The sequence below is a fragment of the Pectobacterium actinidiae genome, assembly GCF_000803315.1.
In the GTDB taxonomy this organism is placed as follows: domain Bacteria; phylum Pseudomonadota; class Gammaproteobacteria; order Enterobacterales; family Enterobacteriaceae; genus Pectobacterium; species Pectobacterium actinidiae.
Genome location: NZ_JRMH01000001.1, coordinates 3,514,876 through 3,630,218 on the forward strand (window position 1 = coordinate 3,514,876; position 115,343 = coordinate 3,630,218).

The following is a 115,343-nucleotide window of genomic DNA, read 5'->3' on the forward strand; positions in this document are numbered from 1 at the left end:
CCAATTTCCTGGCGCGCAGCTATCAGGGCGCACCGATTGCGATCACCGTGGAAGGGGCGAATATTCTTACGCGCAGCATGATCATCTTCGGACAAGGCGCCATCCGCTGTCACCCTTATGTGCTGGAAGAGATGGCAGCCGCGCAGGAGAATGACGTATCACGCTTTGACCGTTCACTGGTTGGACATATCGGCCACGTCGGCAGCAACACAGTGCGCAGCTTCTGGCTTGGGTTGACCAACGGCCTTCTAAGCCGTGCGCCAGTGAACGACAAAACACGTCGCTACTATCAGCAGCTCAACCGACTAAGCGCGAATCTGGCGCTGCTGGCGGATGTGTCGATGGCGGTATTGGGCGGTAGCCTGAAGCGTCGCGAGCGTATCTCCGCACGTCTGGGGGATATTCTCAGCCAGCTCTATTTAGCTTCCGCGACGCTGAAACGCTATGAGGACGAAGGGCGTCAGAAAGCGGATTTACCGCTGGTGCACTGGGGCGTTCAGGACAGTCTGCATCAGGCCGAGCAGGCGCTGGACGATCTGCTGCGTAACTTCCCGAATCGTGCCGTGGCAGGGCTGCTGACCTTTATTATCTTCCCGCTGGGTCTGCGCTGCGCTGCGCCGTCTGACCGCCTCGACCATGAGGTCGCGAAGATTCTGCAAACGCCATCGGAAACGCGCAGCCGTCTGGGACGCGGCCAATATCTGGTTGCCAGCGAGCACAATCCAGTTGGCCTGCTGGAAGAGGCGCTGCTGGATATTATCGCCGCCGAACCGATTTACCAACGCCTGTCGAAAGCGAGCGACAAGCCGCTGCCGTTCATGCGATTGGATCAGTTGGCAGAACAGGCGCTGATCGAAGGTCAGATTACCGCAGAAGAAGCGGATATTCTGACCAAAGCGGAAGCCAGTCGCTTACGCTCAATCAACGTCGATGACTTTGCGTTCGACGCACTGGCCGCCGGCAACCCTACGCCCGTACCGCAGCCGGAAAGAAAAACCGAAGCAGCATAAACAGCCTTATTTGCGAAATAGGAACGGTGATAATGGAATAGAAGAGTAAAGCGTTTGCGCCATGGACAAAAACGTCAGGAACGTTTTTGAACGTCGCTAGCGACGGCCCTGCAAGGGTGAATCTCAGGGATGAGATTCATATCTGCGCAATCCGAGCGTACAGGGATGTATTCACCGCGTCTTTACGATCTATCCATTATCACCGCTCAACAAGCTTTTTTCAGTAAACTCAGCTCGGTTATACAGGCCTGTTCTTTCTTTTAGATACCCATCAGTTGTAAAATCCACATCATCTTTTCTTCTGAATGAAACCTGACACATGGCTTACATCCCCAAGAACTACGCCAGACTTGAAAGCGGCTACCGCGAAAAAGCGCTCAAACTTTTCCCGTGGGTATGTGGTCGCTGTTCACGCGAATTCGTCTATTCCAACCTGCGTGAACTCACCGTTCACCACATCGATCACGATCACAGTAATAACCCAGAGGATGGCAGTAACTGGGAAATGCTGTGCCTCTACTGCCACGACCACGAGCATTCGAAATATACCGATGCGGATATGTACGGTTCGACCGTCGTTGCAGGTGAAGATGCGCAGAAGGATGTCGGTGTTGCCACCCATAATCCTTTCGCAAATTTGCAGGCCATGATGAATAAAGGGAAGAAATAGTCTGTTTGCCGCTCCCACCGATTCGTTGGCGGGAGCGGTTAACGCATACGTGATTAACGAGTTAGGCGCCGCTCTGCCGCACACGCGCCAGCAGCGCATCCACATCCGCAATATGCGGAGCCGCCAGCACTAACGTTCTGCCCAGCGAAATCGCATGCCGCTGGCACGCTAAACGCGCTTCCGTCTCCTGAATACTGTCCAGATCGGCGACGTGCGCCAGCCCAATCGTGCGGCGAATCAATTCGGTGCCACAATAGCCAACGGCATCCAGCCAGACCTGCTGTAAAAATAGCGCGGCATAACCCGATTCCGCCAGCGCCAGATCGTGGCTTTCGCTTTCGCTCAAGGCCAGAAAACGGGCGGAAAAGGTGTGCCACAGCGTACGGATATCTTCCAAACGCCGTTCACGTCCAGCCGCCGCCTCGCGCGGTGCCAGCAGCCCCGGTAGACCGCAATAATTCAGCAGCAGATTGCCGATTGCGGTGCCGACATCAAAACCGATCGGCCCATAGAAACCGAATTCAGCATCAATAGCCTTTAAGCGCCCCTCTGCCACAAAGATCGATCCACTGTGAATGTCACCGTGCAGCAGCGCCTCAGCCTTGCTCAGGAAGCGGTGTTTCAGCCCGGCAACCGCCAGCTTCAACGCCCGATCGTCACGCAATGCCAGCACATCCGGTGTCAACGCAGCGTCAAACTGGTTTCTTTCGTGATCGATATAAGGGTCGGTAAAGAAAAGATCTTCGGTAATCTGACACAGCTCAGGGTTGGTGAACTGGCTTACCGCCGCTTTCTTCTCATGCGGATGCTGATGAAAATCAGAAGTATGGAATAACGTCTGCGCCAGATATTCCCCCAACTGTGCCGCCGCCTGCGGATAATCCGCGCCGTTAACCAACTCGCTACGCCAGATACGATGATCGGAGAGATCTTCCTGCACCATCACCGCCAATTCAGGATCGTGGTACAGCACGGTCACGGTATGTTGCGGACAAAAACGCGCGTGCGTCAGCAGCGTTTCGGCTTCAATGCGGGCGCGGTCAAGCGTCAGCGGCCAGGACTCCCCGACACAGCGCACATAGGGCAGCGCCTGTTTAACAATAACCCGGCTAACGCCCGTTTCATCTTTAATTTTAAATACCAGATTCAGATTGCCATCGCCGATCTCTTCTGCGGCTACCAGCGTTTGCGGCTGACTGACACCGCCGTGCTGGCGGGCATATTCAACAGCGTCATCCGCCGTAAAAGTGCGGTAAAGTGACATTCCAACTCCTCGCTATTCTGAAATCAAAACCATTCTGTAATCAAAGCTATTCTAAAACCAAAGATACGGACATAAAAACGTTCGGACGTCTATACATCTATCTGGCATCTTGGCAGAATAAGAATATCGATGCAACATGGATTTAACGACCTATGCAGACACTTAACACAACTAGCCTGAAAATCGTTGATAACCAACTGTGGATCCTCGACCAGCAGGCGCTACCACAAGAAAAACGCTGGAGCCCTTGCCCAGATGTCGCGTCATTGGTTGAACATATCCAGACGCTACGCGTACGCGGCGCACCGCTCATTGGCCTGTCCGCCAGCCTGCTGCTCGCGCTGTTGGCCGAGAAAGGGTTATCACAAGCCGAACTGGCGCAGGCGCTAGAGACGCTGCGGGCATCGCGCCCTACCGCCGTGAACCTGATGAACAATCTGGATCGCATGAAGCTGGCATTGGCACAGCCACAGTTTGTTGATGCGTTGGTGCAGGAAGCCTTGCACCTGGTAGAAGAAGATCGCGCCCTGTGTGAACGCATTGCCGATCACGGCGCTGCGCTGGTGAAACCCAACAGCCGCTTGCTGACCCACTGCAACACAGGTGGACTAGCCACGGCAGGCATCGGCACCGCCATTGGTGTGCTGCTGCGTGCCCATCAGCAGGGGAAAGTCGCACAGGTGTGGGTCGATGAAACACGCCCGCTTTTGCAAGGCGGACGTCTCACGGCCTGGGAGCTGGGCGAGCTGAGTATTCCTTATCAACTGATTTGTGATTCGATGGCCGCCAGCCTGATGGCACAGGGTCAGGTCGATGCAATTTGGGTCGGTGCAGACCGCATTGCGGCCAACGGCGATGTCGCCAATAAGATCGGCACCTATAGCCTCGCGGTGCTGGCGCACTACCACCAGATTCCGTTTTACGTCGCGGCACCGCACACCACGCACGATCCCGCGTGCCAAGATGGTCGAGCTATCCCTATCGAACAGCGTGCCGCCGCCGAAGTCACTGGCGTCTCCGGCAGCTTCGGCCACTGCCAGTGGGCACCGCAGAACGCCACCGTCTACAACCCAGCATTCGACGTCACTCCCGCCAACTTAATCAGCGGCTGGGTACTCGACACCGGCGTGGTCACGCCACAAAACGTCAAAGAAGGGATATTTCAGGAGGCGTTGAAATAGGAAAATAAGTTCCAGTGATGCGATTCTTCTTGGCGTAAATAGGCCGAGGAGATGATGGGCTTCTGGATGAGCCGCACGGACGCGGCGAAAGCCAGTGCCGCGTCGGGAGCGCGTCACTGGCGGTCCATCAGAAGAACATTAGCGACGAGGGGACCGCCTCAGCGGCATATTTCTCGCCAAAAGCCAGGGTTCCCAAGGCGACGGCGATTGAGCCGCCCTGGGTCGGGCGTTTCGTAACATGCAACATACAGCGGCAAATGTCGAAACGCACGAAACATACTCGTTCATTCACAGAGCGTTCGTTTACAACAAACGAGCTAGCGCTCCAGCTTCGGATACGCATCGGCGATCTTATCGCCGGTGAAATGCGCTATCCACCCTTCCGGGTTATCAAACAGGCGGATGGCGGTGAAGTGCGGCTCTGGCCCCATATCAAACCAATGTGCCGTGCCTGCGGGTACAGACAGCAGATCGTTTTTCTCACACAGGATCTGGTAAATCTTGCCGTTCAGGTGCAGGCAAAACAGCCCCGCGCCTTCTACAAAAAAACGCACTTCGTCTTCATGGTGGACATGCTCGGATAAAAACTTGGTGCGCAGTTCAGCACGCTGCGGATTATCCGACCGCATGCTGATGACGTCCCAGCTCTGATAGCCTTTTTCTGCCACCAGCTTATCGATTTCATGCTGGTAGGCCGCCAGCACTTCTTCAGACGATGGCGTATCGCTCAGCTTCTGGCTGGCTTCCCAGCGTTCAAAACGTACGCCGATCTCGTTCAGCTGTTTCTGAATCGCATCGGCATCCTGACTTTGCCAAATCGGCTGGCCTGCATCGCTGTCGCTAAAAATGGTTAATCCACTCATTGGGCGTACTCCGGTAAGTCGATCTGGTCAAAACGTGCCACCTGACGGTGACGGCTTACGCTATCCGCATCATCACGGATAAGCTGGCAGGTGTGCCAGCCAGCCTCCTCTGCGGCATCCAGTTCCTGACGAATGTCCGACAGGAACAACAGTTGCTCGGCAGGCAGCCCGATGGTTTGCGCAATCGTGCGATAAGAACCGGTCTCCCGCTTCATACCGACGCGGGTATCAAAATAGTCGCTGAACAGCGGACGCAGGTCACCCGCGTTACTGTAGCCAAACAGCAACTGCTGCGCTTCTACCGAACCTGACGAGTAAACATACAGACGAATTCCCTGCTGCTGCCATGCGGCAAGCTGCGTGGCCACGTCAGGGTACAGATGTCCCTGAAAATCGCCGTTACGATAACCTGCGCGCCAGATAATGCCTTGCAGCTGCTTCAGCGCGGTGGATTTACGATCTTCATCCATAAACTGATTCAGCGCAGTAATCAGTGTGTCGCTATCCGCCTCTGGCTGACCCAATTCCTGACGCAACGCGCCCAGCGCCTGCGCGATCTCCGGATCGCTCCCATGCTGCCGTACGGTGTCGGCCAGACGTTCACGGGCATAGGGGAACAACACGGTGTGAACAAAACGGATGTCGCTGGTGGTACCTTCAATATCCGTCACAATCGCGTTAATCATGCTTTCGCCTCCAGCAATCGACGCTGCAATTCGCACTGGAACAGGAACTCGAGTCCTTCCAGATGACGACGTGCTTCTTTCACCGTCGCGCCCCAGCAATAAAGACCGTGGCCACGCACCAGAAAACCGTAACGTAACGGCGTGTGGCTCGCGTATTCGGTAACCCGCTGTGCCAGTGCCGGAATATCCTGATCGTTATCGAAAATTGGGATCGCCACGCGATCCAAATGGGTAGTCTGCCCCGCCAACGACTTTTGCATTTCGTAGCCGTGCAACACCAGTTCAGCGCCCTTCTCTACCCGAGACAGCACGGTCGCGTTCACCGAGTGCGTATGCAGCACAGCGCCGATCGTCGAGTCACGGCGATACAGCAGCGTGTGCAGCCCGGTTTCCGCCGACGGCGTGCGGCCACTCGGCACATGGTTTGTGGCAATTTCTACCAACAGAAAGTCCTCAGCCTGAAGACTGCCTTTATCTTTACCCGATTCAGTAATCAGGCAGTTTGCTTCATCGAGGCGCACAGACATATTGCCGCCCGTCGCCGGACACCAGCCTTTCTCACCTATCCAGTGGCAGGCCGCAAGCAGCGCCGTCAATTGTTGATTTTCAGTCATGAGGCTTCCCGTTTTTGGTCCATTTTTCGAACAACTTTTTCTGGATACTTTTTGGAGATTTAGACGCTTTCGTTATGTCTTAGTACATAAAAGCATTTAGCCGTTTAAACGTCCAAGCGTCTTGATTGCCAAATACTAACAGCATGTTATATTACCAAGCAATACAGGCTTGCAGGAGTCCTATCCGCTTATGAGCGCCGCGTTAATCCCCGACAGTAAACTGCCTTCGCTGGGCACCACCATCTTTACCCAGATGAGCGCACTGGCCCAACAGCATCAGGCCATCAATCTATCACAAGGTTTCCCTGATTTTGACGGCCCGGACTATTTACAACAGCGGCTGGCATATCACGTCAGTCAGGGCGCAAACCAATATGCGCCGATGACTGGCATTGCACCGCTGCGTCAGGTGATTGCCGAAAAAACCGCAGAGCTGTACGGCTGGCGACCCGATGCCGATAGCGAAGTCACCATCACTGCGGGGGCAACCGAAGCGCTGTTTGCCGCCATTGCGGCGCTGGTGCGACCCGGCGACGAAGTGATTTGTTTCGATCCCAGCTATGACAGCTATGCACCTGCCGTCACACTGGCTGGCGGCGTACTCAAGCGCATCGCCTTGCAGCCGCCTGCATTTCGCGTGGACTGGCCGCATTTTGCCAGTTTGCTAAGCGACCGTACTCGTTTGGTCATCCTGAATACACCGCACAACCCGTCCGCTACCGTTTGGCAGAAGGCCGATTTCGAGCAACTGTGGCAGGCAATTGCGGCGCGTGACATCTTCGTGCTGAGCGATGAAGTCTATGAACATATCTGCTTTGATAGCGCAGGGCACGCCAGCGTGCTGGCACACCCATCGCTGCGCCAACGCGCCATCGCCGTCTCATCATTTGGCAAAACGTTCCACATGACGGGTTGGAAAGTCGGCTACTGCGTCGCACCAGCAGCATTGAGTGCGGAAGTACGGAAGGTTCATCAGTATCTGACGTTCTCCGTGAACACCCCCGCCCAGTTCGCCATCGCCGATATGCTGCGTGAACAGCCACAACACTGGCGCGAACTCCCTGATTTTTACCGTGCGAAGCGCGATCGTTTCATCAAGGCGCTGGCAGGCAGCCGTTTTGACATTCTGCCCTGCGAAGGCACCTACTTCCTGCTGGCGGACTATCGGGCGATTTCCGATCTGGACGATGTCAGCTTCTGCCGTTGGCTGACCGAGCACGTTGGCGTTGCCGCCATTCCGCTGTCCGTCTTTTGCGCCGATCCGTTCCCACACACGTTGATTCGACTATGCTTTGCTAAACAGGAAGCAACGTTGGATGCCGCGGCGGAGCGTTTATGTCGACTTTAAAGATTTCATTGCTGCAACAACCACTGGTCTGGCGTGATGGGGAGGCCAATCTCAGCCACTTCGACACCTTATTGGCGGAGATGACAGGGCGTGATGTCATCGTACTGCCGGAAATGTTCACTACCGGCTTCGCGATGGAAGCCGCCAGAGGCAGTCTGGATCAGTCAGTCGTAGAAGCGTGGCTGCACCAGTGGGCGCGGAAAACCAATGCGCTGATCGGCGGCAGCGTCGCCGTGAACACGCCAAAAGGCGCGGTGAACCGTTTCCTGTTGGTCGATCCACACGGCGAGGTGTATCACTACGATAAACGCCACCTGTTTCGCATGGCGGATGAACACCACCACTATCAGGCGGGAACAGAGCGAGTCATCCTTGAATGGCGCGGCTGGCGCATCTGCCCGATGATCTGCTACGACCTGCGTTTCCCCGTATGGTCGCGCAACAGACAGGATTACGATCTGGCGCTGTATGTCGCTAACTGGCCTGCGCCTCGCGCGACACACTGGCAGACGCTGCTGGCAGCACGCGCCATTGAGAATCAGGCCTACGTTGCAGGCTGTAACCGCGTCGGCACCGACGGCAACGGCCACAGCTACCGTGGCGATAGCCTGATTATTAATGCTCAAGGGGAAATTCTGGCCTCTGCCGCCCCCAACCAGTCCGCCTGTCTGGACGCCGAGCTGTCGCTGGAAGCGCTGCAAAGCTACCGGGAGTCCTTCCCCGCCTGGCGCGATGCCGACCGCTTTACGTTGTAATTAATGTGGCTGTCGCTTGTGCAGAGGCGTGATAGAGCACCGCCTGATAGAACGCCGCTAGCGCCAGCGCGACATCCGCGGTGGTCACGGATTCGTCAGGATGGTGGCTGATACCGCCGCGACAACGAACGAATAACATCGCTACAGGCCAGCGTTCGGCGATAGCGATGGCGTCGTGCCCCGCGCCGCTTGGCAGCATTAGGGTTTTCCCCTGTACCTGCGTCACCGCCTCGTTGAGTACCGACTGCAACGCGGGATCGCAGCGGGTTGCCGCAATACGGTAATACTCTTCGGCGCTGAACTGGCAGCCGCGCTGGTGCGCAATAGCCTGTCCCAGTGTCAGGAGTTTTTGTAGCAATGCATCCAGCGGTGCATCTTCCGGTCCACGAATATCCAGCGTCATCTTCACTTCACCGGGGATGACGTTAGCCGCACCCGGTAAACACTGCAACGTGCCAAACGTCGCGACCAGATGAGGATCGCTTTCTCGCGTTACCCGCTCAGCCTGCGCCATCCAGTCCGCCGCCGCCGCCAGCGCATCCTGTCGCTGCGTCATCGGCACCGTACCCGCATGCCCTGCCAGTCCGAGGAACGTGCAATTGAGTCGCCGCGCACCGTTGATTGCAGTGACCACGCCCAGCGCCAGATCTTGCTGTTCCAAACACGGCCCTTGTTCGATATGCAATTCCAGATAGGCGGTGATGTCACTGACCGGACGCGCCGCCAGCGCCACCTCAAGCGGATCCAACCCCGCAATGGTCAACGCCTGTGCCACACTGATGCCCTCAGCATCCTGACAATCCAGCCAGCTCTCCGGCCAGGTGCCCGTTAGCCCTCGACTGCCCAGCAGCGTAATACCAAAACGCGTCCCTTCCTCATCGCCGAAGCCGATAATTTCCAGCGCTACGGGCAAACGCCTCCCCTGCTGATGAAATGCGCGCACCACTTCAATCGCCGTCAATACGCCCAGCATGCCGTCATATCGTCCGGCATTGCGCACCGTATCCAGATGCGAACCGAGCAGCAGCGCTGGCGCATCCGGTGTTAAGCCTTCATAGCGGCCACAAATATTGCCAACGCTATCCTGCCAGACGTTCATGCCCGCTTCGCGCATCCATTCTCCCACCTGCGCATTGGCACGCAGGTGCTCCAGCGACAGATAAACGCGAGTCAACTGGCCGGGCGTTTCGCTAATGTCGGCCAGCGCATGACAGCGTGACATAATCTGCTCAGCAGCGGCTTGTGCGACAGCGGGCAACATCAGAATTTCACTCATGCATGTCCCTCATTCGCCGCGTAGCAATTCCAGGCAGCCTGCAAGGCTTCGCCTTGTACCGTGCGGAAGCCAAGGCGATTCAGTACCGCCTCCAGTGCCGTCAGCGTTTGCATCACACAGTCTTTCCGCGCGTTATAGCCCATCGTGCCGATACGCCAGATTTTGCCCTGAAGCGGGCCAAACGAGGTGCCAATCTCAATCGCGAAGTCTTCCAGCAGCAGCTTACGCACCTGTTCGCCGTGAACACCGTCAGGAATCACCACGCCCAGCACGTTATTCATTTTGTGTTTAAGATTGCCAAAGGTTTCCAGTCCCATTCCCTGAACCCCCGCCACCAGCGCATTGCCGTGCAGCGCATGGCGAGCAATACTGCGATCCAGCCCTTCCTCGAGGATCGTTCGGGCACACTCGCGGGCGGCGAACAGCATGCTCGTTGCCTCCGTGTGATGGTTCAGGCGTTCCGGCCCCCAGTAGTCCATCACCATGCCCAGATCGAAATAGTTGGAATAGATCATCTCGTCATCGCCGTCCTGATGCGCGTCCGTTCGGATCCCCTGCTCGACACATTTGCGCCGACGGATCACCGTTTCCATTTGCGGGCTGAGCGTGATCGGTGAGCTGCCAGAGGGGCCGCCCAAACACTTCTGCAATCCGGCAGAGACGGCATCCAGCCCCCATTTATCCGTCTCCAGCGGGTTGCCGCCGAAAGACGCGGTGGCATCGGTATAGAACAGTACGCCGTGACGGCGGCAAATCTCGCCCAGTTCCTCCAGCGGTTGCAGCATGGTGGTCGAGGTATCGCCCTGTACCGTCAGCAGTAAACGCGGACGTACCGCTTTGATCGCCTCTTCGATCTGGTCTGGTGAGAACACCTCGCCCCACGGTACTTCGATGGTATGAACGTCAGCACGGCAGCGACGGGCAATCTCGCACAGCAGATGACCAAAACGACCAAACACGGGTACCAGCACCTTGTCTCCGGGGCGGATCGCCGACAGCAGAATCGCTTCAATCCCCGCTCGCGAAGTGCCGTCTACCAGCATCGTCCAGCGGTTTTCCGTGCGGAAAAGCTGGCGATAGAGTTCCATGACCTGATTCATGTAGTTGGTCATCGCAGGGTCATACTGACCGACCAACTGGCTGGCCATTGCCCGTAATACGCGCGGATCGGCGTTGATCGGCCCCGGCCCCATCAATAAACGATGAGGAGGATTAATTTGCGCGTACAGTTCGCTGTTCATGGTTATAGGCTCCAAATTCTTGTTTATCATCCCCTTTCAAAGAGGATCACTACGCTTCTGACAGTCCTCGGACCGAGGCGATAAACTGTTTCAATTCCGGCGTTTGCGGGTTAGCAAACAGCGTTTTGCTGTCGCCCTGCTCCCAGACGGTGCCCTGATGCATAAATACCACCCGGTCACCCACTTCACGGGCAAAATTCATTTCATGCGTCACCAGAATCAGCGTCATGCCTTCGGCGGCCAGCTGTTCCAACACCTTCAGCACTTCACCGACCAATTCAGGATCGAGTGCCGAGGTAATTTCGTCACACAGCAGGACTTTTGGGTTCATCGCCAATGCGCGGGCAATCGCGACGCGCTGCTGCTGCCCCCCCGACAGATTGGCGGGATAGTAGTGAAGACGCTCGCCTAGCCCTACTTTGTTAAGCATCTGTTCACCCAGCTCACGACACTCCGCCGGGCTTTTTCCCAGCACGCGGCGCGGTGCCAGCATCACGTTTTCCAGCGCCGTCATATGCGGGAACAGATTGAAGTTCTGGAACACCATTCCAACCGAACGGCTGATTTCGCGCGCCTGCGAATCCCTGTCGGTGACGGTCATGCCGCCCAGTTTGATGCTGCCGTCCTGATAGCCTTCCAGGCCATTCATACAGCGCAGTAGCGTGCTCTTGCCAGAGCCGCTGCGTCCGATAATCGAAATGACCTCACCCATTTCGATATCCAAATCCACACCTTTCAGGACATGGTTCTGGCCGTAATATTTTTGAACCTGATTAATGGTGATGAGCGGCATTGAATTTCTTCTCCAGATAGCGGCTGTAGTAAGAGAGCGGATAGCACATCAGGAAATAGCCCAGCGCCACCAATCCGAACACTTTAAACGGCTGATAGGTCACGTTATTCAACATGGTTCCCGCTTTGGTCAGTTCGATAAATCCGATGATCGACGCCAGTGCGGTGCCTTTAATCACCTGCACGGAAAACCCAACGGTAGGCGCGATGGCGATACGCATCGCCTGCGGTGCAATCACCCGATAGAGTGTCTGGCCGAAATCCAGTCCGAGACAGCGAGAGGCTTCCCACTGCCCTTTCGGCAACGCTTCCACGCTGCCGCACCAGATATCCACCAGAAAGGCGCTGGTAAACAACGTCAGCGCCAGTGCCGCCGCCGTCCACGGGCTCACATCAATCCCGAACAGCGCCAGCCCGAAAAAGGCGAGAAACAGCTGCATCAGCAGCGGTGTGCCCTGAAACAGTTCTGAATACAAATGAACAAAGCGCGTCGGCCATTTGCGTTTAGTCAACCGCAGCAGCATCAGCGGAAAGGTCACTATCGCGCCGCCGATGAAAGCCGTCAGCGACAGCAGTAGTGTCCAACGTGCCGCCAGCAGCAGGTTGCGAACAATATCCCAGTCGGTAAATGTCATCATGACTGATTCCCCAGAAAACGCCGACCCGCCAGCAGTAAGAGTTGTCGCATCAGAACAGACAGCATCAGGTAACACAGTGTGGTTGCCAGATACACTTCAAAGCTCAAAAATGTACGAGACTGAATCAGGTTGGCGGCAAAAGTCAGTTCCTCGTAAGAAACCTGCGACACCACCGACGATCCCAGCATGACGATGATGCACTGGCTAACCAGCGCCGGATAAATCCGCTGGAGCGCGGGCGGCAGAATCACACGCAGGAAAGTCTGCATCCGCGTCAACCCCAGCACACGGGCGGCTTCCCACTGGCCTTTTGGCGTCACCTGAATCCCCGCGCGGATTATCTCGGTACTGTACGCACCGAGGTTTATCAGCATTGCCAATAGCGCGGCCTGCCCGGCAGTGAGCTTCCAGCCCAGACTCGGTAAACCAAAGACGATGAAGAACAGCTGCACCACGAACGGCGTATTGCGGATCAGCTCGACGTAGATTCCCCACAGCCGACTCAGCAGGGTAGGCTTGCCGCTGCGCAAGGCCGCACCACAGATGCCGATGGCAATGCCGCCAAGGGTTGCCATGACCGTCAGCTCAATGGTGACCCACAACCCCGCCAACAGCTCAGGCCAGAACGGCAACAGCGCGGAAAAATTAAGCTGATAGGTCATGGCGTGCTCCCGTTACGCTTTGATGCTGGCTGGCAGCGGCGCTTTCAGCCATTTTTCCGACAGGCCATTGAGCGTGTTGTCTTTCAGCGCTTGCTCAATCAACGCATCGACTTTCGCTTTCAGCGCGGGCTCATCTTTTTTCAGCCCGATATAGCACGGCGAATCTTTCAGCATAAACTTCGCTACTGGTGCTTTCGTCGGATTCTGTTCGGCGATAGCGGCTACCACCAGGTTACCCGTTGCAACATATTCCACCTGCCCGGACAGGTACGCCGACAGCGTGGTGTTGTTATCCTCGTAGCGCTTAATCTGTGCGGCCTTCGGCGCGATATCCGTCAGCACCATGTCTTCTACTGCACCGCGCGTGACGCCGATGCTCTTGCCTTCCAGCGCGTCTGATGATGTCAGCGTGCTGTCTTTCGGCCCAAATACGCCGAGGAAAAACGGCGCATAGGCGCGGCTGAAATCGATCACTTTTTCACGCTCGGCATTTTTACCCAGACTGGAGATCACCAGATCAACTTTGTTGGTTTGCAGATACGGTACGCGGTTAGCACTGGTTACCGGAACCAGCTGCAACTTTAGTTTCATCTCTTTCGCCAGATAACGGGCGATATCGATGTCATAGCCCTGCGGTTGCAGATCCGTCCCTACCGATCCAAACGGCGGGAAATCCTGCGGGACGGCGACACGCAACACACCGCGCTTCTCGATATCCTGCAACTGATCGGCCATCGCGCTACCGGCCTGAACCAGTAACATTGCCGCGCCCATCACCGCCAGTAACCCTTTTTTGATGCCCAGTTTATTGATCAACATCGTCTCTGCCCCCGGTTAGTGTAATTGAAACGAAAGATTCTTAAAAATAAATATTGAAACTATCGTTACAGATAGTAAGCAAGGAGCATGCCAGATTACGTGGTTACCCTTGACGATAAAGAACAACGTAGAAGGTCAGAGAATCGTGCTGAAATATGACATAGCTGTGGATATGGAATACTGGTGAACAGTTTCGGGCGTGATTATAGAAAGAGAATTTATGCAACTCACGCACCACGCCCGACGTAGGGCGGCTCAGTCGCCGCCGCCCTACGAACCCTGGCTTTCGGCGTGAATTATGCCGCTACGCGGTACATTCGAAACGCGTGTCATCCTGTCGAACCGCCTGTGACGCGCTCCAGACGCGGCACAGGCTTTCGCAGCGTCCATGCTGCTCATTCGGGATAACCCACATTTCTCATCATAATTTTTTACGCCAATGAACAGATAACAACGAGAAACAATCCACAGCGCTGCGTCACAAAAATAATCCGGTGTTATCACGCTCGAAACGATCTGCATGGCTATATAACAACCAGTCAAGACGCACCATTAAAGTGCAGAAGCACCAAGTTAACGCACCATTAGCGTTGCTCAAGCTCATCCAACTCACCATAAAGATCCACGATCTGGTGGATGCGCTGGCGTCCGTCACGCAGCATTTCATGTAATAGCGCGTTACTGATCACATTCACCAAACTCATGGCGGAGGAATAGCTATCAAACGCCGAGACGCTGTCCAACGGGACGTACAGCGACCAGGTTGCCAGCGACATTAGCGTACTGGCCTGAGGTTCACACAGCAAAAGCACAGGCACACCGCGCTTTTGCAACTGCGCCAATAGCGGCTGAATCAGGCGCGGGCGGCGGCGAAAAGCCACCACAATCACGACATCCTGCGCAGTGAGATCCACTAATTCTTCGGATAGCGTCTGCCCTGGCTGCGTCAGCAACGTAACCTGCTGGCGAATCTGGAGCAACTGTTGCCGCAGGTGCAGCGCCACCGGATAGCTATTACGCAACCCAACCAGACACAGGCGCTGCGCCTGCATCAGCGCCTGAATCACCGCGCCAAATTGCACGGGGTCAATCTGGCTTATCCACTGCGTCAGGTTCGCCATTTCCTGCTTGTAATGCCGCGCCAGTAGCGTATTCCCCTGCACGGCATCCCGGTTATCCGCCAACGGCATCCCGCTCTGGCGCAACGTTCTGAGTTCATCACGCATATCGCGGTAGCTGGGGTAGCCCAGCCGTTTGAACAACCGGCTAACCGTCGCTTTGGAAACACCGCTCAGCCGCGCCAGCTCGGCGCTGTTGTAGCTAATTAAATCGTCAAAGTGATCGAAGATGAAATCCGCGACGCGCTGTTCCTGTGGTGAAAGCTCGCCGTAGCGATCCCGTAATCGTTCATCTATTTGCATCATCGTCTCTCACCCGTTGCGCTGCTGTAACGTTTGTTTCATGTCGCAGAACATAGCACAGGATTGTCAGAATGATATAGATACCCCTTCCGGCACCGCATACGGACTTTCCACCACCCTGAAAAACTGGAACGCCGTTTGCTTGTAGCTAGGGTTAATAGAGCAACTCACACTAACCTTACACAAAAAAGGAATCTTAAAATGATGCAAAGCAACACCGCCCCGCTGGGTATGGCGGTAGCACCTCATCATTTAGCCAGTGCCAGCGCGTTGGCCGTTCTGCGTGAAGGTGGGAACGCCATTGAAGCCATGGTCGCGGCGGCAGCAACGATCGCCGTGGTGTATCCACATATGAATGGGATCGGCGGCGACGGCTTCTGGCTGATTGTTCCCCCACACGGCGAACCCATCGCCATTGACGCCAGCGGGGCAGCGGGGTCGCTGGCCTGCCGTGAATATTATCAAGGCGAAAGCCGTATTCCACACCGTGGCCCCAAATCCGCATTGACCGTCGCGGGCACCGTTGGTGGCTGGCAGGAAGCACTGACGTTCTCACAAGAAATGGGCGGTACACCGATGCCGCTGGCTCGTCTGTTATCTGACGCGATTCGCTATGCGGCGGACGGTATTCCCGTCACACAATCGCAGGAAGATGCGCTCACCCAGCGCTACCACGAACTGAGCGATTCTCCGGCCTTTAGCCAGCTGTTTATGCCACAGGGGAATATTCCGCGTGCGGGCAGCCGTTTCACACAGCCGGATTTAGCCGATACCCTGACAACACTGAGCCTTGAAGGGCTGGACAGTTTTTATCGCGGTTCCGTCGCTGCCCGTCTCGCGGCACAGATGGCGCAGCTCGGTATGCCGCTGACGGCGGACGATCTGGCAAATTACCGCGCCAAACGAACAACGCCGCTGGTGCTAAAACACAGTAAAGGCGATATCTATAACCTCGCGCCGCCGACACAGGGTCTGGTATCACTCGCCATTCTCGGCCTGACCGATCATTTAGACATGGAAGATCTGAACGATAGCCAGACGATCCACCGCATTGTCGAATCGACCAAACTGGCGTTTGGCCTGCGTGACCGCTTTATTACCGATCCCAAACTGATGACGCAGGACGTTCAGGCGCTGCTGGAAAGCGATGCGCTCGGCGTGCTGGCGCGCCAGGTCGATACCCGCAAAGCCGCAGCGTGGGGCGAAGGCAAAGGCCCCGGTGACACCGTCTGGATGGGCGTATGCGACAGCAGCGGCCTGTGTGTGTCTTTCATTCAAAGTATTTACCACGAGTTTGGCAGCGGCGTGGTCTTGCCGGGAACGGGCGTCCTCTGGCAGAACCGCGGAGCCTCTTTCAGTCTCGATCCAGCACATTTGCTGGCATTAGAGCCTGGTAAACAGCCGTTTCACACCTTAAACCCCGCCGCCGCACGTTTATCGGACGGGCGGACAATGGTCTACGGCTCGATGGGCGGAGACGGACAACCGCAGACGCAGGCGGCCATTTTCATCCGTCATATCCAGCAAGGGCTACCGCTGCAACAGGCGATTACCGCCCCGCGCTGGCTGCTGGGCCGTACCTGGGGACAGGCTTCCGATACGCTGAAAATCGAAGATCGCTTTAAACCCGCGACCGTCGATGCCCTGCGTCAGTTAGGTCACGACGTCGAGCTGTTGGGGAGCTTTAGTGAAACGGTCGGCCATGCGGGTGCCATCGTACGTCACACCAACGGCATGCTGGAAGGTGCCTTCGATCCACGCAGCAACGGCAGCGCGGCGGGCTTCTAATCATGAATCAACTGGGAGAATATGCATGACGACGCACTCTATCGATAGCGACACACTGGCCGCTTATCTTCAGCACATGGAAACGCTGCTGACGCTGCAACTGAATCAGGAGCGGCGTCAGGAGCTGTTGGTACAATTCAGCCGCATTCACGCTATGGCGCAGCCGTTAATGGAATTCCCTCTTGATGAACATCAGGAAATTGCCGGGGTGTATACATTATGAGTTTATACGCCAGGAGCGCGTCCTCACCGTTATCTATCCGGCAGATTCAGCAAGGTTTGCAGGCTGGCACATTCTCCGCCAAGGAGCTTGCACAGCAGGCGCTGGGCGCAATTGAGCAAGCCAACCCCACCATTAATGCCTACACCCATGTCACCAGCGAACGCATGCTGGCAGAGGCTGAACGTATCGACACGTGCCGTCAACGCGGGGAAACCTTGCCCGCGTTAGCTGGCGTGCCTTACGCCGTCAAGAACCTGTTTGACGTCAGCGGAGAAACCACGTTGGCAGGTGCCGAGCTTTTCAGCCAGCGACCACCTGCGGCACAGGACGCTTTTGCCATCCGTCAGCTTGCTAATCAGGGCGCGCTGCTGTCCGGTATGTTGAATATGGACGCCTATGCCTACGGCTTTACCACCGAAAACAGCCATTACGGCCCCACGCGTAACCCACTCGACACACAGCGCATCGCCGGAGGGTCATCCGGGGGATCGGCGGCGGCGGTAGGAGCAGGCTTGGTTAACTTCACGCTGGGTAGCGATACCAATGGCTCGATCCGCGTGCCATCGTCGTTATGCGGCATTTTCGGGCTGAAGCCGACGTTTGGTCGTTTATCACGCCACGGCAGCCACCCGTTTGTCGCCAGCCTCGACCATATCGGCCCGCTGGCGCGTAGTGCAGACGATCTGGCACGGGTGTTCGACGCCTTACAAGGTCATGATGAACATGATCGTTTTCAGGCCAGGCGGGAAATGCAACATACCGCTTCACAGTTGGAAGCTGGCAGCGACGGATTACGCTACGCGGTGCTTGATGGCTACTTCTCCACATGGGCCAGCGAAGAGGCAAAAACCGCCGTTTCCCAGATCGCACAATTGCTGGGCGCACAAGACAGCCTGACGTTAACCGATGCCGCTCTGGCACGTAGCGCCGCCTTTATTCTGTCGGCCAGCGAAGGAGGCAACCAGTATTTGCCAGCCTTACGTTCACAACCTGAGCGCTTCGAGCCCCTGTCACGCGAGCGATTGCTGGCTGGCGCCATGATCCCCGCCGCTTGGTATGTGCAGGCTCAGCGCTTCCGTCATTATTTCCGTCAACAGACACTGGCGCTGTTTGAGCACACCGACCTGCTGATCGCCCCGGCGACGCCCTGCTCCGCCACGCTCATCGGGCAGGAAACCATGCACATTAATGATACCGATCTGCCCGTCCGCGCCAGTATGGGCATGCTGACGCAGCCGATCTCTTTTGTCGGGCTGCCCGTTGTGACGGTACCGATGGCGACCGCGAGCGGCCTGCCGATAGGCGTGCAGATTATTGCCGCACCGTGGCGCGAGGATCTTTGCCTGCGGACGGCATGGGCGCTGGAGCAGCAGGGCATCACCTATACCTTATGAGGAAAGAAAATATGTTGCCTGACGATATCAATCAGCCGGATGTGCTGGCAGACGTGACCGCCGCGTTCTATCGCTATGAGAAAGCCTTAACGAGTAATGACGTTGCGGTGCTGGATGAGCTGTTCTGGCACGATGAAAAAACGGTGCGCTATGGTGCGGGAGAAAATCTGTACGGAATCGAGGAAATCCGCGCCTTTCGCCTCGCTCGCCCCTCTGCCGGTCTGGACAGAACTCTGCGTAATACGGTCATCACCGCTTATGGTCATGATATGGCCGTCGCCAGCACGGAATTTACCCGCGAAGGCAGTACGAAGATCGGTCGCCAAATGCAAACCTGGATAAAAATGCCGGAAGGCTGGCGTATTGTCGCCGCCCACGTCAGCCTGATGAGTGAGTAGCAATACAGAAAACAAGCGCAGCACTATGCGCTTGTTTCAGTTCCCAGTAATCGGCTTATCCACCAGATTAGGGGCATCTGAGGCGAGATAATATTTGCCATCAATAAGCACGTATTCACCAGAAGCCAGCTTACGCTTTATCACATCACGCGCCGCCATTTGCAGTTTTTTCCCCAAGGCGAAAAATGCCTGTTCCTGAAGACTTAACGTCGTAATATCGTGTGAGGATGACATAGCTTCTCCTGTCTGAGCCTAGTTGATTAAATGACTGCATACCGGGGATACGAATGTTAAACCTGTTTTTCCCTGCTAACCCGAGCAAACCATCATATAAATCAGTGAGATCAATTTTCCTTTTCCCCGAAAGGTCGGGAGCAGCGCACCAATAATAAGCCCCTGATCGAGAAACATTGTAGTGGTCAAAAATCGCTCTAGCAACCGACGTAATCACCTTTAGAATTTGTCCTGAATTGAGTTCAACATGCTGATAAGCTTCCAAACACTCCTGATTCTCAACTTTATCAAAAGCCACCGTCCAAAGACCCGTCTGGGGCATTTGAAAACCAGGTATGTTATGTTTCTCATCAATCCCTTTATTAAGCAATTCGTCCACTGATTGGAGTCTCTGGAAGCCGATGGCATATACCATGCCACCAACGATAAACTGACGCATAAGCAACTCACCGCTCCCTATATAGTCGTCGAAATCATGGTATTCCCAAGTGACCACTTTTAGCTTTTCCTTAGCAGAAATCAGATGAGCAGATAACCAAAATACCTTTCTTTTGACAATGTCCTTATTTTTCTTTCTGGCGTCGCTTCGCAATTTTTAAAAACACTCAAAACATCCACTTGTCGATGGCGTTATCCTCTATATATGACAAATATATTATTCAGAACACTCTCATTTATTGGCAAAAATTAACGCAATTATTTTGCCCATTATATCTTTGCTATACTGTATAAAATACCGACAGATATCATAAGTAAAAAATGTACTTACGTCGGCCTATTCGAGTGTCTATAAGACAAAAATCGTGACTTATTTACCCTATTATTCGATTAGTGGAATTCACTATAAATGGCAAGGTATTCACAATCAGAAAAGGTTATATCAGCGACTAATCCAATACGTAAAAATCAACAGGTAACACACTGTTATAAAAAGAATTCCCCTTCAAACCAAAAATCATAAAGATCACATAAATCATGAAGATAACGTAGCGATAATCGTGTTGTCACTATTGCTAATATTGATCTAACGAGAGACATCGCTGAGGCAATAAAGGGTTGTCTCAGAATCTGAGTATGGTAGGGTAGATTATGTCTAATCATTATCAGGGTTACGTTATAGAATTATAAACGACACAGGAAAACAATAATTTCATGGCAATTAAACTTGAAGTAAAGAATCTTTATAAGATATTTGGCGAGCACCCAGACAGAGCATTTAAACTGATTGATAAAGGCCTGAGCAAAGATCAGGTATTTGAAAAAACAGGGCTTACTGTTGGGGTAAAAGATGCCAGTCTGGCCATTGAAGAAGGCGAGATATTTGTCATCATGGGATTATCCGGTTCCGGCAAATCTACCATGGTACGCCTTCTCAATCGTCTGATAGAACCCACTCGGGGTCAGGTACTGATCGACGGCGAGGATATCTCGAGGATATCCGATGCCGCGCTGCGCGACGTGCGTCGCAAGAAGATCAGTATGGTGTTCCAATCCTTTGCGCTAATGCCGCATCTAAACATCCTCAACAATACCGCGTTTGGTATGGAACTGGCTGGCGTACCGAAAGCGGAACGTGAGCAAAAAGCGCTGGATGCATTGCAACAGGTAGGGCTTGAAGCTTACGCGGCATCCTACCCGGATGAACTGTCCGGCGGCATGCGACAGCGTGTCGGTTTGGCTCGTGCGTTAGCAAACGACCCCGATATCCTGCTGATGGATGAGGCGTTCTCCGCGCTCGACCCGCTAATCCGTACTGAAATGCAGGATGAGTTGATCAAACTCCAGTCCCGTCATCAACGCACAATCATCTTTATCTCGCACGATCTGGATGAAGCGATGCGCATCGGTGATCGAATTGCCATCATGCATGGCGGTGAAGTGATTCAGGTCGGTACACCTGATGAAATCCTGAATAACCCGGCCAACGACTACGTACGCACCTTTTTCCGCGGTGTCGATATCAGCCACGTATTTAGCGCCAAAGATATCGCCCGTCGTCGCCCGGTCACCTTGATTCGTAAAACCCCTGGCGTGGGGCCGCGTTCCGCGCTGAAAATCCTTCAGGATGAAGACCGTGATTACGGTTACGTGTTGGAAGGTGGGAAACGCTTTATTGGCGTCGTCTCGATTGATTCACTGAAGCAGGCGCTGAAAGAACAGCAGCCGCTGGAACAGGCGTTACTGCCCGAACCTGTTCCCGTGCCCGCAGATATGTCACTCAACGAGCTGATTTCTCAGGTCGCACAGGCTCCCTGTGCCGTTCCTGTCGTCGGCGAAAACCATGAGTACATAGGCATCATTTCCAAAGGAATGCTGCTACAGGCACTGGATAAGGAAGGAGTGACCAATGAGTAAATCAACATCGAATCCGTGGGATGCGACCACGGCACAAAACCAGCCTGCCGATCAAGGCACACTCTCTGAGCAGGGTAATAGCGCCGCGCAAAGCGATCCGTGGGCGGCCAGTTCGCAAAATGCCCCAGCCGATTCTGCACCAGCCAGTTCTACACCGGCGAATGAGGGGGCTACGCCTGACAGTGCAGCACAGAGCAACCCTTGGTCAACGGGCGCCCCCGCTCAGGATGCGCCCGCTAATGGCGGCGATGCGTGGAGCAGTGCTCCGGCATCCGATGGTTCTGTCGACGCCGCGCACCAGGCTACGCAATCCGGCAGTGACTGGTTAAACAGCGCTGCCCCGGCGACCCCCGATCATTTCAATCTGCTCGATCCGTTTAAAGACACGCTGATCCCGCTGGACAGTTGGGTCACCCACGGCATCGACTGGGTTGTACTGCACTTCAGACCGGTCTTCCAGGGTGTTCGCGTCCCGGTTGATTTTATTTTGGGTGGTTTTCAACAATTCTTACTCGGTATGCCTGCGCCAATCGCTATTCTGGTGTTTTCGCTGCTTGCCTGGCAGATGTCCAGCCTCGGCATGGGCGTGGCGACCCTGCTGTCTCTCATTGCGATTGGCGCGATTGGTGCCTGGTCGCAGGCTATGATCACGTTAGCGCTGGTGCTGACCGCGCTGTTCTTCTGCGTGCTCATCGGGCTCCCCGTCGGGATCTGGCTGGCACGTAGCGAACGGGCTGCGAAGTTCATCCGGCCGCTGTTGGATGCCATGCAGACGACGCCCGCGTTCGTCTATCTGGTGCCTATCGTCATGCTGTTCGGTATCGGTAATGTGCCGGGCGTCGTGGTGACGATAATCTTTGCTCTGCCGCCGATTATTCGCTTAACGATTCTGGGTATTCGTCAGGTGCCCGCCGATCTGATTGAGGCCGCCGAGTCATTCGGTGCCAGCCCGCGCCAGATGCTGTTTAAGGTTCAGCTCCCGCTGGCCATGCCGACCATCATGGCGGGGGTTAACCAGACGCTGATGCTGGCGCTGTCAATGGTGGTTATCGCCTCGATGATCGCCGTAGGCGGTCTGGGTCAGATGGTGCTGCGCGGCATTGGTCGTCTGGATATGGGTCTGGCTGCCGTCGGTGGCGTCGGGATCGTCATTCTGGCCATTATTCTTGACCGTCTAACCCAGTCACTGGGGCGCGATCGTCGCAGCAAAGGCAACAAAAGCTGGTACGCCAGCGGCCCGATTGGCCTGCTGACCCGCCCTTTCATCAAGTAATAACGCTCGTCCCGTTTGTCTGGCTCACGTCAGACAAGCGGCGACATTCACTATTCGTTTTATCAGCAATATTTACGATATCAACGCACGATAAAAACAGAGGGAATCATGATGCGTAACACCACACTTTGGGCTGCCGCCCTGACTACTACCCTGTTGAGTACGCAGGTTTACGCCGCCGATACCGCACAACCCGGCAAAGGTATTTCCGTTATTCCAGTGCAAAGCACCATCTCCGAGGAAACGTTCCAGACGCTGCTGGTCAGCCGCGCGTTGGAAAAGCTGGGCTATGACGTGCAATCCCCCCGTGAAGTGGACTACAACGTAGCCTACACCTCGATTGCCTCTGGCGATGCCACGTTTATCGCGGTTAACTGGGATCCGCTGCACGCCGATCAGTACAAAGCCGCAGGCGGGGATGCGAAATTCTACCGTCAGGGTGAATATGTCTCCGGTGCCGCTCAGGGTTACCTGATCGATAAGAAAACGGCTGAGAAATATAAAATCACTAATATCGCGCAGCTCAAAGATCCGAAAATCGCCAAACTGTTTGACACCAACGGCGACGGAAAAGCCGACCTGACCGGCTGTACGCCGGGTTGGGGATGTGAAGCCGCCATCAACCACCACCTTCCTGCCTATGGCTTAACCAACACGGTAGAACATAATCAGGGCAACTATGCGGCGATGATCGCCGATACCATCACCCGCTATAAAGAAGGCAAGCCGATTCTGTACTACACCTGGACGCCGTACTGGGTGAGTGATGTGCTGGTTCCGGGACGTGACGTCGTCTGGTTGCAGGTGCCTTTCTCTTCTCAACCGGGAGAAATGAAAGGCGTCAGCACGAAGCTGCCAAACGGTGCCGACTATGGCTTCCCCGTCAACACGATGAAGATTGCCGCGAATAAAGCATGGGCCGAGAAAAACCCAGCAGCGGCGAAGCTGTTCGCCATCATGAAGTTACCGATTGCCGATGTGAATGCGCAGAACCTGCGTATGCACGAAGGCCAGGGTTCACAGAAAGATATCGAACGTCATGTTGATGGCTGGATCAAAGCCCACCAGCAGCTGTTTGACGGCTGGGTGAAAACCGCCGCCGATGCTGCGAAATAATCACCTGTAAGCAAACGCCCCTTTCGCAGGAAAGGGGCGTTTTTCATTGATGGGCGATAATTACGGCAGGTTAACGATGTCGACCCAGTTCGCGCCTTTCCCGGTCGGATATTGCCCGACTCGCACTAAATCCCCGTTATCCTGATTGATGCGATACACCGACAGCGACGTCGATTTTTCACCGCTGGCGATCAGGAATTTCCCGCTTGGATCGATCTGAATGCCGCGCGGCTGCATTTCCGTCGGGTAGCGCGTGATGTATTTCAGTTGACCCGTTTTTGGTTCCACCCGCAGTAGCGCAATCGTGCTTTTAGTACGTTCCGATACGTACAGGAATTTCCCATTTGGCGTCAGACGTAAATCGGCGCTCCATATCTGTGGGCGGCTGTCGGTGCTATTTTTATCCGGTGTAATGGTTCCCGCTCGCATCCCCGCATCCGCTGGCACGGTGTCCGTGTAATCCAGTAACGTAAGCTGCCCCGTCTTTTCATTTAGCGCCAGACGCGCGACTTTGCCAGACAGCTCATTGCTCACGTAGAGCGTTTTATTATCTGGTGATAACACCAGATGGCGCGGCCCGTTTCCTTCAGGCAGCTTAATTTCTGCTGGCTCATTCGGCGTCAACGTGCCCGTTTTTGCATCAAATCGGAACTGTACGATTTGGTCGCTGCCAAGATTGCTGGCAAAGACGAACTTATTTTGGCGATCGGCAATAATACTGTGTGCCTTCTCGCCCGTCGGCACCACCGTGACCGCGCTCGCGTTCACTTTGCCATCGTTATCAATACCATTAACCGCGACTTTATTACCGCCGTACGACGCGCTGAACAGCCACTTTCCAGTGCGGTCCGTCGAGATGTAGGCCATGCTGTCCGGCAATTCCGCTTTGCCTAACGGGCTCAGCGTCCCGCTTTTAGGATCGATTTTATAGCTAACCGCCGAGTAAGGAATACCGCGTGTGGCGGCATAGAGGAAGGATTTATCCGGGCTAACGGCCATCGGCATCACTTTCGCACCTGCGGCTGCTTTGCCGATAGCGGTTAATTCGCCGCTTTGCGTATTGAGTGTGTAGGCATCAATCACACCATCTGTAGCAGCAGAGACGTAGACCGCCGTGACCGCCTGCGCGCCCATCGACCACAGCACTGCTGCTGGCAGAAGTGCACACCCCATTAACACTGCAACGCTTTTTTTCTTAAACACCTGATAATGCTTAAACATAATGTCCCCTGTCGGTAGTCGTATAACGTTGGCGATAAGCTAAATCAATCCCAGGAAAAACAAAACAACCTTAAGGAGCGTAAAGATATTCTGGTATCTCATTAAGCTCTGCCGGATACTGTACCTTCTGCTTTTAACATCATATTAACGTTCACACTATGTCTCTTCAGCAACAATCTGTATCACCCCAGCCTCAACCGGGGCTTAGCTTGTCTTTGACCCTGATTATGTCTGTCGCGACCGGCCTTGCCGTCGCCAGCAACTATTATGCCCAGCCGCTGCTGGAGACCATTGCCAGAGTCTTTGCGCTTTCCGTTAATCAGGCAGGGTTCATTGTCACCGCCGCACAGTTGGGTTATGCCATCGGCCTGCTGTTTTTGGTTCCGCTGGGGGATATGTTTGAACGCCGAACGCTGATTGTCGGCATGACGTTGCTCGCCGCAGGTGGGATGCTGATCACCGCCTCTGCCCCCACGCTCTGGATCATGATTGCCGGTACAGCATTAACCGGTCTGTTCTCCGTTGTCGCACAGCTCTTGGTGCCTCTCGCCGCGACGCTGGCGACGCCGGAAACGCGCGGTAAAGTCGTCGGCACGATTATGAGTGGCCTGCTGCTGGGGATTCTGCTGGCGCGCACCGTCGCGGGTGCGCTTGCTTCACTCGGCGACTGGCGCACCGTGTACTGGGTTGCCAGCACGCTGATGGTCATCATGGCGCTGATTCTGTGGCGGGCATTGCCGCGCATTCCTCAGCAAAACACGCTGAACTACCCACAGTTGCTCGTCTCAATCTTCCGCCTGTTTTCTGCCACTCCGCTGCTGCGCACGCGCGCCATTCTGGGCTGTTTGTCCTTTGCCAATTTCAGCATTCTGTGGACGTCAATGGCCTTCCTGCTGGCCTCTCCGCCATACGGTTATTCCGAAGGCGTTATCGGCCTGTTTGGACTGGTCGGTGCAGCCGGAGCATTAGCGGCATCACGTGCCGGGCGTTTAGTCGATCAGGGCAAGGCCAAGCCAACCACCAGCGTGGGGATTATCCTGCTTTTGCTGTCATGGGGCTTTATCGCACTCGGTATTCATTCGGTGGCGGCGCTGCTCATAGGTATCATCGTGTTGGATCTGGCCGTTCAGGGCGTACACGTCACCAACCAGAGCGTGATCTACCGTATGATGCCCGAAGCACGTAATCGCCTGACGGCAGGCTATATGACCAGCTATTTTATCGGCGGTGCACTGGGATCGCTCCTTTCAGCCTCAGCTTACCAGCAGTGGGGCTGGCTGGGCGTCTGTGCCGCAGGCGGCATTATCAGCCTATTGAACCTACTGGTGTGGTGGCGAAGCCATCATCACGAAACGCAGGAAGCGATGGCGGCGCTGTAGACCTTCACAGGTGCAACTATCGCATTCTAAATGATCACGGTGGAGATCCTCTCATTTAAGACCGTTTCTCATGAGAAAATTCCGCCAGAGACTATCACGCCCGTTCCGTAATAACGTGAAATTCCGGTAACGCTTTGCTAGTGTTACCGGTTAATTCCCTTTAAGTACAAAAAATATCAAGCCAGTGAAGACATTACCGACACCAACTACACCCGCATCATCGGTATCGACAAAGTCTGCGTCTTTTAGCGAAGGCGTATTTGACAGTCTGCCGATTGTTATCGGCTATATGCCCGTGGCCTTCGCGTTTGGCATGAACGCCGTGAAGCTAGGGTTTACCCCGCTGGAAGGCATTTTCCTTTCCTGCATTATTTACGCCGGAGCCAGCCAGTTCGTCATCACTGCCCTGCTCAGCGCGGGCATGTCCATCTGGGTGGCAGCGTTGACCGTCATGGCAATGGATGTCCGCCATGTGCTGTATGGACCCGCGTTACGGCATCGCATTACACAACGGCTACCGACGCGAAAAACGGCGCTCTGGGCGTTTGGCCTGACGGATGAAGTCTTTGCCGCCGCAGCGACCCGACTGGCGAAAGACAACCGACGCTGGTCAGAAGAGTGGATGATGGGTGTGTCACTACTCGCGTGGCTTTCATGGGTGCTCGGCACGGTGATCGGAGCCGTGTTCGGTAACGGCCCGCTGAATGATTACCCAGCCGTTGAAGCGGCGCTGTCTTTCATGCTGCCTGCACTGTTCCTGAGCTTTTTACTCGCGTCTTTCAGGCGGAAACAGAGCCTGGTCGTCGCCTGCGCACTCGGTGGCGCGCTGCTTGGTTTACTGCTTTCCTCCATCCCGGCCGCAATACTGCTCGGCATTCTCAGCGGCTGCCTGGCTTCACTGGTTAACCCTGCCACGCCACAGGTGAACGTATGAGCACAGAAGTCATTCTTATCGGGCTGATTGTCGGGCTGGTAAACTACCTCTTCCGCTATCTTCCCCTGCGGTTGAGCGCCTCACGCGCTTCCGGTTCGCTGCAACGCGGTAAAAAAGCGCTATTGCTTGATAGCATCGGCATCGCTTCTATCTGTGCGCTGCTGATTGTTTCCAGCGTGCCGGATATCCTCACGCATCACGAAAAGCTGCTGCCAACGATGGTAGGCTTTATTACGCTGACCGCCTGTTTTTATAAAACCCGCAGTATCGTCTTGTCGACGTTACTGGGCGCGCTCTGCTACGGAGTCGCCTTTAAACTGCTTTGAATCCACAGTGCGAATTATCAATTAACATTTTGATTTAAATAAAATAAGTGGCGAATAATCTTCATTTTAAGCGATTATCCGCTTACTTTCTGTCACAGAAATAAGCACAATTTCCCACCTTAATGCCGTTTACCCAGTTAGTAACATTAGTTACTATGCACTCCGTGATTAATGAGGTTTATATAAAAAATGGACAGTTCATTCACTCCTATAGAACAAATGCTCGACCTGCGTGCTTCGCGTAAGCCCGACTTCCCGCGTCAGGAAGTACTCTTGCTGCGTTTATTCATGCACGTACAGGGCAAAATCCTGGAACACAGAAACCGAATTCTGAAAGAACAGGGCATCAATGAAACCCTTTTCATGGCATTGCTGACGCTGGAATCTCAGGAGTCTTATAGCATTCAGCCCTCTGAACTCAGCGCTGCACTGGGATCGTCGCGCACCAATGCAACGCGCATTGCCGACGATCTGGAGAAGAGAGGCTGGATTGAACGACGCGAGAGCAGCAGCGACAGACGCTGCCTGCATCTGCATCTGACAGAAGAAGGCAAAGCATTTCTTGGTCAACTGATTCCACCGCAGCACCATAGCCTCCATGTGCTTTGCTCCGTGCTTGAATCTGGTGAGCAAAAGCAGCTCGAAAGCCTGATGAGAAAGCTGCTGGTCCGGCTGGATGAGATGGACGAGTCAGTCAACGAATAACAGAAAAAACAACAACAAAAAACAATAGTCAGCACCTTTCCACCCGGCATGACCCGATGCTTATGTATCGGGCGGAGGCGTTTTGCTGCGAAAAATTGGCATAACCTCTCTGCAACTGCGGTGTGCGGCTTAGCAAAACGGCAATTCACGCGCCGGGCGGGTGACCTTAAGCCGCCCGTGCCGCACAGCAAAATGAATTCATTGCGACTATCGCCAGACTGCTGTGTCTGGTGCGATAGCCGATACAAAGAAAATGAAAAGAGAGAAAACAGCATGAGTGAAAGTGTGGAAAATCAGGTGCCGCAGACGCCACAGAAAAACAAAAAACAGCAGCGCAAACGCGTGTTATCACTGCTGACGTTTATTTTCGTCGTACTAGGCTGTGCCTGGCTGGCTTACTGGTTCCTGGTGCTCAGACACCACCAAAGCACCGATGACGCCTACGTTGCGGGGAATCAGATTCAGATCATGGCGCAGGTCAGCGGCAGCGTCACCCATGTGAACGTCGACAATACCGATTTTGTTAAGCAGGGACAGGTGCTGGTGGAGTTAGATCCGACCGATGCCCAGCAGGCGTTTGAACGCGCAAAAACCGGGCTGGCCAACAGCGTCCGCCAGACGCACCAGTTGATCATCAACAGTAAGCAGTATCAGGCCAATATTGAGCTGCGCCAAACCGAGCTGAACAAGGCACAAAGTGACTTGAGCCGCCGGGAAGCGCTAGGCAGCGCCAATGCTATCGGGCGTGAAGAAGTGCAGCATGCTCGCGATGCCGTCGCGACCGCCAAAGCCGCACTGGAAGTCGCCAGACAGCAATATCAGGCGAATCAGGCAATGATTCTGGATACGCCGCTTGAGAAGCAACCCGCCATACAGCAAGCCTCCGTAGAAATGCGCGATGCCTGGCTGGCGCTACAGCGCACCAAAATCGTCAGCCCGATCGACGGCTATGTCTCACGCCGCAGCGTGCAGATTGGCGCACGTATCTCTTCGACTTCCGCGCTGATGGCCGTGGTTCCTGCCAATCACCTGTGGGTCGATGCGAACTTCAAAGAGACGCAGTTAGCCAATATGCGCATCGGCCAACCGGCTACTGTGATCGCGGATATCTACGGTGACGATGTCGTGTACCAAGGAAAAGTGGTCGGTCTTGATATGGGTACCGGTAGCGCATTCTCTCTGCTGCCCGCGCAGAACGCGACGGGAAATTGGATCAAGGTCGTTCAGCGCCTGCCCGTGCGTATTGAGATCGATCCGAAGCAGGTCGCTGAACATCCGCTGCGTATCGGTCTGTCCGCGCTGGTTAATGTCGATACCGCCAATACGGAAGGGAGTGCGTTAGCAGAAACCTCACGCGCCACGCCAGCCTACCAAAGCGATGCTCTGACGTTGGATCTCACGCCTGTTAATCAGGAAATCAGCACCATTATTCAGGCGAACGCCGGTTAATCGGGCAGGAGAGAAACGTGCAGAGAGAACCGCTTAAAGGTGCCAGTCTGGCCTGGATGACCGTTGCTCTGTCGCTGGCAACGTTTATGCAGGTGCTGGACTCCACCATCGCCAACGTCGCTATTCCGACTATCGCCGGTAATCTGGGTGCGTCCAACTCACAGGGAACGTGGGTCATCACCTCGTTCGGGGTCGCTAATGCTATCTCTATTCCTATTACCGGCTGGCTGGCCAAACGGTTTGGGGAAGTCCGCCTGTTTTTATGGTCAACGGCACTCTTCGCTCTGACGTCCTGGCTGTGCGGAATATCCACCAGCCTGGAAATGCTGATTTTCTCGCGCGTCTTGCAGGGGATTGTTGCCGGGCCGCTGATCCCGCTGTCACAGAGTCTGTTGCTAAGCAATTATCCGCCCGCAAAACGCAGCATCGCCCTCGCGCTGTGGTCGATGACGGTGGTCGTCGCGCCGATCTGTGGCCCGATTCTGGGCGGCTGGATTAGCGACAACTACCACTGGGGCTGGATATTCTTCATCAACGTTCCGTTGGGCATCGCCGTTGTGTTTATTGCTATGCAAACGCTGCGCGGGCGGGAAACCAAAACCGAGATCAGGCCCATCGATACTATCGGGCTGGCATTGCTGGTTGTCGGTATCGGTAGCCTTCAGATGATGCTCGACCGGGGCAAAGAGCTGGACTGGTTTAACTCGACGGAAATCATCACCCTGACCGTGGTAGCGGTGATTGCGCTCGCCTTCCTGATTGTCTGGGAGCTGACGGACGACCATCCGGTGGTGGATTTATCCCTGTTTAAATCGCGCAACTTCACCATTGGCTGTCTGTGTATCAGCCTTGCCTACATGTTTTACTTCGGGGCGATCGTGCTCTTACCGCAGCTATTGCAGGAGGTGTATGGCTATACCGCCACCTGGGCCGGGCTCGCATCCGCACCGGTTGGGCTGATGCCAGTCGTGCTGTCGCCGATTATCGGTCGATTCGCGCCGCGTCTGGATATGCGTAAACTCGTGACGTTCAGCTTTATCATGTATGCGGTCTGTTTTTACTGGCGCGCGTACACCTTCGAACCGGGTATGGATTTCGGCGCATCGGCCTGGCCGCAGTTCGTTCAGGGGTTTGCCGTCGCCTGCTTCTTCATGCCGCTGACCACCATCACACTGTCGGGACTTCCGCCTGAACGTTTAGCGGCAGCATCAAGTCTGTCGAACTTTACCCGAACGCTGGCGGGATCGATCGGGACGTCGCTAACCACAACGCTTTGGACACAGCGTGAATCGCTACACCATGCGCACCTGACGGAATCTATCACGCCCTATAATCCAATCGCGCAGGAAACGTACCAGCAGCTTCAGGCGATGGGAATGAGCCAAACACAGGCCTCGGCCTACATCGCGGAACAGATTACCGCGCAGGGACTGATTATCTCCGCCAATGAGATCTTCTGGGCCGCTGCTGGGGTATTTCTGGTACTGCTCGTGCTGGTCTGGTTTGCTAAACCGCCTTTTACCACCGGCGGTGGAGGCGGCGGCGCGCACTAATTCGCTCGCCATCTATCTTTCCCCTTCCGCCAACAGCGGGCAGAAGGGGAACCTTCTTTTACCCTTCCCACCTTTTCCTGATTAATCAGACGACCTTAATCCTGATAGCACTGTAGCGAATAAGGATTTACAGATTCGGGATAAACATATTTTCACATTCCGATTACAATGCGCCTCTTTTATTCGGGGATTACGTGGTTCTTCTATGTCACAGGTTTTACATTTCGTTTTAGCAACGGCAGCCATTTTTTTACTGGCCTTGCTCGTCAGTCACGACAGAAAACGCATACGACTGCGCTTCATTGTGCAACTGCTGGTGATTGAGGTGCTGCTGGCTTATTTCCTTTTACATTCCAGCATCGGACTTAACGCGATTAGCGCCTTTGCCGGTTTGTTTGAAAAGCTATTATCTTTCGCCAATCAAGGCACCGATTTTGTGTTCGGTGGGATGAATGCGCAGGGACTTTCCTTTATCTTCCTCAATGTGCTCTGCCCTATCGTCTTTATTTCTGCGCTGATTGGTATTTTGCAGCACTGGCGCATTTTACCGTTGATTATTAAAGGGATCGGTACACTGCTGTCCAAAGTGAATGGGATGGGGAAACTGGAGTCGTTTAACGCCGTGAGTACGCTGATGCTCGGGCAGTCAGAGAATTTTATCGTCTATAAAGGCATCCTCGCCGATATGTCGCCACGACGGATGTACACGATGGCGGCAACAGCAATGTCGACCGTATCCATGTCGATTATCAGCGCCTACATGACCATGCTGGACGCCAAATACGTGGTAGCGGCGCTGATTCTGAATATGTTCAGCACCTTTATCATTCTATCGATTATCAACCCTTATCAGCCTGACGACGAACCAGAATTGAAACTGGAAAAGCTGCATGAAGACCAAAGCTTCTTTGAAATGCTGGGGGAATACATTCTTGCCGGTTTTAAAGTGGCGATGATTATTATGGCGATGCTGATCGGTTTCGTAGCCTTGATTGCCGCTGTAAATGCGCTGTTCAGCACTCTCTTCGGCATTAGCTTCCAGGCGATTATGGGCTATGTCTTTTCACCGCTGGCATGGCTTATCGGCATTCCGTCTTCCGATATTCTGAACGCTGGCAGCATCATGGCGACCAAGCTGGTGGCAAATGAATTCGTTGCCATGATCGAGTTGAAGAAAATCGCCGCAGAGATGTCACCACGCGGACTGGGCATTTTGTCCGTGTTCCTGATTTCCTTCGCTAATTTCGCGTCAATCGGCATCATCGCGGGGGCAATCAAAGGGCTGAATGAAGCACAGGGCAACGTGGTATCGCGATTCGGCCTGAAGCTGGTTTATGGTTCTACACTGGTGAGTTTACTGTCGGCGGCAGTAGCGGGACTGGTGCTGTAATACGTGTGAGATGAGAATCATCAGCCCCTGAAAAGGGGCTGATGAAGGATCAGAAAGCGACGCAGACGGGCGCATCAATCCGCATGACGGATTCCTGCGCGAACCGTGATTTATAGGTCGTACGCAACGCTTCAATATCACGTTCTTTATCAGAACCATGAATCAACATCAGCGCCTTGCTGTTCTCTCGGGCAACCACGCCATCATTCCCTAGCCATTGTCCTTTGGCATCAAACACCGTCAGCCCTTCTTTAAAACGGGGCGTAACCTCACCGTCCAAAAATGCTTTCCACTCGGCATCTGAAATCACCTGGCCAGCAGGACGATTCAAGCCAAAATACAGCGTGGTTTGCATCTGCTTATCGCCAATCTGACACGCATCAGCGGCTGGCGCAGCGGCAACGGACGAGCGCGGCAGCGAGTGACAACCGCTGACCAGCAATGTACCCAACAGTAACGATAACGCAATAATTTTCTGCTTCATCAATCGTTCTCTCATCCGTGGTGACACCGACTCAGGGAGCCCATTCACCCTGAGCGTCGACGCGTACTATCAGGCCTGATTCTGTCGCCACCACTCGGACAGCAAAATGCCCGTCGCGACGGAAATATTCAGACTTTCAACCTTACCCGTACCGCCGATAGAGACTTTCACATCCCCTTGTTGCCAGGCGCTATCCGACAGACCATCACCTTCCTGACCCAGCACGATCACAGTTTTCGCCGGAAGCGTCGCTTTCGACAATGCCGTGCCTTTATGGCTGGAGGTCGTCACGATGGTGTAACCTGCGTTACGGAATTCCGTCAACACGGACAGGAAATCGTCAGCGTTGATCGCTTTAACGTGTTCCGCACCACCTTCTGCCGTGCGCACGGCTGCACCGGATTCCAGCAGCGCCGCATCTTGCACCAGCACGCCTTTTACGCCGAAATGCGCGCAGCTACGCATAATGCCGCCGAGGTTATGTGGGTTACCCACATCTTCCAGCGCCAGTACACAGTCGTGCTCGTCAGCCGTTTTCAGATACTCACGCACATCCATTCCCTGACGCTTTTTAATCAGGAAACACACGCCGCCGTGGTGCTCGGTGCCGGAAGCCTTAATCAGTTCTTCCTCTTCCACGACATGGTAAGCCTTGCGGTTTGCCGCCATCCAGCGCAGTGCATCGCGGAAACGCGGCGTCACTTCTTGCAGGAACCAGGCACGAACAATCACTTCAGAACGGTTTTTAAACAGCGCCTGACAGGCATTTTCGCCGTAGACACGCGTTTCTTCCTGACGCTGGCGACGCAATTGCTCGGGATCGATATGGCTCTTGCCAGTGATACCGCCATGGTCCGGCGTTTCGCTGTCGCTTGGCGCACGAGACACGGTTTTCCACGGTGATTCATAACCACCGGTATCGTCACCGCGCGGCCGACGAGGTTTATCACCGCTGCGTTCATTACGATCTTTATTGCCCCACGGCGACTTAGCATTGCTATCGCCATCGCGAGACGGATTTTCCCGGGCATAGCGCGGGTTAACATCACGCGGATGCTTCGGCTTTTCACGTTGATCGCGAGAGCCACTGCCGTCACGCCGATCGCCACGGCGATCTTTGTCAGCAGGGCGCTTGTTTTTATTCTCTTTCTCGCCCTCATCATCACTACGGACGTACATCACACGGACTTTGCCACTTTTACTATTGAATGAATCGCTCATTGTTTTCTCCACCTACGCGCTGGGCGCGAAGATTACCTTATGTACACCCGCTTAGCCACACGCTTGTGGTAAAAGAGCGCTAACAGTCAGAAGCTATTGTAGCTATTGGGCAAACCACGTTGTTGCCATCATGTCTCCCCACCATAATTTATTCACACTTAAGCAACATGCCGCTGACTTTCCAATGCCGCATTGCGCACATTTTATCAGCGACATCTTTATTTTAGCCCTTTTATCTGAGGCCCTGTTATGAATACGGTATGTGGATCTTGCCAAACAACCAATCGCCTGCCAGAAGAGCGTGTTGATGACCATGCAAAGTGTGGTCGTTGCGGAGAAACCTTATTCAGCGGTGACGTGATTAATGCCACAGAAGCGACGCTCGATAAGCTGTTGCAGGACGATCTTCCCGTCGTGGTCGATTTCTGGGCGCCCTGGTGCGGCCCCTGCGTCAACTTCGCCCCGGTGTTTGAAAACGTCGCGCAGGAGCGTAGCGGGACAATCCGCTTTATTAAGGTCAATACCGAAGCCGAACCGGCACTCAGCGCACGTTTCCGCATCCGCAGTATTCCAACCCTCATGATCTTTAAACAAGGCCAGATGGTCGACATCCTCAACGGTGCGCTGCCAAAAGCACAGTTTGAGAGCTGGCTGGACGAATCGCTGTAGAGAATTGGGATAAGATCGTGAGGGATTATTGCCTCCTACCCTTTTGGTCTACCCGTCTGTCGATTAGAATGTCGCCTTTCTGAACCTGCTTCTCAATAATGAAAACGAAGCAGGTTCGTTGCAGACTCTCATGGCGTCATCTATTTCATGATCAACCCTCCTTTAATGGTCAACCGTCCCTTCATGGACAATGCCGTACTCCGCCTGCGCCAACAACGTCTTGAGCAGTCAACCAAACCGTTTCGCGCCCGTGGCTGCCGCGTAGTACGCTGCCAGCAGTGTTTATTACCCGCAACCAACTGCCTGTGTCACACCATTCAGGTGCAGGAATCCCGCAGCCGCGTCTGTCTGATCATGTTTGATACCGAGCCGTTAAAGCCGAGCAATACCGGACGTCTTATCGCCGATATTCTTCCCGAGACGCAGGCGTTTAGCTGGTCACGCACCGAACCAGACCCCGAATTGCTTGCGACTCTGCAAAACCCAGACGTTCAGCCCTATCTGGTTTTCCTTGCCGATGCAGCGGAAGAAGGGCGTCAGGTGTTTCAGCAGCTTCCCGCAACGGAAAAACCCGCCCTGTTTGTTTTGCTCGACGGAACCTGGCCGGAAGCACGTAAAATGTTCCGTAAAAGCCCCTACCTGGACAACCTGCCGATCCTGTCGCTGAATGTAGAGGCACTGTCCCGCTATCAACTGCGTGAAGCCAGCAGCCCAGGGCAGCACTGCACCGCCGAAATTGCCATCGCCCTGCTCGCACAGGCGGGGGACATCGTCGCGGCCGACGCGCTATCACAGCATTTTGACCGTTTCCGGCGACACTATCTGGCAGGGAAATCACACCACAGCTTGCGAGAAAGTTTACACACCGTCACAGCACAACCGACAGAAAGCGTTTAGTATCAAAGGGGATTGATGTGAAGGAGTGACGCATGAGCCAGCGCGGATTGGAAGCACTGTTACGCCCTAAGTCTATCGCCGTTCTCGGCGCGTCCGAAAAACCGGGAAGAGCGGGTTTTCTGATGATGAAAAACTTGCTGGACGGCCATTTCAGCGGCCCCGTGCTGCCTGTTACACCGAAATATCGAGCCGTCTGCGGCGTGCTGGCCTATCCGACTGTCTCCAGCCTGCCCATGACGCCCGATCTTGCCGTGATTTGCACCAACGCCAGCCGTAATCTCACGCTGTTAGACGATCTGGGACAGAAAGGCTGCAAAACGGTCATCATCCTCTCCGCACCACCGGCCCAGTTCAGCGAATTAAAGGCCTGCGCCGTGCGCTACCACATTCGTCTACTTGGCCCTAATAGCCTCGGGCTACTCGCCCCCTGGCAAGGCCTGAATGCCAGCTTTTCCCCAGTCCCGATTATGAAAGGCAAGCTGGCATTCATTTCGCAATCGGCCGCCGTGTCCAACACGATACTGGACTGGGCGCAGCAGCGCGGTATTGGCTTTTCCTATTTCATCGCGTTGGGCGACAGTCTGGATATCGATGTCGACGACCTGTTAGATTTTCTGGCACGCGATGGCAAAACCAGTGCGATTCTGCTGCATCTGGAACACATCAGCGATGCGCGCCGCTTTCTTTCCGCTTCGCGTAGCGCATCCCGGAATAAACCGATACTGGTGATAAAAAGCGGGCGTAGCCAGCAAGCACAGCAGTTGCTGAATGACCAGCGCCACGGTCTGGATGCTGCCTATGATGCGGCAATTCAACGCGCAGGCTTACTTCGGGTACGGGATACGCATGAGCTTTTTTCCGCGGTGGAAACCTTAAGCCACCTGCGACCGCTGCGTGGTGAACGCTTGATGCTGGTGAGTAATGGTGCATCGCCCGCCGCACAGGCGCTGGATCAGCTCCTCAGCCGACAAGGCAAGCTGGCACAGCTCAGCGAGGCGACACGACAAGCGCTACAGGAAGCACTGCCGCCAACTGTCGTTATCGGCAATCCGCTCGATCTGCGTGATGACGCGACAGCCGCTCGCTATCTGGCAGCCGTTTCGGTATTACTGGACAGCGATGAAGTCGATGCGCTCTTGATCATTCACGCACCCAGCGCCGCCGCCCCCAGCACCGAGTGCGCCGCGCAATTGATTACGCTCTTTCAACAGCATCCGCGTGGGAAAAGAATTACGCTGCTGACCAACTGGTGCGGCGAATTCTCCTCGCAGGAAGCACGACGCTTGTTTAACGATGCAGGCATTCCGACCTATCGCACGCCGGAAGGTGCAGTTACGGCATTTATGCATATCGTCGAATATCGACGTAATCAGAAGCAGCTAAAGGAAACCCCGGCGCTGCCGCTGAATTTAGGCATCAACGCCAGTCAGGCACATGCGCTGATTCATCAGGCACTGTCAGATGGCGTGACGCAGCTCGACACGCATGAAGTTCAGCCGATCCTGCAAGCCTACGGCTTAGATACGTTACCCCACCTGGATTGCTGGCGACAGCGCAGAAGCCGTCCATATCGCCGAACAAATTGGCTATCCGGTCGCGATTAAGCTGAGATCGCCAGATATTCCGCATAAATCAGAAGTTCAGGGCGTCATGCTATACCTGCGAACCGCCAGAGAAGTCCAGCAGGCGGCAGATGCCATTCTTGACCGCGTGAAGCGCACCTATCCACAGGCACGTATCTACGGCCTGCTGGTACAGAGCATGGCAAATCGCGCCGGTGCGCAGGAGCTCAGGATTGCCGTCGAGCAAGACCCCGTTTTCGGCCCACTGATTATGCTAGGAGAAGGCGGCGTTGAGTGGCGAGAAAAACAGGCGGCTGTCGCTCTGCCTCCGCTGAATATGACGCTGGCGCGCTATTTGGTGCTGCAAGCGGTGAAAGGTGGCAAGATTCGAGAATACAGCGCGCTTCGTCCGCTGGATATTCCCGCACTCAGCCGTTTGCTAGTTCAGGTTTCCAACCTGACTCTCGACTGCCCTGAAATTTCCCGGTTAGACATCCATCCTCTGCTGGCATCCGGGGATACGTTTACGCTGCTGGATGTCACGCTACATCTGACGCCGTTCAGTGGCGATCCGCAATCAAGGCTGGCAATCCGCCCTTATCCACACGAGTTGGAAGAAACAGTCACCCTTAAAAATGGTGATAGTTGTCTGTTCCGGCCAATTTTGCCGGAAGATGAACCACTGCTCAGTTCGTTCATTGCAAGAGTGACGAAAGAAGACCTGTATTACCGTTATTTCAGCGAAATTAATGAATTTACTCACGAAGACTTAGCCAATATGACACAAATTGACTACGATCGTGAGATGGCATTCGTTGCCGTACGCCAACGCGGTGAGGAGACGGAAATTATTGGCGTGACGCGGGCGATTTCCGATCCAGATAATACGGATGCGGAATTTGCCGTGCTGGTGCGATCCGACCTGAAAGGGCTAGGCCTTGGCAGGCGGTTGCTGGAAAAGCTGATTGATTACGCCAAAAACGCATGGCCTCTCCCGCTTGACCGGCATCACCATGCCGCATAATCAAGGCATGATACAGCTGTCCAAAAAGCTCGGTTTTCACATCGACGTACAATTAGAAGAGGGAATTGTGACACTGGAATTGCCGCTGAAGATTTGATAGTACGACGTGACATAGCTCGTGCAACCGGAATGGTGATACCCATTCAATGGCAAAACAGGCTCACAACAGCCGGAAAGTAATGGTATTATCGCCCATTCGGCTACTCCTTAACTTTTGATAATGACCAGAAGGTCATATACCCTAGTGCAGCTCGAAGTATGGTGGGTATAAACTAATGAGAGAAGAAACGCGCTGTGATGCTGTCAAATTTTAAACGCAATAAATACCAACAGCACCTTGCACAACTGCCCAGAATTCCTCAGAACGCAGATGATGTTCAGACGTTGCATTCGCCTGAGCTTTTCCGCACGACGCTGATTAACGCCATTCTGAGTGCTAAAAAACGCATTTATATCGTGGCGTTGTATCTTGAGCGCGATGATGGCGGCATGGGGATTCTATCTGCAATTTATGAAGCCAAACGACAATGCCCAGAGCTGGATGTCCGTGTTTTGGTAGACTGGCATCGTGCTCAGCGCGGCAGGATCGGCGCTGCGGCAGAAAATACCAATGCCGATTGGTATTGCGACATGGCGAAAAAACATCCAGACACCCATTTCCCTATCTATGGAATTCCTGTCAACACACGCGAAGCGTTGGGCGTGCTGCATCTGAAAGGGTTCATTGTCGATGACACGGTCATCTACAGCGGGGCAAGCCTGAATGATGTTTATCTGCATCAGCACCAGAAGTACCGTTATGACCGCTACCAGCTGATTCATAATCCGGCATTAGCCGATACGATGGTGCAATATATCCAGACAATGCTGTCGGCTCCGGCGGTGCAGCGCTTAGATCATACCGATCGCCCGAAAAGCCTCGAAATCAAAAATGATATCAAGCAGTTCCGCCAAACGTTGCGCACCGCCAGTTATCAGCTACCAGAACACAGTGCAGATGCAAACGAATTAAGCGTCACACCACTGGTCGGGTTAGGAAAACAAAGTCCGCTGAATAAGACCATACATCACCTGATGTATTGCGCTGACGAGCACTTGGTTATCTGTACCCCTTATTTCAACCTACCAGCGCTGCTGGTGAGAAATATCATTCGGCTATTGCGAGACGGTAAAAAAGTAGAAATTATTATCGGTGATAAGACCGCTAACGATTTCTATATTCCAGAAGACCAGCCTTTCAAAATCATCGGTGCGTTACCGTATCTCTATGAGATCAACCTTCGCCGTTTTCTGAGCCGCCTGGAGCGCTACATTGAGAATCAGCAGCTTGTTGTGCGGCTATGGAAAGACGGTGATAACAGCTTCCACCTGAAAGGCATGTGGGTTGATGACAAGTGGCAGTTGTTGACGGGGAATAACCTTAACCCGCGCGCATGGCGTCTGGATCTGGAAAACGCCATCCTGATTCACGATCCTCAGCAGATCCTATTGCAGCAACGTCTGGACGAGCTGGACACGATCAGGACACATACCCACGTCGTACAAAGCTATACGGAACTGGAGAGCATTGCACAATATCCAGTGAAAGTCCGCAAGCTGATACGACGACTGCGCCGTATTCGTATAGACAGGCTCATTAGTCGTATTCTCTAAGACCTGTGCAATGCTTTAAAAAAACCTCGGAAACCGAGGTTTTTTATTGTCATTTTGGAAACCAGCCAGTGCAACCACCGGCCAGGTGCTATGGTAGTGTTCTGAAAACTAAAGCTTCATACCCTTGCCTCTGCGATGCAGCGTCAATGACACAATAAACGCAATCGCCCCCATCGCTGATACGTACCAGAAGAAAGCCGTTTCCATACCAAAGGATTTCAGCGACAGGGCAACATACTCTGCCGAACCACCAAACAGCGCATTAGCAACCGCATAAGATAAACCTACGCCCAACGCCCGGACTTCAGGCGGGAACATTTCTGCTTTTAAAATGCCGCTAATGGATGTGTAGAAACTGACAATAATCAGTGAAAGCATCACCAATGAGAAGGCAATGACAGGGCTTGTCACACTCTGCAGTACCGTCAGAATAGGTACCGTCAGCAATGCCGCAAGCCCGCCGAAACAGAGCATTGAGCTACGACGGCCAATCTTATCTGACATCGCACCAAAGAACGGCTGTAGCAGCATAAAAATAAACAGTGCGAGGGTCATTAACCCGCTAGCCGTTTTCGCATCCATTCCTGCCGTATTCACCAGATACTTTTGCATGTAAGTAGTAAATGTATAAAAAGCTAAAGAGCCACCGGCCGTAAACCCCAGAACAGTAATAAAGGCGCGGCGATGTTTCCACAAACCCGCAAGCGAGCCAGCATCTTTGTGTCCGCGAGTCGTTTTATCAGATGTTTCATTCAAAGAGCGGCGTAAATAAAGCGCAACAATCGCCAAAATAGCGCCGAGGGCAAAAGGAATACGCCATCCCCATGCACGCAAATCCTCATCACTCAGAATCTGTTGTAATATCACAACGACTAACAGCGCCAGCAGTTGACCGCCAATCAACGTGACATATTGGAAAGAAGCATAGAATCCCTTTCTTCCCTCAACGGCAACTTCACTCATATACGTTGCGCTAGTGCCATATTCCCCACCGACAGAAAGCCCCTGAAATAAACGGGCTAATAGCAGCAAAAAAGGAGCCCAGGTGCCGATGGTTTCATATCCAGGTAAACATGCAATAACCAGAGATCCAAAACACATCATGCAGACTGAAATTAGCATTGAATTTTTACGACCATGCTTGTCTGCAATGTAACCGAAAAGCCAACCGCCGATCGGTCTCATTAAAAAGCCTGCTGCAAAAACCCCTGCTGTTTGTAGTAATTGAGTCGTGGTATTTCCCGAAGGGAAAAAGATATGGGCAAAATAGATTGAGCAAAAGGAATAAACATAAAAATCAAACCACTCAACCAAATTACCCGATGAAGCGCCAACTATAGCTCGGATACGCTGACGCGTATCTTTCGCTTTTTCCGTTAGATCAGTCATCCTATTTTATTCTCCTGTTTTTCCGGGCATAAAACGATGCCCGCTATAGTAAAGCAGCACTTAAACCTTGAGGCAAAAAGTTCCTGGTTGTAATAATTTATTAATGTAACAACGTAATCAGCACCTTTATTATCCTTAACTGAAATACGGATAAATAAAACAGCAACAAACATGACGTTATTATAAGGTGGATTAATAGGAAGGTAAGTGAGTCTATTCAGGTAAAACTAAGAATTTACTATCCTGAAATAGAAATAGAAAAAAGGCCATCCTGCTAAGGATGGCCTTTTTTCTTAATTGAAACCTGGCAGTTCCCTACTCTCACATGGGGAAGCCCCACACTACCATCGGCGCTACGGCGTTTCACTTCTGAGTTCGGCATGGGGTCAGGTGGGACCACCGCGCTATCGCCGCCAGGTAAATTCTTTTTTAAGCCGAACATTAACCCAAATAACTGGTGCTGATACCCAGAGTCGAACTGGGGACCTCACCCTTACCAAGGGTGCGCTCTACCAACTGAGCCATATCAGCGCACCTGTATAAATTGATGCCTGGCAGTTCCCTACTCTCACATGGGGAAGCCCCACACTACCATCGGCGCTACGGCGTTTCACTTCTGAGTTCGGCATGGGGTCAGGTGGGACCACCGCGCTATCGCCGCCAGGCAAATTCTGTTTCATTCCAACCGTTGTAACCAGGTCGCTTTCGCTTCTCTCTGTACAACCATCAGAACCAATCCTAGAACAAGCTGAGTATTGTTTTTTATGAGTCACTCACAAAACACCTTCGGTGTTGTAAGGTTAAGCCTCTCGGGTCATTAGTACTGGTCAGCTCAACGTATCGCTACGCTTACACACCCAGCCTATCTACGTCGTCGTCTTCAACGGCCCTTCAGGGACATCAAGTGTCCAGGGAAGACTCATCTCGAGGCAAGTTTCCCGCTTAGATGCTTTCAGCGGTTATCTCTTCCGCACTTAGCTACCGGGCAATGCAATTGGCATCACAACCCGTACACCAGTGGTGCGTTCACTCCGGTCCTCTCGTACTAGGAGCAACCCCTCTCAATCTTCCAACGCCCACGGCAGATAGGGACCGAACTGTCTCACGACGTTCTAAACCCAGCTCGCGTACCACTTTAAATGGCGAACAGCCATACCCTTGGGACCTACTTCAGCCCCAGGATGTGATGAGCCGACATCGAGGTGCCAAACACCGCCGTCGATATGAACTCTTGGGCGGTATCAGCCTGTTATCCCCGGAGTACCTTTTATCCGTTGAGCGATGGCCCTTCCATTCAGAACCACCGGATCACTAAGACCTGCTTTCGCACCTGCTCGAGCTGTCACTCTCGCAGTCAAGCTAGCTTATGCCTTTGCACTAACCTCCTGATGTCCGACCAGGATTAGCTAACCTTCGTGCTCCTCCGTTACGCTTTGGGAGGAGACCGCCCCAGTCAAACTACCCACCAGACACTGTCCGCAACCCGGATTACGGGTCCACGTTAGAACATCAAACATTAAAGGGTGGTATTTCAAGGTTGGCTCCATGCAGACTGGCGTCCACACTTCAAAGCCTCCCACCTATCCTACACATCAAGGCTCAAGGTTCAGTGTCAAGCTATAGTAAAGGTTCACGGGGTCTTTCCGTCTTGCCGCGGGTACACTGCATCTTCACAGCGAGTTCAATTTCACTGAGTCTCGGGTGGAGACAGCCTGGCCATCATTACGCCATTCGTGCAGGTCGGAACTTACCCGACAAGGAATTTCGCTACCTTAGGACCGTTATAGTTACGGCCGCCGTTTACCGGGGCTTCGATCAAGAGCTTCGCCTTGCGGCTGACCCCATCAATTAACCTTCCGGCACCGGGCAGGCGTCACACCGTATACGTCCACTTTCGTGTTTGCACAGTGCTGTGTTTTTATTAAACAGTTGCAGCCAGCTGGTATCTTCGACTGGTTTCAGCTCCATCCGCAAGGGACTTCACCTACACACCAGCGTGCCTTCTCCCGAAGTTACGGCACCATTTTGCCTAGTTCCTTCACCCGAGTTCTCTCAAGCGCCTGAGTATTCTCTACCTGACCACCTGTGTCGGTTTGGGGTACGATTTGATGTTACCTGGAGCTTAGAGGCTTTTCCTGGAAGCGTAGCATTGGTTACTTCATCACCGTAGTGACTCGTCATCACGCCTCAGTGTTAACAATGACCCGGATTTACCAAAGTCATCCACCTTCACGCTTAAACCGGGACAACCGTCGCCCGGATAACCTAGCTTTCTCCGTCCCCCCTTCGCAGTAACACCGAGTACAGGAATATTAACCTGTTTCCCATCGACTACGCTTTTCAGCCTCGCCTTAGGGGTCGACTCACCCTGCCCCGATTAACGTTGGACAGGAACCCTTGGTCTTCCGGCGTGCGGGTTTTTCACCCGCATTATCGTTACTTATGTCAGCATTCGCACTTCTGATACCTCCAGCAGCCCTCACAGACCACCTTCGACGGCTTACAGAACGCTCCCCTACCCAACAACACCTAAGTGTCGCTGCCGCAGCTTCGGTGCATGGTTTAGCCCCGTTACATCTTCCGCGCAGGCCGACTCGACCAGTGAGCTATTACGCTTTCTTTAAATGATGGCTGCTTCTAAGCCAACATCCTGGCTGTCTATGCCTTCCCACATCGTTTCCCACTTAACCATGACTTTGGGACCTTAGCTGGCGGTCTGGGTTGTTTCCCTCTTCACGACGAACGTTAGCACCCGCCGTGTGTCTCCCGTGATAACATTCTTCGGTATTCGTAGTTTGCATCGGGTTGGTAAGTCGGGATGACCCCCTAGCCGAAACAGTGCTCTACCCCCGAAGATGAGTTCACGAGGCGCTACCTAAATAGCTTTCGGGGAGAACCAGCTATCTCCCGGTTTGATTGGCCTTTCACCCCCAGCCACAAGTCATCCGCTAATTTTTCAACATTAGTCGGTTCGGTCCTCCAGTTAGTGTTACCCAACCTTCAACCTGCCCATGGCTAGATCACCGGGTTTCGGGTCTATACCCTGCAACTTAACGCCCAGTTAAGACTCGGTTTCCCTGTGGCTCCCCTAAACGGTTAACCTTGCTACAGAATATAAGTCGCTGACCCATTATACAAAAGGTACGCAGTCACCTAACAAGTAGGCTCCCACTGCTTGTACGTACACGGTTTCAGGTTCTATTTCACTCCCCTCGCCGGGGTTCTTTTCGCCTTTCCCTCACGGTACTGGTTCACTATCGGTCAGTCAGGAGTATTTAGCCTTGGAGGATGGTCCCCCCATATTCAGACAGGATGTCACGTGTCCCGCCCTACTCATCGAACTCACAGCCTGTGCATTTTTGTGTACGGGACTATCACCCTTTACTGTGCGACTTTCCAGACGCTTCCACTAACACACAAACTGATTCAGGTTCTGGGCTCCTCCCCGTTCGCTCGCCGCTACTGGGGGAATCTCGGTTGATTTCTTTTCCTCGGGGTACTGAGATGTTCAGTTCCCCCGGTTCGCCTCATGACACTATGGATTCATGTCATGATAGTGTGTCGAAACACACTGGGTTTCCCCATTCGGGTATCGTCGGGTATAACGCTTCATATCAGCTTACCGACGCTTATCGCAGATTAGCACGCCCTTCATCGCCTCTGACTGCCTAGGCATCCACCGTGTACGCTTAGTCGCTTAACCTCACAACCCGAAGGTGTCTTGAAAGACACTATCGCGCTGCGATTATTTGAGAGACTCATTGACAGACTGATGCATCACTCACACCACATTACTGTCGTGTCAGTATGTTCAGCTGTCATGTTTCAATTTTCAGCTTGTTCCAGATTGTTAAAGAGCAAAATACTTCGCAGCATACTGTTTCCAATACACTCTGAAGTCTTTTATGTTGCAAGTAGTAATGGTGGAGCTATGCGGGATCGAACCGCAGACCTCCTGCGTGCAAGGCAGGCGCTCTCCCAGCTGAGCTATAACCCCATCGTTGCTTACAGATACCTTAGATACCACTCACGGAAGAGTTGGTAGGCCTGAGTGGACTTGAACCACCGACCTCACCCTTATCAGGGGTGCGCTCTAACCACCTGAGCTACAAGCCTATTAAGGTATTTCTGCTCGTTATTTTCATCAGACAATCTGTGTGAGCACTTCACTTAACACACATCTTCTTGGTAAGGAGGTGATCCAACCGCAGGTTCCCCTACGGTTACCTTGTTACGACTTCACCCCAGTCATGAATCACAAAGTGGTAAGCGCCCTCCCGAAGGTTAAGCTACCTACTTCTTTTGCAACCCACTCCCATGGTGTGACGGGCGGTGTGTACAAGGCCCGGGAACGTATTCACCGTAGCATTCTGATCTACGATTACTAGCGATTCCGACTTCATGGAGTCGAGTTGCAGACTCCAATCCGGACTACGACGTACTTTATGAGGTCCGCTTGCTCTCGCGAGGTCGCTTCTCTTTGTATACGCCATTGTAGCACGTGTGTAGCCCTACTCGTAAGGGCCATGATGACTTGACGTCATCCCCACCTTCCTCCGGTTTATCACCGGCAGTCTCCTTTGAGTTCCCGACCGAATCGCTGGCAACAAAGGATAAGGGTTGCGCTCGTTGCGGGACTTAACCCAACATTTCACAACACGAGCTGACGACAGCCATGCAGCACCTGTCTCACAGTTCCCGAAGGCACTAAGGTATCTCTACCGAATTCTGTGGATGTCAAGAGTAGGTAAGGTTCTTCGCGTTGCATCGAATTAAACCACATGCTCCACCGCTTGTGCGGGCCCCCGTCAATTCATTTGAGTTTTAACCTTGCGGCCGTACTCCCCAGGCGGTCGATTTAACGCGTTAGCTCCGGAAGCCACGCCTCAAGGGCACAACCTCCAAATCGACATCGTTTACAGCGTGGACTACCAGGGTATCTAATCCTGTTTGCTCCCACGCTTTCGCACCTGAGCGTCAGTCTTTGTCCAGGGGGCCGCCTTCGCCACCGGTATTCCTCCAGATCTCTACGCATTTCACCGCTACACCTGGAATTCTACCCCCCTCTACAAGACTCTAGCCTGTCAGTTTTGAATGCAGTTCCCAGGTTAAGCCCGGGGATTTCACATCCAACTTAACAGACCGCCTGCGTGCGCTTTACGCCCAGTCATTCCGATTAACGCTTGCACCCTCCGTATTACCGCGGCTGCTGGCACGGAGTTAGCCGGTGCTTCTTCTGCGGGTAACGTCAATCGATGAGGTTATTAACCTCACCGCCTTCCTCCCCGCTGAAAGTGCTTTACAACCCGAAGGCCTTCTTCACACACGCGGCATGGCTGCATCAGGCTTGCGCCCATTGTGCAATATTCCCCACTGCTGCCTCCCGTAGGAGTCTGGACCGTGTCTCAGTTCCAGTGTGGCTGGTCATCCTCTCAGACCAGCTAGGGATCGTCGCCTAGGTGAGCCATTACCTCACCTACTAGCTAATCCCATCTGGGCACATCTGATGGCAAGAGGCCCGAAGGTCCCCCTCTTTGGTCCGAAGACATTATGCGGTATTAGCTACCGTTTCCAGTAGTTATCCCCCGCCATCAGGCAGTTTCCCAGACATTACTCACCCGTCCGCCGCTCGTCACCCAGAGAGCAAGCTCTCCTGTGCTACCGCTCGACTTGCATGTGTTAGCCTGCCGCCAGCGTTCAATCTGAGCCATGAATCAAACTCTTCAATTTAAGATTTGTTTGATTTGCTGAACTCGTCAGCGATGCTCAAAGATTTAAAACTGTTTATTCGTAATGAATTTACTGTTGTTCACTCTTCAAGACTTTTTATATCGTTAAGATACGGTCTTGTGAGTGCCCACACAGATTGTCTGATTATATTGTTAAAGAGCAGTGCGTTGTGGTCTTAACCACATCGCGAGGTGGCGTATACTACGCTTTTCACCTTCAGAGTCAACGCTTATTTTAACGCGCTTTCTCTTTCTTTATCGACCCGGTTGTGTGTTCACAGCGCCGTGTCGATGGAGGCGCATTATAGGGAGCCGATTCAGAAGCGCAAGCAAATCTCGTAAACTTTTTTCTGTTTGCGCATCTTTCATTCGTTCCGCTTATTAACCGTGCGTTTTTATCCATTTTGGCAGGTGTGCAAGGCTTTCCAGCACACCATCAGCCAGTGCTTCGCCTTGCGAAGTGACGGGTTTACCAGTACGAACCAGCAGTTTTTTTCCTACACCAGCACCTATTGCAGCCTGAATATCCTCTAATTTGTCTCCCACCATATAAGAAGCTGCCATATCAATGTTCAGTTCACGCTGTGCAGAAAGCAGCATGCCCGGCTCAGGTTTACGGCAATCACAACTCTGGCGATACTCACCTTCCCCAGCGTCAGGATGATGCGGACAAAAATAGATGCCATCCAGATCAACACCACGATCGGCCAACGACCAGTCCATCCACTCCGTAAGTTGCATAAACTGATCTTCTGTAAACTTACCGCGGGCGATGCCGGACTGATTCGTCACAACAACCAGCGCGAACCCCATGCTTTTCAACTCACGCATGGCATCAATGACGCCATCAATAAATTGAAAATGGTCAATGTCATGAACATAACCGTGATCGACATTGATCGTGCCGTCACGATCAAGAAAAACTGCTGGAACGCTTTGTGCCACTGACTTTGCTCCTGAATGCCTAAATTACGCGGTAGTATCGCATGTTTTCGCCGATAGGGAGAATGCAGAGCCATGACAATCCCGATTGACTTAGACGTCTAGACGCCCTAACATCCATTTCATATTCTGTTAATTCAGAAACTGATTTATCCAGCCATAGGCACTCACGATAAAAGCATATGATTGAACTTTCTAATATTACTAAGGTTTTCCAGCAAAACGGGCGGACAATTACCGCGCTTGCTGATGTCAGCCTTCATGTTCCCACCGGGCAAATTTATGGCGTTATCGGCGCATCGGGCGCAGGTAAAAGTACACTGATCCGCTGCGTCAATTTATTGGAACGTCCGACAGAAGGGAAAGTTCTGGTAGGTGGGCAAGAACTGACTCAACTGTCAGATAGCCAATTGACGCGTGCACGCCGTCAAATCGGCATGATTTTCCAACATTTCAACCTGCTCGCTTCGCGCACCGTTTTTGGCAATATTGCGCTACCGCTGGAATTAGATAACACGCCGAAAGCCGACATCACCAAACGAGTCAACGAGTTGTTGGAACTGGTTGGGCTTGCAGATAAGCACGACGTGTATCCCGCCAATTTATCCGGCGGACAAAAACAGCGTGTCGCTATTGCCCGTGCACTGGCTAGCAATCCTAAAGTTCTACTGTGTGACGAAGCAACCAGTGCATTAGATCCTGCAACAACTCGCTCAATTCTTGAGTTGCTGAAAGACATCAATCGTCGTCTGGGTTTAACCATTCTTCTTATTACACATGAAATGGACGTGGTGAAACGTATTTGCGATCAGGTTGCGGTGATCAGCGACGGACGACTTATCGAACAGGACACCGTAAGCGAAGTCTTTTCACATCCAAAAACACCGTTGGCGCAGAAATTCATTCAGTCAACGTTACACCTGGATATCCCAGACGATTACCTCGCTCGTCTGTCTCCTGACTATCGACCGGATACCACACCATTATTACGGATGGAATTTACGGGTAAATCGGTGGATGCTCCGCTGCTGTCCGAGGTTGCTCGACGCTTTAACATCAACAACAACATTATCAGTGCCCAGATGGATTACGCCGGGGGCGTCAAGTTCGGCATCATGCTGGCAGAAATGCACGGCAACGATGCGGATATCAAAGCCGCAATCCAATTCCTGCAGGAAAGTCACGTTACAATTGAGGTTCTGGGTTATGTCTGAAGCAATGATGTGGTTAATGGCTAAGGGAATATGGGAAACTGTTGCGATGACGTTTGTTTCTGGTTTCTTTGGCTTTGTGCTTGGCTTACCTGTAGGCGTTTTATTGTATACCACGCGTCCGGGGCAAATCATCGCCAATCCCAAGATCTATCGGACCATTTCTGCACTGGTCAATATTTTCCGTTCGATTCCGTTCATTATTTTGCTGGTGTGGATGATTCCTTTTACCCGCATCATTGTCGGAACCTCTATTGGTCTGCAAGCGGCGATCGTTCCTCTCACCGTCGGTGCGGCACCTTTTATTGCCCGAATGGTGGAAAACGCCCTGCTTGAAATTCCTACTGGCCTGATCGAAGCCTCCCGTGCGATGGGCGCGACGCCAATGCAAATCATCAGAAAGATATTACTGCCGGAAGCATTACCAGGACTTATTAATGCCGCAACCATCACGCTAATTACTCTCGTAGGCTATTCTGCTATGGGTGGAGCCGTGGGCGCAGGCGGCTTAGGTCAAATTGGTTATCAGTATGGTTATATTGGTTATAACGCGACGGTCATGAATACGGTATTAATATTGCTGGTTGTTTTGGTTTACCTGATTCAATTCTGCGGCGACAGGGCAGTAAAAGCTGTCACACACAAGTAATCTCACCACAATACGTATTTGCCTGAAGGCATCTGCCAAGAAAATAGTTAATTAGGGGTAAGGATATGGCGATTAAACTGAAATCTATTGCGACCATTGGCGCACTCATTGGTGCTTTGGCTCTCGCAGGATGTGGTCAGGAAGAAAAGAATCCTAATCATATTAAAGTTGGCGTTATTGTTGGCGCAGAACAACAGGTTGCAGAAGTTGCGCAGAAAGTGGCAAAAGACAAATACGGTCTGGACGTTGAGTTAGTCACATTTAACGATTACGTGTTGCCAAACGAAGCCCTGAGCAAAGGTGACATCGATCTGAATGCCTTCCAGCATAAACCTTATTTGGATCAACAGATCAAAGATCGTGGTTATAAACTGGTTTCTGTCGGCAACAGCTTTGTTTACCCAATTGCGGGTTACTCCAAAAAAATCAAATCGCTGAATGAGCTGCAAGATGGCGCTCAAATTGCGCTGCCAAACGACCCAACTAACCTGGGGCGTTCTCTGCTGCTGTTGCAGAAAGTCGGTTTGATTAAACTGAAAGACAACGTCGGCTTGCTGCCAACTGTACTGGACGTGACTGAAAACCCAAAAAACATCAAACTGGTTGAGCTGGAAGCACCACAGCTGCCACGTTCTTTAGATGATGCACAAATCGCGCTGGCGGTAATCAACACCACTTACGCTAGCCAGATTAACCTGACGCCGACCAAAGATGGCCTGTTTGTTGAAGAGAAAGACTCTCCGTATGTAAACCTGCTGGTTTCACGCGAAGACAACAAAGACGCTGAAAACGTGAAGAAATTCGTTCAGGCTTATCAGTCTGATGAAGTAAACGACGCAGCAAATAAAATCTTTAACGGCGGCGCAGTGAAAGGCTGGTAATCTCGCCCTAATGTGTTTAATTAAAAGATATCTGTAAGACGGGCTACGGCCCGTCTTGTTATTTCTGCAATTGCTTGCTTCAATACCCGCTCTTTGAGAAAAAGCAGAGGAATCCTTAATGCGTGCTGTTCCCTTTATATTGTTGGCCATGTCGCTGACAGGCTGTTCTTTATTTCAGAAGCCACCGGCACCTACACCTCAACCCGCAATTGAAACTAAGACTGTAGAACCTGCGCCGAAACCGAAGCCTGTGGCTCGCCCAACGCCAGCGGTGTTATATAAAAGTGCAGAAGAATTAGTCGGTAAACCGTTCCGTGATATGGGCGAAGTTTCAGGCTCCTCATGTCAGGTCAGCGCTCAGGATTCTCCCCCTAACGCGGCAAATGCGCGTAAAAGAATGCAAAACCGCGCAACCGCAATGAAAGCCAATGCGGTTTTACTGCATGAATGCCAAACCGTCAGCGGCGTAGCGGGTTGCTATAGCCAGGTCGTTTGCCAAGGCACTGCGCTGAAAGTTTCTGCACAATGAGTCAGTTTGTTTTCAATCAGATCGGGATTATCCGCTCACCGTATAAAGAAAAATTTGCCATTCCGCGGCAACCGGGTCTGATTGAAGATGGAGGCGGAGAGCTTCAGCTATTACCACCCTACAATCAGGTGGAATGTGTGCGGGGGCTGGAAGATTTCAGTCATATTTGGATAGTGTTCATCTTTCATCAAACGATGGACGGCGGCTGGCGTCCGACAGTTCGACCACCGCGTCTGGGCGGAAACGCACGTACGGGTGTTTTCGCTACGCGTTCGACCTTCCGTCCCAACCCTGTTGGCATGTCGCTGGTTGAGCTAAAAGGGATCCGTGCAAAACGCGATGCCATTACGCTCGAATTAGGCAGTCTTGATCTGGTCGATGGCACACCTGTCGTCGATATCAAACCTTACCTACCCTTTGCGGAAAGCCATCCTCAGGCACGGGCGGGTTTTGCCCAAATGGCACCCGATGCCGCGATGCCGGTAGTTTTCTCCCCGCTTGCGGAAAGCCAGATCGCAGAACACCACAAGAAGTATCCCCAGTTGAAACGCTTTATCTCACAGGTATTGGCACAGGATCCGCGTCCCGCTTACCGTAAAGGGGAAAGTACCACGCGGGAATACGCCGTTTTACTATTGGAATTCAATGTGCGCTGGCGCGTCTACGAAGAACAAACTGAAGTGTTGAGCCTCGACCCATCACTCGCGTGTTAATACATGAACCACAGCAATATATTCTAAAATTGTCCCTGCTCTCTTTTGACACGTCGCCCACGCTGGTAAACTAAGCCACTTTTTATGTGCCTTCGGCTGCGCGGCAGCCCTATGCTATTTGTCGTTCTAACGGAACTAAAACCCCATGCGTACTAGCCAATACATGCTCTCCACACTCAAGGAGACGCCAGCCGATGCAGAAGTCATCAGCCATCAGTTGATGCTCCGGGCAGGAATGATTCGTAAACTGGCCTCCGGCCTTTATACCTGGTTGCCGACCGGTTTACGTGTTTTGAGAAAAGTTGAAAATATCGTGCGCGAAGAGATGAACAACGCTGGCGCGATTGAGATTTCAATGCCCGTTGTTCAGCCTGCCGATTTATGGGTGGAAAGTGGACGTTGGGATCAATATGGCCCAGAACTGCTGCGCTTTGTCGATCGTGGCGAGCGCCCATTTGTACTCGGCCCAACACACGAAGAAGTTATTACAGACCTGATTCGTAATGAAGTCAGCTCTTATAAGCAACTGCCGCTGAATTTCTTCCAGATTCAAACCAAATTCCGCGATGAAGTGCGCCCGCGTTTTGGCGTAATGCGCTCGCGTGAATTCCTGATGAAAGACGCCTACTCGTTCCATACCTCGCAGGAATCGTTGCAGGTCACTTACGACGCCATGTACGCCGCTTACAGCAAGATTTTCAGCCGTATGGATCTGGATTTCAGAGCTGTTCAGGCAGACACCGGTTCTATCGGAGGCAACGCATCCCATGAGTTTCAGGTGCTGGCAACCAGCGGTGAAGACGATATCGTTTTCTCAACAGAATCCGATTACGCAGCAAACATTGAATTGGCGGAAGCCGTTGCGCCGAAGTTAGGCCGCGCTGAAGCGACGGAAGAACTGCGTCTGGTTGATACGCCGAATGCCAAGACCATCGCCGAGCTGGTTGAGCAGTTTACACTGCCAGTAGAAAAAACGGTGAAGACGCTGCTGGTTAAAGCAACAGAAGAAAGCGGCCATAAACTGGTTGCATTACTGGTTCGCGGCGATCACGAACTGAACGAAATCAAAGCGGAGAAAATTGCTCAGGTAGCCAGCCCGCTGACGTTTGCAACGGAAGAAGAGATTCGTGCAACTATCGGCGCGGGTCCAGGTTCACTGGGTCCGGTCAAGCTGTCAATTCCTGTCGTTGTCGATCGTACCGTAGCAGCCATGAGCGACTTCAGCGCTGGCGCGAACATCGATGGCAAACACTATTTTGGCATCAATTGGGAACGTGACGTGACGCTGCCGCAGGTTGCAGATATCCGTAATGTGGTTGAAGGCGATATCAGCCCAGACGGAAAAGGCACACTACAAATTAAACGCGGTATCGAAGTAGGTCATATCTTCCAACTGGGCAGTAAATATTCTGAAGCGCTGAAAGCGACAGTTCAAGGTGAAGACGGCCGCAACCAGACGTTGACGATGGGTTGCTACGGTATTGGTGTGACGCGTGTTGTCGCCGCGGCGATTGAGCAAAACCATGACGAACGCGGCATCATCTGGCCAGACGCGATTGCTCCTTTCCACGTAGCTATTCTGCCAATGAACATGCACAAGTCTTTCCGCGTGAAGGAAGTCGCTGAAGATATCTACCAGCAACTGCGCGCTAAAGGCATTGAAGTTCTGCTTGATGATCGTAAAGAGCGTCCGGGTGTAATGTTCGCCGATATGGAATTGATTGGCGTACCGCATACCATCGTGATTGGCGATCGTAATCTGGATAGCGAAGAGATTGAATATAAGAACCGCCGGGTCGGTGAAAAGCAAATGATTAAAACCAGCGAAATCGTCGATTTCCTGCTGGCGAATATCATCCGCTAATTACCGTCAGATCGCCCTTTCACATGAAAGGGCGAATACAGGCATAAAAAAATGGTGGGTTTCCCCACCATTTTTTATTTCAAGACATCAGTAACTCGTCACACATTATTCACGAAACAGTTCTTCAATGCTCAACCCCTGAACCTGCAAAATTTCCCGCAGGCGGCGTAAGCCTTCAACCTGAATCTGACGAACACGTTCACGCGTTAAACCGATTTCACGACCCACATCTTCCAGCGTAGCCGCTTCGTACCCTAGCAGGCCAAAACGACGCGCCAACACCTCACGCTGTTTGGCATTAAGCTCAAACAACCATTTAACGATATTCTGCTTCATATCGTTATCCTGAGTGGTGTCTTCAGGTCCGTTATCTTTTTCGTCTGCCAGAATATCCAGCAATGCTTTTTCCGAATCGCCACCCAGCGGGGTATCGACGGAAGTAATACGTTCATTCAGGCGCAGCATACGGTTGACGTCATCTACTGGCTTATCAAGCTGTTCGGCAATTTCTTCCGCACTCGGCTCGTGATCCAGTTTGTGAGACAATTCGCGCGCGGTGCGCAGATAAACGTTGAGTTCTTTGACAATATGAATCGGCAAACGGATGGTACGGGTTTGATTCATAATCGCCCGTTCTATCGTTTGTCGAATCCACCAGGTTGCGTAGGTTGAAAAACGAAACCCTCTTTCTGGATCGAATTTTTCAACCGCACGGATCAGGCCAAGGTTACCCTCTTCAATCAGATCCAGCAGCGCCAGACCACGATTGTTGTAACGACGGGCAATTTTCACTACCAGCCGCAGGTTACTCTCGATCATCCGGCGGCGCGATGGGACATCACCACGCAACGCGCGTCGGGCAAAATAAACTTCTTCTTCTGCTGTTAAAAGCGGCGAATAGCCGATCTCTCCTAAATAGAGCTGTGTTGCGTCAAGGACACGCTGTGGGACCCCTTGCGATAATAGCTCGTCTTCCGCCGAGTCATTATCATTGGTATCTTCCTCTGCCAGCGCTTTATCGTCAAAAACGTCAAGTCCATTTTCTTCAAAATCGGTATCTTCATGTAACTCGTTAACTTTCAGCGTACTTTGGCTCATAAGTGGCTCCTACCCGTGATCCCTTGGCAGAATACCGAAATATTCTGCCCGATTTATCGCTGCGGCAGAAAACGCAGCGGGTTTACGGATTTCCCCTTGTAACGAATTTCAAAGTGCAAGCGAACTGAGCTTGTGCCCGTACTGCCCATCGTAGCGATTTTTTGTCCTGCCGTGACGTCTTGTTGTTCACGGACTAGCATCGTATCGTTATGGGCATAAGCACTGAGGTAGTCATCATTATGCTTGATGATTATCAGATTTCCGTAACCACGTAGCGCATTACCCGCATACACCACGCGCCCACTGGCGGTTGCGGTGATCGGTTGCCCACGTGAGCCGGCGATATCAATCCCTTTATTTCCCCCTTCGGAATCGGAGAAACTATCTATGACTTTCCCATCGGTAGGCCAACGCCAACTGCCGACAGCAACGGTATTGCTGCTGGCAACAGCCGCTGGTGCGGAAACAGGAGCCGTTGTTGGTGCCCCTGTCGTAGGTAACATCTTACCTACATTCTGTTTACCCTGATTACCAGAATACGCATTAGTTGACTGAGAATCAACCGATGTAGTTTGTATTTGCGCACTTGATGGCGGCGTTGGTATACCGCCTCGTGTCGCATCGGTTGTTGCCAGCATTCCACCACCGCTCGTCAGGCCACCGCCCGATGCATTGTTGCCGGAACCGTTGCCTAAGCTCAGTGATTGCCCCACATTCAGGCTATACGGCTCAGGAATATTGTTGCGCTGCGCCAGATCCCGATAGTCATTACCGGTAATCCACGCGATATAAAACAGGGTATCGCCCCGTTTAACCGTGTAAGAACTGCCGCCGCTGTAGCTGCCTTTCGGAATATTGCCGTAGCTGCGGTTGTAAACAATTCGTCCGTCAGACGTTGTTGCAACGCTTTCACCCGCTGTTGAAATACGTGATGGTGGCGCAGATAACATCCCACCTCGGCTGCCCGTATTTCCGTCAACGCTGCTGATCGGTGCGGATTTGGAATTATTGTTGCTACATCCCGCCAATCCTAAGACAATCACCGTACAAGCAGCAATCTGACGCAAATTTATCATTCGGCTTCCCATGCGCCTTACTCCCCTATAACTATAGTGTTCAAAAAAGTAACTATAACGTTCAAAAAACAGTCGTATTCAGAACTCAATTCGGACATGTCTGCCTCGTATCTGTTCTCGCTTAACTGGCCGTCGCTCAACTGCCTATCACGTAAGTCATTGTAGCATAAACGGTATCCGGTGATTTATTCGTTAGTTGGAACGAGAAAGATCGCTACTTCACCATCGCTGGCGCATAAGCAAAACGGGAAGGCACCACGATGATTAGATGCTAACAATATCAACAAGTTCGCACTATAAAACAGTGATGTTGAAATTTTAAAGACTTAACAACAAATGCATACCAACGCCACGGTATCAGGCTAATTCCCCTTTGACCAGCGGAACAAACCGAACAGCTTCAACCGTTTGAATAATAAATTCGCCAGCATGGCGTTGAACAACTTGTAAGTATTGTGACTGTTCACCGACGGGCAATACCATTACGCCGCCTTCATCAAGCTGATCCATCAGCGCCCGGGGAATTTCTGGCGGTGCAGCAGTAACAATGATGGCATCAAACGGTCCGCGCGACGCCCAGCCCTGCCACCCATCGCCATGACGGGTAGAAACATTATGCAAATCAAGCTGCTTTAAGCGACGTTTAGCCTGCCATTGCAGCCCTTTGATGCGCTCAACCGACCAAACATGCCGAACCAAAAGCGCTAAAATTGCCGTTTGATAACCCGACCCAGTGCCAATTTCCAGCACGCGGGATACGGGCGTCAGGCTGAGCAGCTCCGTCATCTTCGCGACCATATAGGGCTGCGAAATTGTCTGGCCGGAACCAATAGGCAGAGCGGTATTTTCATACGCTTTATGCTCGAAAGCCTCATCAACAAAACGTTCTCTGGGTACGGCTTCTATCGCCTTCAGCAGACGCTCGTCCTGAATGCCCTGTAGGCGCAACTGCGCCAACAACGTTTCTATACGCTTGTTTACCATTCCCCGCCGACCTCAGCTCTGGTTAACCTCGTCACCAATACAGCAATTTTCCCGCACAGGGGTGAGCCAGCCGCCGCTATCGCACGGTTGCCAGCATTATTCTTTTCAACTATTTTCTGCAAAAACGTATCGCAGCACATCAGGCACCGAGATCGGTATCCTGCTGTGAATGCAGCAATTCACGCACTACGCTGGTCGCAAAACTGCCCGCAGGCAGCCAGAATGTCACTTCCACGGTTGCATCATCCTGCCATTCCCAGTGCATCTGTTGCGGATACAGCAGTACCGCACGCCGGGCAGGTTCAACCCGCTCACGCTTGACCAAAGACCACAGCACGTCTTGTCCGACCAAAGCCTGCTTTTCAAATAGCTGCGCGTCATCCTGCGTGCCCAGCTCACCCTCTCCAGGTAGCGGTGCGGTAATCTGAAGTTCACCAGCATTAAGGCGCGTCTGTAAAGCATCCAATTCGTCAGGTTTGGCAACAAACCAGCTGCCGCGCCCTGTTAGCTGCAATGCATCACCACACAAGACGGTTTTCGCCTGCTGCCCCGCGATTCGAGCGCTGGCAACTTGATTAAACATCGCACTGCGGCTGGCAGAAAGATAAAAACTCCGCTTACTGCGTTCTTTTACCCGAATCTCGTTATTAGCCCAAAGACGAGCCTGTTCAAGGTTATTGCCGTTGCGTCCGAAACGCTGGCTACCGAAATAATTGGGCGCGCCTTTCGCGGCAATCAGCGCCAAACGAGCGTCGACCTCGTTTCGGTCGCTGATCTGACGCAGCACCAGAGTAAAATGGTTACCCTTCAACGTACCAATCCGCAGCTTGCGACGATGGCGAGTCACCTCAAGCACATCGCAGCCTTCCAATTCCAGCGAGGAGAAATCGGGCGTCTCTTTTCCCGGCATGTGCAGACAGAACCACTGTTCAGTGACGGCATGACGATCTTTCAAGCCCGCATAGCTGACGGCACGCAACGGTAGGCGAACAAATTTCGCCAGCATCTCGGCGACAAATTGCGTATTGCAACCGCGCTTGCGTATGCGCACCAACACCTGTTCACCGTCACCATCCGGCTGAAATCCCAGATCTTCCACCACCAGAAAGTCTTCCGCAGTGGATTTCAATGAGCCGGTAGCCTGTGGCTCACCATGCAACCAGACGAGTTGTTCGCTATTTTCCATCGTTATCCTACAAAGTGCATAATCGAGCGAAGCACGATCATGACATTGTTTTTTATACTGTTAACTTTCTATTCTTAATAAAGTATTGTCGATAAAGCAACGGCTTACCACGCGACAATTTCGCCCGTTTCTTTTTTCACCAGCAAGGCAACGGCTTCGCAGGCAATACCTTCGCCGCGACCCGTAAAGCCCAGTTGTTCTGTCGTGGTGGCTTTCACATTGACGTCGTCCATATGACACAGCAAATCTTCTGCCAGATTCACACGCATTTGTGGGATGTGCGGTGCCATTTTCGGTGCCTGCGCAATAATCGTGACATCCAGATTGCCTAACTGGTAGCCTTTTTCATTGATACGACGCCAGGCTTCGCGCAACAGACCACGGCTGTCCGCGCCTTTAAAGGCTGGGTCGGTATCAGGGAACAGCTTACCAATGTCGCCCAGCGCGGCAGCGCCTAAAAGTGCATCGGTCACCGCATGCAGCACCACATCCCCATCGGAATGCGCCAGCAAGCCTTGAGTATAAGGAATTCGCACGCCACCGATCACCAGCGGACCTTCTCCACCGAACTTATGGACATCAAAACCGTGACCGATACGCATCGCGCGTTCTCCTTATCTGTATTTAACGAATAAATTTAGCGAATAAAATGGGGTTACTGCAAACTGGTTAAATAGAATTCGGCTAATGCCAAATCCTCTGGACGCGTGACTTTGATATTATCCGAACGTCCGCTGATAATGTGCGGGCGGTAGCCACAATATTCCAGTGCGGAGGCTTCATCTGTGACGGCAATGCCATCCTCAAGCGCCCGTTGCAGACACTGTTTCAACAACGCCGCAGGAAAAAGCTGCGGCGTCAGCGCATGCCACAAATCGTTACGTTCTACCGTGCGATCGATAAACCCGTCCGTGCCGCGCTTCATGGTATCACGAACCGGGGCGGCCAGAATTCCACCAATGTCACTCTGTTCAGCAACCGCCAGCAGGCGCGTCAAATCGTCCTGATGCAGACACGGACGCGCTGCGTCATGCACCAACGCCCACGCGCTATCGGCAACGGCAGCGAGCCCTGCCAGTACGGAATCCGCACGCTGCTGCCCGCCCGTCACAGAACAAATACGGGGATCGTTGGCAATCGCCAGAGTATGAAAGAATGCGTCATCTGGACTGATAACGACGACGACACGCTGTACGCGTGAATGGCGTAAAAGCGCATCGATGGTATGTTCGAGAATGGTTTTATGGCCGGTCGCATCATTGCCAATCGTCAGATACTGCTTAGGACGATCGTTTTGCATCCGGCTGCCGTTACCCGCAGCGGGCAAAACAGCAACAATTTCAGGCGGGGAAAGGCGTGGTGTCTGCATGCGTCAACGTTGTGTATTGTTGGATGAAGCGTTGTTAGATGACGTCGTATTCGCGTTACGGTGGCTCGATTCTGGCACCAGACGATAGAAGCTTTCACCGGGTTTGATCATACCCAGTTCATTGCGTGCGCGCTCTTCAATCGCTTCCTGTCCGCCATTGAGGTCATCAATTTCAGCAAACAGTTGTTCGTTACGGTCTTTTAATTTGGCATTGTTCCCCTGTTGGACAACAACATCATCTTTCACCCGAACATAATCATGAATGCCATTCTTGCCCAGCCACAGTGAATACTGAAGCCAGCCAAGCAATATCAATAATAACAGCGTAAGCTTTCCCATCCCGCCCCCTGAAAAACCGCCTAATCATCCCATAACTTTTGTTTCGACTCCACTGTGTCCAGCAGTGGGAGGCAATATTCACCCTGACGCGAGCCCAAATGGGGATATTTCAGGCAGAAAAGCGCGCCAAACGCATGCCCATGCCACACGCATTTCATCCATTCACCTTCTCGTGCTTTCTATTCATCAGAAGACGCAAGAGCGCAGCATCCGCATAGCTAAAAGCGCTCATAGGAAAAACGTCAGTTGAACCATTAATGCTATCTGTGTATTTTTATGCATACAAAGTGCATAAAAAAAAGAAAATGTTACATTTAAACTAGGAGAAAACCATGTTCAAAAAACTGTTATTCGTTGGCGCGCTCTTCGCCACCGCATTAAGTAGCAGCACCTTCGCCGCAGAACCCACTTACGTTGTTGGCTCTGGCGGAACCTATCGCCCTTTTGAGTTTGAAAATGCACAGAAAGAGCTGGAAGGCTTTGATATTGATATCATTAAAGCCATCGCCAAGGCGGAAAATTTTAATATCAAGCTGATCAATACGCCGTGGGAAGGGATCTTCGCGACCCTTAACGCCGGCGACCGCGACATTATCATTTCCGGTATCACGATTACCGACAAACGTAAGCAAATGGTCGATTTCTCCGCGCCTTATTTCCCTGCCGAACAGTCCATTGTGGTGCCTAAAGGCTCGACGATCGACTCGATTGCTGCACTGAAAGATCACAAAGTCGGTGTCGTGAACTCCAGTACCGCCGATATCGTGGTGTCCGACGTATTAGGCAAAAACAGTACATCGATTAAGCGCTTTGATAACACCCCATTAATGTTACAAGAACTGTATGAAGATGGCGTGGGCGCAGCGGTTGGCGACGTAGGCGTGGTGAAGTTTTACATTAAGACTCACCCTGAAAAACAGTTCAATCTGGTTTCCGACGCCAAATTCGAACGCCAGTACTTCGGGATTGCCGTCGCGAAAGGCAACGATCAACTGCGTGCGAAGATTAACTCAGGGTTGAAAAAAATCGTTGCTGATGGCACCTACGCCAAGATCTATCAAACCTGGTTTGATAACAACGTTCCGACCTTACCCGCAGAATAACGCCTGCAAGACACTGCGCACCTCTCCAGCTCTCCATCGCCTCACGCGAGACGTCGCATCAACCGGACAGCCAGCCTGTCCGGTTTAATTTAGAAGAATCATTACGTTAGCCTATTCAAAAAAGGAAACGATCTTGACGGGATTTCGTTGGGAGATCATTCAGGAATATGCCCCGCTATTTATGGAAGGCACCTGGATGACCATCAAATGCACCATTATCTGTGTCATTCTTGGCACCTGTTGGGGATTAACGCTCGGATTAGGCCGCTTAGCCCAGGCGCCGCACGGGCCGTGGAAATATATCCTGCACTACGGCGTTCAATGGCCTGTGCGCATCTACATTAGCGCCTTTCGGGGCACGCCGCTGTTTGTGCAAATCATGGTGGTGCACTTCGCGCTGGTGCCGCTGTTCATCAATCCGCGTGATGGATTGCTGGTAACCAGCAATATAATGTCGGTCGATTTTGCCCGTACGCTGCGCTCAGATTACGGCGCGTTCCTCTCTTGCATCGTGGCGATTACGCTGAATGCGGGTGCTTATGTCTCTGAGATATTCCGCGCAGGCATTCAGTCGATCGACCGCGGCCAGATGGAAGCATCACGCTCTCTCGGGATGAGCTATGGCCGCACTATGCGAAAAGTCATTCTGCCGCAGGCTTTTCGCCGTATGTTACCGCCGTTAGGTAACAACGCTATCGCGATTGTGAAAGATTCATCGCTGGCTTCGGCAATCGGGTTGGCGGATCTCGCCTATGCCGCTCGCACGGTGTCAGGGGCTTACGCCACATACTGGGAACCCTACCTGACGATCTCTATCGTCTACTGGGTTATTACTTTCCTGCTCTCACTGCTGGTGCGGCACATGGAAACGAGGCTTGGCAAAAGTGATTCACGTTAAAAATCTGCAAAAACAGTTTGGCGATACGCACGTCCTGCGCGGTATTTCCTGTGACATTGCGCCTCAGGAAGTGCTCTGTCTGATTGGCCCATCCGGTTCAGGAAAAAGTACCTTTCTGCGCTGTATCAACGCACTGGAGACACTCTCAGCAGGCGAGATTACGGTCAACGGTTTTGCCATTCACGATCAGAAAACCAATATCAATCGCGTACGTGAAAGCGTAGGAATGGTATTCCAGCGTTTTAATCTATTTCCGCACATGACGGTGTTGGAAAACGTGATTATGGCGCCGATGGATGTGAAAAAACTACCCCGCGCACAGGCCGTTGAGCGGGCTAAAGCGCTGCTCAGCAAGGTCGGCCTGCTGGATAAAATCGATGCCTGGCCAAACAGCCTGTCCGGTGGACAACAGCAGCGCGTCGCGATTGCCCGCGCGTTAGCGATGGAACCAACAATCATGCTGTTTGATGAACCAACATCCGCGCTGGATCCAGAGCTGGTTGGTGAAGTGTTAGCCGTCATGAAAACACTGGCGAACGAAGGCATGACGATGGTCATCGTGACCCATGAAATGGCATTTGCCCGAGAAGTGGCCGATAGAGTGATCTTTATCGATCAGGGAATTATTCAGGAACAGGGGACGCCAGAGGCGATCTTTACGCATCCAAGTAACCCGCGCACGCAGGCTTTCTTGAGCAAAATACTGTAAATACGGTAAACCATAGGCTGTCAGCATCTTCTATGCTGGCAGCCTTTTTTCTTTTACCACCCCGTCAGGAAAGAAAATACCAACCAGAACAGGCAGACCACCGTCAGCCCTGTCGCAAAAAGCGTATAAAAAAGATAGCCTCTCAGCAGAAAGCTAAACCCGACACCAACCAGCACTGAAAACGGCATCAGCGCCAGAAAAAACGGCCAGGTGTAGAGCATGAAGAAAAACGTAGTATTGGAGCCGTATACCAGAAAAGGGATAGTAAAGGCCAACCAATAAAAAGAGAACCCCGTGACCGCCCCCATAAACAGGTAGGAGACACCGTCATCTTCTTCTTGTTGCGCTGGCCGAGTCTTGCTAATCGTTAACTGCGTGGCATTTTGCATAATCTTTCCCATTCGTCCCCTTATCACCCACTGGTGCGGTGAAAAAAGCGGGATATCAGAGCTTGATAATAGCTCGCTTGCCAAGCAGATCTAACAATTGGTCTGTCAAATTTGTTACTAATTGTTCGCCATCCAGATGACTATCCGGCGCTTCCGGTGCTTCATACGCCGAGTCAATCCCTGTGAAATTACGCAGCTCTCCCGCACGGGCTTTTTTATACAATCCTTTGGGATCGCGCGCTTCACAGGTCGCTAACGGGGTATCCACGAAGACTTCGATGAACTGCCCTTCGCCCAGTAAATCCTGCACCATTTTACGCTCCGCGCGGTGCGGCGAGATAAACGCGGTCAGGACAACCAGCCCCGCATCCACCATCAGCTTAGCAACTTCCCCCACGCGACGGATGTTTTCGCGCCGATCGTCGTCGGTGAAACCTAAGTCGCGGCACAAACCGTGACGCACATTGTCACCATCCAGCAGATAGGTGCTGACGCCACGCTGATGTAGCGCCTGTTCCAGCGCTCCCGCCAGCGTGGATTTACCGGATCCAGACAACCCGGTAAACCAGATAACGACGCCCTGATGACCATGCAGAGCTTCGCGCGACTCTCGGGTAACATCGTGCGCATGCCAGACGACGTTATCGTCAGTCGGCTCATCGCGTAAAGACACGTTATTTGCCTCCCAGCAGATCGCGAGCACCCCAATGTGGGAAGTGGCGACGCACCAGCGCATTCAGTTCCAGCTCAAACGCGCTGTGCGCACCCGGCTCCTGATACACCTGTTCGATAGGTTCCCGCACCAGACCCGCGCCCACCGTGACGTTGCTCAGACGATCGATGAAGATCATCCCGCCCGTCACCGCGTTGTTCTGATAGTTGTCCAACACCAGCGGTTCATCAAAAATCAGCTCAACCGAACCGATACCATTCAGCGGCAGGTTCTCCGCTACGCGCTGCGTCAGCGTATTGATCTCAACCTGATACTGAATATTCTCGACCCGGGCACGCGTTTTCTTACCGCCAATCTTGATGTCGTAGCTTTGTCCCGGCACCAGCGGCTGCTCCGCCATCCAGACGACATCCACCAGCGCATGTTGTACCGCTTTCAGCGATTCGCTGCTATCGACCAGCAGATCACCGCGGCTGATATCCACTTCATCAGCCAGCACCAGCGTAATCGCTTCACCCGCCTGCGCCTGCGGCAAATCACCGTCAAAGGTCACAATACGGCTGACGGTGGATTCTACGCCGGACGGCAGCACTTTAACCCGTTGCCCAACGCGGATGATGCCGGATGCCAGCGTTCCTGCGTAGCCACGGAAATCCAGATTCGGGCGGTTCACATATTGCACCGGGAAGCGCATCGGCTGTTCCAGCGTGCGCTGTGCCACATTGACCGTTTCCAGCACGTCCAACAGCGTCGGCCCGGTATACCAGCCCATCGTCGTACTCGGCGTCGCAACATTGTCGCCATCCAGCGCGGAAATCGGCACAAAGGTGATATTCAGATCGGCAGGTAATTGTTGAGCAAAATCCAGATAATCCTGCTTAAACTGCTCAAACACCGTTTGCTGATAATCCACTAAGTCCATTTTGTTCACCGCCACCACCAGATCGCGAATCCCCAGCAGGGTCGCAATAAAGCTGTGACGACGGGTTTGATCCAATACGCCTTTGCGAGCGTCAATCAGCAGAATCGCCAGCTCGCAGGTTGATGCGCCGGTCGCCATGTTGCGGGTGTATTGCTCGTGTCCCGGCGTATCGGCGATGATGAATTTGCGCTTTTCCGTAGAAAAATAGCGGTAAGCCACGTCAATGGTGATGCCCTGTTCACGCTCGGCCTGAAGCCCATCGACCAGCAGAGCCAGATCCAGCTTTTCGCCCTGCGTTCCAATACGCTTGCTGTCATTGTGCAGCGTACTGAGCTGATCTTCATAAATTTGGCGCGTATCATGCAACAACCGGCCAATCAGCGTACTTTTTCCGTCATCGACGCTGCCGCAGGTCAGGAAACGCAGCAGCGTTTTATCCTGCTGCGCGTGTAAATACGCTTCCACACCGCCCTGCTCGGCGATCTGCTGTGCAATCGCATTGTTGATGACGACAGCATCTTTGTCAGCCGCATTGTCTGCTGCTGTGTCTTTTAACGAAATTTGGCTCATTCGACGATTCCTCAGAAATACCCTTGACGCTTTTTCAGCTCCATTGAACCGGCCTGATCGCGGTCAATTACCCTTCCCTGACGCTCACTGGTCGTGGAAACCAGCATCTCTTCGATGATTTCCGGTAGCGTCTGCGCCTCCGATGCTACCGCCCCCGTCAGCGGCCAGCAGCCCAGCGTGCGGAATCGCACCATGCGTTGTTCGATCACTTCGCCCGGTTGCAGATCGATGCGATCGTCATCCACCATCATCAGCATGCCATCGCGTTCCACCACCGGACGCGGGGCGGCCAGATACAGCGGAACAATATCGATGTTTTCCAGATAGATGTATTGCCAGATATCCAGTTCGGTCCAGTTGGATAGCGGGAAAACGCGGATGCTCTCGCCTTTATTAATCTGGCCGTTGTAGTTATGCCACAGCTCCGGGCGCTGGTTCTTCGGATCCCAACGGTGGAAACGGTCGCGGAAGGAGTAAATACGCTCTTTGGCACGCGACTTCTCTTCGTCGCGGCGTGCCCCGCCAAACGCGGCATCAAAACCGTATTTATCCAGCGCCTGCTTCAGCCCTTCCGTTTTCATGATATCGGTGTGCTTGGCGCTGCCGTGTACAAAGGGGTTAATCCCCAGCGCTTCACCCTGCGGATTGCGGTGCACCAGCAGTTCACAGCCGTAGGCCTTTGCCGTACGGTCGCGGAATTCGTACATTTCACGAAATTTCCAGCCGGTATCGACGTGCAGCAGCGGGAAAGGCAGCGATCCCGGGTAGAACGCCTTGCGCGCCAGATGCAGCATCACCGAAGAGTCTTTGCCGATGGAGTACATCATCACCGGATTACTGAACTCGGCCGCCACTTCGCGGATGATGTGAATGCTTTCGGCTTCAAGCTGCCGTAAATGCGTGAGTCGTTTCTCGTCCATACCCTTTCCTTAAGCCAAGTTTACTACCGCTGGGCGGCTGTCTTGCGGCACCGTCGGCGTTGTCTGACCAAACCAGGCAATCTGATGGTGCAAATCCACCACCTCGCCAATCACCAGCAGCGCCGGTGTCGGCGCTTGCCGTGCCAAATGTTCTAACTCATGCAGCGTACCAATTTGCACCTGCTGATCGTGTCGGGTGCCGCGGCTGATCACGGCGACAGGCGTCTGCGATGAACGGCCATGCGCGATCAGCTGCTGCGAAATCTCGGCGGCCTTCATCGTTCCCATGTAAATCGCCAGCGTCTGACGTCCACGCGCCAACGTCGACCAATCCAACGCGTCACCATCCGGGCGGCAGTGTCCGGTAATAAAAAGTACGCTCTGCGCGTAGTCACGGTGCGTTAACGGGATCCCCGCATACGCCGTCACGCCTGCTGCGGCTGTTACGCCGGGCACCACCTGAAACGTAAGCCCTGCCTGCGCTACCGCTTGCAACTCTTCGCCGCCGCGGCCAAAAATGAAAGGATCGCCACCTTTCAGGCGCACGACCCGCTTCCCTTCCTGTGCCAGCTTCACCAAGAGCTGATTAATCTCATCCTGCGGCAACGAATGCGTACTGGCGCGTTTTCCGACGCAGATGCGTTCGGCATCGCGACGCACCAAATCCAATACCTCGGCGCTAACCAAATGGTCATACAGCACCACGTCAGCCTGCTGCATCACCTGCAATCCACGCAGCGTAAGCAAGCCCGCATCGCCGGGACCGGCACCAACCAACGCGACTTCACCACGCGTCGCCGCTGGCTGCTGCTGTTCGTCTTGCTGATGCATAAGCTGCTGTTGCAATTCGTCTTCGGCCTGCGCCACCTGCCCAGCGGACACCAGCGAAGCGAAGCGTCCGACAAACAGCCGCTCCCAAAAACGACGGCGTGCCGGCATCGAATGCAGCCGGGTTTTAATTCTGTCGCGCCAGCTTCCGGCAATATCCGCCATCGTACCCAAACTGGCAGGCAGCAATGATTCCAGCTTTTCACGCAGCAATCGCGCCAGCACGGGTGCCTGTCCACCCGAGGAAATCGCCACCACCAGCGGAGAACGATCGACAATCGAGGGGAAAATAAACGAGCACTTTGGCTGATCGTCCACCACGTTCACCAGCAAATGACGCTGGTTGGCCGCCTCAAACACCGCCGCATTCAGCTCGGCGTCATCCGTTGCGGCAATCACCAGAAATACACCGGATAACAGCTCTGGCGTAAAAGATTGCGCCAGCCATTCAACCTGCCCGGCCTGATGCTGCGCCGCCAACGGTTCAGCCAGAGCCTGTGCGACAATTTTTATCTCCGCACCCGCGCGTTGCAGCAGATCGATTTTGCGCGTAGCAACCTCGCCGCCGCCAACAACCAGTACCGGACGCTGACGAAGATCGGCAAATATAGGGAGATAGTTCACAGTCGCCTTAACTAAGCAAAAAAATAGATAATGCGACTATACGGTGCGGACAGAACACTTATGAAATGCCGAATTGGAATGACAAGTTCCGTAATGGAATAACAGTAAAAAAAATCCGACTACTTATCTACCAGCACAGGTCACCTCCCCTACACCGCACTTTCCTCAATAGAGTTTATGACGCACGTCAAAGTTGCAGACAGTTTGCCGATTTTTGATATTTGCTTTTCCAGATTCATTGCAACATGCCATCAGCCCCGCGGGCAGCCCAACAACCATTAACGAGAAGAGGTTCACGCGATTCGTTCAGGCGTTAATTGAACAGAAAGAATCAGGGTTCCTCGTGGTATGAACGCGTATCTGTTGTGGTCATGCCATGACACGTTGCATGCCAGATTAGCTTATTAATAAAAGAGGATCGCGCGTATGGAACAATCAACACTTGAGCTAAATGCCCCGGCACGTCCTGTCGCAGATTTTGATGCACAATATGGGATCTTTGCCTCTTTGGACGACGCCGTCTCTGCCGCGACACTGGCACAAAAACGGTTGGATAACGTCATCGTGCGGCAAAACGTTATTACAGCTATCCGTCAGGCTGGCGAACGCTATGCACAAGTGCTGGCGGAAATGGCCGTGGAAGAAACGGGTATGGGACGTGTAGCAGATAAATATGCCAAAAATGTCTCGCAAGCACGCAGCACACCGGGGACGGAGAGTTTGTCTGCGAAAGTGGTGACCGGAGATAACGGTCTCACGCTGATTGAAAATGCGCCGTGGGGCGTAGTGGCATCCGTCACGCCGTCAACCAATCCAGCCGCCACCGTGATCAATAATGCGATCAGTATGATTGCCGCAGGCAATAGCATCGTTTTTGCCCCACATCCTTCAGCAAAGAAAGTATCGCTCTACACGATCAGTCTGTTGAATAAAGCGATTGTTACCGCAGGCGGACCAGAAAACCTGTTAGTGACGGTGGCCGATCCCAATATTGAAACCGCACAGCGGCTGTTCCGGCATCCCGGTATCAGCCTACTGGTGGTTACCGGGGGCGAAGCCGTCGTAGAGGCTGCCCGTAAACATACGGACAAACGGCTGATTGCCGCCGGCGCGGGAAATCCGCCGGTCGTTGTCGATGAGACGGCAAATATCGAGCGCGCCGCGCGTGATATTGTTCGCGGCGCTTCTTTTGATAACAATATTATCTGTGTCGATGAGAAAGTGGCCATCGTGGTCAATAGTGTCGCCGATGAATTGTTGTCGGAAATGCAATACCACCAGGCGGTATTACTCACTCGTCAACAAATCGAGCAACTTCAGTCATTGCTGCTCACCGATATTGATGAACAGGGAAGAGGGCGTCCACACCGCGACTGGGTAGGACGCGATGCCGCCAAAATTGCGGCAGCCATCGGCTTGAATGTCAGCGAACACACCCGTTTGCTACTGGCGGAAACAGATGCCAATCACCCGTTTGCCGTAACCGAAATGATGATGCCGGTTCTGCCGATTGTTCGCGTACGGGATGTGGAGGAAGCCATCGAACTTGCCATCCATCTGGAAGGCGGGCGTCGTCATACCGCAGCCATGCATTCGACAAATATTAATAATCTGCACAAGATGGCGAATGCGATCAACACTAGCATCTTTGTGAAAAATGGCCCCTGTATCGCAGGATTAGGGCTGGGAGGCGAAGGTTGTACGTCCATGACCATTTCAACGCCGACAGGTGAAGGCGTGACATCAGCTCGCACTTTTGTGCGAATTCGACGCTGTGTCATGGTAGATATGTTCAGGATCGTTTAATTTTTATCAGTACCACACCCTAAATAATTCGAGTTGCGTGACAAAACGTTAGCGTTTTGAACAACGCTCTGCGTTGACCCTTTAGGGCAAGGCCCATTTATGGCCTTGTAACGCGGCAACCGACCGAATCCCCGGGAGCTTACACCAGTAAGTGACCGGGGTGAGTAAGGACAAATTGGCTTAGTCAATTTGAACGCCGCTTGCGGCGGCCCCTCAGGGCGAGGCTCAGAGATGAGCCGAGTATTGCCAACGCACAAGCAGCTTGAAGTATGACGGGTATATAGCCATCGCCGTGAATAACAAGCAGGAGCGCGTTATCACGGCGGTGGCGATGCAAACCACAGGGTATCACGATCTGACGTCAGGCTTTTTCTGGGAGGAAAATGCACATGAGAACCGAGAACCTCACTCCATTACATCAGCTTGATGCCAGAATTACCCCTCCAGAAAACGTACTACCGTCTCAGGGGCAGAATCAGAACATACATCAGTATTCCACGCAGGATGCCTATACCCAGTCCTGTACCATTACTGCCTGGCAACAGCTTTACGATCAGGTTTCCCCCGGCCATTTCCGTGGTGAGCTTCAGGAATTATTGCTGGACGGTATTCAGCTTTGTCACGAATACACGAACCTTGCACTACGCCAATCCTGTATGGTATGGCCCGGCTCATTCTGGTTTGGCGTCCCTTCTACGCAGCAAAGTATGGGGTTTATTGATGCACAACCGCTGGATGAATACAGCATTGCTGTGAGCCCCGGCGGCAAAGAATTTGAATTAAGCACCCCCGATGAGTTTTCTATTTTGGGCGTGGTTATCTCTCATGACGTGCTCAACCAGTATGTTGGCGCACTCAACGATCCAGAATGGCTGACTCAGAGGTTAAGCCAGGGCGCAACGCTGCAAATGGAACACGACAAAAAGACCACGCTGTGTTCATTTATCCGTCAGGCTTTGTGGTATAGCTGTCATTTCCCACACGTGATGAAAACACGTAATGCAGAAAAAGTACTGAAACATAACCTGCTGACTACGCTGATCTCTTTTTTGGAAAACGTTCAACCCACCTCTGAACATGCGCAAGCTCACCATCATCGCAAATTGATTTCTTTTGTGCGGGAGTATGTGCTGAGCCAGACATCAGAACCGGTCACCGTGCTCGACCTCTGTCGCCAGTTACACGTTAGCCGCCGCACATTACAGAACGCCTTCCACAGCGTGGTAGGTATCGGCCCCAATGCGTGGCTAAAAATCATCCGTCTCAATGCGGTTCGTCGCGAACTCATCAGTCCGATATCGCCGCATCGCACGGTTCAGGATGCAGCGATGCAATGGGGATTCTGGCATCTGAGCCAGTTCGCCAGAGATTATCAAAAACTCTTTAACGAGAAACCGTCACTGACGCTACGACGGCGTTTACAACACTAGCCACTTATCTTTCCCCGTGTAACGAGTCTTCCTGTGAAGCCCATCCGGCATCACAACCCAGACTCGCCTGAATGTTGAGTCATCACCAACGCGCGGCACGTATCGCCGTCAGCGTATTTACGCATTAAAAACGAACAGGAGTCAGTTATGAAAGCAGTAGTAGCCGCCAAAGGTGGAAAAGCTGAAATTATTGAAAAAGCATTACGCGAGCCTGGGCACGGCGAAGCGCTGCTCGTCATGGAATACTGCGGCGTCTGTCATACGGATCTTCACGTCAAGAATGGTGATTATGGCGATAAGACCGGGGTCGTTCTCGGCCATGAAGGGATTGGCATCGTCAAAGCCATTGGGCCAGGCGTTACCTCACTAAAACCGGGCGATCGTGCTAGCGTCGCCTGGTTCTATCAAGGGTGTGGGCATTGCGAGTACTGCGTCGGCGGTAATGAAACACTCTGTCGTGACGTCAAAAATGCGGGTTACACCGTAGACGGCGGCATGGCAGAGGAATGCATTGTCGTCGCAGATTATGCGGTCAAAGTTCCCGATGGGCTGGATCCGGCGGCAGCCAGCAGTATTACCTGCGCGGGCGTCACAACCTACAAAGCCGTAAAGGTTTCCACCATTAAACCTGGACAGTGGATTGTGATTTATGGGCTCGGCGGGTTGGGGAATCTGGCACTGCAATACGCAAAGAATGTCTTTAACGCCAATGTCATTGCGGTGGATGTCAACGATGCTCAACTGGCCTTTGCAAAAGAGATGGGTGCCGATTTAGTCATCAATCCCACGAAAGAGAACGCGGCAGAAATCATTCAGGAAAACGTGGGCGGCGCACATGCTGCCGTCGTCACCGCCGTCGCGCGTGCGGCGTTTAATTCTGCCATTGATGCAGTACGAGCCGGCGCGCGAGTCGTTGCCATCGGCCTGCCCCCTGAAAGTATGGATCTGTACATTCCGCGTCTGGTGTTAGATGGCATTCAGGTCATCGGTTCACTGGTAGGAACGCGTCAGGATTTACGGGAAGCATTCCAGTTTGCTCAGGAAGGGAAAGTCATCCCAAAAGTGACGCTACGCCCGATGAGCGACGTCAACGCTATCTTTGAAGAAATGGAGCGAGGAAAAATTAAAGGCCGGATGGTGATTGATTTACGTAGTAGCAGCCTGGCTGCGCTACATCACGTGTAACCCTCCTCGCCATCATTCACGCCAGGACTGAACGTTGGTGAGATCCACTACGCACAGGCAGCGTGAAGAATGACGAGTCGATATCGCCAGAGAAAATAAGAAGGATAAGACATGTCCCGTACCATTATGCTCATCCCTACTGGCGCAGGCGTGGGGCTGACAAGCGTCAGCCTCGGCCTTATTCGCGCAATGGAACGTAAGGGCGTACGCCTGAGCTTCTTCAAACCTGTCGCGCAGCCGCGCGACAGTAGCGACACCACGGATCTGACTACGGCGATTGTTCGAACCCATTCCCGCCTTCCTGTCGCAGAACCTCTTACAATCGCTCACGCAGAAGCGCTGTTGTCACAGCAGAAAAAGGATATTTTACTTGAAGAACTTGTTGCCCGTTATCATGAAAATACCCATCATGCCGATGTCGTGCTGATTGAAGGTCTGGTACCAACGCGCAAACATCCCTTCGCGACATCGCTTAATAGAGAGATAGCCAATGCCCTGAACGCGGAAGTTATTCTGGTTCTGTCACAGGGTACTGATAACGCCGATGAACTAAAAGCACGCATTGAGCTAGCTCGCAACAGTCTCGGGACGAATAAGGGAGCATCAATCATTGGCGCTATCGTCAACAAGCTCAATGCGCCAGTTGATGAGCAAGGCCGCGCACGACCGGATCTTTCCCGAATTTTTGACGATGCAACACAAGCCAACGTCGTCAATCTGGATCTAAAACGACTCAAAACGATCGGCACACTTCCTCTGCTCGGCGCAATCCCCTGGCACTTCGATCTGATTTCCACCCGAGTCAGCGATATTGTCAGCCATTTGCACGCCACCGCGATTCACGCCGGCGATCGACAGACTCGCCGCATAAAATCGATCGTCTTCTGCGCACGCAGCGTCCCACCGATGTTGCAGTATTTCCGCCCCGGCGCCTTGCTGGTGACATCTGCCGATCGTCCTGAAGTCATTATTGCTGCCTGTCTGGCCGCGATGAACGGCGTGGAAATCGGTGCACTCCTGCTGACCGGGGGAGGACATATCCCTTCCAGTGTCCACACCTTGTGTGAACGTGCATTTGCCACAGGCCTGCCGGTTTATCTGGTACAGAGTAATACCTGGCAAACCTCTTTGGATTTGCAAAGCTATCAACCCGCGGTGCCCGTTGATGATTACGAGCGCATCGAGCGTGTAGGCGACTACATGGCCAGCTACATCGATCCCGACTGGATCGACACGCTGAGTGCGGCCACCGAGCGTTCGCGCCGTCTGTCACCGCCAGCATTTCGTTATCAGCTAACCGAGCTGGCACGTCGTGCGGGTAAGCGTATTGTGCTACCCGAAGGGGATGAACCACGCACGATCAAAGCGGCCGCCATCTGTGCCGAACGCGGTATCGCACACTGTATTTTATTAGGGGAGCCGGAAAATATTCTGCATATTGCCGCGTCTCAAGGCGTGTCGCTCGGTGATGGCATTACGATTATCGATCCTCGTGTAGTCAGAGAACGCTATGTGCCACGTCTGGTTGCATTACGAAAGAACAAAGGAATGACCGACATCATCGCCCGCGAACAGCTGGAGGATAATGTCGTACTTGGCACGCTGATGCTCGAACAAGATGAGGTCGATGGCCTGGTCTCTGGCGCGGTACACACGACCGCTAATACGATACGTCCTCCGCTACAGCTGATTAAAACGGCACCGGAAAGCTCTCTGGTGTCCTCAATCTTCTTTATGCTGCTACCGGATCAGGTACTGGTGTACGGCGACTGTGCGATCAATCCCGATCCGACAGCGGAGCAACTGGCCGAGATTGCGATTCAATCGGCAGACTCAGCGGCGCTGTTCGGCATTGAACCACGCGTGGCGATGATATCCTATTCGACGGGCAATTCTGGCTCTGGCTACGATGTCGAGAAAGTGAGGGAAGCCACACGACTGGCACAGGCAAAACGGCCAGACCTGATCATTGATGGCCCACTGCAATATGATGCCGCTATTATGGTAGATGTTGCCCGTACCAAGGCACCGGATTCGCGGGTGGCGGGGAAAGCAACCGTCTTTATTTTCCCAGATTTAAATACGGGCAATACCACTTATAAAGCCGTTCAGCGCTCCGCTGACCTCATCTCTATCGGCCCGATGCTGCAAGGGATGCGCAAACCGGTGAACGACCTTTCACGCGGTGCACTGGTTGACGATATCGTCTATACCATTGCACTCACCGCGATTCAGGGCGCACAGACACCTCATTAAGCCCCTAAACCGGGCAGCGCCCGGTTTTTATTTTACCCTTCGTGCAGCCCGCATTCGCGTTTCAGGCCGAAGAAGCGGGTTTCCTCTTCGCTCATGCCCGGTTCCCATTTGCGGGTGGTATGCGTATCGCCGACCGACAAATAGCCCTGATCCCACAGTGGGTGGTAACTCAGGCCATTCTCTTTCAGGTATTGATACACCGTCCGGTTATCCCAGTCGATAATCGGCAGGAATTTGAAGACGCCGCGCTGAATCGCCAGCACCGGCAATTCTCCCCGGCTACCGGACTGCTCACGACGCAAGCCAGCAAACCAGGTTTTCGCCTTTAACTCGTCCAGCGCCCGATTCATCGGTTCGACTTTATTCAGCAGGTTGTAGCGTTCGATGCCTTCTACGCCCTGCTCCCACAGTTTGCCGTAGCGCGCCTCTTGCCAGGCCGGGGATTCAGCGGCGCGATACACTTGCAGATTCAGCGTCAGCTGTTCCGTCAGTGCATCAATAAACTGGTAAGTTTCAGGAAACAGATAACCGGTATCCGTGAGGATAACCGGAATATCCGGCCGCTGTTGCGTCACCAGATGCAGCGATACCGCAGCCTGAATGCCGAAGCTGGACGACAAAACATAGTCGCCCGGCAGATTCTCCAGCGCCCAGCTCACTCTTTCCTGCGCAGACAGTTTTTCAAGCTGACTGTTCACAGTCGCTAATTCTGCGACCTGTTCCGCTTTCGGTAACGCGTTGAGCGCCTCAAGATTACATTCGGCCATCAGGCTCTCCTGTCAGTCATAAAAATCGCGCGCGGGATCCAGCACCGGTTTAATGATGTTGGTACGAATCACGAAATCACCAAAGCCTTCATTCGGCTGGCGATCTTGCGCCCACAGACCGATAAGCCGATCGATTTCCGCAAGGATCTCGGTTTCATTAATATTTTCGCGATACATACGGGGAATGCGTGTACCCTCGCGATTCCCGCCAAGATGCACGTTATAACGACCCATCGCTTTGCCTACCAGGCCGATTTCCGCCAGCATCGCACGGCCACAGCCGTTCGGGCAGCCCGTCACGCGCAGAACGATGTGTTCATCACCTACACCGTGCTGCTGCATAATGTCTTCCACTTTCGTGACGAACTCCGGCAGGAAGCGCTCGGCTTCCGCCATTGCCAGCGGACAGGTCGGGAATGACACGCAGGCCATCGAATTCTTGCGCTGCTCGCTGACGCTGTCATCAATCAGGCCGTGCTCACGCGCCAGCGCATCAATCTTCGCTTTGCTACGCGCAGGAACACCCGCGATGATCAAATTCTGGTTCGCCGTTAACCGGAAATCCCCTTTGTGGATCTTGGCAATTTCCGCCAGACCGGTTTTCAGCGGACGACCCGGATAATCCAGAACACGACCATTTTCGATAAACAGCGTCAGATGCCATTTATTGTCGATGCCTTTTACCCAGCCGATGCGATCGCCACGCCCGGTGAATTCATAAGGGCGCACCGCTTCAAATTTCACACCGGCACGCGCTTCCACTTCCTGCTTGAAGTTGTCTACACCTACGCGCTCCAGCGTGTATTTGGTTTTCGCGTTTTTACGGTTGGTGCGGTTACCCCAATCGCGCTGCGTGGTCACCACCGCTTCCGCGATAGCCAGCGTATGCTCAATGGAAATGTAGCCCAGCTCGCTGGCCGTACGCGGATAGGTTTCTTTATCACCGTGCGCGATAGAGAGCCCACCGCCCACCAGCACATTGAAGCCCACCAGACGACCGTTATCGGCAATCGCAACGAAGTTGAGATCGTTCGCATGCAGATCGATATCATTCTGCGGCGGGATCACGACCGTCGTTTTGAACTTACGCGGCAGATACGTCGAGCCCAGAATCGGCTCTTCGTCGGTCGTTGCCACTTTCTCCTGATCCATCCAGATCTCAGCATAGGCACGCGTTCGCGGCAGCAGATGCTCAGAGATCTTTTTCGCCCACTCATACGCCTGCTGATGCAGTTCGGATTCTATCGGGTTAGACGTACACAGCACGTTACGGTTCATGTCGTTCGCCGTCGCCAGCGCATCCAGCCCGATGCTATTCAGCATCTGGTGTACCGGTTTCACGTCCGATTTAAGAATACCGTGATACTGAAACGTCTGGCGGTTCGTAATGCGAATGCTGCCATAGATCGTATTTTCAGTCGCAAATTTATCGATCCGTAACCACTGCTCTGGCGTCATCACACCGCCGGGCAAACGACAGCGCAGCAGCATCGCATGGCGCGGCTCCAGTTTCTGCTCAGCACGTTCGGCGCGAATATCGCGGTCATCCTGCTGATACATACCGTGGAAACGGATCAGCAGAAAGTTATCGCCCCTGAAGCCGCCGGTCAGACCATCGTTCAGGTCTTCAGCAATGGTGCCACGCAGAAAGTTACTTTCTGTCTTCATGCGCTCAGCATCAGTGAGTTTCCCTTCTACCACTAAGGGGCCGGGGTGTTTTTCACTGAAAACGTATTTTTCACTCATTAGTACACATCTCGCTGATAACGGCGCTCAAGGCGCAGATCGCTTAAAAACTCATCGGCCTGTTCACTGTCCATGCCGCCATGCTCAACTATCACATCCAGCAGTGCCCGCTCGACGTCTTTCGCCATGCGGTTAGCATCACCGCACACGTACAGGTGCGCGCCATCCTGAATCCAGCGCCAGACTTCTGCGCCTTTTTCCCGCAGTTTGTCCTGCACGTAAACTTTATGCGCCTGATCGCGCGACCAGGCCAGATCGATGTTGGTCAGCAGGCCATCTTTGACGTAGCGCTGCCATTCAACCTGATACAGAAAATCTTCCGTAAAGTGCGGGTTACCAAAGAATAGCCAGTTTTTCCCTTCGGCCCCGTCGGCATCGCGCTGCTGCATAAACGCGCGGAATGGCGCAATGCCGGTACCCGGCCCAATCATGATGACCGGCGCGTCTGAGTTAGCAGGCAAACGGAAGTTATCGTTATGTTCGATGAAGACACGGATTTCGTCGTCTTCACTCAGCCTGTCGGCCAGATAGCTGGATGCGCCACCGGCACGCGCTCGGCCTTCGTATTCGTAACGCACCACGCCAACGGTGATGTGCACTTCGCTTTCGACTTCCGCCTGCGAGGAGGCAATAGAGTAAAGACGCGGCGTGAGCGGACGCAGCAGACCCAGCAGTTGCTCCGCCGTCAGTTCAGCCGGCGCTTGTCGCACCATATCAACCAGCGGTGTGCGCTGTGCGAACTGCTGAAGCGCGGGCTTATCGGCCAGCAGCGACAGCAGTGTTTCATTACGCGACAGTGCCGCATATTTCTCGACAATCGGCGCCGTGTTCTGCGTCAGCTCAAAGTGGCTTTTCAGCGCCTGCGATAATGGCAGCGTCTTGCCGTCAACGCTGACGGACTCATCGCCTTTCAGCCACAGCAGTTCCAGCAATTCCTGCACCAACGCAGGATCGTTATCGAACCACACGCCCAGCGCATCTCCCGGCTGGTAACGCAAACCAGAATCGCCCAGATCAATCTCGATATGGCGAACATCCTTTTCAGAGTTACGCCCGGTCACTTTCTGATTGACGGCAAACGTGGCATGCAGCGGTGAGGATTTGCTGTATGGGCTGCTGGTAATTTCATCCAGTGCGCCCTGAGCGGCAATCTGTGCTACCGCTGTTCCTTGAACCGGCACCCGCGCCTGTAAAATATCCACCAGTTGGCGTCGCCATTGTTCGGCAAGCCCCTGATAATCAACATCGGCATCAACGCGATCCAGCAGGCGTTCAGCGCCGAGCTCAGCCAGACGGCTATCAAAATCTTTACCCGCCTTGCTGAAGAATTCGTAAGAGGTATCACCCAGGCCAAACACGGCAAACGCGGTGTCTTTCAGCTCCGGCGCTTTTTTGGACAGCAGGAATTTATGCAGCGCAACCGCTTCTTCCGGCGGCTCCCCTTCCCCTTGCGTCGAGGCCACGATCAGCAGCAGTTTTTCCTGCCCGATTTGCTTGAATTTGTAATCACCCGCATTGACCAGATTGACAGACAGTTTGGCTGCCAGCAGATCGTCACGCAGTTGTTCCGCCACTCGACGTGCATTGCCAGTTTGTGAGGCGGAAATCAGCGTGATGGTTTGTACTGGCACCGTTACCGCAGAGGCGGTGGTCGCCGCAGCGATCGTTGCACCAGCCTGCACGTTCCCAGGCTGCTGTACCAGCCCCCAGAAATAGCCGGATAGCCAGGCTAGCTGCGTCGATGAGAAATCACCGGTTGCCGCCTGTAAACGCGTTAATTGCTCCACACTGAGCGGAAGCAATGAAGTGGGGGAAACCGGAGTAGTCATTGTGATTTCTGTTTCCTTGTGCCTGTGCTGTTAGCCAACGACGCTAATACAAAAACATGCAATAAAAAGATGGGTGGAGGATAAGGGTAACGATCTGCATCTTAACAATTAAAGAAATGATGGAAATATTAAATAACCAAAATGACTAAATGGTTTTTCTGATAGTCCTTATTGCTTAAAGTGTTATGCCTGATAGCACGTGCGTTTCATGGCGATATCGGCAGAAATTCATGCAGAAGAAGGGGCTGTCACACAGCCCATATAAACCAGTCCCTAATACGTAAATACAGAGGGCATTGCGTATTTTGCCGTTATCCGGCGTAAAAAATTATGCTGAGGAGATAGCTGGCTTCGGATGAGCCGCAGGACGCGGCGAAAGCTTGCGCCACGTCGGGAACGTGTCGCAAGCGGTCCGTTAAGCCGGATACCGACGAAGGCACCGCGCCAGCGGCATAATTCCCGCCGAAAGCCTGGGGTCACGGGGCGGCGGCGACTGAGCGCCCCGTGTCGGGCGCGTGCTACAAGGTAGCATGAAAATGACGGCATTATCGCGCACGAAACGGCCCCAACAGCAGCATAAAAATGTGGCTAAGAGACAGCTACAAACAAGGTACTCGCTAAATTTTCAGGACCTTCATGCCGAAATCGTCAGGATGGACGATGTTTTCGAGCTTACCGACCTGCTGCAAGTCGCCATTAGAAACGACACTGCTGATATTGGTATCAGGAAAGCGCAGGTTCTTGGTGAGATGCACCACGATAGGCTTACCCTGTTTATCAATATCCATCACCCATCCTAAGAAGCCTCCCGAATATTTCGCCAGACTGCCTATGGGGTAGAGGCCATAAATCTGCACGTATTTGACCAACACAGACTTATCATAGGCCGCGTTAGCCTCATAGATTTTACGATAAGCGGCCAATGGCGTACGGGGAGAAATACCATTACGCGCATGCCTTAGCTTATTAATCGCCTTAATCACAGAGACCAGTCGGACTAACGTCGATAATTGCTCGACGCGTTTGCCTTGCGGATAGCCGCTGCCGTCCAAACGCTCGTTAGCATTCTCAATCACATCACGACAGATGGGGCTCATCGCCCAACCTAGCTCATGTAACTTCGCACACAGTTCCTCCACATGACCGATCAGGATCGCTTTCTGCGCCGGATTCATATTAACCTTGAGCGACGGAAGACGCGCGTTGACCAGCAGCGGCTTGCCCATTGTGTGGAGTAACGCACCTAACACCGCCTCACGCACATGGGGATCGTGTGGATCGGAAATTAACAGCATGTCGGCCAATCTGCCTGCAACCTGCACCGCATGCCTGACCCAGTCCGCCTCATCACGCAGGAACGACAGCGCATACAGAAAGGCTTTTCTCTCTTTTTTCACCATATAGATCAGGGTATCGACGCAGTCATAAAAGATCTCAATGGGCAGTTGATTACGCGTTTTGATGTACATCAGCCCAATCTGAAGCCGATGGGCAATCTCCATAACCCCTCGTTCCATTGGCGTCTGGCGGGTACGTTTCTCTCGTTCCTGGCTTTCTCGCAGCAACAGATTTTTCTCCTTAGTACCCGGAATGAACAACGGAGACGAATACACCATGCTGCCAGTCATGCCAGTTCGGTATGCAGCCTCTCTTTCCGACTCATTTGTGTAATGAAGCAAGGCTTCAGACTGGGATGAAGACAAATTGACAAATTGGATACCGACGGCCGCATAGCCATTATTCCCAAAGGGGCGTATATGACGAATTTTTCCCTCGGAATAAAAACTTTCTCCGTTAGGGAATTCAAGCGTAATGCCGGGGATATCCTGACCCACTTCAATCGCAATACTTTCAACCAGATCGATTTCGACCATACACCCACCGGTCGATAAATTACGTAGGGTTCCGGGCACATTCAGCGTGTGTAGATAAACTTCAATGCGAGCACGAGCCTGCATGCCAAGAATAAAGGGAATACGAATCGCCCCCCTGTTTTCAGCGACAAAAACAGATTCTGGCAAGCGACACTCCAGACGATAAAGCATACTGTCCGTTTTGAATAACTGGGTGGGAATATTACAAAGACTGTAGGTTTCTCGCTCAATGTTATCCGTGCCTTTAAGCGCCTCCAGATCAAAATTCAAACCACCATCGGAAAGATATCTGTCGATATCCGAGCCTGAATATTCCACGTCCAACACGATACGGCTTTTATTCAGATTCAGTTCTGCAACATCTGCCTTCAATGCATATAACATATCTTTGGCATAGATAGACATCACATAGGTATGTTGCAGCAATGCGCTAATCACTTTAGCGGGCGGAGGAGAAAAATGTTCCACTATAATATCTACCTATTAACGCGATGGTGATATACCCAAAAACCCAAAAAGGATTTCTCTTTTTAAGAAAAATGAATTCTTACGTGGGATTAACCGCTTTAGAAAATGCCTATTCTTACTGAGTTAAATATCACTCAGGTTCAATTCCTGACTTTTTATCACCCCGATATCATTACTAAACGCCGATCTTAACGGCGTTATCCATCCTAACAAGGATGCAATGAAGCCACAACTGCCTCTCACAAACACAAAATCGACTTAAATTCAAACAAAACAAATTATAAACACAGTAAAAACCTAAAAAACCAATATTAAAATTCATAAAAAATAATTTAAGAAGGATTAAACACCAATATCAATATAGATTTAAACGATCATTAGTTTTTATTCAATAGCCAAAAGCTATCAAATTGGAATTAATGATCGTTTAAAACAATTTCCAAATATTTCACATTGCTGTGTAGAATCCAGACGAGCCATGTTAGGGAATCGCTATTTCTATGGAGAGGATGAGTAATCAGTAAAATGAATACAACAACATTGAATATCAATGGAGAAATCCTTAGGCTGACAGCAGAATTTCAGCCTATTATCCATATCCCTAAAAATAAAATATTCCGCTATGAAGCCCTCGCCAGGTTTTATAATTCGGAAGGCGTATTAATATCGACTCAGCAGACCATAGATAAAATTGAGAAGTGTAAAGCCATCGATAAAGTGACCGATTTTATGTTCGATGTTGTTTGTCAGGTAATAAAAAACAAAAAAAGCATGACAATATCATTCAATCTCTCTCATTTGCTTTTTAATAACGTTTTCTATCTGGAAACGTTATATCAAAAATGTTTAATGCATAATGTTAGCCCACAGAATATAGAAATAGAGATCAGTGAAAAAACGACCCGACAACAGCTAATAGACGGGATACCTTTTTTAAATCAGGCAAAAAAATATGGTTTTATGCTTTCACTCGATGATTTTGGCGCAGGAAACCTACAAATAGACAGCCTGAGCTTGTTTGACTTCGATACGATAAAAATTGATCGTTCCATTATCGATGGCATCGGTAAAGAAGAGACAAAATCACAAAAGCTAAAAGTCCTATTGAATAAACTCATTCCTCTTGGTGTCAATATCATCTGTGAGGGCGTCGAGAAAGTGACCGATTTGAATCGATTAACTACATATCATCCTATTGGCATTCAAGGATACATTTTCTACCGCCCATTAACGTTTAACCAATTAAGGCTATTGGAAGGTTTTTAGCGTGTACCCTCAACGTTGGTCGCTCTAACCCTTTCGTGGGTTAACGCATCATATCTGCCCGTGATACCCACACCGACAATAACGCCTCGCCAACAACGCCTTAGACGATCGCGATTAGCGAACAGGCTCACATTTCTGGCGTTCTCCCCAGGAATTTATCCTTTGCGATAGCACATCAATGCGATACTCACGCCAGTGGCAACGGGAGAAAAATGATGTGGCAACGACGTGCGCTGGAACTTAATACGCAAGATATTTGGCACTGGCAACAGGTCATTTCGGTCGTCGATTACGCCCGTGAACACGGCTTCAATACGCTGGTGCTAGGCGCGGCAGATTTGCTGGATAAACTGGTGACGCCGGAAGCCTACAATAACGCGCGTTTTGACGATCGCATCAGCAGTCAGCAGCGCTCACGCTGTGTTTATCTGAATCAGGTCGCAGCGCACTGTCGTGAACAGGGGCTGGCGCTGTATCTGCAATGCAAAGAGCTGTCGTTTCCCACGGATTTACTGCTTCATCACCCAGAATTACTGGACGACAAACATAGCCTACGCATGGATACCGACTTTTGGTGCGACTACCTTGCCGCCAAAGTCGAACTGCTGATGCAGCAGATCCCACGGCTGAGCGGCCTGTTGCTGGCGATCTCCAATAGCGATAGCCTGCTGCGCTTTTCCGCCCCTTCCGGCGATGAGATCAACGGCACCGTTCCTATTACCACGCACTGGCCGACCAACGCCGACAGTGAGCAGATCTATCACCGCTTATTCTCCGCCGTCGCACGCGTGATGCACTATCACCAGCGCCATCTGGTATTACGCGCGTTTCCCGCCAGCCATCAGGATATCAGTAATGTCCTGAACGCCATTCGCACGCTGCCGGAAGCCGTCTCCGTCGCCATCAAAGTCACGCCAGAACGCTTCTGGCCTGAGTTTCCTAATAACCCCGCGCTGCTGGACATCAGCGGGCGTGAAGTCTGGATTGAACTGGATCTGGCTGGCGAGGAAGTCGGCTGGGGCAATCTCCCTTTCCTGCGCTACACCGAAGTTCAAGGAAGGTTGCTGTGGTGCCGGGAGAAAAATCCCGCAATTGTCAGCGCATTGTGCCGTATCAGTTGGGAAGGCGTAGATAATCACAGCGTGATCGGCACGCTGAGCGAATTTACGCTGTTTGCCTGTTCGCGACTGCTGACCAACCAGACCGCCACGGCACACGAAAGCACACTGTTTGCACAGTGGTTAATGACACGTTACCAATGGCAGCCGGACGATACCGTGCTGCATGCGATGCTCGCCTTGTTGGATCAGGCTCATCAGGCCATTTCCCTATCACTGTATGCACGTCACCACGTTTTCCACCGTCACAGCCTGCTGCCAACCAGCTTTGGTCAGGCGATCTGGAGCCTGTACGGCCAGCTCAACCGTAACCACTGGCTGCCGGGTTCCGGTCAGGATATTACGTTCGATCCGCAGCATGCGGAGCTGGCTTCGCAAAACCTCTATCACATTGCGAAGGAGAAAGATGCCGCCTGGCAGTTGGCCGAACAGTGCCAGCAGGCCGCACTGCAATTTTCCCGTGAACACACGATGCCAGAAGCGCTCAGACAGCGCTGGCAGCAGGAATGGCGCGGCCTGACGCTGTATTGCCGTGCCTTTGTTCACGCGCAGAAGGCCTTCTTTACGCTGCACTACTGCAAACAGGTGGAGAACAACTGGACGCTGCGGGAAATCGCCAAAACCAACATTCAGGCGCTATATGGCATTGGGCATGAAATGGAGGATTTCTGCCTGCAACACCGGGATTACCCGGTGAGCCTGCATGTGATGTTTGATGCCGGGCGTCCACGCGCGTTAGCCGATAGCCTGCAACAGCAGTTGACTGAACTGACGTAACGCACCGGCCAGTAACGATTGTAGTCAGTAATGGGCTAGCGAATCACCCGCTTGAGAATACGTTCACCTGAACTGCTGAAGTTTTTCGCCGACTCTTCCACGCTCTTCTTGCCATAGTCGAGCTGTTCGATGGTTTGCAGGATCAGGCTGGCAAGCTGCGGATCTTCAAGATAAGAGGAAACGGGCGTTTGCATCGGTCTTTCCAGCGCCAGTGATAATCCGGCAACCGACAGATCGTTTGTATCCAGTTTCTGCTTTTCTTCCAGCGTTTGTCTGGCGATACGGCTAAGCGGAATACCGCGCTCGGTGCCCATCAGCAGCGCGCCTTCAGGATCGTTCATCAGATAATTCAACAACAGCGCCGCTTCTTTCGGATGTTTCGTGTTTTTACTAATGGCAAACAGCATCGACGGTTTGAAGAACTGCCCGGAGTTATCCGATCCCGGCGTCATGATGTAGGGCCCTAATTCGAGCTTACTGGGTGCCGCCAGCGGATCGGCGTATTTCTTCACGACCGAAATCCACAGGTGTGCCCCACCGTATTCCCCGTTAATCCAGGGGCGTGTTTCATACATCCCAACTTTGCCAAACGCGTTGTAATATTTCGAGGATGGCATCACATGCTCGTCGATCAAACGTTTATAGAAGCGAAACGCCTCGATCCACTGCGCTTCGCTGTAGTTAAAGCGCTTGTGCTTTTCATCGATCATGCCGATCTGGTATTTCTGCGTCATGTAGTAGTTGATCAACTCCAGTACGCCTTCACCGCTGTCCTGCGCAGGCGAAGCGATAGGAAAATAGTTATCACCCAGCTTCTCTTTAAATACCTTGCCTGCATGGAACAGCTCATCCCAACTGGTGGGATACGGCAGCCCGGCCTTCTTCCACGTTTCCGTGTTGTAGTACATCACCAAGGCATTCAGCGAGGTGGAAATCGCGTTTACCTTGCCGTCGATTGTCGCGGGTTTCAGTGCATCTTCAGGGAAGTCCTGTAATTTCAGCGTTTCAGTCAGCTTATTCAGGTCATAAAAACCCGTGCCCGTCTTGGAAAAAATCGGCAGCCAGTTCCAGTTTACCTGTAACACATCAGGTTCTTCACCGCTGGCAATCTGCGTCGTCAGACGGGATAGATGACCATCCCACCCGGTATATTCTGGTTTCACGCTGATATGCGGATACTTTTTCTGAAACGCTTCCAGCGCCGTCAACGTCGCCTGATGGCGGCTGTTTCCTCCCCACCAGGAGAGTCGTAATTCCACGGGTTCAGCAGCCTGCGCGAACGAACAGAGCGCAGAGAAGGCGATGACAATCAGTCCAGGTAATCTCATTTTTCCCCCAACGACATTATTATTGTGTGTGTCTGGCGTACTGGTGTGGCGATATAGATGAGAAAGCAGGTAGGTACATAGCCGTGAATCAAACCATTTCTCGACCCTGACAAGATAGGCAGAACCCTTTTTATCGCGCCAGTCGCCACGGCAAGAAAACGCGGGATTTGCGGGGCTGACGGAAGAAATGCTGATGACCGCACCGTGGTAGCGGACGTTTCAACCACGCGATGTGCGCCCTATGTAACGCGGCAGGGAGATACCTCACACGATTAACCGACGTACCACGCCAAAAAGAGATTTGATTCACAAATAAGAAACACAAAAACAACAAAACCACGTCGCGCTCGTTGAAAAAGCGAGAAAACGGCGTAAAAGCGTGATGAAACACACACGGCATAGCGCACCGTATCATTCTCTTCGTTATGCTTTTCACATTCCCTTACATCACGCACCGTGCGCTGTGAAGCCCGCTCCAACCTCCGCAGATTTCACCATGACAAACACTGCCAAAAGCCCGCAAACATGCTGCAATCCGTTCATTAATTGCAAACCGTGGATGACACGATGAAACACTCTATTCAGTCATACTCCCCCGCTGCCGACGGCATCACGCCGGATACTGCCATCTTTCAGCAGGCTATCGACCGGATTGCGGCACAGGGCGGCGGCACCCTGACGGTGGAGCCGGGGCGTTATCTGTTAGGGGGATTGTTGTTGCCTTCCAATTTTTGCCTACAGTTGGAGGCAGGCGCAGAGCTCATCGTCAGCGGTGACTATGCACTGTTTACGCAGGCCACGACGATCAGCATGGCCGAGCTATCGCAGCGTGCATTTCTTTATGCCTACCAACAACGCAATATCACGATCTGCGGTCAGGGTAAGATCATGGGGAATGCCGATGCGTATTTTTCTGCGGAACCCGACGATCAGGGCTATCGCCTGCCTGCGCAATATCGCCCGCGCATTGTGGTCTTTGAGGATTGCGAACACGTCCGCCTGTGCGATTTTACGATTGAGCACGCACCGATGTGGACCGTGCATCTGGTCAGTTGCCGTCAGATCATCGTCGAACGGCTGACGATTGATAACGATCTGAGCATGGCAAATACCGACGCGCTGGATCTTGATAGCTGTCAGCAGGTGCAAATCAGCAACTGCTCGCTGAGCGCCGCCGACGATGCGCTGTGCATCAAAACCACCCATAAGCCGCCCCATCTACAGCGTAAGGTTCAGCAAGTCGTCATCAGCAATTGCCTGTTGCGATCCAAGAGCTGTGCCTTGAAGATCGGCACCGAAACCTTTGCCGACATTGAAGATATTGCCGTCAGCAACTGCGCCATTTACGAGACTAACCGCGCGATAGGCCTGATCTCACGCGATGGCGGCGCGTTCCGACGCCTGCAATTCAGCAACATCACATTCCAGTGCGTTGCTGCACATCCCTGCCATTGGGGCAAAGCCGATCCGATCTTTATCTCCGTACGCTATCGCGATCCCGCCATCGAACCGGGCCAGATCGAAGCGGTACAGTTTTCCCAGATCGCGGGGATCAGCGAGGGCGCGATTAACCTGCACAGTACGCCAGCAGGCTACATTCGTGATATCCATTTCCATGCCATTCACCTCGAACAGCGGCAGAGCGACTCACCGGAACAGGGGATGTTCGATGTGCGCCCCCCTTGTAACCCGGAACGCCCGACGGGTATGGGGCTGGACAATGCGTATCGGGTCGATCCGGCGACAGGCCGAGCCTTCGGTGTCGACTATTATCCAGGTGGCATGCCCGCACTATTTGCCCGTGGCGTTGTGAACCTGACCACCAGCCATATGACGCTCCGCCGTCCCGATCCGCTGCCCTCCGGCTGGCATCACGCGGCGATCGCGCAGTTGGAAGAATAAGCACTTTCGGGTAGTATGCGACGGTTTTTTGCATACTATGTTCTGAAAGCCCCTTTTTCAGAACGAAACCGGGAACATCGCTATGGTCACTACGCTATTTAAAGATTTTCAGTTTGAAGCCGCGCATCATCTGCCTCACGTACCAGACGGCCACAAATGCGGGCGGCTGCATGGTCACTCTTTCATGGTGAGACTGGAAATTACCGGTGAAGTGGATCCGCATACCGGCTGGGTGATGGATTTTTCTGAGCTGAAAGCCGCATTCAAACCTACGTGGGAACGATTGGATCATCACTATCTGAATGAGATCCCCGGTCTGGAAAACCCGACCAGCGAAGTGCTGGCGCACTGGATCTGGCATCAGTTGAAGCCGATATTACCGCTGCTCAGCGCGGTGATGGTGAAAGAAACCTGTACCGCCGGCTGTGTCTATAAAGGCGAGTAATAAAGAAGTGGTGATACTGTAGTCTGGCGTGAGCGTCCCTTTCTCACGCCATCTGATGTCAGGCGATATTCAGGTATTTATGTGTCTGCATAGACAGCCGCCAGTTGCGGGCAATGCAGGTCGCGATACACAGTTTGGTCGCATCGTCTTTCTGGCTGATCGGCTGTAACGCCACAATCCGCGGCTTGTCATCATCAAGCCGCGCCAGTAATGCATCCAACGCCTCAATGTCACGCTCACGCGCCACCGGGTGTTTGATCTCATCCGCTCGCTGCAATGCCTGATCGAGCACTTTCATACCGCCACGCATATTCACCTTCGGCGATACCGTCACCCAGGTTTTCGGTGAACAGCGCACGTCATGCGTGCCGCTGGTTTCGATCTGGCAGCTAAAGCCCTGCTTTTCCAACTGTAGCGTTAGCGGTGCTAAATCGTGGATGCAGGGTTCACCGCCGGTGATCACAATGTGGCGTGCCGTGTAGCCTTCCTGCGCCATCAGCGCCAGAATGTCGTCCGCACTCGCCGCCCCCCAGGCATCGCTTTCTTCCGTTTTCACCAGCACCTGATCCAATGAGGTTTCCCGCTCTGCCAGCTTGTCCCAGGTATGTTTGGTATCGCACCAGCTACAGCCTACCGGACACCCTTGCAGGCGCACAAACACCGCCGGCACACCGGTAAAATAGCCTTCGCCCTGTAACGTCTGGAACATTTCATTAATCGGGTACTGCATGGTTTTCACTGTCTCGTTCACTTAAAAATGCAGTATACCCTAAATCATTCGCGTTGCAGGACAGCGGAAATGCCGTGGCAAATCCAGCGAGAACACACGAGCTCGGTGACAGTTGAGTAATTTGCCCCGTGCGTCAATAATCAATCTGTTGTTACGATTTCACCTGCGTTCATTATTAACAAGGACAAGAATAAATGAAGTTATTGAAACCTCTAGCCTTATTGCTCGTCTCATGCACATTCGTGCCTGCATTTACACAGGCACAGGATATCGCGCAGATTAAAACTCAGCCGGGCTATTACCGCATCATGCTCGGCCAGTTTGAAATCACCGCCCTGTCTGACGGCACTAACACCATGCCGATGGATAAACTGTTGCAGCGCACCCCACCGGAAAAAATCACCGAACTGCTGGCAGAGAAATCGCTGACGCCGCAGGTGGAAACCTCTATCAACGCCTATTTGGTCAATACCGGAAAGCACCTGATTTTGATAGACACGGGCAACGGCAAGCAGAGCAACCCTACGGTCGGAAAAGTACTGCCGAATCTGATTGCGGCGGGCTATAAACCTGAACAGGTCGATACCGTATTGATGACTCACCTGCACGGTGACCATTTTGGCGGTTTGGTGCAGGACAATAAACTGAACTACCCAAATGCCACCGTGTATGTCAGCCAGCCAGAAACCGACTTCTGGCTCAGCCCGGATAACCTGAAGAACGCACCAGAGAACAGGAAATCCGCTTTCCAACGCGTGCAAAGTACCTTTGATGTCGTTCGCAAAGAGAACAAGCTGAAAACGTTCCCGGCTCAGCAAGCCACATTGTTACCTGGTATCACCGCGATTCCGAGTCCAGGGCATACACCGGGACATACCTCTTTTCTGATCGAGAGCGAAGGGAAAAAACTGCTGGCTTGGGGAGATATCATTCATGCGGAAGCGGTACAGATGAGCTTACCGACCACCACCATCAGCTTTGACTCCAATATGGATCAGGCGACGGAATCCCGTAATAAAGCGCTGGCTGACGCCGCCAGCCAGGGTTACTGGGTTGCAGGCGCTCATCTGCCCTTCCCCGGCATCGGCCACGTTGGTACGCGTCTGGAACGCAACGGCACGACCAACGGCTATCGCTGGCTCCCGGCGAATTACAGTGTGGCAGGGCTAAAAAACTAAGGAGCAGAATGGAATTCGTTACGTTAATTACTGGCGGTTCGCGCGGCATTGGTCGCGCAACCGCGAGCTACCTGGCAGGAAAAGGTCACAAGATTTGCATCGGCTACCGCACCCAGCAGGACAGCGCGCATAGCATTCTCGCAGAGATACGCGCTAGCGGTGGAACCGCCATCGCCGTTCAGGTCGATATCGCCGATGAAGAGCAGGTTATCGAGCTTTTTAACCAGACGGATAAAGAGCTTGGCTGCCTGACGGGTTTAGTGAATAACGCCGCGATACTCAAACCTCAAGCCACCATTGAACAGCTCGATGCCGTGCGGCTTAACGACATTTTTGCCACCAATACGGTGGGCAGTTTTCTCTGTGCTCGGGAAGCGGTCAAGCGTATGGCATTTCGGCATGGTGGCAAAGGCGGTGCTATCGTCAACGTGTCATCTGCGGCCGCCCGGCTGGGATCGCCTCACGAATATATTGACTATGCGGCGTCAAAAGGTGCGCTCGATACGCTGACTATTGGGTTATCGCTGGAAGTCGCCGATCAGGGTATTCGCGTTAACGCCGTGCGACCCGGTTTTATTTATACCGACATGCATGCTGACGGCGGAGAACCGGCAAGAGTCGATCGCATCAAGCATTCGCTGCCGATGAAACGGGGTGGTCACCCGATGGAGGTCGCGCAAGCGATAGGCTGGCTGTTATCGGACGACGCATCTTACGTCACGGGGAATTTTATCGACCTCGCGGGCGGTAAATAGACGCAACCTATGCAGGTTCCTCCCGCTTAGCCGGTCTCTTAATCACATTTATATGCAGGTTAAGAGAGGCTTTCGTGCGCCACACCACCGCCACTTGTATGCGATACCGTACACGCGCCCGACGTAGGGCGGCTCAGTCGCCGCCGCCCTACGAACCCAGGCTTCCGGCTAAATTATGCCGCTACGCGGTTCCATCGGTGCCCATGCCCGCTTTTCGAGCCGCCAGCGACATGCTCCCGGCATGGCGCTGGCTTTCGCGACGTCCTGTCGCTCACTCGGCGGTCAAGCGCACCGCTGCATAATTTTCACGCCGGATAACGTCAACACCATAAAAACTATCAGCATTTGTGTATAAAAGTTTACCCTCACAGACCAGAGCGATAACCTAATTACAGATACACCCGCAGATATTCCGCCAGACAGAGGATCGCCATCGCCTGACCGTATGGCATGGAGGTCAGCGCAATGTTGCGGTAGAAATCCAGATCGTTGCCCATCGCGGTGCCAAATGACACCTGCGTCAGTTCACCGTCCTGATTGACGTGATTAATCACACCGCGAATCGCTTTCTCCGCGACGTCAGCGTAGCTCGGGTCGACGTAGCGCTTGCGCACCGCTTTCAGGATACCGTAGGCAAAACCGGCGGTTGCCGAGCTTTCAAGATAAGAATTCGGATCGTCGATCAGCGTGTGCCACAGGCCGCTGTCATCCTGATATTTCGCCAATGCCTCAATCTGGCTTTCCAGCACCTGCAACAGGAAGCGGCGCGTCGCGTTGTGTTCCGGCAAATCCAGCAGTTCGATAAATTCAGGAATAACGATCGTCAGCCAGCTGTTACCACGCGCCCAGCGTGCTTTCGCATAGTTGTGCTGCCCTTCGAACGTCCAGCCGTGGAACCACAGGCCGCTTTCGCGATCCATCAGGTATTGCACATGCAGCAGGAACTGATACGTGGCTTCTTCGACAAATTCCGGTCGATTTAGCAGCTTGCCGATTTTCGCCAGCGGCAGCACGCTCATCATCAGCGTGTCGTCCCACAGCTGCTGATGGTTTTCGTTGTTATAAACAATGTGCTGCAAGCCTTGCTTGTCCGTGCGCGGCATTTCATACATCACCCATTCCGCCCAGCGCTCCAGATACGGTAGCCAGCGGGCGTCGCCCGTTTCTTCATAGCGATAAGCCAGCGTCAGGAACGGGCACACGGTGTTCACGTTTTTCGTCGGTGTGCCTTCCGCCAAACGTTCAGTAAACCAGTCATCAATGATGGCGCGCATCTGCTCGTCACCCGTTTGCTGGTAATACTGATAAATCCCGTACAGCCCGATGCCGTGCGTCCATTCCCATCCCGCCCAGCCTTTGGTATCAATTACGCGACCATCGTCCAGCCGTAACAAGAATTCACCGGTTTTATCCTCGATATTCACCAGATTGTCGGTGATACGGCAAATCAGCGCCTTCAGATCCTCACGGGAGATGAAGCGTTCTGGCTGACGTAAAAGCGGGCTATGTTTTACACTGAATACGGTCATAGTCATTCATCCAATTGAGTTATCAGTTAACAGTTCAATACAGTTACGGCTGTGTGGCGTGCGTGACCGGCTTGTCGCCTTTGTGGCGGTTCAAGTAGCCGATATTGTTGTTACCCCACAGCGATTCATATGGCATACCCGCCAGCATTTCGACCGTTGCCCGCGCCTGTGGCGTAATCTTCTCCGGCACAGGGCGACCCGCTTCACGCATTTTCAGCGTCTCTTCGCGTAGCACACTGTGTGTTTGCAGGTTGAGTTTAAAGCGCAGAGAAACCAGGAAGCCCAGCGCCAGCACGCCCACGGTGCCGAAGCTCAAAATCATCAGAATAGTGTGGCTGACGCCCGGCGCCTGTACGCTCTGGCCGGACACAAAGCCAGATAGCTGCAACACCACGCCTACCAGCATCACCGCACCAGCCTGAGAGGCTTTACGGGTCAGCGTCATAATCCCGGCGAAGATCCCTTCACGACGCTGCGCGGTGATCACTTCATCCACGTCGGCGATGTAAGTGTAGGTGTTCCACGGTACGTAGTTGATCCCGCCACGCCCAATGCCAGCCAACGCAGAAATCAACAGCAGCAGAGAGAAGGTGTCATGCAGGCCGCTGTACCACAGGACCGCGTAGGAAAGCGCACTCACGCCAAACAGGCATACGACCAGGCGGTAAGACGGTGCTGGCCCAAAGCGAATACACAGCGGGATCATGCCGATTACCGCGATGAATTGCAGGATCGCCATGGTGCCCATCAGGTTAGACGCCATTGTCGGGCTTTGCATCAGCACAAAGACCACGTAATAGGTAAACACCGCATTAAACACGTCCTGCGCGATATACCCGCCCAGATACATCCCGAGATGCTGACGGAAGATGCGAATACGCAGCGTGGAAACCAGCTCGACGTTCAGCCGTTTCAGGCTTTGGCCTAACGTCAGAGACTGACGCTCTTTCTCCGCCCGCAGCGACGCTTCCGACATCTGATCGCGTGGCCGTTCCCACGTAAAGAAATAGACCAGCGTCAACACCAGCGCACAAATAACGGAGAACACCAGACTCGAATAGAAGAAGGAAATGGCGTTGTCTTTACCAAAGTAGCCCAGCAGAATACCCGGCAGAAACGCAGCCAAAATCGCAGACAGCTGCGCCAGTGCGATGCGTGCGCCGGAGAACTTGGTCTTCTGTTTGAAATCGTCGGTCATTTCCGGTACCAGCGTTTCATACGGCACCAGTACCATCGTATAAACGATATCGAACAGCAGGTACGTCAGCAGATAGTACCAATAGCTCATATCCCCAACCCACATGAAGCTGTAGCTAAACACGAGGGGAATACCGAGTAGAATAAAGAACTTACGGCGGCCAAAGCGCTTACCCAACCAGGTTGAACCGAAGTTATCGGTCAGGAAGCCCATCAGCGGGCTGACGACGGCATCAAGCACGCGCGCCATCGCAAAAATAAACGTTGCCTCAATCGGCGTTAAGCCACAGAACGTGGTGTAAAAATAGAGTAACCAGGCGGCCGTCAGCGCGGTGGTACCCGCACCAAGAAAGTCCCCTGAACCGTAGGCTAAATAGTTAGCCAAACCGATCTTACGCGTTTTCATCGCCATCCTTCCCCGAACATTTTTAATTATGAAGGTGTCACGCTGTTACGTTAGCGCCCGGCGATCGTGAAAACCTTTGCGCTTTTGCCACCACGCGCCCCACGCTGGCAGCACAGGGAAGATTGATGCGATCCGCTTCAAAGATTTTATAAAAAGCGATTTTAACTGAATGAAACCAGCAGTTCGTTTATGGCGATCACAGGATAGAAGATGGGAAGTCTGCGGGAAGAAGAGCAACGTCGCCAGCGGACGTTGCCTTGTGATGTCTTGAAAAATGGCGCTTTTTTAGCAGGGAATAGCGCTATTGCGCATGCTGTAAGCGCCACAGGAAGGTTTGTCGCGCATGGGCTAAGCGTGGCTGGCGCAGCGCACCTGGTACCCAAGCCAGATAGTAATCCAACTGCGTCGTACCAACAGGTGGCGGAATGATGACAAGCTCCCCCGCATCCAGCAGATCCTGACATAAATACACTGGCATGACCGTCCAGCCAAACCCACTGGTCAACACGCGACGCAGCGCGCGCAGATCCTGACTCACCACAGCAGGCACCAGTCCCTTATCCTCCATGCGGTTCTTCTTCAACCAGTGATCGATTAGAGGAAACTCAAGGTCATACGCCAGCATCGGTTCCTGCGCCAACGCCTGCGGCAGATCGCCCGTCAGCAATAGCCGTTCGACGATCGCCGGTGCCGCCACCGCCTGTAATGTCGCACTCTTCAACAGATCGCTTTTCAGCCGCTTGTCCGTCACCGGGTGTGCCGTTATACCTAAATCACAGTGCCCTTCGAGCAGCATCTGTTTAATCAAATTACCGTCGCCGGTGTGCATATGCACCCGCACACCCGCCTGAAGCAGCGGCAATAGCTGTTCCGACACCACTTCGGCCATGAAATCCGCATGACCAATGATATGCAGCGTCCCCGCGACGTCCATTGACCTCGCGCGGGCAGAGGCCAGTGCCGCCTCCGCTTCATCGAGCTTGTCTCCCAGATCGGCCGCAAGATCATCCGCTGCCGACGTTGGCGTTACACCGTTTGCCTGACGCTCAAAGAGACGCCGCCCCACCGCCACCTCCAGTCCGGCAATGTGCTGCGACACCGCCGGCTGGGTCAGATTGAGCGCGCGCGAGGCGCCGCTAATCGAGCGCTGCCGATAGACTTCCACAAATGTGCGTAGGCGGATAAGTGACATACGATACCTATAGATATTTATACCCTAAATAATTCGAGTTTCAGGAAGGCGGCAAGAGAGCGAATCCCGATGAGCTTACTCAAGTAAGTGATTCGGGTGAGTGAACGCAGCCAACGCACATGCAACTTGAAGTATGACGGGTATGAGACATAAAATTATTTATACCCCCCGAATAATAATCTTGTTGGCGGGTGGATCAACCCCTGCCGTATCCTTTATCCCATCTTGAGTGACCCGGAAACCCCGGCTAACTTTCTGTTTTCTCTGGTACTCGACGGCTAAAAGGGGACAAACATGTCGACACAACAATCCAAAAAGGATTTACACGCCATTCTGAATACGATGAAGCGCGCTCACATTGCCTCTGGCCCCGCCGATGCCGCGCTGCGTCAAGATCGCTTACAGCGCAGCATCAATCTGATCCGTGAAAACCATGCGGCGCTCGCGCAGGCCATGAGTGACGATTTCGGCCATCGCAGCCTGTATCACTCTTTCGCCGCCGACATCGGCATCACGCTGAAAATACTCCAGAACGCCATCGACAACGTTGAACGCTGGATGCAGCCAGAGCCTGTTGATGAACCCGCTCCCGGTATGCAGGCGTGGATTCAGCACCAACCTCTGGGCGTGATCGGCGTGATCAGCCCGTGGAACTTCCCCGTGAATCTGTCCTTCGGTCCGCTGGCTGACATTTTTGCCGCCGGTAATACCGCGATTCTGAAACCGTCAGAACTCACGCCACGCACGTCTGAACTGCTGGCGGAATTGATTGCCCACTATTTTGCCCCGCAGGAATTGGCCGTGGTGCTGGGTGATGCAGAAATCGGTCAGGCATTCAGCGAACTGCCATTCGATCATCTGGTCTTCACTGGCAGCACCGCCGTTGGGAAACAGGTGATGCGTGCGGCGGCAGAAAATCTGGTGCCGGTCACGCTGGAGCTGGGCGGCAAATCACCGGTCGTGATTGATAGCAGCGCAGACATCACAGAAGCCGTTGAACGCACGCTGACGGTGAAAACCTTCAACGCTGGGCAAATCTGCCTGTCGCCGGACTATGTTCTGCTGCCAGAAGGTCAGGAGCAGGCTTTCCGCGATGCCGCAAAAGCCTTTATGCAGAAAAGCTTCCCGACGTTACAGGCGAACCCGGATTACACGTCTATCATTGCTGACAGACATTACGATCGTTTGATCCGCATCCTGAAAGAGGCTGGGCAGCAAGGCGCGACCATCGTCAGTCTGGCACCGGAAGGCGAAGCGCCCTACGACGCCACAAGCCGTAAGATTGCCCCGCATCTGGTGTTCGGCGTACGTGATGAGATGACGATTATGCAGGAAGAAATTTTCGGCCCGCTGCTGCCCATCAAAACCTATCAGGCCGCAGAGGAACCCATTCACTACATCAATGCGCATCCACGCCCGCTGGCGGCCTATCTGTTCAGCAACGATGAGGCCATGCAGCAACGCTTCGCCAGCAGAACGACATCAGGCGCGCTGGTCATCAACGATGTGATGACGCACGTATCGATCGACACACTTCCGTTCGGCGGCGTTGGCGCATCCGGCATCGGCGCGTATCACGGCGTTCACGGATTCCGCCGTTTCAGCCACGCCAAACCGATTGTCATACAAAGTGAAGATGGCGCGTCTAACCTGACACTGCGTGCGCCTTACCATGAGAAACAAGACGCGATTGTCGCCGCCCTGAAAGGGTAACCGGCATCTATTCACCCGATCATCCTGCAACCATAGAGAGAAAAATGATGAAAATTTTAATGGTACTGACTTCTCACGACAAACTGGGCAACACGGGTAATAAAACCGGCTTCTGGCTGGAAGAGTTTGCTGCCCCTTATTACACCTTCAAAGATGCCGGGGCCGAGATCGTTCTCGCCTCCCCTGCTGGCGGCCAGCCGCCTCTTGACCCGAAAAGCGATCTGGCGGATTTTCAAACCGAACTGACGCACCGTTTTAAAGCCGACCCGGCTGCGCAGCAGGAACTGGCGAATACGATAAAACTGGATACCGTCATCGAACAGGATTTCGATGCCGTCTTTTATCCCGGCGGCCACGGCCCGCTGTGGGATCTGGCAGAATCCCCTGTCTCCATCGCGCTCATTGAAGCCTTTGTACGCGCCAACAAGCCGACCGGTTTTGTCTGCCACGCACCGGGCGTGCTGATTCATGTGAAAACAGAGAATGGCGATGCGCTGATTAAAGGCCGCAAAGTGACAGGCTTCACAAACGGTGAAGAAGCGGCGGTTCAGTTGACGGACGTCGTACCTTTCCTGATTGAAGATGAATTCAAGAAACTCGGCGGCCTATACGAAAAAGGCCCAGACTGGGCACCGTACCTCGTGGAAGACGGCAAGCTGATCACCGGTCAGAACCCGGCAAGCTCGGAAGTGGTCGCTAAAGCGATTCTCAAACAGTTAGCTTAATGAATGCTGGCGATTCAGGCGCTTTCAACGTTGCATAGCGACAGCGCAAGAACTGCCAGATAGGGATGCTTGCCATAAAAAAATCCAGAAACGCTTTCACGCTTCTGGATTTTTAGTTTTCATCACGTTGGGCGCGTATCAGGCCGCTTTCTCGGCTACCTGATCACGCCAGAAACGTCATTACTGGCCTTTAACTTCTTTCAGACCGTTGAACGGTGCAGCATCACCCAGCGCTTCTTCGATACGAATCAGCTGGTTGTATTTAGCAACACGGTCAGAACGGCTCATAGAGCCCGTTTTGATCTGGCCTGCTGCGGTACCTACAGCCAGGTCAGCGATGGTCGCATCTTCAGTTTCGCCTGAACGGTGAGAGATAACAGCCGTGTAGCCTGCATCTTTCGCCATTTTAATCGCAGCCAGTGTTTCGGTCAGAGAACCGATCTGGTTGAATTTGATCAGGATAGAGTTAGCGATACCTTTATCGATACCTTCTTTCAGGATCTTGGTGTTGGTTACGAACAGATCGTCACCAACCAGCTGGATTTTGTCGCCCAGAACTTTAGTCTGGTAAGCGAAGCCAGCCCAATCAGACTCGTCCAGACCGTCTTCGATAGAGACGATTGGGTACTGTTTAGTCAGATCTTCCAGGAAGTGAGTGAATTCTTCAGAGGTGAAGGCTTTGTTGCCTTCGCCAGCCAGAACGTATTTACCGTCTTTGTAGAATTCAGAAGCGGCACAGTCCATCGCCAGCGTGATGTCTTTGCCCAGCTCGTAACCTGCTGCTTTTACCGCTTCTGCGATAACAGCCAGCGCTTCGGCGTTGGAACCCAGGTTTGGCGCATAGCCACCTTCGTCACCAACAGCAGTACCCATACCTTTGGATTTCAGCACTTTAGCCAGGGTGTGGAACACTTCAGAACCCATACGGATGGCTTCTTTCAGGGTTTTCGCGCCAACAGGCTGAATCATGAACTCTTGGATATCAACGTTGTTATCCGCGTGCTCGCCACCGTTGATGATGTTCATCATTGGCAGTGGCATAGAGTATTTGCCTGGGGTGCCGTTCAGTTCAGCGATGTGAGCATACAGCGGCAGGCCTTTTGACGCTGCTGCTGCTTTAGCGGCAGCCAGAGAAACAGCCAGAATAGCGTTAGCACCGAACTTGGATTTGTTGTCAGTACCGTCCAGGTCGATCATGATCTTGTCGATGTTCGCCTGATCTTTCGCGTCTTTACCCAGAACAGCCTGAGCAATCGGGCCGTTAACAGCAGCAACGGCTTTCGTTACGCCTTTACCCAGAAAACGGGATTTGTCACCGTCACGCAGTTCCAGTGCTTCGCGAGAGCCAGTAGACGCTCCTGATGGCGCAGCAGCCAGACCTACAAAACCACCTTCCAGATGCACTTCCGCTTCAACAGTTGGGTTTCCGCGTGAGTCGATGATTTCACGGCCGATGACTTTAACAATTTTGGACATTAGATTTTCCTCAGTACAAGTTAAACTAAAACTTTAGATAGAACTAAAACCCTAGACGAGCAACGCGCGATAGGATCGCGCGTTGCTGTATAACTCTTACTTCACCTGACGCTTCTGGTACGCGCCAGCGGCTTTCACAAAGCCGGCAAACAGGGGATGTCCATCTCGCGGCGTTGACGTGAATTCCGGGTGGAATTGACAGGCAACGAACCAGGGATGATCGGGTAACTCAACAATCTCCACCAGTTTGCGGTCGGCGGAAAGACCAGCAACCCGTAATCCCGCCGCTTCAATCTGTTTCAACAGCATGTTGTTAACTTCATAACGATGACGGTGACGTTCGATAATCGTCTGCTCACCGTACATCTGACGCACCAGACTGCCTTCGGTCAGATGGCATTGCTGCCCACCAACGCGCATGGTGCCGCCCAGATCGCTTGCTTCATCACGGACTTCAACATTGCCGTTCTCATCACGCCATTCTGTGATCAACGCAACCACCGGATACTTACAGTCTGGCATAAACTCCGTTGAGTTTGCGCCTTCCATTCCGGTAACGTTACGGGCAAATTCCATTAATGCGACCTGCATCCCCAGGCAAATGCCCAGATAAGGGATATTGTTCTCACGGGCGTAACGCGCCGACATGATTTTCCCTTCAACGCCACGATAGCCAAAACCGCCTGGAATCAGAATAGCGTCTAAATCTTTCAGTACTTCGACACCGCGGGTTTCAACATCCTGCGAGTCAATCAGCTTGATGTTTACCGTCAGGCGGTTCTTCAACCCGCCGTGTTTCAGCGCTTCAATCACGGATTTATAAGCATCCGGCAGCGCAACATATTTGCCAACCATACCGATGGTGACTTCGCCGCCCGGATTAGCTTCTTCATACACAACCTGTTCCCATTCTGACAGGTTTGCTTCGGGACAGTTCAAGCTGAATCGTTTACAAATATAATCGTCCAGCCCCTGTGATTTCAATAGCGACGGGATTTTATAAATCGAATCAATGTCTTTAAGGGATATTACTGCTTTTTCCGGCACATTACAGAATAAAGCAATTTTTGCACGCTCGTTGGCAGGCACGGTGCGGTCGGAACGGCAAATCAGCACGTCAGGCTGGATACCGATAGAAAGCAGCTCTTTAACGGAGTGCTGCGTCGGCTTGGTTTTCACTTCGCCCGCCGCCGCCAGATACGGCACCAGCGTCAGGTGCATAAACAGCGTGTGTTCGCGACCCACTTGCACCGCCATCTGCCGAATCGCTTCAAGGAACGGCAAAGACTCGATATCGCCGACGGTACCGCCGATTTCTACCAGAACGACATCGTGGCCTTCGCCACCTTCAATGATGCGCTCTTTAATCGCGTTGGTGATATGTGGGATCACCTGAATGGTCGCACCCAGATAGTCACCACGACGCTCTTTGCGCAGGACATCAGAGTAGATACGGCCCGTGGTGAAGTTGTTGCGGCGCGACATTTTGGTGCGGATGAAACGCTCGTAGTGGCCCAAGTCCAGATCGGTTTCGGCGCCGTCTTCGGTGACAAACACTTCACCGTGCTGCGTCGGGCTCATCGTGCCCGGATCCACGTTGATGTACGGGTCCAGTTTCATGATGGTAACGTTGAGGCCACGGGCTTCAAGAATAGCCGCCAGAGAGGCTGCGGCAATGCCTTTACCCAGAGAGGAAACGACCCCGCCGGTCACAAAAATATAATTAGTTGTCATGCTGAACCTGAGAGTTTAGGTTTAAAGACGATGGAGGTACCAAGACGGGAAAGTAGTATACCTGAACCTGATGAACGCCACAAATGTTCGTTTTACACAATGTGGCGATTCCAACACACTCGAAGGCGAAGCAAAACCGCCCTTACCACAACCAATAATCACCTTTAATAACAATGAAATAAACCCATTAAAATAGATAAATATAGGGTTTGTGACTAAAAAAGAATTAATGCCCTATTTCCTGTTTTTTCACCTGCTGCCACGCGGCTTCCATTTCGTCCAGTGTCGTCTGTTCCAGCGTTTTTCCCGATGCCGTAACGATTTGTTCTACCTCGCGAAAACGACGAGTGAACTTGCGATTTGCCGCCTGTAACGCATTCTCAGCCTTGTGCCCCAGATGACGAGAGAGATTGACTGTGGCGAACAATAAATCACCAATCTCTTCACCTAATTTTTCTTCATCGACAACGGCTTGCCGCGCCTCAAACATCACCTCGTCGATCTCTTCATATACTTTATCGAGCACCGGCCCCAGGCTGTCCCAATCGAAGCCCACAGACGAACAACGCTGCTGAATTTTTTGCGCTTTCATCAGGGCAGGAAGCGCATCAGGAATGTCATCCAACGGCGAATGACGATCTTTCTCCGCCCGCTCCTGCGCTTTGGTCTGTTCCCAGTTTGCCAGCACGGCATCACTGTCCGTCAGCGTCAGATCGCCAAAAATATGCGGGTGGCGGCGTTCCAGCTTGTCGCTGATGGCGTTACACACATCAGAGAAATCGAACAAGCCCTTTTCCTGCGCCATTTGCGCGTAAAACACCACCTGAAACAGTAAATCCCCTAACTCACCGCGCAAATCATCAAAATCCTGACGGCTGATGGCATCCAACACTTCATACGTTTCTTCCAGCGTATAAGGCGCGATGGTGTCAAACGTCTGTTTCTTGTCCCACGGACAACCATTTTCAGGATCGCGCAGGGTTTTCATGATGGCGAGCAGGCGCTCGACGGAGGATACGTTAGTCACTGATACAATCATAATATTCCTGCAAAAATTTTTGTGGAAATAGCAAAACACGGAAGCCAACTTCGGCTAAAAAGCGCAAAGACATCACTATTTTCATTTCAACGGCGTAAAAAATTGTGCTGAGATGCACATGGCCGCCGAGTGAGCCGCACGGACGCGGCGAAAGCCTGTGCCGCGTCGGGAACGCGTCACAGGTGGCTCGACAGCGGGCATGTTCATCGAAGGAACCGCATCGCGGCACAATTCTCGCCAAAAGCCAGGGTTCTGAGGGATGCGGCATCTGAGCATCCCTCAGTCGGGCGTGGCTCTGGTGCCACAAAGAACAATACGGCTAATCACGCACGAAACCGTTCACCACACCCGCATAAGATTTTCACCTGGCTGATGGTGAAACCATCATTTACGCCCCCTGCTGGCGCCGCGCGTCGATCACATCCGGTAGCTGGTTGAGCTTCGCCAGAATGCGGCTGAGCACTTGCAGGTTGTAGATCTCGATATCCATATCAATCGTAGCCAGTTGCTGCTTGGTATCGCTACGGCTGGCGACGCCCAGTACATTAACCTTCTCATTCGCCAGAATCGTGGTGATATCCCGCAGCAGGCCGCTACGATCGTTGGCAATCACCCGCACCACCAGCGAATAGCCGCTGGAGTAGCTTTCGCCCCATACCGCATCCACAATGCGCTCCGGCGAGCTGGCGCGCAGTTCGTCCAACTGTTCACAATCCGCACGGTGAATCGAAATTCCGCGTCCGCGTGTGATGAACCCGGTGATCTCATCCCCCGGAATCGGCTGGCAGCAGCGGGCAATGTGGTGCATCAGATTGCCCACACCTTCCACCACCACGCGGCCGTTGTCCTTCGTGTTACGTGCCGCTGGCTGATGCGATTTTTGCGTCAACTGGCGCAGCGCTTCGCGATCCAACTCTTCCGCACTCGGCTGTTTTAGCTGCGATTGCAGGAAATTCACCATCTGGTTGAGACGAACATCACCGCCGCCGATAGCAGCCAGTAACTCATCCAGCGAATTCACGTTGTAACGTGGCAGCAGCAGTTTTTCCGCGGCTTTCAGGCTGACACCCAAATGCGCCAGTTCATCATCCAGGATCTGTCGACCCGCCAAAATGTTCTTGTCGCGATCTTGCTTACGGAACCAGTTCTGAATCTTCGAACGTCCGCGACTGGTGGTGATATACCCCAGATTCGGGTTCAGCCAGTCGCGGCTCGGGTTTGGCTGCTTCTGGGTGATAATTTCAATTTGATCGCCCATTTGCAGTTGGTAGGTAAACGGCACAATACGTCCGCCAATTTTCGCCCCAATGCAGCGGTGCCCGATATCACTGTGGATGTTATAAGCAAAATCCAGCGGCGTGGAACCCGCAGGGAGATCCACCACGTCGCCTTTCGGCGTAAAGACATAAACCCGATCGTCAAACACCTGGCTGCGAACTTCGTCCAGTACGTCATTCGAATCCGCCACGTCGTCCTGCCAGGCAAGCAGTTTGCGCAGCCAGGCAATGCGGCCTTCGTAGCCGGAACGCCCGCTCACAGAGGTGCCTTCTTTGTATTTCCAGTGTGCGGCAACGCCCAGTTCAGCATCTTCATGCATCTGTCGCGTACGAATCTGGATTTCGAGCGTCTTTCCACCCGGCCCTAACACCACCGTGTGAATGGACTGATAGCCGTTTGGTTTGGGGTTAGCGACGTAGTCGTCAAACTCGTCCGGCAGATGGCGATAATGGGTATGCACGATACCCAACGCCCCGTAGCAGTCCTGCAAGCGCTCAACGACAATGCGTACCGCACGGACATCGAACAGCTCATCGAACGACAGCGCTTTCTTTTGCATCTTGCGCCAGATGCTGTAGATATGCTTAGGACGACCGTAGATCTCCGCCTGCACGCCCTCTTCTTTCATCGCGTTGCGTAGCGTTTTGACAAAATCGTCAATGTACTGCGCACGATCGATACGACGTTCGTGCAGCAGCTTGGCGATTTTTTTATATTCATCAGGATGCAGATAGCGGAAGCAGAAATCTTCCAGCTCCCACTTCAACTGGCCGATGCCTAATCGGTTAGCCAGCGGTGCATAGATGTTGGTACACTCTTTGGCCGCCAATACCCGTTCTTCTTCTGGGGCATCCTTCACTTCACGCAGGTGCGCGATCCGCTCGGCGAGCTTGATCACCACGCAGCGGAAATCTTCCACCATCGCCAGTAACATGCGGCGGATGTTATCGACCTGCTCAGACGCGCCGGAATCATTCTGCGTCGCTTTGAGCTGGCGGATTGCATCCATATCGCGCACGCCATGCACCAGATCAACGATGTTTTTACCAAACGCGGCTTCCAGCGTCGCCTCATCGACCACGTTGGCGTTTGCCAGCGGAAAGAGCAGCGCCGCACGCATGCTGTCATTGTCCATGCTTAGCGTGGACAGGATTTCCACCATTTCAATGCCGCGCCACAGCAGTAGCGACGCATCGGCGTGATCTTGCGTTTGCTGCTCACAGTAACGCCAGGTTTCGGCTAAACGTTCACACGATTGCTGGCTGGAAATACCCAGTGAAGCAATCCACGCGTCAGGGACAAACTCACCTTCCGTATTCAAATGCGCACTTCTTACCGCAACCATAATTTCTCCCTACGTTACCCTTCACCTTGCAAACAACGCCGCTTTGCTGCCCATTACACCTTTCGCGCGCCGGTGTCGTGCAAAAACAGTGCCATCGATTCAAGGTGACCGGTATGTGGAAACATATCCAGCATCGCAACATTCGCCAGCCTGAAACCTGCTGCCAGTAATACTTTGCTGTCGCGCGCTAGCGTCGTGGCATTACAAGAGACATACACCACCCGTTCAGGTGCCAGTCTGGTTATCTGCTCCATCACGCCTGCCGCGCCCGCACGTGCCGGATCAAGTAATATCTTATCAAAACCCTGAGCGGCCCACGGCTGCTGCGTGACGTCATCTTCAAGATTTTGGTGAAAAAATGTGACATTGGACAGCCCATTGCGTCGGGCATTTTCGCGTCCTTTCTCAACTAACGCGGTCACCCCTTCCACACCGACGACGCTGGCGGCACGCTGTGCCAGCGGTAGCGTGAAGTTACCCATGCCACAAAACAGATCTAATATTCTATCCTGCGGTTGCACATCCAGCCATGCCAGCGCCTGCGCGACCATCTGCTGGTTCACCGCATCATTAACCTGAATGAAATCGCGCGGGCTAAAGGCCAGCGTCAGCCCGGCAACGTGATAAACTGGCTCTTCACCCTGTAAACACGTCAGCGAGTCGGCATCCGATGCCAGATAAACCGACACATCCTGCTGCTGCGCAAAATCACGCAGCGCCTGCTGGTCCGATGAATGAAGTGGATCAAGGTGCCTTAGCACCAACAGCGGACCGTTCTCCGCCTGCACCAGCTCCACATGCCCAAGGCGCTTCACCGCCTTTAATCGGTTCAGGCAGTCGCGCAGCGGTTGCAACAGCGCTTCAAGCTCGGGGCGCAACACCGGACAGGCTTTGATATCCACCAGATCGTGAGAATTTGACTGCCGATAGCCCATCAACAGACGCCGCTCTTTTGCCTGAAAGTATAACGCAAGCCGCGCACGCCTCCGATAGGCATAAGGTGTGCCAGCGATCAATGAGGCTTCAGGCAGCTCAGCACCCGTTTCCCGTGTCATCAGACGCACCAATGCAGCCGATTTACTGCTCTGTTGCAACGCGATGTCCGCGTGCTGCTGCTGGCAGCCGCCACAGCGGGTAAAATGCGGGCATGGCGGCGCAACACGCTGCGGGCTAGGCGTCAGGAGGCGTTTAAGTTTTGCATGCGAAAACTGACGCTTCTCTTCCGTCAGTTGGATCTCGGCCTGCTCTCCCGGCAATACCCCCGTGACAAACACCGTCTTGCCCTCGTGACGCGCTACCCCCTGTCCAAACGGATCAAGCGACGTGACCGTAACAGTGAGGTTCTTAGCAGGAATCGCTTTCCGGGTCGTCACACGCCGGTTTGGAGAGTAGAATTGCGCCATAATGTACTATCGATTGATCTCTTGAGTTGAACGGCTGTAATCGGTACGTGCAGTACCCGATAACTAATTACATCATTGGGTGCTCAGCATCCTCTAATTCTCCCACATTGGAACCCCATGACCAAATACAGTCTTCGTGCACGGATGTTGATACTGATTTTGGCACCGACGCTGATGATCGGGCTGCTGCTTAGTTCGTTCTTCGTCATCCATCGTTATAATCAGTTGCAGTCACAGTTGGCCGATTCGGGCACCAGTATCATTGAGCCGCTGGCAACCATCAGCGCTTATGCGATTACTCATCGCCAGATGGACACGATTCCTCCGTTAATCAATACGCTCCATCGCCGTCACTCCGCGATTATTCGTACCATTAGCGTGTTCGATGCACGTAATCAGCTCCTGGCGACCACCAATGTCCGCCACAACGTGACATTACAGTCGCTCAGCAGCGATGCGCTTGCACACAATAAGCTGCACCTGCACCACACGAATGACGCGCTGATTCTGCATATGCCTATCGTTAATGATAGTGAATTTCTGCCTGGCGGGGTGCCACCCACCTTGCCCGGAACCGCCACACCTCTCGGCTACCTGGTTATCGAACTGGATACCAGTACCATTCGGCTTCAGCAGTATCAGGAAATCTTCATCGCCGCGCTCTTGCTGCTGTTATCGTTGGGTGCCGCCGTTATCTTTGCCTATCGTCTGATGCGGGATGTCACCACCCCGATTCGCAATATGGTTGATACCGTCGATCGCATTCGTCGTGGGCAGTTGGATAGCCGGGTCGAAGGTTACATGCTCGGCGAGCTGGATATGCTGAAAAACGGCATCAACTCGATGGCAATGTCGCTGACCGCCTACCACGAAGAAATGCAGCAAAATATCGATCAGGCAACCTACGATCTGCGGGAAACGCTGGAGCAGATGGAGATCCAAAACGTTGAGCTGGATCTGGCCAAGAAGCGCGCGCAGGAAGCAGCCCGTATCAAGTCTGAGTTTCTGGCGAATATGTCGCACGAACTGAGAACGCCGCTGAATGGCGTGATCGGTTTCACTCGCCAGACGTTGAAAACACCGCTGAACACCACGCAGACGGACTATCTGCTCACCATCGAACGTTCTGCCAATAACCTGCTGAATATTATTAACGATGTGCTGGATTTCTCGAAGCTAGAGGCAGGAAAGCTGGTGCTAGAGGATATTCCGTTTTCGCTGCACAACACGCTGGACGACGTTGTGATGCTGCTGGCACACACAGCACATGAAAAAGGATTGGAACTGACGCTCAGTATTCAGAATGACGTTCCCGAACAGTTTGTCGGTGACCCACTGCGGATACAGCAAATCATCACCAACCTGTTGGGCAACGCGATTAAATTTACCGAACAGGGCAATATTGATATTCGGGTGGAGAAGCGTCGGCAGGAGCACAATCAGGTGCAGCTAGAGGTGCAAATACGTGATACCGGCATTGGCATTGCTGAATTGCAGCAATCACAGCTGTTTCAGGCTTTCCGCCAGGCCGATACCAGCATTTCACGCCGTCATGGCGGCACAGGGCTCGGGCTGGTCATCACCCAGCGTCTGGTCAAAGAAATGGGGGGCGACATCAGTTTTCAGAGCGAGCTCAGCAAGGGATCAACCTTCTGGTTCCACATCACGCTACCGCTCAACCCGCACGCGATACCGGCCGAACCCGCCTACACGATGCTGCAAGGCAAACATCTGGCCTATGTGGAGTACCATTCTATCGCCGCGCAAGCCACACTGGATATCCTGAGCCAGACGCCGCTCATCGTGAGCTACAGCCCGACGTTTGAGCAACTGCCGGAAGGGGAATTTGATATCCTGCTGCTCGGTATTCCCGTGCAATACCGTAATACGCTGCTCGACTACACGCCCAGACTGCGCGATATCTGCCGCCGCTCGCCCTGTGTGATTCTGGCGCTACCCAGTCTGGCGCAAATGGATGCCGAGCAGTTGAAAACCTTCGGCGTACACGCCTGCCTGAGCAAACCGCTCGCCGCGTCACGCCTGCTGCCGCTGCTACAGGACAGCACGCTGTTCCAGCTCTCTTTTCTGCCAGACGATGCGGCACCGCATCAGAGTGCCGCACGCCATCTCGCCCGTTTACCGTTGAGGGTGATGGCGGTGGATGACAATCCAGCCAATCTGAAACTGATCGGCACGCTGCTGGAAGAGCAGGTCGAGACGATTATCCTGTGCGAAAGCGGACAAGATGCGATTGCACAGGCAGAACTGAATCAGTGCGACATTATTCTCATGGATATTCAGATGCCGGGTATGGACGGCATTTGCGCCAGCGAGCTGATCCGCCAGATCCCTCACCATGCCACCACGCCAATCATCGCGGTAACGGCGCAGACTATGACGGGTGAACGCGAGCATCTGCTACGTTCGGGTATGGATGACTATCTGGCGAAACCGATAGACGAACTGATGCTGAAAAGCGTGTTGACGCGTCATGCGCGGCAAGATCCGCTGAAACGTAATCGGGGCGAGATTACGGGATTACTGAACGAGCACGACGATAGCCAGCTATCACTCGACTGGGCGCTGGCGCAGCAACAGGCGGCTAACAAGCCGGAACTGGCGCGCGACCTGCTGCAAATGCTGTTGGATTTCTTGCCAGAGGTTCAGCGGAAGATAGAAAACGTGCTAAAGGGTCAGACGGATGATGGCATCATCGAGCTGGTTCATAAACTGCACGGCAGTTGCAGCTACAGCGGCGTGCCGCGTCTGCAACGCATCTGCCGCTATCTGGAACAACAGCTGCGCAAGGGCGTTCACGCCAGCGATCTCGAACCCGAATGGTTAGAGCTGCTGGACGAAATCGACAATGTCAACAAAGCCGCCCAGCCGCATATCAATCCTATGCATTCGTAATCAATATCCCCACTGCGGAGACAGTTTCGTGCGCTTTGCTGTTATCAGGCGTAAAAAATTATGCTGAGGAGATAGCGGGCTTCGGATGAGCCGCAGGACGCGGCGAAAGCTTGCGCCACGTCGGGAACGTGTCGCAAGCGGTCCGTTAAGCCAGATACCGACGAAGGCACCGCGTTAGCGGCATAATTCCCGCCGAAAGCCTGGGGTCACGGGGCGGCGGCGACTGAGCGCCCCGTGTCGGGCGCGTGCTGCGAAGTAGCATGAAATAGCCGTATTGTGGCGCACGAAACCGTCCCTCAGTCTTATGTAGATAAAAGGTTCTAGACTAACCGTAGCGCCATCGCATTATCGCGACATAGACTGCGCCAGTCGGATCGTGGCGGCGATATTACGTGCCGTCATCCGCACATTCTCTGCCGCATTATCCAGCGCTTCTTCTAGTGAGCAAATGTTATAAAGCACGCTGAATACGGCATCCAGGCCATGTTCATGCACCACTGCAACATCTGCCGTCAGGCTGCCGGCGATGCCAATCACCGGTTTGTTATACTGTTTGGCTATCCGCGCCACGCCAATCGGCACTTTACCGTGGATCGTCTGGCTGTCGATGCGCCCTTCACCGGTAATCACCAGCGTGGCATCGCGTACCAGTTCATCCAGCCCCAACGCTTCCGTGACAATCTCTATTCCCTGACGAAGCTCAGCGCCGCAAAAGGCCTGTAGCGCCGCCCCCATACCGCCCGCCGCCCCCGCACCAGGAACGTGTTCCACGTCCATATCCAGATCGTGGCGAATCACCGCCGCATAATGCTTCAACGCATTATCCAGCTGTTCAATCATCTCCGGCGTTGCCCCTTTTTGAGGACCAAAGATCGCCGACGCGCCCTGCTTCCCCGTCAACGGATTGGTCACATCACAGGCCACTTCAAAGCGACAATTTTTGATACGCTCATCCAGCTCGCTGATATCAATACGAGCAAGTTTGTCGAGCTCCCCCCCGCCAAAACTAATCTGCTCACCCTGCTGATCCAGCAACTTCGCGCCCAGCGCCTGTACCATGCCCGATCCGCCGTCATTGGTTGCGCTCCCGCCAATGCCGATGATGCAGTGCCGAACACCGTGATCTAACGCGCAGCGAATCAACTCGCCCGTGCCATAACTGGTGGTTTTTAACGGATTGCGCAGCTGCGAAGGCACTCGTTCCAGACCGCTTGCCGCCGCCATCTCAATAAACGCCGTTTTTTCATCGCCAGACAGGCCAAAGAACGCGTCGATGTTATCGCCTAACGGCCCTGTCACCTTAACATTCACAATCTTGCCATCGGTCGCAGCGACCATGGCTTCCACGGTGCCTTCCCCACCATCTGCAACGGGCAATTTGACATAGCAGGCATCGGGAAATATTTCACGAAATCCCTTTTCAATCTGCGTAGCAACATCTTGTGCAGACAGGCTTTCTTTATAAGAATCCGGTGCGATCACTATTTTCATAAACGATCCGATTTCATCAACGTTCCGATTGCATCAATAATCCGCGCGCTCATGAAACGGCGCTTATACCCGCCAACGTTCAGGGCAGTAGATCCTGAAACCCAGTAGGTAGATCAGAATGATTATCCGCCAATCGGCTGGCATCCTGCGCCAGCCTCATGACTATCGCTTCACGGCTTATCGCGTAACTTCCACTTTGGCCAGCTTCTCGTAGTAACACGCCAGCGCACTGTGGTCGGCCGATCCCAGATCGTCCGCTTTCAGCGCCTGCATCATTTCCATCACCGCCGCCGTTAACGGCAGCTGTGCGCCAACGCCGTGTGAGGTATCCAGCGCGTTCGCCAAATCCTTGATATGCAGATCGATGCGGAAGCCTGGCTTAAAGTTACGATCCATCACCATCGGCGCTTTCGCATCCAGCACGGTGCTGCCAGCCAATCCACCGCGGATCGCCTGATAAACCAGATCCGGGTTAACGCCTGCTTTCGTCGCCAGCACCAGCGCTTCAGACATGGCAGCAATATTCAGCGCCACAATCACCTGGTTCGCCAGTTTGGTCACGTTACCCGCGCCGATATCACCGGTATGTACAACAGAACCCGCCATGGATTTCAGAATCTCAAAGCAGCGGTCAAACTGGGCTTTGTCGCCACCGACCATTACGGACAGCGTGCCGTCGATCGCTTTCGGTTCACCGCCGCTGACCGGCGCGTCCAGCATAGCGATCTCTTTCGTCGCCAGTGCGGTAGCAATTTCACGGCTGGCAAGCGGGGCGATTGAGCTCATATCCACCACAATGCTGCCGGCACGCGCACCGTCAATGACGCCGTTTTCACCTAGCACCACGTCTTTAACGTGTGGAGAGTTAGGCAGCATGGTGATGATGACATCGCACTGTTCCGCCACCTGTTTTGGCGTTTCAGCCGACGTTGCGCCCGCAGCAACCACTTCCGCGACTGCGTCCAGATTTCGATCCATCACGACTAATGAGTAACCTGCTTTCAACAGATTTTTACTCATCGGTTTTCCCATGATGCCCAATCCAATAAAACCAATTTTCATCGCCCTAACCTCATTGTCTGATGTAGATATCACTTCAATTCACGATGAACCCGCCTCATGGCGGATCCGATTCGCACGGAATGACTGAATTTGCTAACAAAGTACGCTGAGCAATGGCAATGGGTAGATCGTAAAGACGCTGCAAGTACATCCCTGTAAGCTCGAGCCGCGCAGATATGAATCTCGTCCCTGATATTCACCCTTTCAGGGCCGTCGCAAGCGACGTTCAAAAGCGTTCCTGACGCTTTTGTCCCTGGCGCGGACGCTTTACTCTTCTATCCCATTACCATCGTTCTCGCTCCGCAAATAGGTTTGTCAACGGTCTGAATTACTTCTTGTACTTGTCGCTCAACGCCTGTGTTGCGCTGCGGAACACACCCAGATCGCTACCAACTGCAACGAAGCTTGCGCCCCATTCGAGATAGCGACGCGCATCGGCTTCAACCGGTGCCAGAATGCCGCACGGTTTGTTATGTGCCGCAGCGCGATCAAAGATGTGGCGGATCGCCTTCTGCACGTCAGGATGATTAGGCTGACCAAGGTAGCCGAGCGCCGCAGACAGGTCGCTCGGGCCAACAAACACGCCGTCTACGCCATCAACCGCAATGATCGCATCCAGGTTGTCGAGGCCGTCCTGACTTTCGATTTGCACGACAACGGTAATACTGTCGTTAATCTTGGCGAAATAGTCTGGTTCGGTGCCATAGCAGTTGCTACGGTGCGCCACAGACACGCCGCGGATACCCGCAGGCGGATAACGTGTTGACGCGACCGCACGCGCGGCTTCCTCCGCCGTTTCTACGAAAGGAATCAGGAAGTTATTGAAGCCGATATCCAACAGGCGCTTGATGATGATCGGCTCATTGCATGGCGGGCGGACGACAGGCGCACTGTGGCTGCCTTTCAGCGCCATTAGCTGAGGAATAAACGTCACGATATCGTTAGGCGCATGCTCGCCATCCAGCACCAGCCAGTCGAATCCCGCCAGCCCCAGCACTTCAGTTGAAATCGGGTTGCCCAGCGCACACCAGCAGCCAATCAACGTTTTCCCCTGCTGCAAATCTTGGCGAAAACGGTTAGGTAACAGCGGAGTCTTCATTTTTTATCCTCAGTCATTCCAGCGCCGCTTGCCTGAAGCGGCGCGCTCAAAAAACAGAAAATCAGAACGTTAGCGAACCAGACACGGACGTTTATTATCAAACGTCCACCCAGGAATAAGGTACTGCATTCCCATTGCGTCGTTACGTGCGCCTAATCCCATGTTTTTATACAGTTCGTGGGCTTTCATTACCTGGTCCATATCCAGCTCGATACCCAGACCCGGTTTCTTCGGCACTTCCACCATGCCGCCCACAATCTTCAACGGTTCTTTCGTCAGGCGTTGGTTACCTTCCTGCCAGATCCAGTGCGTATCCAGCGCGGCAATTTTACCCGGTGCAGCAGCGCCAACATGGGTAAACATGGCCAGTGAAATATCAAAGTGGTTATTGGAGTGAGAACCCCAGGTTAAGCCCCACTCGTGACACATTTGCGCCACACGCACAGAGCCTTGCATCGTCCAGAAGTGCGGATCGGCCAACGGAATATCGACCGATTGCAGTGAAATGGTGTGCCCCATCTGTCGCCAGTCAGTAGCAATCATGTTAGTCGCGGTAGGCAACCCTGTCGCACGGCGGAACTCCGCCATCACTTCACGACCAGAGAACCCTTGTTCCGCGCCGCATGGATCTTCTGCATACGCCAACACATCGCGCAGTTGTTTGCCCAGACCGATGGCTTCATCCAGCGACCAGGCACCATTGGGATCCAGCGTGATGCGCGCCTGCGGGAAGCGTTTCGCCAACGCAGTCACCGCTTCAGCCTCTTCGCTACCGGCTAGTACGCCGCCTTTCAGTTTGAAATCGTTGAAACCGTATTTTTCGTACGCGGCTTCAGCCAGACGCACGATGGTTTCTGGCGTCAGCGCTTCTTCATGACGCAGGCGATACCAGTCGCATTTCTCGTTAGCCTGACTCTGGTAAGGCAGATCGGTTTTATTACGATCGCCGATGTAGAACAGATAACCCAGCATCTCGACGGCATCGCGCTGTTGACCATCGCCCAGCAGCGAGGCCACGCTGACGTTGAGGAATTGCCCCAGCAGATCGAGCATGGCGGCTTCGATCCCCGTGACGACATGGATGGTGGTACGCAGATCGAACGTCTGCAAACCGCGTCCGGAAGAATCGCGGTCGGCGAACTGCGTACGCACCGCGGTCATCACGTTTTTATATTCACCCAGCGTTTTACCCACCACTAGCGCGGCAGCATCTTCCAGCGTTTGACGGATTTTCTCACCGCCGGGAATTTCTCCGACACCGGTATTCCCGGCGTTATCTTTCAGAATCACAATGTTGCGAGTGAAATAAGGTGCATGTGCACCACTCAGGTTGAGCAGCATACTATCGTGACCTGCAACCGGAATAACCTGCATGTGGGTAATAACCGGTGTTGAGCTTTGCAATGTCATTTTCTTATCCTTTCTCTCTCATTTTCTATGTAGGGTTAGCGGCCAAAAACCGGGCGTTTACGATCAAATTTCCAACCAGGAATCAGGTACTGCATGGCGACGGCATCATTACGTGCCCCGCTCGGTAATTTTTTATACAGATCGTGGGCTTTCATGACCTGTTCCATATCCAGCTCAATCCCCAGACCGGGACGATCCGGCACCTTAATTTTGCCGTTGACGATTTGCAGCGGCTCTTTGGTCAGATGCTGCCCTTCCTGCCAGATCCAGTGCGTATCAATCGCCGTCGGGTTACCCGGTGCCGCCGCTCCCACATGCGTGAACATCGCCAGAGAAATATCGAAGTGGTTATTGGAATGGCAGCCCCACGTCAGGCCCCACTCATCACACAGTTGGGCGACGCGCACCGCACCATGCATCGTCCAGAAATGGGGATCCGCCAGCGGAATATCGACCGCCTGCAACATCACGGCATGGTTCATTTCGCGCCAGTTGGTCGCAATCATGTTGGTCGCGACCGGCAGCCCGGTAGCACGACGGAATTCCGCCATCACTTCACGACCGGAGAAACCTTGTTCGGCACCACACGGGTCTTCCGCGTAGGTCAGAATGCCCTTCATGTCTTTGCATAACCCGATTGCTTCATCCAGCAGCCAGGCACCGTTTGGATCGACAGTAATACGCGCATCCGGGAATCGTTTCTTCAGCGCCTTCACAGCATCGATTTCCTGCTCGCCGGGCAGTACGCCACCTTTGAGTTTGAAATCTTTAAATCCGTAGCGGTCGGTCGTGGCTTCGGCCAAACGCACAATCGCGTCGCTGTCCATCGCCTGCTGGTGACGCAGGTGATACCACTCGTGCTTGCCTTTCTCACCGGATACTTTCTCACCAGATAAGTAAGGCAAATCCGTCTTCGTGCGGTCGCCGATATAGAACAGATAACCGAGCACGGTGACTTCATCACGCTGTTTACCCGGCCCCAGCAGCTCGGCAACGGGGACACCCATGAATTGCCCCAGCAGATCGAGTAGCGCCGCCTCAAGTGCCGCCACCGCATTCACACGCAGCTCAAACGTCCAGGCACCTTTGCCGAAGGAGTCAAAATCAGAAGACTGGTTGCCGACATGAATGTCATGTACTAAACGGTTCATGCGGGCGATTTGTTCGCCTTTTACACGAGGAATCGCTTCAACCAGCGTGTTGTAAATGACTTCACCGCCGGGCGCTTCGCCGACACCGGTATGCCCGGCGCTGTCGGTTAAAATGACGAGGTTACGCGTGAAGTAAGCACCGTGTGCACCACCGATGTTCAGCAGCATGCTGTCATAGCCCGCAACGGGGATGACTTTCATGTCGGTAATGACTGGAGTCGCTGAAAGGTTACTCAT

The 115,343-nt window shown here is 53.1% G+C and carries 93 protein-coding genes, 3 tRNA genes, 4 rRNA genes and 1 pseudogene (1 of these 101 running past the window's edge); 45 read left to right on the forward strand and 56 right to left on the reverse strand.

Annotated features, from left to right (window positions below; translation table 11 throughout):
* Positions 1-1,010, forward strand: the 3' end of a protein-coding gene (fadE, locus tag KKH3_RS15160) for an acyl-CoA dehydrogenase FadE (protein ID WP_039361097.1). Its footprint begins 1,438 nt before the window's first position; the window shows 1,010 of its 2,448 coding nt (coding positions 1,439-2,448); its start codon lies beyond the left edge, outside the window; the stop codon is at positions 1,008-1,010.
* A gap of 319 nt (positions 1,011-1,329) precedes the next feature.
* Positions 1,330-1,680 carry an HNH nuclease YajD gene (yajD, locus tag KKH3_RS15165; protein ID WP_010282592.1) on the forward strand — a complete coding sequence of 117 codons (351 nt, stop codon included), beginning with the start codon at positions 1,330-1,332 and terminating at the stop codon, positions 1,678-1,680.
* 61 nt (positions 1,681-1,741) lie between these two features.
* On the opposite strand, the gene mtnK is transcribed toward yajD, so the two are convergent.
* Complete coding sequence (gene mtnK, locus KKH3_RS15170; RefSeq protein WP_039361100.1) at positions 1,742-2,944, reverse strand: S-methyl-5-thioribose kinase; 1,203 nt, start codon at positions 2,942-2,944, stop codon at positions 1,742-1,744.
* Positions 2,945-3,096: 152 nt separating this feature from the next.
* Between mtnK and mtnA the strand changes: the two genes are divergently transcribed.
* Positions 3,097-4,125 (forward strand): S-methyl-5-thioribose-1-phosphate isomerase, encoded by a 1,029-nt coding sequence (gene mtnA / locus KKH3_RS15175; RefSeq protein ID WP_039361103.1) that lies wholly within the window; start codon positions 3,097-3,099, stop codon positions 4,123-4,125.
* Between the two features lie 317 nt (positions 4,126-4,442).
* Here the strand turns inward: mtnA and KKH3_RS15180 are convergent, their stop codons facing one another.
* From KKH3_RS15180 to KKH3_RS15190, 3 genes are read right to left on the reverse strand one after another with little or no spacing between them, the layout of a single operon-like run.
* The gene (locus KKH3_RS15180; protein ID WP_039361106.1) at positions 4,443-4,988 is read right to left on the reverse strand and encodes a 1,2-dihydroxy-3-keto-5-methylthiopentene dioxygenase; all 546 of its coding nucleotides are present in this window, start codon (positions 4,986-4,988) and stop codon (positions 4,443-4,445) included.
* A complete protein-coding gene (mtnC, locus tag KKH3_RS15185) occupies positions 4,985-5,674 on the reverse strand; it encodes an acireductone synthase (RefSeq protein ID WP_039361108.1) in 690 nt (229 codons plus the stop codon). The genes KKH3_RS15180 and mtnC overlap by 4 nt, the downstream gene beginning before the upstream one ends.
* Complete coding sequence (locus KKH3_RS15190) at positions 5,671-6,288, reverse strand: methylthioribulose 1-phosphate dehydratase (protein WP_039361112.1); 618 nt, start codon at positions 6,286-6,288, stop codon at positions 5,671-5,673. The genes mtnC and KKH3_RS15190 overlap by 4 nt, the downstream gene beginning before the upstream one ends.
* A 190-nt stretch (positions 6,289-6,478) precedes the next feature.
* Here KKH3_RS15190 and KKH3_RS15195 point away from each other — a divergent pair, with 190 nt between their 5' ends.
* Both KKH3_RS15195 and KKH3_RS15200 read left to right on the forward strand, forming a co-directional pair.
* Complete coding sequence (locus tag KKH3_RS15195) at positions 6,479-7,636, forward strand: pyridoxal phosphate-dependent aminotransferase (RefSeq protein WP_039361114.1); 1,158 nt, start codon at positions 6,479-6,481, stop codon at positions 7,634-7,636.
* Entirely contained in the window at positions 7,624-8,391 is a 768-nt protein-coding gene (locus KKH3_RS15200) for an amidohydrolase (protein WP_039361117.1), read from the forward strand. The genes KKH3_RS15195 and KKH3_RS15200 overlap by 13 nt, the downstream gene beginning before the upstream one ends.
* On the opposite strand, the gene hpxK is transcribed toward KKH3_RS15200, so the two are convergent.
* The 7 genes from hpxK to KKH3_RS15235 all read right to left on the reverse strand — a co-directional run bounded on the left by hpxK (position 8,381) and on the right by KKH3_RS15235 (position 15,243).
* The gene (hpxK, locus tag KKH3_RS15205) at positions 8,381-9,667 is read right to left on the reverse strand and encodes an allantoate amidohydrolase (protein ID WP_039361118.1); all 1,287 of its coding nucleotides are present in this window, start codon (positions 9,665-9,667) and stop codon (positions 8,381-8,383) included. The genes KKH3_RS15200 and hpxK overlap by 11 nt on opposite strands.
* Complete coding sequence (locus KKH3_RS15210; protein WP_039361121.1) at positions 9,664-10,908, reverse strand: pyridoxal-phosphate-dependent aminotransferase family protein; 1,245 nt, start codon at positions 10,906-10,908, stop codon at positions 9,664-9,666. Before KKH3_RS15210 ends, hpxK begins: the two co-directional genes overlap by 4 nt.
* Before the next feature lie 49 nt (positions 10,909-10,957).
* The gene (locus tag KKH3_RS15215) at positions 10,958-11,701 is read right to left on the reverse strand and encodes an amino acid ABC transporter ATP-binding protein (RefSeq protein ID WP_039361124.1); all 744 of its coding nucleotides are present in this window, start codon (positions 11,699-11,701) and stop codon (positions 10,958-10,960) included.
* Complete coding sequence (locus KKH3_RS15220) at positions 11,682-12,335, reverse strand: amino acid ABC transporter permease (RefSeq protein ID WP_085996940.1); 654 nt, start codon at positions 12,333-12,335, stop codon at positions 11,682-11,684. Before KKH3_RS15220 ends, KKH3_RS15215 begins: the two co-directional genes overlap by 20 nt.
* Entirely contained in the window at positions 12,335-13,000 is a 666-nt protein-coding gene (locus KKH3_RS15225; protein ID WP_039361127.1) for an amino acid ABC transporter permease, read from the reverse strand. Before KKH3_RS15225 ends, KKH3_RS15220 begins: the two co-directional genes overlap by 1 nt.
* A 12-nt stretch (positions 13,001-13,012) precedes the next feature.
* A complete protein-coding gene (locus KKH3_RS15230) occupies positions 13,013-13,798 on the reverse strand; it encodes a transporter substrate-binding domain-containing protein (protein WP_039362499.1) in 786 nt (261 codons plus the stop codon).
* A 605-nt stretch (positions 13,799-14,403) separates the two neighbouring features.
* Complete coding sequence (locus KKH3_RS15235; protein ID WP_039361129.1) at positions 14,404-15,243, reverse strand: MurR/RpiR family transcriptional regulator; 840 nt, start codon at positions 15,241-15,243, stop codon at positions 14,404-14,406.
* 198 nt (positions 15,244-15,441) lie between these two features.
* On the opposite strand from KKH3_RS15235, the gene KKH3_RS15240 reads away from it, so the two are divergent.
* The 4 genes from KKH3_RS15240 to hpxZ are packed head-to-tail and all read left to right on the forward strand — an operon-like array spanning position 15,442 to position 19,043.
* Complete coding sequence (locus tag KKH3_RS15240) at positions 15,442-17,028, forward strand: gamma-glutamyltransferase family protein (RefSeq protein WP_039361131.1); 1,587 nt, start codon at positions 15,442-15,444, stop codon at positions 17,026-17,028.
* 25 nt (positions 17,029-17,053) lie between these two features.
* Positions 17,054-17,251: an oxalurate catabolism protein HpxX gene (gene hpxX, locus KKH3_RS15245; RefSeq protein WP_039361134.1), complete on the forward strand. Its 198-nt coding sequence runs from the start codon at positions 17,054-17,056 to the stop codon at positions 17,249-17,251.
* On the forward strand, positions 17,248-18,645 hold the full coding sequence (locus KKH3_RS15250; protein WP_039361136.1) for an AtzE family amidohydrolase: 1,398 nt from the start codon (positions 17,248-17,250) through the stop codon (positions 18,643-18,645). Before hpxX ends, KKH3_RS15250 begins: the two co-directional genes overlap by 4 nt.
* Before the next feature lie 11 nt (positions 18,646-18,656).
* A complete protein-coding gene (gene hpxZ, locus KKH3_RS15255) occupies positions 18,657-19,043 on the forward strand; it encodes an oxalurate catabolism protein HpxZ (protein WP_039361139.1) in 387 nt (128 codons plus the stop codon).
* Positions 19,044-19,079: 36 nt separating this feature from the next.
* Here hpxZ and KKH3_RS22525 read toward each other — a convergent pair whose 3' ends face one another.
* A complete protein-coding gene (locus tag KKH3_RS22525; RefSeq protein ID WP_268807938.1) occupies positions 19,080-19,202 on the reverse strand; it encodes a hypothetical protein in 123 nt (40 codons plus the stop codon).
* Positions 19,189-19,869: a hypothetical protein gene (locus tag KKH3_RS15260; RefSeq protein ID WP_076995035.1), complete on the reverse strand. Its 681-nt coding sequence runs from the start codon at positions 19,867-19,869 to the stop codon at positions 19,189-19,191. The genes KKH3_RS22525 and KKH3_RS15260 overlap by 14 nt, the downstream gene beginning before the upstream one ends.
* Positions 19,870-20,429: 560 nt before the next feature.
* Here KKH3_RS15260 and proV point away from each other — a divergent pair.
* The 3 genes from proV (at position 20,430) to proX (ending at position 24,021) form a co-directional block, all read left to right on the forward strand.
* Positions 20,430-21,632, forward strand: coding sequence for a glycine betaine/L-proline ABC transporter ATP-binding protein ProV (proV, locus tag KKH3_RS15265; protein WP_039361142.1), 1,203 nt, complete (start codon positions 20,430-20,432; stop codon positions 21,630-21,632).
* The gene (gene proW / locus KKH3_RS15270) at positions 21,625-22,905 is read left to right on the forward strand and encodes a glycine betaine/L-proline ABC transporter permease ProW (RefSeq protein ID WP_039361144.1); all 1,281 of its coding nucleotides are present in this window, start codon (positions 21,625-21,627) and stop codon (positions 22,903-22,905) included. The genes proV and proW overlap by 8 nt, the downstream gene beginning before the upstream one ends.
* 111 nt (positions 22,906-23,016) lie before the next feature.
* Positions 23,017-24,021, forward strand: coding sequence for a glycine betaine/L-proline ABC transporter substrate-binding protein ProX (proX, locus tag KKH3_RS15275; RefSeq protein ID WP_039361145.1), 1,005 nt, complete (start codon positions 23,017-23,019; stop codon positions 24,019-24,021).
* A gap of 60 nt (positions 24,022-24,081) precedes the next feature.
* On the opposite strand, the gene KKH3_RS15280 is transcribed toward proX, so the two are convergent.
* On the reverse strand, positions 24,082-25,242 hold the full coding sequence (locus KKH3_RS15280; protein ID WP_039361148.1) for a lactonase family protein: 1,161 nt from the start codon (positions 25,240-25,242) through the stop codon (positions 24,082-24,084).
* A gap of 158 nt (positions 25,243-25,400) precedes the next feature.
* Between KKH3_RS15280 and KKH3_RS15285 the strand changes: the two genes are divergently transcribed.
* The 7 genes from KKH3_RS15285 (at position 25,401) to KKH3_RS15315 (ending at position 32,978) form a co-directional block, all read left to right on the forward strand.
* On the forward strand, positions 25,401-26,621 hold the full coding sequence (locus KKH3_RS15285) for an MFS transporter (RefSeq protein ID WP_039361150.1): 1,221 nt from the start codon (positions 25,401-25,403) through the stop codon (positions 26,619-26,621).
* 184 nt (positions 26,622-26,805) lie between these two features.
* Complete coding sequence (locus tag KKH3_RS15290) at positions 26,806-27,555, forward strand: AzlC family ABC transporter permease (RefSeq protein ID WP_039361153.1); 750 nt, start codon at positions 26,806-26,808, stop codon at positions 27,553-27,555.
* A complete protein-coding gene (gene ygaH / locus KKH3_RS15295; RefSeq protein ID WP_039361156.1) occupies positions 27,552-27,881 on the forward strand; it encodes an L-valine transporter subunit YgaH in 330 nt (109 codons plus the stop codon). Before KKH3_RS15290 ends, ygaH begins: the two co-directional genes overlap by 4 nt.
* Before the next feature lie 189 nt (positions 27,882-28,070).
* Positions 28,071-28,586 carry a transcriptional repressor MprA gene (gene mprA, locus KKH3_RS15300; RefSeq protein WP_014916439.1) on the forward strand — a complete coding sequence of 172 codons (516 nt, stop codon included), beginning with the start codon at positions 28,071-28,073 and terminating at the stop codon, positions 28,584-28,586.
* Positions 28,587-28,859: 273 nt separating this feature from the next.
* Positions 28,860-30,035: a multidrug efflux MFS transporter periplasmic adaptor subunit EmrA gene (gene emrA, locus KKH3_RS15305; protein WP_039361158.1), complete on the forward strand. Its 1,176-nt coding sequence runs from the start codon at positions 28,860-28,862 to the stop codon at positions 30,033-30,035.
* 17 nt (positions 30,036-30,052) lie between these two features.
* Complete coding sequence (gene emrB, locus KKH3_RS15310) at positions 30,053-31,588, forward strand: multidrug efflux MFS transporter permease subunit EmrB (RefSeq protein ID WP_039361161.1); 1,536 nt, start codon at positions 30,053-30,055, stop codon at positions 31,586-31,588.
* Positions 31,589-31,793: 205 nt separating this feature from the next.
* The gene (locus tag KKH3_RS15315) at positions 31,794-32,978 is read left to right on the forward strand and encodes a NupC/NupG family nucleoside CNT transporter (RefSeq protein WP_039361163.1); all 1,185 of its coding nucleotides are present in this window, start codon (positions 31,794-31,796) and stop codon (positions 32,976-32,978) included.
* Between the two features lie 49 nt (positions 32,979-33,027).
* Here KKH3_RS15315 and KKH3_RS15320 read toward each other — a convergent pair whose 3' ends face one another.
* Both KKH3_RS15320 and KKH3_RS15325 read right to left on the reverse strand, forming a co-directional pair.
* Positions 33,028-33,462, reverse strand: coding sequence for a DUF3574 domain-containing protein (locus tag KKH3_RS15320; protein ID WP_039361165.1), 435 nt, complete (start codon positions 33,460-33,462; stop codon positions 33,028-33,030).
* A gap of 69 nt (positions 33,463-33,531) precedes the next feature.
* Positions 33,532-34,683: a tRNA/rRNA methyltransferase gene (locus KKH3_RS15325; protein ID WP_039361168.1), complete on the reverse strand. Its 1,152-nt coding sequence runs from the start codon at positions 34,681-34,683 to the stop codon at positions 33,532-33,534.
* 249 nt (positions 34,684-34,932) lie between these two features.
* Between KKH3_RS15325 and trxC the strand changes: the two genes are divergently transcribed.
* The 4 genes and pseudogenes from trxC (at position 34,933) to pssA (ending at position 40,488) form a co-directional block, all read left to right on the forward strand.
* Positions 34,933-35,352, forward strand: coding sequence for a thioredoxin TrxC (trxC, locus tag KKH3_RS15330; protein WP_039361170.1), 420 nt, complete (start codon positions 34,933-34,935; stop codon positions 35,350-35,352).
* A 183-nt stretch (positions 35,353-35,535) separates the two neighbouring features.
* Positions 35,536-36,249, forward strand: a complete 714-nt coding sequence (locus tag KKH3_RS15335) for a tRNA-uridine aminocarboxypropyltransferase (RefSeq protein WP_039362502.1) — start codon at positions 35,536-35,538, stop codon at positions 36,247-36,249.
* A gap of 32 nt (positions 36,250-36,281) precedes the next feature.
* Positions 36,282-38,932, forward strand: a pseudogene (locus tag KKH3_RS15340) (bifunctional acetate--CoA ligase family protein/GNAT family N-acetyltransferase).
* Between the two features lie 200 nt (positions 38,933-39,132).
* On the forward strand, positions 39,133-40,488 hold the full coding sequence (pssA, locus tag KKH3_RS15345; protein ID WP_039361172.1) for a CDP-diacylglycerol--serine O-phosphatidyltransferase: 1,356 nt from the start codon (positions 39,133-39,135) through the stop codon (positions 40,486-40,488).
* Positions 40,489-40,596: 108 nt separating this feature from the next.
* Here the strand turns inward: pssA and KKH3_RS15350 are convergent, their stop codons facing one another.
* From KKH3_RS15350 to gmhB, 9 genes are all read right to left on the reverse strand, one after another.
* Positions 40,597-41,877, reverse strand: coding sequence for an MFS transporter (locus KKH3_RS15350; RefSeq protein ID WP_039361174.1), 1,281 nt, complete (start codon positions 41,875-41,877; stop codon positions 40,597-40,599).
* A 302-nt stretch (positions 41,878-42,179) separates the two neighbouring features.
* Positions 42,180-42,295: ribosomal RNA gene (rrf, locus tag KKH3_RS15355) — 5S ribosomal RNA — on the reverse strand.
* 37 nt (positions 42,296-42,332) lie between these two features.
* Positions 42,333-42,408: transfer RNA gene (locus KKH3_RS15360), tRNA-Thr, on the reverse strand.
* 18 nt (positions 42,409-42,426) lie between these two features.
* Positions 42,427-42,542, reverse strand: a 5S ribosomal RNA gene (gene rrf / locus KKH3_RS15365).
* Positions 42,543-42,673: 131 nt separating this feature from the next.
* Positions 42,674-45,580 (reverse strand): 23S ribosomal RNA (locus KKH3_RS15370).
* Between the two features lie 218 nt (positions 45,581-45,798).
* Positions 45,799-45,874 (reverse strand) — tRNA-Ala (locus tag KKH3_RS15375).
* Between the two features lie 42 nt (positions 45,875-45,916).
* Positions 45,917-45,993, reverse strand: a tRNA-Ile gene (locus tag KKH3_RS15380).
* Between the two features lie 73 nt (positions 45,994-46,066).
* A 16S ribosomal RNA gene (locus KKH3_RS15385) occupies positions 46,067-47,607 on the reverse strand.
* The 16S, 23S and 5S rRNA genes sit together here with 3 tRNA genes alongside, the layout of an rRNA operon.
* Positions 47,608-47,987: 380 nt before the next feature.
* Positions 47,988-48,551 carry a D-glycero-beta-D-manno-heptose 1,7-bisphosphate 7-phosphatase gene (gmhB, locus tag KKH3_RS15390; RefSeq protein WP_039361176.1) on the reverse strand — a complete coding sequence of 188 codons (564 nt, stop codon included), beginning with the start codon at positions 48,549-48,551 and terminating at the stop codon, positions 47,988-47,990.
* Positions 48,552-48,730: 179 nt separating this feature from the next.
* Here gmhB and metN point away from each other — a divergent pair, with 179 nt between their 5' ends.
* From metN to proS, 6 genes are all read left to right on the forward strand, one after another.
* Complete coding sequence (gene metN / locus KKH3_RS15395) at positions 48,731-49,762, forward strand: methionine ABC transporter ATP-binding protein MetN (protein ID WP_039361179.1); 1,032 nt, start codon at positions 48,731-48,733, stop codon at positions 49,760-49,762.
* Complete coding sequence (locus KKH3_RS15400) at positions 49,755-50,408, forward strand: methionine ABC transporter permease MetI (RefSeq protein WP_039361182.1); 654 nt, start codon at positions 49,755-49,757, stop codon at positions 50,406-50,408. The genes metN and KKH3_RS15400 overlap by 8 nt, the downstream gene beginning before the upstream one ends.
* A gap of 65 nt (positions 50,409-50,473) precedes the next feature.
* On the forward strand, positions 50,474-51,289 hold the full coding sequence (locus KKH3_RS15405) for a MetQ/NlpA family lipoprotein (RefSeq protein WP_039361184.1): 816 nt from the start codon (positions 50,474-50,476) through the stop codon (positions 51,287-51,289).
* A 118-nt stretch (positions 51,290-51,407) separates the two neighbouring features.
* On the forward strand, positions 51,408-51,818 hold the full coding sequence (gene rcsF, locus KKH3_RS15410; RefSeq protein ID WP_039361185.1) for an Rcs stress response system protein RcsF: 411 nt from the start codon (positions 51,408-51,410) through the stop codon (positions 51,816-51,818).
* Positions 51,815-52,531, forward strand: coding sequence for a tRNA (N6-threonylcarbamoyladenosine(37)-N6)-methyltransferase TrmO (gene tsaA / locus KKH3_RS15415; protein ID WP_039361187.1), 717 nt, complete (start codon positions 51,815-51,817; stop codon positions 52,529-52,531). Before rcsF ends, tsaA begins: the two co-directional genes overlap by 4 nt.
* A 145-nt stretch (positions 52,532-52,676) precedes the next feature.
* Positions 52,677-54,395, forward strand: coding sequence for a proline--tRNA ligase (proS, locus tag KKH3_RS15420; protein WP_039361189.1), 1,719 nt, complete (start codon positions 52,677-52,679; stop codon positions 54,393-54,395).
* Positions 54,396-54,500: 105 nt separating this feature from the next.
* Here the strand turns inward: proS and rpoS are convergent, their stop codons facing one another.
* The 7 genes from rpoS to ftsB form a co-directional block, all read right to left on the reverse strand.
* Positions 54,501-55,493, reverse strand: coding sequence for an RNA polymerase sigma factor RpoS (gene rpoS, locus KKH3_RS15425; protein ID WP_010299820.1), 993 nt, complete (start codon positions 55,491-55,493; stop codon positions 54,501-54,503).
* A 53-nt stretch (positions 55,494-55,546) separates the two neighbouring features.
* A complete protein-coding gene (nlpD, locus tag KKH3_RS15430; protein WP_039361191.1) occupies positions 55,547-56,569 on the reverse strand; it encodes a murein hydrolase activator NlpD in 1,023 nt (340 codons plus the stop codon).
* A 357-nt stretch (positions 56,570-56,926) separates the two neighbouring features.
* Positions 56,927-57,553 (reverse strand): protein-L-isoaspartate(D-aspartate) O-methyltransferase, encoded by a 627-nt coding sequence (locus tag KKH3_RS15435; protein WP_039361193.1) that lies wholly within the window; start codon positions 57,551-57,553, stop codon positions 56,927-56,929.
* Between the two features lie 139 nt (positions 57,554-57,692).
* The gene (gene truD / locus KKH3_RS15440; protein WP_039361195.1) at positions 57,693-58,739 is read right to left on the reverse strand and encodes a tRNA pseudouridine(13) synthase TruD; all 1,047 of its coding nucleotides are present in this window, start codon (positions 58,737-58,739) and stop codon (positions 57,693-57,695) included.
* 104 nt (positions 58,740-58,843) lie between these two features.
* A complete protein-coding gene (gene ispF, locus KKH3_RS15445) occupies positions 58,844-59,341 on the reverse strand; it encodes a 2-C-methyl-D-erythritol 2,4-cyclodiphosphate synthase (RefSeq protein WP_039361198.1) in 498 nt (165 codons plus the stop codon).
* A 53-nt stretch (positions 59,342-59,394) separates the two neighbouring features.
* Positions 59,395-60,108: a 2-C-methyl-D-erythritol 4-phosphate cytidylyltransferase gene (gene ispD, locus KKH3_RS15450; protein ID WP_039361201.1), complete on the reverse strand. Its 714-nt coding sequence runs from the start codon at positions 60,106-60,108 to the stop codon at positions 59,395-59,397.
* A gap of 3 nt (positions 60,109-60,111) precedes the next feature.
* Complete coding sequence (ftsB, locus tag KKH3_RS15455) at positions 60,112-60,447, reverse strand: cell division protein FtsB (RefSeq protein ID WP_039361203.1); 336 nt, start codon at positions 60,445-60,447, stop codon at positions 60,112-60,114.
* A 332-nt stretch (positions 60,448-60,779) separates the two neighbouring features.
* Here ftsB and KKH3_RS15460 point away from each other — a divergent pair, with 332 nt between their 5' ends.
* The 3 genes from KKH3_RS15460 (at position 60,780) to KKH3_RS15470 (ending at position 63,157) form a co-directional block, all read left to right on the forward strand.
* Positions 60,780-61,550 carry a basic amino acid ABC transporter substrate-binding protein gene (locus tag KKH3_RS15460; protein ID WP_039361205.1) on the forward strand — a complete coding sequence of 257 codons (771 nt, stop codon included), beginning with the start codon at positions 60,780-60,782 and terminating at the stop codon, positions 61,548-61,550.
* A gap of 133 nt (positions 61,551-61,683) precedes the next feature.
* Positions 61,684-62,448 carry an amino acid ABC transporter permease gene (locus tag KKH3_RS15465; RefSeq protein ID WP_039361207.1) on the forward strand — a complete coding sequence of 255 codons (765 nt, stop codon included), beginning with the start codon at positions 61,684-61,686 and terminating at the stop codon, positions 62,446-62,448.
* Positions 62,435-63,157: an amino acid ABC transporter ATP-binding protein gene (locus KKH3_RS15470; RefSeq protein WP_039362505.1), complete on the forward strand. Its 723-nt coding sequence runs from the start codon at positions 62,435-62,437 to the stop codon at positions 63,155-63,157. Before KKH3_RS15465 ends, KKH3_RS15470 begins: the two co-directional genes overlap by 14 nt.
* Before the next feature lie 53 nt (positions 63,158-63,210).
* On the opposite strand, the gene KKH3_RS15475 is transcribed toward KKH3_RS15470, so the two are convergent.
* The 5 genes from KKH3_RS15475 to cysG all read right to left on the reverse strand — a co-directional run bounded on the left by KKH3_RS15475 (position 63,211) and on the right by cysG (position 68,083).
* Positions 63,211-63,546: a DUF3561 family protein gene (locus tag KKH3_RS15475; protein WP_029368162.1), complete on the reverse strand. Its 336-nt coding sequence runs from the start codon at positions 63,544-63,546 to the stop codon at positions 63,211-63,213.
* Between the two features lie 55 nt (positions 63,547-63,601).
* Complete coding sequence (gene cysC, locus KKH3_RS15480; protein WP_234991517.1) at positions 63,602-64,282, reverse strand: adenylyl-sulfate kinase; 681 nt, start codon at positions 64,280-64,282, stop codon at positions 63,602-63,604.
* Positions 64,221-65,648, reverse strand: a complete 1,428-nt coding sequence (gene cysN, locus KKH3_RS15485) for a sulfate adenylyltransferase subunit CysN (RefSeq protein WP_039362508.1) — start codon at positions 65,646-65,648, stop codon at positions 64,221-64,223. The genes cysC and cysN overlap by 62 nt, the downstream gene beginning before the upstream one ends.
* Positions 65,649-65,722: 74 nt before the next feature.
* Positions 65,723-66,631, reverse strand: a complete 909-nt coding sequence (gene cysD, locus KKH3_RS15490; protein ID WP_039361211.1) for a sulfate adenylyltransferase subunit CysD — start codon at positions 66,629-66,631, stop codon at positions 65,723-65,725.
* 9 nt (positions 66,632-66,640) lie between these two features.
* Entirely contained in the window at positions 66,641-68,083 is a 1,443-nt protein-coding gene (gene cysG / locus KKH3_RS15495) for a siroheme synthase CysG (protein WP_039361213.1), read from the reverse strand.
* Positions 68,084-68,509: 426 nt separating this feature from the next.
* On the opposite strand from cysG, the gene KKH3_RS15500 reads away from it, so the two are divergent.
* From KKH3_RS15500 to pta, 4 genes are all read left to right on the forward strand, one after another.
* Positions 68,510-69,889 (forward strand): aldehyde dehydrogenase family protein, encoded by a 1,380-nt coding sequence (locus KKH3_RS15500; RefSeq protein ID WP_039361215.1) that lies wholly within the window; start codon positions 68,510-68,512, stop codon positions 69,887-69,889.
* A 389-nt stretch (positions 69,890-70,278) separates the two neighbouring features.
* Positions 70,279-71,319: an HTH-type transcriptional regulator EutR gene (gene eutR / locus KKH3_RS15505; protein ID WP_039361217.1), complete on the forward strand. Its 1,041-nt coding sequence runs from the start codon at positions 70,279-70,281 to the stop codon at positions 71,317-71,319.
* A 147-nt stretch (positions 71,320-71,466) separates the two neighbouring features.
* On the forward strand, positions 71,467-72,504 hold the full coding sequence (gene adhP, locus KKH3_RS15510; RefSeq protein ID WP_039361218.1) for an alcohol dehydrogenase AdhP: 1,038 nt from the start codon (positions 71,467-71,469) through the stop codon (positions 72,502-72,504).
* A 111-nt stretch (positions 72,505-72,615) separates the two neighbouring features.
* Positions 72,616-74,760 (forward strand): phosphate acetyltransferase, encoded by a 2,145-nt coding sequence (pta, locus tag KKH3_RS15515; RefSeq protein ID WP_039361221.1) that lies wholly within the window; start codon positions 72,616-72,618, stop codon positions 74,758-74,760.
* Between the two features lie 32 nt (positions 74,761-74,792).
* On the opposite strand, the gene cysH is transcribed toward pta, so the two are convergent.
* The 4 genes from cysH to KKH3_RS15535 all read right to left on the reverse strand — a co-directional run bounded on the left by cysH (position 74,793) and on the right by KKH3_RS15535 (position 81,444).
* Positions 74,793-75,527, reverse strand: coding sequence for a phosphoadenosine phosphosulfate reductase (cysH, locus tag KKH3_RS15520; protein WP_039361222.1), 735 nt, complete (start codon positions 75,525-75,527; stop codon positions 74,793-74,795).
* A gap of 12 nt (positions 75,528-75,539) precedes the next feature.
* The gene (gene cysI, locus KKH3_RS15525) at positions 75,540-77,273 is read right to left on the reverse strand and encodes an assimilatory sulfite reductase (NADPH) hemoprotein subunit (protein ID WP_039361224.1); all 1,734 of its coding nucleotides are present in this window, start codon (positions 77,271-77,273) and stop codon (positions 75,540-75,542) included.
* Positions 77,273-79,102 (reverse strand): NADPH-dependent assimilatory sulfite reductase flavoprotein subunit, encoded by a 1,830-nt coding sequence (gene cysJ / locus KKH3_RS15530; protein ID WP_039361226.1) that lies wholly within the window; start codon positions 79,100-79,102, stop codon positions 77,273-77,275. Before cysJ ends, cysI begins: the two co-directional genes overlap by 1 nt.
* 617 nt (positions 79,103-79,719) lie before the next feature.
* Complete coding sequence (locus KKH3_RS15535) at positions 79,720-81,444, reverse strand: PilZ domain-containing protein (RefSeq protein WP_039361229.1); 1,725 nt, start codon at positions 81,442-81,444, stop codon at positions 79,720-79,722.
* A gap of 525 nt (positions 81,445-81,969) precedes the next feature.
* Here KKH3_RS15535 and KKH3_RS15540 point away from each other — a divergent pair.
* Positions 81,970-82,710: an EAL domain-containing protein gene (locus tag KKH3_RS15540; RefSeq protein ID WP_039361231.1), complete on the forward strand. Its 741-nt coding sequence runs from the start codon at positions 81,970-81,972 to the stop codon at positions 82,708-82,710.
* A gap of 215 nt (positions 82,711-82,925) precedes the next feature.
* Positions 82,926-84,605 (forward strand): hypothetical protein, encoded by a 1,680-nt coding sequence (locus KKH3_RS15545; RefSeq protein WP_039361233.1) that lies wholly within the window; start codon positions 82,926-82,928, stop codon positions 84,603-84,605.
* Positions 84,606-84,640: 35 nt separating this feature from the next.
* On the opposite strand, the gene KKH3_RS15550 is transcribed toward KKH3_RS15545, so the two are convergent.
* Positions 84,641-85,933, reverse strand: a complete 1,293-nt coding sequence (locus KKH3_RS15550) for an ABC transporter substrate-binding protein (protein WP_039361234.1) — start codon at positions 85,931-85,933, stop codon at positions 84,641-84,643.
* 567 nt (positions 85,934-86,500) lie between these two features.
* Here KKH3_RS15550 and KKH3_RS15555 point away from each other — a divergent pair.
* Positions 86,501-87,835 (forward strand): glycoside hydrolase family 28 protein, encoded by a 1,335-nt coding sequence (locus KKH3_RS15555; protein WP_039361236.1) that lies wholly within the window; start codon positions 86,501-86,503, stop codon positions 87,833-87,835.
* Positions 87,836-87,917: 82 nt separating this feature from the next.
* The gene (gene queD, locus KKH3_RS15560; RefSeq protein WP_039361238.1) at positions 87,918-88,280 is read left to right on the forward strand and encodes a 6-carboxytetrahydropterin synthase QueD; all 363 of its coding nucleotides are present in this window, start codon (positions 87,918-87,920) and stop codon (positions 88,278-88,280) included.
* A gap of 58 nt (positions 88,281-88,338) precedes the next feature.
* Here queD and queE read toward each other — a convergent pair whose 3' ends face one another.
* Positions 88,339-89,010, reverse strand: a complete 672-nt coding sequence (gene queE, locus KKH3_RS15565; protein WP_039361241.1) for a 7-carboxy-7-deazaguanine synthase QueE — start codon at positions 89,008-89,010, stop codon at positions 88,339-88,341.
* A gap of 194 nt (positions 89,011-89,204) precedes the next feature.
* On the opposite strand from queE, the gene KKH3_RS15570 reads away from it, so the two are divergent.
* A complete protein-coding gene (locus KKH3_RS15570) occupies positions 89,205-90,188 on the forward strand; it encodes an MBL fold metallo-hydrolase (RefSeq protein WP_039361243.1) in 984 nt (327 codons plus the stop codon).
* Positions 90,189-90,196: 8 nt separating this feature from the next.
* Positions 90,197-90,943 (forward strand): SDR family oxidoreductase, encoded by a 747-nt coding sequence (locus KKH3_RS15575; RefSeq protein ID WP_039361244.1) that lies wholly within the window; start codon positions 90,197-90,199, stop codon positions 90,941-90,943.
* A gap of 389 nt (positions 90,944-91,332) precedes the next feature.
* On the opposite strand, the gene bglB is transcribed toward KKH3_RS15575, so the two are convergent.
* The 3 genes from bglB to KKH3_RS15590 all read right to left on the reverse strand — a co-directional run bounded on the left by bglB (position 91,333) and on the right by KKH3_RS15590 (position 95,267).
* Positions 91,333-92,472 carry a beta-galactosidase BglB gene (gene bglB / locus KKH3_RS15580; protein ID WP_039361246.1) on the reverse strand — a complete coding sequence of 380 codons (1,140 nt, stop codon included), beginning with the start codon at positions 92,470-92,472 and terminating at the stop codon, positions 91,333-91,335.
* Positions 92,473-92,515: 43 nt separating this feature from the next.
* Positions 92,516-94,075 (reverse strand): MFS transporter, encoded by a 1,560-nt coding sequence (locus KKH3_RS15585; RefSeq protein ID WP_039361248.1) that lies wholly within the window; start codon positions 94,073-94,075, stop codon positions 92,516-92,518.
* Positions 94,076-94,376: 301 nt separating this feature from the next.
* The gene (locus KKH3_RS15590; RefSeq protein WP_039361251.1) at positions 94,377-95,267 is read right to left on the reverse strand and encodes a LysR family transcriptional regulator; all 891 of its coding nucleotides are present in this window, start codon (positions 95,265-95,267) and stop codon (positions 94,377-94,379) included.
* A gap of 294 nt (positions 95,268-95,561) precedes the next feature.
* Here KKH3_RS15590 and KKH3_RS15595 point away from each other — a divergent pair, with 294 nt between their 5' ends.
* Together KKH3_RS15595 and KKH3_RS15600 are read left to right on the forward strand one after the other, a co-directional pair.
* A complete protein-coding gene (locus tag KKH3_RS15595) occupies positions 95,562-96,980 on the forward strand; it encodes a coniferyl aldehyde dehydrogenase (RefSeq protein ID WP_039361252.1) in 1,419 nt (472 codons plus the stop codon).
* A 47-nt stretch (positions 96,981-97,027) separates the two neighbouring features.
* Positions 97,028-97,705 carry a type 1 glutamine amidotransferase domain-containing protein gene (locus KKH3_RS15600; RefSeq protein WP_039362511.1) on the forward strand — a complete coding sequence of 226 codons (678 nt, stop codon included), beginning with the start codon at positions 97,028-97,030 and terminating at the stop codon, positions 97,703-97,705.
* Positions 97,706-97,885: 180 nt separating this feature from the next.
* Here KKH3_RS15600 and eno read toward each other — a convergent pair whose 3' ends face one another.
* From eno to rlmD, 5 genes are all read right to left on the reverse strand, one after another.
* Positions 97,886-99,181, reverse strand: coding sequence for a phosphopyruvate hydratase (gene eno / locus KKH3_RS15605; RefSeq protein ID WP_039361253.1), 1,296 nt, complete (start codon positions 99,179-99,181; stop codon positions 97,886-97,888).
* A 96-nt stretch (positions 99,182-99,277) separates the two neighbouring features.
* Positions 99,278-100,915 carry a glutamine hydrolyzing CTP synthase gene (pyrG, locus tag KKH3_RS15610; RefSeq protein ID WP_039361255.1) on the reverse strand — a complete coding sequence of 546 codons (1,638 nt, stop codon included), beginning with the start codon at positions 100,913-100,915 and terminating at the stop codon, positions 99,278-99,280.
* Positions 100,916-101,141: 226 nt separating this feature from the next.
* Positions 101,142-101,954, reverse strand: a complete 813-nt coding sequence (gene mazG, locus KKH3_RS15615; protein ID WP_039361257.1) for a nucleoside triphosphate pyrophosphohydrolase — start codon at positions 101,952-101,954, stop codon at positions 101,142-101,144.
* A 388-nt stretch (positions 101,955-102,342) separates the two neighbouring features.
* On the reverse strand, positions 102,343-104,577 hold the full coding sequence (relA, locus tag KKH3_RS15620; protein WP_039361258.1) for a GTP diphosphokinase: 2,235 nt from the start codon (positions 104,575-104,577) through the stop codon (positions 102,343-102,345).
* A gap of 53 nt (positions 104,578-104,630) precedes the next feature.
* A complete protein-coding gene (gene rlmD, locus KKH3_RS15625; protein WP_039361260.1) occupies positions 104,631-105,980 on the reverse strand; it encodes a 23S rRNA (uracil(1939)-C(5))-methyltransferase RlmD in 1,350 nt (449 codons plus the stop codon).
* A gap of 117 nt (positions 105,981-106,097) precedes the next feature.
* Here rlmD and barA point away from each other — a divergent pair, with 117 nt between their 5' ends.
* Positions 106,098-108,893, forward strand: a complete 2,796-nt coding sequence (barA, locus tag KKH3_RS15630; protein ID WP_039361262.1) for a two-component sensor histidine kinase BarA — start codon at positions 106,098-106,100, stop codon at positions 108,891-108,893.
* Between the two features lie 345 nt (positions 108,894-109,238).
* On the opposite strand, the gene KKH3_RS15635 is transcribed toward barA, so the two are convergent.
* The 5 genes from KKH3_RS15635 to KKH3_RS15655 all read right to left on the reverse strand — a co-directional run bounded on the left by KKH3_RS15635 (position 109,239) and on the right by KKH3_RS15655 (position 115,343).
* Positions 109,239-110,384 (reverse strand): glycerate kinase, encoded by a 1,146-nt coding sequence (locus KKH3_RS15635; RefSeq protein WP_039361264.1) that lies wholly within the window; start codon positions 110,382-110,384, stop codon positions 109,239-109,241.
* 177 nt (positions 110,385-110,561) lie between these two features.
* Positions 110,562-111,476 (reverse strand): 2-hydroxy-3-oxopropionate reductase, encoded by a 915-nt coding sequence (gene garR / locus KKH3_RS15640; protein ID WP_268807929.1) that lies wholly within the window; start codon positions 111,474-111,476, stop codon positions 110,562-110,564.
* A 298-nt stretch (positions 111,477-111,774) separates the two neighbouring features.
* Positions 111,775-112,545 (reverse strand): 2-dehydro-3-deoxyglucarate aldolase, encoded by a 771-nt coding sequence (garL, locus tag KKH3_RS15645; protein WP_039361268.1) that lies wholly within the window; start codon positions 112,543-112,545, stop codon positions 111,775-111,777.
* A gap of 69 nt (positions 112,546-112,614) precedes the next feature.
* A complete protein-coding gene (gene gudD, locus KKH3_RS15650) occupies positions 112,615-113,955 on the reverse strand; it encodes a glucarate dehydratase (protein ID WP_039361270.1) in 1,341 nt (446 codons plus the stop codon).
* Between the two features lie 35 nt (positions 113,956-113,990).
* The gene (locus tag KKH3_RS15655) at positions 113,991-115,343 is read right to left on the reverse strand and encodes an enolase C-terminal domain-like protein (protein ID WP_039361272.1); all 1,353 of its coding nucleotides are present in this window, start codon (positions 115,341-115,343) and stop codon (positions 113,991-113,993) included.

Coding starts and splice junctions, on each gene's coding strand:
- cysJ (WP_039361226.1), bottom strand. CDS start 79,102: ATGACTACTCCGGTTTCCCCCACTTCATTGCTTCCGCTCAGTGTGGAG.
- KKH3_RS15215 (WP_039361124.1), bottom strand. CDS start 11,701: ATGCCGCTCATCACCATTAATCAGGTTCAAAAATATTACGGCCAGAAC.
- KKH3_RS15180 (WP_039361106.1), bottom strand. CDS start 4,988: ATGAGTGGATTAACCATTTTTAGCGACAGCGATGCAGGCCAGCCGATT.
- trxC (WP_039361170.1), top strand. CDS start 34,933: ATGAATACGGTATGTGGATCTTGCCAAACAACCAATCGCCTGCCAGAA.
- gudD (WP_039361270.1), bottom strand. CDS start 113,955: ATGACATTGCAAAGCTCAACACCGGTTATTACCCACATGCAGGTTATT.
- KKH3_RS15325 (WP_039361168.1), bottom strand. CDS start 34,683: ATGAGCGATTCATTCAATAGTAAAAGTGGCAAAGTCCGTGTGATGTAC.
- KKH3_RS15500 (WP_039361215.1), top strand. CDS start 68,510: ATGGAACAATCAACACTTGAGCTAAATGCCCCGGCACGTCCTGTCGCA.
- KKH3_RS15460 (WP_039361205.1), top strand. CDS start 60,780: ATGTTCAAAAAACTGTTATTCGTTGGCGCGCTCTTCGCCACCGCATTA.
- rcsF (WP_039361185.1), top strand. CDS start 51,408: ATGCGTGCTGTTCCCTTTATATTGTTGGCCATGTCGCTGACAGGCTGT.
- KKH3_RS15320 (WP_039361165.1), bottom strand. CDS start 33,462: ATGAAGCAGAAAATTATTGCGTTATCGTTACTGTTGGGTACATTGCTG.
- garL (WP_039361268.1), bottom strand. CDS start 112,545: ATGAAGACTCCGCTGTTACCTAACCGTTTTCGCCAAGATTTGCAGCAG.
- hpxK (WP_039361118.1), bottom strand. CDS start 9,667: ATGAGTGAAATTCTGATGTTGCCCGCTGTCGCACAAGCCGCTGCTGAG.
- adhP (WP_039361218.1), top strand. CDS start 71,467: ATGAAAGCAGTAGTAGCCGCCAAAGGTGGAAAAGCTGAAATTATTGAA.
- proS (WP_039361189.1), top strand. CDS start 52,677: ATGCGTACTAGCCAATACATGCTCTCCACACTCAAGGAGACGCCAGCC.
- KKH3_RS15220 (WP_085996940.1), bottom strand. CDS start 12,335: ATGACATTTACCGACTGGGATATTGTTCGCAACCTGCTGCTGGCGGCA.
- KKH3_RS15540 (WP_039361231.1), top strand. CDS start 81,970: ATGAATACAACAACATTGAATATCAATGGAGAAATCCTTAGGCTGACA.
- yajD (WP_010282592.1), top strand. CDS start 1,330: ATGGCTTACATCCCCAAGAACTACGCCAGACTTGAAAGCGGCTACCGC.
- KKH3_RS15435 (WP_039361193.1), bottom strand. CDS start 57,553: ATGGTAAACAAGCGTATAGAAACGTTGTTGGCGCAGTTGCGCCTACAG.
- ispF (WP_039361198.1), bottom strand. CDS start 59,341: ATGCGTATCGGTCACGGTTTTGATGTCCATAAGTTCGGTGGAGAAGGT.
- KKH3_RS15585 (WP_039361248.1), bottom strand. CDS start 94,075: ATGAAAACGCGTAAGATCGGTTTGGCTAACTATTTAGCCTACGGTTCA.
- eutR (WP_039361217.1), top strand. CDS start 70,279: ATGAGAACCGAGAACCTCACTCCATTACATCAGCTTGATGCCAGAATT.
- KKH3_RS15635 (WP_039361264.1), bottom strand. CDS start 110,384: ATGAAAATAGTGATCGCACCGGATTCTTATAAAGAAAGCCTGTCTGCA.
- mtnC (WP_039361108.1), bottom strand. CDS start 5,674: ATGATTAACGCGATTGTGACGGATATTGAAGGTACCACCAGCGACATC.
- emrA (WP_039361158.1), top strand. CDS start 28,860: ATGAGTGAAAGTGTGGAAAATCAGGTGCCGCAGACGCCACAGAAAAAC.
- cysH (WP_039361222.1), bottom strand. CDS start 75,527: ATGGCCGAATGTAATCTTGAGGCGCTCAACGCGTTACCGAAAGCGGAA.
- proW (WP_039361144.1), top strand. CDS start 21,625: ATGAGTAAATCAACATCGAATCCGTGGGATGCGACCACGGCACAAAAC.
- KKH3_RS15195 (WP_039361114.1), top strand. CDS start 6,479: ATGAGCGCCGCGTTAATCCCCGACAGTAAACTGCCTTCGCTGGGCACC.
- KKH3_RS15550 (WP_039361234.1), bottom strand. CDS start 85,933: ATGAGATTACCTGGACTGATTGTCATCGCCTTCTCTGCGCTCTGTTCG.
- cysC (WP_234991517.1), bottom strand. CDS start 64,282: ATGCGCTGGTGCGTCGCCACTTCCCACATTGGGGTGCTCGCGATCTGC.
- tsaA (WP_039361187.1), top strand. CDS start 51,815: ATGAGTCAGTTTGTTTTCAATCAGATCGGGATTATCCGCTCACCGTAT.
- hpxZ (WP_039361139.1), top strand. CDS start 18,657: ATGTTGCCTGACGATATCAATCAGCCGGATGTGCTGGCAGACGTGACC.
- bglB (WP_039361246.1), bottom strand. CDS start 92,472: ATGACCGTATTCAGTGTAAAACATAGCCCGCTTTTACGTCAGCCAGAA.
- queE (WP_039361241.1), bottom strand. CDS start 89,010: ATGCAGTACCCGATTAATGAAATGTTCCAGACGTTACAGGGCGAAGGC.
- hpxX (WP_039361134.1), top strand. CDS start 17,054: ATGACGACGCACTCTATCGATAGCGACACACTGGCCGCTTATCTTCAG.
- KKH3_RS15225 (WP_039361127.1), bottom strand. CDS start 13,000: ATGACCTATCAGCTTAATTTTTCCGCGCTGTTGCCGTTCTGGCCTGAG.
- cysD (WP_039361211.1), bottom strand. CDS start 66,631: ATGGACGAGAAACGACTCACGCATTTACGGCAGCTTGAAGCCGAAAGC.
- barA (WP_039361262.1), top strand. CDS start 106,098: ATGACCAAATACAGTCTTCGTGCACGGATGTTGATACTGATTTTGGCA.
- KKH3_RS15315 (WP_039361163.1), top strand. CDS start 31,794: ATGTCACAGGTTTTACATTTCGTTTTAGCAACGGCAGCCATTTTTTTA.
- mtnA (WP_039361103.1), top strand. CDS start 3,097: ATGCAGACACTTAACACAACTAGCCTGAAAATCGTTGATAACCAACTG.
- KKH3_RS15235 (WP_039361129.1), bottom strand. CDS start 15,243: ATGATGCAAATAGATGAACGATTACGGGATCGCTACGGCGAGCTTTCA.
- mtnK (WP_039361100.1), bottom strand. CDS start 2,944: ATGTCACTTTACCGCACTTTTACGGCGGATGACGCTGTTGAATATGCC.
- rpoS (WP_010299820.1), bottom strand. CDS start 55,493: ATGAGCCAAAGTACGCTGAAAGTTAACGAGTTACATGAAGATACCGAT.
- queD (WP_039361238.1), top strand. CDS start 87,918: ATGGTCACTACGCTATTTAAAGATTTTCAGTTTGAAGCCGCGCATCAT.
- relA (WP_039361258.1), bottom strand. CDS start 104,577: ATGGTTGCGGTAAGAAGTGCGCATTTGAATACGGAAGGTGAGTTTGTC.
- KKH3_RS15570 (WP_039361243.1), top strand. CDS start 89,205: ATGAAGTTATTGAAACCTCTAGCCTTATTGCTCGTCTCATGCACATTC.
- rlmD (WP_039361260.1), bottom strand. CDS start 105,980: ATGGCGCAATTCTACTCTCCAAACCGGCGTGTGACGACCCGGAAAGCG.
- proV (WP_039361142.1), top strand. CDS start 20,430: ATGGCAATTAAACTTGAAGTAAAGAATCTTTATAAGATATTTGGCGAG.
- KKH3_RS15590 (WP_039361251.1), bottom strand. CDS start 95,267: ATGTCACTTATCCGCCTACGCACATTTGTGGAAGTCTATCGGCAGCGC.
- KKH3_RS15405 (WP_039361184.1), top strand. CDS start 50,474: ATGGCGATTAAACTGAAATCTATTGCGACCATTGGCGCACTCATTGGT.
- KKH3_RS15200 (WP_039361117.1), top strand. CDS start 7,624: ATGTCGACTTTAAAGATTTCATTGCTGCAACAACCACTGGTCTGGCGT.
- KKH3_RS15335 (WP_039362502.1), top strand. CDS start 35,536: ATGGACAATGCCGTACTCCGCCTGCGCCAACAACGTCTTGAGCAGTCA.
- KKH3_RS15210 (WP_039361121.1), bottom strand. CDS start 10,908: ATGAACAGCGAACTGTACGCGCAAATTAATCCTCCTCATCGTTTATTG.
- KKH3_RS22525 (WP_268807938.1), bottom strand. CDS start 19,202: ATGGCGGCGCGTGATGTGATAAAGCGTAAGCTGGCTTCTGGTGAATAC.
- ispD (WP_039361201.1), bottom strand. CDS start 60,108: ATGCAGACACCACGCCTTTCCCCGCCTGAAATTGTTGCTGTTTTGCCC.
- mazG (WP_039361257.1), bottom strand. CDS start 101,954: ATGATTGTATCAGTGACTAACGTATCCTCCGTCGAGCGCCTGCTCGCC.
- truD (WP_039361195.1), bottom strand. CDS start 58,739: ATGGAAAATAGCGAACAACTCGTCTGGTTGCATGGTGAGCCACAGGCT.
- KKH3_RS15350 (WP_039361174.1), bottom strand. CDS start 41,877: ATGACTGATCTAACGGAAAAAGCGAAAGATACGCGTCAGCGTATCCGA.
- KKH3_RS15555 (WP_039361236.1), top strand. CDS start 86,501: ATGAAACACTCTATTCAGTCATACTCCCCCGCTGCCGACGGCATCACG.
- KKH3_RS15655 (WP_039361272.1), bottom strand. CDS start 115,343: ATGAGTAACCTTTCAGCGACTCCAGTCATTACCGACATGAAAGTCATC.
- KKH3_RS15285 (WP_039361150.1), top strand. CDS start 25,401: ATGTCTCTTCAGCAACAATCTGTATCACCCCAGCCTCAACCGGGGCTT.
- KKH3_RS15575 (WP_039361244.1), top strand. CDS start 90,197: ATGGAATTCGTTACGTTAATTACTGGCGGTTCGCGCGGCATTGGTCGC.
- eno (WP_039361253.1), bottom strand. CDS start 99,181: ATGTCCAAAATTGTTAAAGTCATCGGCCGTGAAATCATCGACTCACGC.
- proX (WP_039361145.1), top strand. CDS start 23,017: ATGCGTAACACCACACTTTGGGCTGCCGCCCTGACTACTACCCTGTTG.
- KKH3_RS15600 (WP_039362511.1), top strand. CDS start 97,028: ATGAAAATTTTAATGGTACTGACTTCTCACGACAAACTGGGCAACACG.
- KKH3_RS15595 (WP_039361252.1), top strand. CDS start 95,562: ATGTCGACACAACAATCCAAAAAGGATTTACACGCCATTCTGAATACG.
- KKH3_RS15280 (WP_039361148.1), bottom strand. CDS start 25,242: ATGTTTAAGCATTATCAGGTGTTTAAGAAAAAAAGCGTTGCAGTGTTA.
- KKH3_RS15190 (WP_039361112.1), bottom strand. CDS start 6,288: ATGACTGAAAATCAACAATTGACGGCGCTGCTTGCGGCCTGCCACTGG.
- ftsB (WP_039361203.1), bottom strand. CDS start 60,447: ATGGGAAAGCTTACGCTGTTATTATTGATATTGCTTGGCTGGCTTCAG.
- metN (WP_039361179.1), top strand. CDS start 48,731: ATGATTGAACTTTCTAATATTACTAAGGTTTTCCAGCAAAACGGGCGG.
- ygaH (WP_039361156.1), top strand. CDS start 27,552: ATGAGCACAGAAGTCATTCTTATCGGGCTGATTGTCGGGCTGGTAAAC.
- KKH3_RS15400 (WP_039361182.1), top strand. CDS start 49,755: ATGTCTGAAGCAATGATGTGGTTAATGGCTAAGGGAATATGGGAAACT.
- cysI (WP_039361224.1), bottom strand. CDS start 77,273: ATGAGTGAAAAATACGTTTTCAGTGAAAAACACCCCGGCCCCTTAGTG.
- KKH3_RS15250 (WP_039361136.1), top strand. CDS start 17,248: ATGAGTTTATACGCCAGGAGCGCGTCCTCACCGTTATCTATCCGGCAG.
- pyrG (WP_039361255.1), bottom strand. CDS start 100,915: ATGACAACTAATTATATTTTTGTGACCGGCGGGGTCGTTTCCTCTCTG.
- KKH3_RS15545 (WP_039361233.1), top strand. CDS start 82,926: ATGTGGCAACGACGTGCGCTGGAACTTAATACGCAAGATATTTGGCAC.
- mprA (WP_014916439.1), top strand. CDS start 28,071: ATGGACAGTTCATTCACTCCTATAGAACAAATGCTCGACCTGCGTGCT.
- KKH3_RS15240 (WP_039361131.1), top strand. CDS start 15,442: ATGATGCAAAGCAACACCGCCCCGCTGGGTATGGCGGTAGCACCTCAT.
- pta (WP_039361221.1), top strand. CDS start 72,616: ATGTCCCGTACCATTATGCTCATCCCTACTGGCGCAGGCGTGGGGCTG.
- pssA (WP_039361172.1), top strand. CDS start 39,133: ATGCTGTCAAATTTTAAACGCAATAAATACCAACAGCACCTTGCACAA.
- nlpD (WP_039361191.1), bottom strand. CDS start 56,569: ATGATAAATTTGCGTCAGATTGCTGCTTGTACGGTGATTGTCTTAGGA.
- KKH3_RS15475 (WP_029368162.1), bottom strand. CDS start 63,546: ATGCAAAATGCCACGCAGTTAACGATTAGCAAGACTCGGCCAGCGCAA.